This is a genomic window from Labrys sp. LIt4, assembly GCF_017813775.1.
GTDB classification, from domain to species: Bacteria; Pseudomonadota; Alphaproteobacteria; order Rhizobiales; family Labraceae; genus Labrys; species Labrys okinawensis_A.
Genome location: NZ_JAGIPY010000001.1, coordinates 340,207 through 453,081 on the forward strand (window position 1 = coordinate 340,207; position 112,875 = coordinate 453,081).

A 112,875-nucleotide genomic window follows, 5' to 3' on the forward strand; every position below is an offset into this window, starting at 1 on the left:
AGGGTGATGTAGAAGAATTGCTGCCATGCCCGCGCGCCGTCGACCTCGGCGGCCTCATAGGGATCACGCGGCAGGGCGGCGAGACCGGCGGCCAGGATCAGCACCACGAAGGACATCTGCTGCCAGATGTCGATGGCCGCCATGGTCCACAACGCCATGCCCGGCGTGCCCAGCCAGTCGAGCCGGGGCAGGCCGAAGCTCTCCATCAGATGGTTGGCGATACCGAGATTGGGCTGCAGCAGCATGCGCCAGATCAGGGCGACCGAGATCGGCGACATCGCCATCGGAATGGTGAGGATGGCGAAATAGACCGGCTTCATGTGCACGGTACGGTTGAGCATCAGGGCGATGCCGAGGCCGATCACAAACTCGCCGATCACGGTGATGGCCGAATAGCGCACGGTAAGCCACAGGGCATTCCAGAACAGCGGGTCGGCGAGCATCGACGCGAAGTTCTTGAAGCCCACCAGCGGCATCAGGCTGGGCTTGATCAGCGTCATCGACGAGATCGACAGGATGCAGGCATAGACCAGCGGAAAACCCATCACGATGGCGAGCAGCAGGAGGCCGGGCAGGGCGAAAGCCCATCCGATCCGCCATTCCCGGCTGCGTCCGGCCAATCCCATCACGCTCATCTGTCGCACCACTGGAGCGTTTTCATGAAAAGTTGGCAGACTTTTCGCCTGAGAAAACGCGTCAAAACAAGGGGTAGAGAAAAGATGCGATTTTGTAGAAATCGCGCTTTGCTCTGGTTTCTATAGCGTTTTGCGATTGGACGGAGTCACCTAGAATCGCAAAGACGCGTCAGAACAATGAGTTAGAGCAAATTAGCGTTCACGCTTGAACGCGCTTTGCTCTAGGGCAGAACCGGCCCGGCCCGAAGACCGCGCCGGGGCAAGGTCACTTGTCGAGCAGTTGCTGCAAACCGTCGGAGGCCGCCTTCAGCGCCGCCTCGGACGTCGCCTGGCCGCCGGCCGCGAGTGAGAGCTGCGTGCCGAGCACGTCCTCGTACTGGGCCGAATAGGTGAAGATCGGGAAGGACTTGCCGCTCGCCACCACGGATTCGGCCGTCGCGTAGAAGGGGTACTTCTTCAGCACCTCGGCATCCTTGTAGACGTCGGAGCGCACGGGTGCGTGGCCCTGCAGGGCGCGCTTGACCGAGATCTCCTTGCTCTGCACCCATTGGATGAAGGTCCAGGCCGCTTCCTGCTCTTCCGGCGTGGTGTTCTTGGGAATGCCCCAGCCCCAGCCGCCGCTCTCGCCATGGCCGCCGGGCATCACTGATAGCCCGACCTTGCCGGCCACCGTCGGGCATTTGGCGGCATCGTCCATCTGCGGCAGCATCCACCAATAGGTCACCATGGAGAAGGCCGCGCCCGAGCACATCAGCCGCATGGTGTCGTCGAGCGTGGCCGAGGTCGCGCCCTGCTGGGCGCCGTTCTGGATGTTGTCGACATAGAGGTCCAGGGCCTTCTTGGCCTCCGGCGTGTTCAGACTGGCCCTGCCGGCGGCGTCGCGATAGGCCCCGCCCGCCGAGAACAGGTAGTTGGAGAATTCCATGCTGTTCGGATCGCCGCGCTGGCCTTGCATCGCCGCGCCCGCGACCTTGGCGTTGGCCTTCATGAATTTGGAAATCGCCACATAGTCTTCCAGCGAGGTGGGCAGGGCGAGCTCCTTGCCGGTGGCGCTCTTATAGGCCGCCTTCAGCTTTTCGTCGGCGAGAAGGTCCTTCCGATAGAGCAGGCCCATCGAGTAATTGTACATCGGCACCAGGTTGAGCTTGTCCTGGCTGCCGCCGAGCAGCTCGACGGTGGAGGGTATGAAGGCCCCGAGATCGTATTTGCTCTTCTCGACCAGGGGCTTGAGATCGACGAGCCAGTTCGCCGCCGGGAATTCGCCGGCCCAGAGGAAATCGACCTCGAGCAGATTGTAGTAGCTCTGCGGCCCCGTGAGCTGGGCCACCAGCTTGTCGTGCATGTCGGGATAGCCGATCTTCTCGAATTCGACCTTGATGCCGGTCTTCTGCTCGAATTCCGGCAGCAGCGCCTCGATGATCTTGGTTTCCGGCACGTCCTCCATCAGTGCGCGCAGGGTGACCGTCTCCGCGGCCGCCGGCGACAGCGAAGTGCCCAGCAGCATCGCCGTGCCGGCTGCCGCCAGCAGCGTCCTTTTCAGGCGATTCTCGTTCCAGATCATGGCTCTATCCCTCTCTCCGTGATGTGCGGCTTTGTTGCCGCTCTGTGTTGCCGGCCTATTTGACGCTGCCGAAAGTCAGTCCCTGGACGATGAAGCGCTGGATGAAGCGCGAGGCGATGACCAGAGGCAGGATGGCGAGGATGACCCCGGCCGAGACCTTGGCGATCTGCACGCCGTTGGAGGTCTGCAGCGCGGCGAGCGCCACCGGTATGGTCGCGGTGGCCGGTCCGCTCAGCACCAGCGCGAACAGGAACTCGTTCCAGGCCAGGATGAAACCGAGCACGCCGGCGGCGGCGATGCCGGGCAGCGATACTGGCAGCACGATGCGCCAGAACGCTCCCCAGGCGGTGGCGCCGTCGGTCATGGCGGCCCATTCGAGATCGATCGGCAGGCCCTCGAAGAAGCCCATCAGGATCCAGGTCAGGAAGGGCAGGTTGAGGGCGGCATAGACGATGATCAGCCCGGTCAGCGAGTTGGAGAGTTCCAGGCTGCGGAACAGCGTGAAGGTCGGCAGCACCAGCGCCACCGGTGGCAGCATCTGGGTGGCCAGCACGATGAACCGTGCCCAGCGCCCGCCGGTGCGGAAGCGGGCGAAGGCATAGCCGGTGGTCGCCGCGAAGGGCAGGGCGACCAACACCGAGCCGAGGGCCACGACCAGGCTGTTGAGATAGGAGCCGCCGAAGCGGCTGGAGATCAGCGCGGCGTAGTTCTCGGTGGTGAAGGCCGGCATCAACTCGCTGCTGTAGGAGAGCTGCTCGGGCAGGAAGCTGGTCCTGAGCACCCAGAGCGGTGGCAGCAGGATGAGGGCGCAGGCGAGGCAGAGGCCGAAATGCAGGCCGAAGCGCCGGCGGAAGGGAATGGTCTCACTGTCGCTGCCCATCGTCGTCAGGCTCCTCCCGTCAGCGCCGGCCTGGCGATCACCTGCTCGGTTTCAGGGTCGAACAGGTGCATGGGCAGGGTATCGACATAGAGCTCCACCGTCGCTCCGATCGGGGCGGTGAAATTGCGCCCGAGGCGCGCCGCGATCTCCAGTGGCTTGTCGCCGGCCCCGCTTTCGCCGGCGATCTGGCCGATCAGGATGTTCTCGGCGCCGAGGGCTTCGATGGCGACGACGCGGATCGCGATTTTCTGCCAGTCGGGATGCTGCTGGGTCTCGTAGAAGTCCTCAGCCCGGACGCCGAGGATGACGCGGCGGCCGGCGCGCCCGCCATAGGAGGCATGGTGGCGGGCCGGCACGGCCAGCCTGGCGCCGGCATCCGTCACCACCGCAAGGCCTTCGGCCGGCGTCCCTTCCAGCCTGGCCGGGATCAGGTTCATCGGCGGTGTCGCGAGGAAGCGGGCCACGAAGGTGTTGGCCGGATTGGCATAGACCTCGAGCGGCCGCCCGGACTGGACCAGCCGGCCCTCCCGCATGATGCAGATGCGATCGCCCATCGTCATCGCCTCGACCTGGTCATGGGTGACATGCACGATGGTGCGGCCGAGGCGGCGATGGAGCTTGATGAGTTCGAGGCGCATTTCGGCCCGAAGCTGGGCGTCGAGATTGGAGAGAGGCTCGTCGAGCAGGAAAGCGGCGGGCTCGCGCACGATGGCCCGCCCCAGGGCGACGCGCTGGCGCTGGCCGCCCGAAAGCGCGGCCGGCTTGCGGCCGAGCAGGTTCTGCAGGCCGAGCAACTGGGCGGCATCGGCGATCTTGGCATCGATGGTGGCGGCGTCGGCGCCGCGCATCTTCAGGCCGAACGCCATGTTCTGGCGCACGCTCATATGCGGATAGAGGGCATAGCTTTGGAACACCACGGCGATGTTGCGGTCGCGCGGGGCAACCCGGGTCATGCTCTTGCCGCCGATGCGCAGATCGCCGGAAGAAATGCCTTCCAGCCCGGCGATCATGCGCAAGGTGGTCGACTTGCCGCAGCCGGACGGGCCAAGAAAGATGACGAACTCGCCGTCCGGGATGGTCAGGTCGACGTCGCGTACGCCATAGGCGCCATTGGCGTAGAGCTTGGAGACATGGTCGAGTTCGATAGATGCCATGATACTTCCTAGCGCGCTGCGAGAGAGGCGAGCGTCGAGACCCGAAAAAGAACAGAATCAAACATGATTGCCAGCCGCTTCCATCGCCGATGTGCAGTTCCCTATGGCGCTTCGGCTTCCCATCTCTCGGCAAGACTGCGTCAATTCTGATAAAAATGACGAGAATCACTGAGAAAATGATGAGTATGGCCGATTTTTTCTAAGCCGAACTCGGATGCGCCTACGGCAGCGCCTGCCGATTCCGTCGATTGAACGGCATGCTATTCAACAAAATATAACATCGCAAGAGCGATTATGTTAGAAAATGTTTGATTTAGGTCTATTGAGGTCTGTCATGAGGAGTGGCGGGCAGGGGGCGCGTCAGGCGCGGACCACAGGCCCAGGGTGGCTAAACGAAAAGGCCCCCGCCCCATGGGGGCGAGGGCCTGAAACTCTCCTGGGGTCGTGATTGGCCGGATCAGCCGGCCGCAGCCAGCCTCTCCGCGCGCTCGCGCTCTCTCTCGGCCCGGCTGGTATAGATGGCGGCGATCACCACGCCGAGGGCGACCACGGCCAGCATCAGCGTGCAGGCCGCGTTGATTTCCGGCGTCACGCCAAGGCGCACAGAGGAATAGATGCGCATCGGCAGCGTGTTCCAGCCCGGTCCGGAGGTGAAGCTCGCCAGCACGAGATCGTCGAGCGACAGGGTGAAGGCCAGCATCCAGCCCGAGATCACCGCCGGCGCGATGATCGGCAGAGTGATCAGGAAGAAGGCCTTGAAGGGATGGCAGCCCAGATCCAGGGCCGCTTCCTCGATGGAACGGTCGAAGCTGAGCAGGCGCGACTGCACCACCACGGTGACGAAGCACATGGTGAGCGTGACATGGGCCAGGGTGATGGTCCAGAAGCCGCGGTCGACGCCGAGCGAGATGAAGAACAGCAGGAGCGACAGGCCGATGATGATTTCGGGCATCACTAGCGGCGCGTAGACCATGGCCGAGAAGGTCATGCGGCCGCGAAAACGGCCCATGCGCACCAGGACCACGGCGGCGAGCGTGCCGAGTATGGTGGCGATGGTGGCGGAAACGGTCGCCACGATCAGGGTGATCCTGGCGGCATTCATGAAGGCTTCGTCGTGGAAGAGCTCGGCATACCAACGCGTCGACCAGCCGCCCCAGACCGTCACCAGCTTGGAATCGTTGAAGGAATAGATCACCAGGATCACGATCGGCAGATAGAGGAAGGCGAGGCCGAGGGCGACCGAGGTCATGTTGAACCAGGAAGAACCCTTGCTCATCGGTCGGTCTCCAGCGCCTTGGCCTGGCTGTGCTGATAATAGGTGATCGGCACGACCAGGATGATCAGGAGGATCACGGCGACGGCGGAAGCCGCCGGCCAGTCTCGGTTCGAGAAGAACAGGTCCCACATCTGCTTGCCGATCATCAGCGTGGAAGAGCCGCCGAGCAAATCCGGGATGACGAACTCGCCCACGGCCGGGATGAAGCAGAGCATGCAGCCGGCGATCACGCCGGGCAGGGAGAGCGGGAAGGTCACCAGCCAGAAGGCCTTGATCGGCTTGCAGCCCAGATCCGCCGCCGCCTCCAGCAAGGTATGATCCATCTTCTCCAGGGTGGAATAGAGCGGCAGGATCATGAAGGGCAGGTAGGAATAGACGATGCCGATGAAGATCGCCCAATTGGTGTTGAGGATCTGCAGGGGTTCGGAAATGATGCCGAGCTTGATCAGCACCAGGTTGAGCAGGCCTTCCGGCTTGAGAATGCCGATCCAGGCATAGACCCGGATCAGGAACGAGGTCCAGAACGGCAGGATGACCAGCATCAGCAGGGTCGGGCGCATGCTCTTGGGTGCGCGCGCCATGCCGTAGGCGATGGGATAGCCGATGATCAGCAGGAGAATCGTCGAGACGAAGGCGATCACCACGCTGGACAGATAGGCTTTGAGATAGAGCGTGTCGCCATCCTCGCCCCAGATGTTGAACATCGTCCAATAATTGTCGAAGCTCAGCCCTGAGACAAAGTCCACAATGCTTTGCCAGGTGCCGTCGAAGTTGAAGACCGGCGTGTAGGGCGGCTGTCCCAGCTCGATTTGGCTCAGCGAGATCTTCAGCACCATCAGGAAGGGCAGGGCGAAGAAGATGGCCAGCCACAGATAGGGAATGGCGATCACTCCGGTGCGGCCGGAGAAGAAGCCCTTTCGGGTCTTGTCTGCCATGTCGCCCTCCTATTTGGTCAGGACGACGCCGGCATCCGGCGCAAAGCTGACATGGACCTTGTCTTCCCAGGTGATCGGGCGTTCGACGAAGCGGCTCATATTGGCCTGCGACACCCGGATGCGCTGCCCGGTGCCGGCGACGTCGACGAGGTAATTGGTCCAGTCGCCGAGATAGCCGATGTCGAACACCTCGCCCGCCAGCGAATTGCCCGGCGTGGCCGGCGCATCGAGTGAGATGCGCATCTTTTCGGGGCGGATGGCCAGGAAGACGTTCTGGCCGACGGAGCAGCGTTCGGCACTGTCCACGCTGAAAGCCTGATTGCTCGGCGAGGTGATGGTGAGGGAGCTGCCGTTCTGGGCGGAGACCTTGCCCTCGAGGATGTTGATGTTGCCGATGAAGTCGGCGACATAGCGGGAATTGGGCTGCTCGTAGATCTCGCCGGGCGGAGCCACCTGCACCAGTTTGCCATGGTCCATCACGGCGATGCGGTCGGACATCGTCATCGCCTCTTCCTGGTCATGCGTGACGATGACGAAGGTGATGCCGAGCTCGACCTGGATGTCCATCAACTCGAACTGGGTTTCCTCGCGCAGCTTCTTGTCGAGGGCGCCGAGCGGCTCGTCGAGCAGCAGCACCTTGGGCTGCTTGGCCACGGCACGGGCGAGGGCCACGCGCTGGCGCTGGCCGCCCGAGAGCTGGTGCGGCTTGCGGGTGGCGAATTTCTCCAGCTTGACCAGCTTCAGCATCTGCCCGACGCGGGTCTCGATCTCCGCCTTGGGCATCTTGTCCATCTTCAGGCCAAAGGCGATGTTGTCGGCCACGCTCATATGCGGGAACAGCGCATAGGACTGGAACATCATGTTGACCGGGCGTTCATAGGGCGGCACGCCGGCCAGATCCTTGCCCGCCAGGGTGATGCGCCCCGATGTCGGCTGCTCGAAGCCGGCGAGCATGCGCATCAAGGTGGTCTTGCCGCAGCCGGAAGGGCCGAGCAGGGAGAAGAATTCGCGGGGGTAGATGTCGAGCGAAACCTCGTTCACCGCCACGAAATCGCCAAAGCGCTTGGTGACGTTCTCGAAGCGGATGAGGGGAACTTCTTTTGGATCGGCCCAGGGCTGGAATTTGCGGCGAACGCCGCCGATCGCCTTCTGCGACTTCACGGGCGCCGTGGCGCCGCCCCCGCCTGTATCAGACATGGTATCCCATCTGTTTGTGGTGATTGATTCCAGCCTAAACCGGGAAGTCGGCGGCGGTCTACAGGGGAAATGCGAATCCACGCAAAAATGTGATCACATTTTTTGTGATCACATTTTTTGGCCATTCCGATTGACTTTTGCCTGTCGCTGAAGGCAGTGTGGCGCCAGCGTCGGTCCACCGATGCCTCTTTTGCGCGTCTTCCCCGATGCGCGGCGCGTGCGCCTCCGCCCTCCTAAACCAAGGGCCCGAACCGGAGGTTAGTCGCGTGATGGCCCCCTTCTGGGCCGTCAAACAGGTCGCCGGCGCATGTTTCGGGTCGCCGCTCCGCACTTCCTGCGGGGTGGAAGCCGCATGTGTGCGACGATGAGCAAAAAGAAGAAGTCAGACAAGCCCGAGCATTCTGGCGTGCCGGATATCGAATCCGCGCGCGGCATCTCCGGTGTCGAGAGCGCGCGGGACTGGTTCCGCGCGCGGGACATCGAAGAGATCGAGTGCCTGGTTCCGGACCAGGGCGGGGTCGCCCGCGGCAAGATCATGCCGGTGTCGAAGTTCCTGGCCTCGCCGGTGATGAACCTGCCGCTTTCGATCTTCTATCAGTGCATCACCGGTGAGTATCCCGCCTATGACGGGCTGGTGGACGCGGTGGAAGCCGATACCGACATGTTCATGCAGCCGGATTGGTCGACCCTGACCTCCGTGCCCTGGGCGATGGATCCGACCGCGCAGGTCATCCATGACGCGATGACGCGCGACGGCCGTCCCGTCGAGCAGGCGCCGCGCCAGGTGCTGCGCCGCATTCGTGAACTCTACCGCAAGAAGGGCTGGCAGCCGGTGGTGGCGCCGGAGATCGAGTTCTATCTGGTCGAACCCAACACCGATCCCGACTATCCGCTGAAGCCGCCGATCGGCCGTTCGGGCCGCCCGGAACTCGGCCGGCAGGGTTATTCGATCTCGGCCGTCAATGAGTTCGACGCTCTCTTCGAGGACATCTACAAATATTCCGAACATCAGGGCCTGGAGATCGATACGCTGATCCATGAGGATGGCGTGGCGCAGATGGAGATCAATCTGCGCCATGGCGATCCGCTGGAATTGGCCGACCAGGTCTTCCTGTTCAAGCGCACCATCCGCGAGGCTTCGCTGCAGCACAAGATCTATGCCACCTTCATGGCCAAGCCGATGTCGGGCGAGCCGGGCTCGGCGCTGCACATCCACCAGTCGATCGTCGATGCGGAGAGCGGCCAGAACATCTTTTCCGATCCGGAGACGGGCGGGCCGACCCCGCTGTTCTTCTCCTTCCTGGCCGGCCAGCAGAAATATCTGCCGGCGATCATGTGCATGCTGGCGCCCTATGTGAACTCCTATCGCCGGCTGACGCGTGATTCCATGGCGCCGATCAACGTGCAGTGGGGCTATGACAACCGCACGGCGGGCCTGCGCGTGCCGCCCTCGGGCCCCGACGCAAGGCGTGTCGAGAACCGGGTTCCCTCCTCCGACGCCAATCCCTATCTCGCCATCGCCGCGAGCCTGGCGGCCGGCTATCTCGGCATGACGGAGGAACTCGAGGCGACGGCGCCGATCGAGTCGGATGCCAAGAACCGCGATTTCGAATTGCCGCAGAGCCTGCTCGAGGCCGTGACGGAAATGGATGAGAGCGAGGCGATCCGCCAGGTGATGGGTTCGTCCTTCGTCACCGCCTATGCCGCGATCAAGCGCCAGGAATACGAGACCTTCATGAAGGTGATCAGCCCCTGGGAACGCGAGCATCTATTGCTCAATGTGTAACATTTCTGGGAGCGCGGACATCACAGCGACATGCCTTATGTCGCGATGTCCGCTCTTTCTCCTCCAAGCACAATATTTTCAAGAGCGGACAGGATCCGCGCTCCTGACATCATGACCGACAACACCGGCCATCCGGCCAACTCCTATTATACGGCGACGGCCCGCAAGCTTCCTGCCCAGCCTCGGCTCCTGGGTGCGGAACGCGCCGATGTCTGCATCGTCGGTGCCGGCTATACCGGGCTCGGTGCCGCGCTCGCCTTTGCCGAAAAAGGGCTTTCGGTGATCCTGCTCGAGGCGGCCGAGATCGGCTCTGGGGCCTCGGGGCGCAATGGCGGCCAGGTTCATTCGGGCCAGCGCCGCGACCAGGATTATCTGGAGAAACTGGTCGGCCTGGACGGCGCCAAGGCGTTGTGGCGCATGGCCGAGGACGCCAAGGCCCATCTCAAGGGCCTGATCGCCAGGCACCAAATCGCCTGCGACTACAAGTCGGGCATCCTGATCGCCGACCACAAGCCGCATTATGTGGCGATGTCGCACGCCTATGCCGAAAAGCTCAGGACGGTCTACGGCTATGACAAGGTCGAGGCGATCGGCAAGGCCGAGCTCGACGCCGTGCTCGGCGCGAGCGGCTATTATGGCGGCTTCGTCGACCATGATGGCGGCCATCTCCACCCCCTCAACCTGGCCTTGGGACTGGGGGCGGCGGCGCTCGATGCCGGGGTGCGGGTCTTCGAGCGCTCGCGTGCCGACAGCTACCGGGCCGAGGGCGGCAAGGCGGTCGTCCGCACGGCGCAAGGCAGCGTTTCCGCCGACTGGCTGATCCTCGCCGGCGATGGCTATCTCTCCGGGCTCGACGCCTATACCGAGGCACGGGTGATGCCGATCAACAATTTCATCCTGGCGACCGAGCCTTTCTCGGACAATGAAGCCAGGGCGCTGATCGCCAACGACTATGCCGTCGCCGACAGCCGCTTCGTGGTGAACTATTATCGCCTGTCGGCGGACCGACGCCTGCTCTTCGGTGGTGGCGAGAACTATCGTTCGGGCTTTCCGTCGGACATGAAGGCCTTCGTGCGCAAGCGCATGCTCAAGGTCTTCCCGCAGCTCGAAAACAAGCGCATCGACTATGCCTGGGGCGGCACGCTCGGCATCACCACCACGCGCCTGCCCTTCGTACGGCGGCTGGCGCCCAACGTGCTGACAGCCTCGGGCTATTCGGGGCAGGGCGTGGTGCTCGCGCCCTATTTCGGCAAGATCCTGGCGGATGTCACCGCCGCCAGCCTCGGCGAGTTCGACCGTCTCGCCGCCCTTCCGACGCCGCCCTTCCCGGGCGGACGCCTGCTGCGCTGGCCGACCCTGGTGGCCGGCATGAGCTATTATGCGCTGAGGGACCGGTTATGAGAGAAGGCGGCAGAACCCGTTCCTCTCAAGATAAGCCGCTCTCGATCCAGCGTGTAATCAACTTTGCCGCTGAACGCTTCTTGCCGCAGAATATGCGGCCCTTGGCGAGATCGAAGCGGAGGCCGTGGCTCTTCTCGATTCCGTGCAGCCAAGCCGGGAAATCGGCGAGCCGGCCGAGGCTAGGCAAGCCGCCGACGTTATCGGACAGGTAACCGTCGCGCTCCGAGAGGCGGAATTGGCCTGCGTTGAGCTGTAGGGACCAGTCATAATCCGCGTCGGCTCGGAATTCGAGCTTGAGATTTGGCGGTTTGTACCAAGCCGTGTGTCCGGTGGCAGGAGCTGCAATCGAGACGATCCAATCTTCGCCCTCTTCGAAGGGCAGGTCGAGGCTTTGGGCCAAAGCAACCGATTCCGTTAGATTCACGCGAGCCCGCTGCTTGGCAGCGAGCTGTGTGGCGAGCGCATGAAACGCCTTCTCGTCTGTATCGCACGCCGGCAACACGGCCTGGACGAACTCATGCAGGATCGACTCGATCTGTTCGCGCTTGGGTAGATCGAGCTGCTCGTCCAACATTTCAGTCAGCAGCGCCGTTCGATGGGACTTCGACCACAGCACAACAAAGACGAGACCCCAATATGTGAGATTAACGACGTCATAGCTGTCGTTTTCGCCCTGGCCATAATCCGATCGATAACCAAGAAGCCGCAGCACGTCGAGGATATGCGGCGCATGCATGCCGGCTGCCTTGAAGCCGTCCGGCTTGCCTCTCATGCCCGGCAAATGTGAGAATTTCTGCAGGTGATTGATAAGTTTGAGCCGCTCCGTCAGGGTTTTTGCATCGCGTAGTTCACCCGGCGTGGTTTTCTGCTCCACGAACCCGAACAGGAAGGTGAACACATGCCAGTGATGCCGGTAACCGCCCTTTTCGCGTTCAGGTAGCAAGTTGCGATAGGCCGCAAGCAAAGACGGTAAGGCCGATGGCGGAACGGCGGGTGCCTTGCCTTCGCACCGAAGAAAACACAAATAGAAACGCTCGGCCTCTTCAGACGGCAGCAAGTCTGTTGCCTTGCCCGCCAAGGGTGTTATGCGATTCCAGTTCATGGCCCAGAAGGTACGGGCGCCACTCTCCTCATCGGCGATGAAAACACGCAAGATTTCCGAGGCTTGGTTCGTCTCCGGCATCGCTACTCCTGTTCCATCGCTGGCGCATTCCATCGTGAACCATGCCTATAGCATCGGACCAGTGTTCGAAAGGTGGGTGGGGAACCTTCCGCTCGACGGGAAAGCAGGCAGTTTGAAGCAGCGCTTGGGAGCAGGGTAGTGATGCCTTGCAAGTTTCAGGAAAGCGGCACAATCTCTCGACGTTTCGGGAGTTTTCCGCGCTGCGATGTCGGATGCTTCTCCTCTATACGCAAACAAGACAACGTCATTTTACAATATTGTCAAAGCGGGATGGAAAGCGCCATGATTTCCTATTTGGACTATTATAAGCCTGGACCGAGGCTGCGCCGGAGCGTGCCTGCGCGATTGATCGGATGGGCCGTCGGAACTTCATTTATCGTGGGAACACTGATCTTGGCCGCGCTCCCGGCAAGTGCGGGAGGTTCGGAGCCCTGGATCACCACATGGGCCGCCACACCCGCCCCCCGCTGGGCCGAGGAATTGCCGGCCCCCTTCGACGTTCCCGAAGTCCTGGGCGATCAGACGGTTCGCCAGATCGCGCGCATCAGCGTCGGAGGCGAGCAAGTGCGCGTGGTCATCTCCAACGAGTTCGGCACGCGCCCGGTAACCATCGGATCGGCCAGCGTGGCCCTGTCCAAGGGCGGCAGCGCCATCGATGAGGCTTCCCTCAAGGCCTTGACCTTCGGCGGCAAACCTTCGGCCGTGATCCCGCCCGGCGCTCCCCTGGTCAGCGATCCCGTGGACCTGCCGGTCAAGGCCCTGTCGGATCTCGCGGTCAGCTTCTATTTGCCCAAGCGCGCCGGCATCACCTCGGTGCATTGGGACGGTGTTCAGACCGGCTATATCTCCGGGCCTGGCGACAAGACCAAGGATGCCGATTTCGCGCCCGTCAGCACCAACAAATCGCGCCTGCTGCTCAGCCGTATCCTGACCACGGCCAGGCCGGAGTCGAAGGCGATCGTGTTCTTCGGCGATTCCATTACCGACGGAAACTGCTCCACGCCGGACAAGAACAATCGCTGGCCCGATCATATCGCGGAGCGGTTGCAGGCAGAGGGTCATGCCGATGTCGCCGTGGTCAACGAAGCCTATTCGGGCAATCGCGTGCTGTCGAACGGCATGGGAACCAACGCCCTCAGCCGCTTCGACATGTCCGTGCTCAGCCATCCCAGGGTTTCGACCGTGGTGATGATGATGGGGATCAACGATATCGGCTGGCCGGGCAAGGACGCCATCACCCCGGCCGATCCCGAGCCGACCGCCGAGGACGTGATCGCCGGCTACAAGCAGATCATCGATCGGGCCCATGCCCATGGCATCCGTTTCGTCGGCGTGACCCTCACGCCCTTCGTCGACACCTTCAAGGGGCTGCCGACCTCCGGCTACTACACGCCCGAGAAGGAAAAGATCCGCCAGGAGGTCAATGCCTGGATCCGGACCAACAAGATGGCGGATGGGTTGATCGATTTCGACAAGGTGCTCGAGGACCCGGCCAAGCCCAACAGCATCAATCCCGCCTATGATTGCGGCGACCACCTGCATCCCAACGATGCCGGCTATCAGGCCATGGCGAAGGCGGTTGATCTCGGCGTGCTCGTGCCCAAGCAATAAGGCGGCGTTTCAACCCCGCCAGGCAGGGCGGAAAGGATGGCGGCTGGTCAGGTCCGGTCGCCATCCTCGTCGAACCTGTAACGGAAGGTGCAATGGCTGGCACCGTCCATGATGGTCTGTTTGCGCTCCAGCGTGATGCGGGGATCATAGCCGGTGCAGAACACGCCGTCGCGGTTGCAGGAGAGAAGGTGGCCGATGGCGCCGAGCCTCATCTGCCGATAGCTCTCCGCATAGCGGCAGCGGTGGACATCGAAGTCGAATTCGGTATCGGTCGCCTTGAGCACCTCGATCTCGAGGGCGTCGTCCTGGGTCCACAGTGCCTGCAGATCCTGGAAGCTGCGCAGATCCGTGCCGCCCGGCGTCTTGGCGGCGAAATTACGTCCCGCTGCGATCGCCGCCTTGCGGATGGCGGCATCGAGGATGGCTTGTGCCTGCTCCTCTCCCAGGCGCTCGCGCATCTCCTCATAGAGGGGAGCGATGATGCCCGCCTCGATCCGCCGGCGGGCCAGAATGCCGATTTCGCCTGCCATGGCCGCCTTGGAACGTTCTTCCCGGTCCGGGTCTGCAGCTTGGCTCATGGCGCGACTCCACTGGCTGATCGATCACGCCGCCAGTGGAGCCCCCTTGGAACCGCATGCAAGCGAAAAATCGACGGCGGCGGCCGCATGGATCGCCGTGGAGTCGAAGCCGGGCAGGGTCAGGCCATCTGGAGAGAGGATCAGGCAGATCTCGGTGCAGCCGAGAATGACGCTGTCGGCACCGTCGGCCTTGGCCTCATCGATCAGGGCCTCCAGCTTGCGGCGCGAGCTTTCCTCCACCCGTCCGGCGCAGAGTTCGGAGAAGATGATGTCGTGCACGGCGGCCCGCCCTGCCGCATCGGGAACCATCACGTCGATGCCGTGCTCGCGCATGCGTTCGGCATAGAAGCCGTGCTCCATGGTGTAGCGGGTGGCGAGCAGGAGAGGCCGGCTGTGGCCGGCGGCTGTCAGCGTCTTGGCGGTTTCGTCGATGATGTCGATCAGCGGGCAGGCAATCGCCGCCTGCACCGGGCGGGCGACCAGATGCATGGTGTTGGTGCAGATCAGCACGCAGCCGGCGCCGGCATTCTGGAGATCGCGCGCCACGCTTGCCAGCCGTTCGGCAGCCGCATCCCAGCGGCCGGCCTTCTGCATGTCGACGATGTCCTGGAAATTGACCGAATGCAGCATGACTTCGGCCGAATGCAGTTCGCCGCGCCGGGCGCGCACGGCTTCGTTGATCAGCTTGTAATAGATTGCCGAGCTCTCGAAGCTCATGCCGCCGATCAGGCCGATTTTCCGCATATCCGTCTCCCCTTCCAGGGCTTGGTTGTCACGTCGAGATAATGCCTCGAAGCCGGCGAAAATGGGTTGCATTCTCTAGGCGTTTGTACTTCGATTTCGGCAAACATATTGCGAAATTCGTGTACTTACGCAAAAATTTTGCATATTTGATTTCTCATGCACAATCTGGACGCGCGAAGGAATCATGAAGCTCGATCAGCGGGACAAGCAGATCCTGGCGATGCTCCAGCTTCAGGCCGACCATCCGCTCGCCGATCTCGCCGAAAAGACGCATTTGTCGCCTTCGGCCTGCTGGCGGCGTATCAAGCGGCTGGAGGAGGAGGGCTACATCCTCCGGCGCGCTGCCCTGCTCGACCGCAAGAAAGTGGGTGTGCCGACCACTGTCTATGTCATGGTCCGTACTGCGAACCATTCGCTGGACTGGCTGGAACGCTTTCGGGCTCTCGTCGCCGACACGCCGGAAATCATCGAGATGCACCGCCTCACCGGGGATATCGATTACCTGCTCAAGATCGTGCTGCCCGACGTCGAAAGCCTCGATCTGGTCTACAAGAAGCTGGTCGCCAAGCTGCAGTTCAACGACATCTCCTCCTACATTTCGATGGAGATGTTCAAGGACACCACGGTACTGCCGCTCACCAATGCCTGACGGGCGAGCTCAGGCGACGGGGATGAGCGCCTTCAGTCGCGCCAGGCGCCGGCCGAACAGGGCGGGATCGCCGAGCGCGCGTGCCGTGACCAGGGCGCCCTGGATGCCGGCGACGATGTCTTCGGCGAGCTCGGCCGCCGCACCGGGTTCCTTGCCCAGCCGCTGCAGGGCTTGCGCCAGGGCATCGCGCCATTCTGCGAAATAGGCGTTGATGCGTTCGGCGAAACGATCGCGCACGTCGGAGAGAGCGAAGACGCCCACGATGCAGACCCGACCGCCCGAATGGAAATAGCGATCCGTTGCCTCGAACATGGCCGAGATCGCCCTTGCCGGGTCCGAAGTGGCGCGCAGCGGCTCGAAGACATGGGTGCGGAACCAGCCATCGATATGGTCGAGCACCGCAGCCGCCATCTCCTCCTTGCCGCCGGGAAAGAAATTGTAGAGGCTGCCCTTGCCCAGGCCCGTGTGCTGGCCGATGAGGGCGAGGCTGGCGCCCTCATAGCCATGGCTGCGAAAGACCTCGGTGAGGGCCGGGATAATGTCGGCGCGCTCGCGGATGGTCTTCATCTAGAGGCCGAGATCGCTGAGGCCCGGGTGGCCGGCGGGGCGGGGAGCGCTGCGGTCCCAGTGGAACTTGCGCTCGCTCTCGGCGATCGGCAGGTCGTTGATGGAGGCATGGCGCACTGCCATCAGGCCGTTCTCGTCGAATTCCCAGTTCTCGTTGCCGTAGGAGCGAAACCAGTTGCCGGCATCGTCATGCCATTCATAGGCGAAGCGCACGCCGATGCGGTTGTCGCCATAGGCCCATAATTCCTTGATCAGGCGATAGTCCTGCTCGCGCTGCCATTTGCGCGTGAGGAAAGCGACGATCTCCGCACGCCCGTTCAGGAACTCCGACCGGTTGCGCCAACGGCTGTCGGGTGTGTAGGCGAGCGAGACGCGCTCGGGGTTGCAGCTGTTCCAGCCATCCTCGGCGGCACGGATCTTCTGGATCGCGGTGTCCCGGGTGAAGGGAGGCAGCGGCGGGCGTTGTTCGGGCATGAGAATATCCTTTCTTGTACCGATTGGTCCATAGTGGACCAATCGGTACAAGAGTCAAGTCCTTCTTTGAAGAGCGGATAGGATGTCCGCGCTCCGCCTCATGCCTTTTGCGGCAGGGTCAGTCCATATTGGCCGGCGAGTTCTGCGAAGGCCTCTTCGCTGACCGGATCGACCGGCACGCCGTTGCGCGCCCGTTCCTCTTCGACAGCCCATTCGCGATCGCCCGGGGCCATCGGCTTGCCGGTCGCGCCCTCCGCCGGCACGGCGGCACGGATATTGGCGAGGTAGCGGGTCATGATCGCGCCATAGACCTCGGGGGCGATGAAGGCCGAAGGATTGATGGCGAGGGCGAAGCCGCCCATGTCGCGCGGGGCACCGGTCGAGGGCTGGCCATACATCGGCACCAGTTCGGTGGAGAGGGCCATGCCGGTGAGGGGCGCCGACAGGATCTCCACCAGGCCGGCCAGCGCCGCGCCCTTGAAGCCCTGCTCGCCGCCAACCGGGGAGAGCACGCGGGCGGCCTCGGGATCGGTGGTGTTGACGCCCTTCTCGTCGACCGCCACGCCCTGCGGCAAGCGCAGGCCGAGCGAACGGTAGAGCAGCACGCGGTTCTGCGGGATTGCGCTGGTCGCCATGTCCATCAGCCAGGGGCGCTGGCCGGGCACCGGTGCGCCGATGGCGATCGGGCTGGTGCCGTGGAAGGCGTCGCGCCCGTCGAACAGCCTGACGGCCGCGTCGGAATTGGCGGTGAGGAGGCCGATGAAGCCCTGCTCGGCCGCCCACATCGGATAGGCGCCGGCCGCGCCCATATGGGAGGAGCGCCGGATGGTGACCGCGCCGATGCCTTGGGTCCTGGCGATGTCCACGGCGACTTCCATGGCCCGGTAGCAGGCCAGATGCCCGATGGCGCCATCGGCGTCGAGAACGGCGGTGGCGCCTTCGCCGCGCAGCACCTCGATCTGGGGATGGCCGTTGATCTCGCCGCTGGCCAGCACCGACAGATAATAGGGCAGCAGCCGGACGCCATGGCTGTCCACGCCGAGGCGCGAGGCATGCATCATGGCGCGGGTGGCGGCCCGTGCCGAGGGGACATCGGCCCCGCCGGCCAGGAGGGCGGATTCGAGAAAGGCTTCGAGGCTGCTGCTCGTATAACGCTGCGGTTCGCTCATCGGTCACGCTCTGTCTTCGGATAATCGTCCCGGTTGTCAGGATCGGCCTGGTCGGCCTCCTCGCCGGGAATGGCGTAGACGCCCTTCAGCCAGCGCGACAGATCGATGTCGGCGCAGCGCTTGGAGCAGAAGGGTTTGCTGGCCTCGACGCTGGGCTTGCCGCAGATCGGGCACTTGCGCTTGACGAGAGGGGTCGGGGTCGGTTCGCTCACAATTCGTCCCTCCAGGTGCCGCGGACCGGGAAGCCCGCACCTTCGAGAAGGCTCACCGTCTCATAGAGCGGCAGGCCGACGACATTGGTATAGGACCCGACGAGCCGCAGCACGAACACGCCGGCCAGGCCCTGAATGGCATATCCGCCCGCCTTGCCGTGCCATTCGTTGGAGTCGAGATAGGCATTGAGTTCGTCGAGCGACAGATGCTTGAAGCGCACCCGCGTCTCCACCAGCCGGGTCCTGATGGTCCCATGCGGATCGGCCACGGCGACGCCCGTCATCACGATATGGCTGCGACCCGACAGCAGGCGCAGGCACGCTTCTGCTTCCTCGCGCGTTTCGGCCTTGGGCAGGATGCGCCCGGTGCAGGCCACCACCGTATCGGCCGACACCGTATAGGCTCCGGTGAGATCGGGCCGGCTCCCGAGGGTCGTCAGAGCGGCCTCGAGCTTGCCCCTGGCAAGGCGCTGCACCAGCATGCGCGCCGCTTCGCCGCGCCTGGGCGTTTCGTCGATATCGGTGGGCAGCAGCGCATCCGGCTCGCAGCCTGCCTGCTCGAGCAAGGCATGACGGCGCGGGCTGGCAGACGCGAGCACGAGCTTGGGACGTTCAGTCATGACAGGCGCAATAGCAGGATTCGTCACGTTTGGACCAGAGACGGCTGAGAAATAGCGACGGCGCCTTTGGATCGCGACCTGTCTTCCCGGAGCGAGCGGCCTTCGAGAAGCATCGGCGGCCAGCAAAAAGTTCCGTAGGGAACACAAGGTTGCGTCGCATCTATATTAGATCGCCCGAGATCTATAAGTGCCGTGCTATGTATTTCATCGCGAGGGGCAGAGGATAATTTGCGCGGCGTGCAACATGCCCGAATGACCTCTGATGATTTCGATTGAATCGGCAATGGGGAAGGGGCTGGCATGCAGCATAAAGGTTATATCGCTTTGGCGGCGGCAGGTATTGCTTTGCTTGGGATCGGGAGCGCCAGAAGCGAGGTCATCGGCCGTTACGACCTGGGACAATGGGTGATCGAAGCCAATGCGAACAACGGCCGTTTCGAATATTGCGCCTCTACCGGCCGATATTCCCGGGGCGCGGCGGTGTACTTCCTGCTGACGCGTGAGGCGGCCTGGGGCATGGTCATCGAGAATCCCAACTGGAATTGGGTCAGGGATTCGCGGGGCGATGTGACCTATTGGGTCGACAATTACCGCTCGCGTGCCGGCGGCGCCAAAGCAACGGCGCCGACCCGGCTCCTGATTCCGCTGGCCGATTCCACGCAGCTCTTCCAGGAGATCCGGGCCGGCCGGGTTCTCTATTTCCAGCCGCGCGGCAACAAGCCCTTCTCGGTCACCTTGAACGGTACGTCGTCGGCCTTGAGCGCGCTGATGCAGTGCGTGGCGCGCTACCGCTAGGGCAAAGTGCGTTTGCACGGAAACGCCATTTCGCTCCAACTCTTTGGACGCAGCACCTTGGTGTCGGCGCGCCTTCGCAAGGCAAGGCCGGCGGCGAGGATTGTCGCCGCCGCTTCGCCTATTCCCCCTCGGGATAATCGGCGCCCTTGGTCACCTCTTCCCAGGCATCGAAATTCTGGGTGAGCTGGGCGATCTTGGTGCGCGCACCTTCGAGCGCGATCTTGCCGAGCAGCAGGCGCAGCGGCGGGTTGTCGGCTTCGACGGCCTTGACGATCGCCTGGGCGGCGCGCACGGGATCGCCGGGCTGCTGGCCGCTATAGCCGCGGATCTGGCTTTGGCGCGCACCGGACGTCTCGCGATAGGCGTCGATGGTCTGCGGCGCCTCGTTGGCCGAGCGTCCGGCCCAGTCGGTCCTGAACGGGCCCGGCTCCACGATCAGCACATTGAGGCCCAGCGGTGCGACCTCCTGGGAAAGCGCTTCCGACAGGGCCTCCACCGCGAATTTGGTGGCGGTGTAGAAGCTGACGGAGGGCGCCGCCCGAAGCCCGCCGAGCGAGGAGATGTTGACGATGGTGCCCGAGCGCTGCTGGCGCATCAGCGGCAGCGCCGCACGCGTCATGGCCGTCAGGCCCCAGACATTGATGTCGAACATCTTGTGGACTTCGGCCATGTCGCTTTCCTCGAACGAGCCGAAATAGCCGATGCCGGCATTGTTCACGAGGACGTCGATGCGTCCGAACCGCTCCTGCGCGACAGCGATGGCGGCATCGATGTCCGCCTGCTTCGTCACGTCGAGCTTGAGCACCAGTGCCGTATCGCCGAACTCCATGACGAAGTCCTCGAGTTGCGCCGGATTCCTCGCCGTGACCACGGTGGGATAGCCCAGCGAAAGCGTATGGCGCGCTAGTTCCCGGCCGAAGCCGGTGGAGCAGCCGGTGATGAACCAGACGGGCTTTGCAATTTCTGACATGACAATCTCTATAGGAGAGCAAAGGTGAGGCATCTTACATAAAAGCTGGGCCTCGTCTCAATAACCCGGGTAAAATCGAATAGGCCGTATAGCTCAGCTGATGAATAGCCGGCTCTTCATTGTATTTTCAGCCCGCTAACCTGATCTCCCGCTTTTCGGCATGGGCGCGGCTGGCCGCTTCGAGGCAGGCGATCAGGTGGCGCGCATAGGCTCCATCGACGGGAACCGGCGCGTTTGCCTCGATGGCGGCTGCCATGGCCCGCCATTCGGCCTCGACGGCCCGCTGCATCCAATCCGGATCGGCGGAATGGGCGATCGGGCTCCAGCTGCCGCCGCGCCCGATCGCGACGCCGTTGTCGAAATCGATCCGCAGCGTGCCGCCTTCGCAGACGAGGTCCATGGCGAAGCTCACGGCGCCGTCGCGATAGCCGATGCTGGCGACCTGGCCGATGCGCCCGTCCGTGAAGCGCAGCAGCATCAAGGCGCTGTCATCGGCTTCCTGCCGGTGGAACCAGGTGCCGGAGAGGGCGCTCACCCCGGCGACCTCGCCGTCCATCAGCCAGACCAGGCGGTCGAGAGCGTGGATGCCGGCCGTCATCAGCATGCCGCCGCCGGTCGCATGGGAGAGGTGCCAGGGGCGGCGATTGGCTTCCATCCACAATTTGATCATCCAGCTCGAGCCGAGCACCGGCCGGCCGAGCGTGCCGCTGTCGAGGATTTCCTTGGCGACGAGGCAGGGGCGGGCGAAATGCATGACATGGCCGACCATCAGCCGGATATCGGCCTCGGCTGAGGCGGCATTGATGGCGTCACATTCGGCCGGCGTCGGTGCCATCGGCTTTTCCAGCAGGATATGCTTGCCGGCCCGCGCCGCCGCCACGGCCATTTCGGCGTGGAGGTGATGGGGCGTGGCGATCACGACCGCATCCACGGCGGGATCGTCGAGCACGGCGCGCCAATCGGTATGGGCGTTGCCGCCATGCTCGCGCGCGAAAGCCCGGGCCGCTGCGGCATCCTCCCGGCAGATGGCTGCGACACGCAGGCCCCCGGTTGCGGCAATCGCCCTGGCGTGCACCGCGCCGAAATGGCCGGCCCCGATGATGCCGATGCCGATCATGCCGCCGTCCTCCGATAGGCCTCGTCGATCAGCGTCATGGCCCGCCAATAGTCCTCGATGCCGACGAGCGGGGGTTGGCCACGGGCCAGCCGGGCCAGCGTGTTCGCCATGAAGGCCTTGTAGCGCTCGCCGGGCGGCAAGGGCGGCTCCTCCTGCGTGGCCGCGTCGTCGAGCGTCGTGATGCGGCAATGGTTTCCGCGGTCGACGAGATAGGCGTTCGCGCTGGAGATGCGCCATTCGAAGTCGCCGCCCGGCGCCATCGAGGCGTAGGTATAGCCGGCCTCCACGGTGACGATCAGCCCCCGTTTATTGCGCAGGACTAGGACGGCGTAGTCCTCGACGGCCTCGCCATGAAGACGGCCGAGGGAGGCGGAAACCAGTTCCAGCCCGTCGTCGCCTGCCAGGGCCAGCGCGGCATCGACGCCATGGATGCCGAGATTGCGCAGGGCGCCGCCGCCGCTGGTCTGCGGTGCCAGCAGCCAGGGCACGCTGTCGATCCGGTAGCGCTCCGGCGGGCCGTTCACGATGCGGAACTGGGCGTGGGAAAGCCCGCCGAGCCGGCCGGCGGCGGCGAGTTCGGCAATACGCGGCCAGATCGGGCTGCAGCGATTGGGAAGCGGCACGGCGATGAAGGCACCCCGCCGGCCGCGTTCCCTGAGCGGTTCGAGTTCGCCTGCCGTTAGTGCCGCGGGCTTTTCCAGCATCACGGCAAGCCCCGCATCGACGAACGCGATGGCGCGCTCGACCAGACCCGTTGGCCTGCCCATCAGCACCACCAGGTCCGGCCGGGCCCCGGCCAAGGCCTCGGGAGAGGCGTGGGTCTCGAGGCCGTTTTCCCGGGCAAAGCGCGCCGCGACGTCGGCATCCTCGTCCCACACCCCGGTGATGGTTGCCCCGGCCTGGCGGGCGGCCTCCCGGTGCAGGGCCGCATGCCAATGTCCGACGCCGGCCAGGGCGATGCGCATGGCCCTTTCCTCCGCGGTTCAAAGATTGACTTGACAGATATCCTACAAGTCAATCACTATCAAGCCACGGACAATGAGGGCTGGTGGCTGTGGACGCTGTGGGAGCAGGCAAGGTGAAGTCGATCAAGCCGCTCGACCGGCCGCCGCTCCTGCATGTCTCCGTGCAGGAGAGCCTGAAAAGCTATATCGCCGACAACCAGCTCGGGCCCGGCTCGGCGCTGCCGCCGGAGGGGTTCCTCGCCCAGCAATTGGGCGTCAGCCGCAATTCGGTGCGCGAGGCGATCAAGGCGCTGGAGTCGGTCGGTATCCTGGAGACGCGCCGCGGCATCGGCGTCTTCGTCAAGGCCTTCTCCTTCGCGCCGCTGCTCGACAATCTCGCTTATGGCCTGGGCGGGGCCCTGCGCGAGGTCGAGGAGGTGCTCGAGATCCGCCGCGTGCTCGAGGTCGGCCTGATTGCCAAGACGGTCGCGCTGATCGGCGAGGACGACATCGAGGAATTGCGCCAGACCGTCGAGCAGATGCGGCAGGCCGCCGAGCGAAACCAGAATTTTGCCGCCGAGGATCAGCGTTTCCACAACCTGCTGTTCCGCTGCCAGGACAATCGCATGCTGACCAGCCTGATCGATGTGTTCTGGCTCGCCTTCTACAAGGCATCGGATTTCGTCAACCTGGCCAATATCGATCCGATGGCCACCTGGCAGGACCATTACGACATCTATGCCGCCGTGGCGGCGCGGGACGTCGAGGCTGCTCGCAGCCGGCTCGACCAGCATTATGACGGCATCGCCCGCCTGCTTGCGACCAGGAAGACAGCGCCGACGCCCGACTGAGAGGCCTGCGGCACGACCAGACAAGAAGAGACGAGGGGAGAAATCATGGCACTGAGGAAGATCGCGCTCTCGCTTTTGGCCGCGACGATCATGGCACTACCCACCACCAAGCCCGCCCGGGCTGCGGATGGCACGGCGATAACCGGGGCCTTCGATGTCGGTCCGGGCGGATTCCAGGGCAATTTCAACCCGCTGGCCGCCACCGGCGGCTTCACCTGGCTCAATCTCTATTTCGAGCCTCTGGTGATCTATGACGGCAAGCTGGAGAAGATCGAAGGAGCGCTCGCCACCAAGTTCGAGGTCAGCGCCGACCGGCTCTCCTACAGCTTCACCCTGGCCGACACCAAATGGCATGACGGCCAGCCTTTCACCTCGGCTGATGTGAAATTCACCATCGAGACCGCCAAGAACGGCGCCACCGGTTCGGTTTTCGCCGCCCGCCTCAGCGCGATCAAGGCGGTCGAGACTCCCGACGCCCATGCGGTGGTCCTGAGGCTGTCGGCCCCGAATGCCGGCCTCCTCGACACGCTGACCCAGCTGATGATGCTGCCTCAGCACGCGCTGAAGGACATTGCGGCGGAGACGCTTGCCAAGAACCCCTGGTGGTCGAAGACGCCAATCGGCACCGGCCCCTACAAGTTCTCGCGCTATGTCACCGACCAATATGTCGAGCTCGCCGCCAATGACGAGTATCGCGGCGGCAAGCCGGTGACGGGGCGCATCATCAATCGCTACTTCGCCAACACGGCCGCGGCCGTGGCAGCCCTGCGCGCCGGGGAGATCAGCTTCAGCTATGTGGAGGCCGATGACGCCGCCTCCTTCAAGGGCAACGATGCCTATCGCGTCATCGACGGCAATTCCTTCGTGGTCAATTATCTCGGCTTCAACCAGGAAGCGCCCCTGTGGAAGGACCTCAAGGTGCGCCAGGCTGTGATGCACGCCATCAATCGCGACGCGATCGTCCAGAGTCTCTATGGCGGGGCTGCCAAAACAGCCAATTGCGGCTATGTCGCCGACCGGCTGCAGCCCGCCGGCCTCGATCCCTATGCCTATGATCCCGAAAAGGCCAAGCAATTGTTGGCCGAGGCGGGCTGGGACAAGATCAATGGCGACAAGCCGATCACCCTGCTGACCTATTATAACACGCCGCAGGCCACCAATGTGCTCGCCGCCGTGCAGGCCATGCTGTCCCAGGTCGGCATCAACGTGGTGCCGCGCGCCGTCGATACGCCGACCTATAACGGCACCATCTATGCCCAGAAGCCGGACTGGAATCAGTTCCCGCTCGTCTATGCCGGCCTGCGCAACGGCCCGGATCCCGGCGGCCTCAACATGGGCCTCAACGAGAAGCAGATTCCGCCGCAGGGCGCCAATTTCCTGCGCATCAGGATGCCTTCGGTGACGCAGGCCTTCGACGCGGCGCTGAACGAATCCGACGACGCCAAGCAGGCCGAGCGCTACCAGGCCGTCTGCAAGGCGATGAATGCCGACCTGCCCTGGGCGACGCTCTGGGTCGCCAATCGCTATGGCGTTGCGTCGAGCAAGCTGAAGAACTTCGTGTGGCTGCCGGCTCCGGGCGGCGGCCCCTATGCGGCTCATCCGGAAAAATGGGCGGTGGAATAGGGAGGCGCGACAAACCTTCTCCCCTTGCGGGAGAAGGTGCCCCGAAGGGGCGGATGAGGGGAGAAACGCGACTTAGCAAGGCATCTGCTTGCCCCCTCATCCGTCATTGCTTCGCAATGCCACCTTCTCCCGCAAGGGGAGAAGGTTAGCCGCGCCTGTCTGATCGCGCCCCCCACGAGGAACGCCATGCTGCGCTACTACCTCAACCGCCTGCTGGTCGGGGCCGCCATGCTCGTCGCCCTGAGTCTGCTGGTCTTCGTGCTGCTGCGCCTGGCGCCGGGCGACCCGATCGACGCCTATATCAATCCGAATGTCGCGATGTCGCAGGAGGACATGGCGGCGGTGCGCAGCCGGCTCGGCCTCGACCAGCCCCTGCCGGTGCAATATGCCGCCTGGCTCGCCAGCGCCGCCAGGGGTGACCTCGGCTTCTCGCTGCAGCGCAACGGTGACACCGTGCTCGGCCTCATCGGCGAGCGTATCGGGCCGACCCTGCTGCTGATGGGGGCCGGGCTGGCGATCGCCATCGTCATCGGCATCGCAACGGGCATTCTCGGCGCGGTCAGGCGCAACTCGCCGACGGATGTGGGCTTGTCGATCGCCGCCTTCTTCGGCATCTCCAGTCCCGCCTTCCTGACGGCCCTGGTCGGTCTCTACGTCTTCTCGGTACTGCTGCGCTGGGCGCCGTCGGGCGGCATGCTCACCCCGGGCGCTCCCTTCTCGGTGACGGACCTGCTGCGTCACCTCATCCTTCCGGCTCTCCTGCTCTCGATCGGACATGCCGCCTTGATCATGCGCTATATGCGGGCCTCGCTGCTGGAGGTGCTCAACCAGGACTATGTGCGCACGGCCCGGGCCAAGGGCGTCAAGGAGTTCTGGGTCATCGTCAAGCATGCGCTGCGCAACGCCCTGCTGCCGGTGGTCACGCTGATCGGTTCCACTATCGGCATCGCCGTGGGTGGCGCCATCTTCCTGGAGAGCGTGTTCAACTGGCCGGGCATGGGGCTGTTGCTCGTCAACGCGGTGTCGACGCGCGACTATCCGGTGATCATGGGGGCGACCCTGGTGGTGGGGGCCTGCGTCATCGTCGTCAACATCCTCACCGATGTCGCTTATGCGGCCGTCGATCCGCGCATCAAGGTTGGCTGAGATGGCGGTTTCGACACAGCTCCGGTCTCGTGGCAATGGCCCGCTCGCTCGGGCTATGAGACGCTTTGCCGCCAATAACGTCACATTGGCGGGCCTCGCCATCCTGCTGGTCATGCTGGCCCTGGTGGTCTTCCACCCCTGGCTGCTGCGCTACAAGCCCAACGACATCGACCTCCTGGCCATCAACAAGGGGCCCAGCGCCGCCCATTGGTTCGGCACGGATGGTGTCGGACGTGACATACTGGCGCGCGTCCTGCGCGGCGGCCGCATCTCCCTGCTGGTGGCAGGCAGTTCCGTGGTGATCTCGCTGGTCATCGGCTATGTCGTCGGTGCGCTCGCCGCCCTGGCGGGGCGGATCGCCGATGCGGTGATCATGCGCCTGGTCGATCTCGCCATGACGCTGCCGCCGGTGATCCTGCTCCTGGTGATCGCCTCGATTACCGGCGCGGGCGTCCTCTCCACCATCGCGGTGATCTCGCTGCTGTCCTGGCCGGTGCTGGCGCGCATGGTGCGGGCGCGGCTGATGGAACTGCGCGAGCGCGATTTCGTCATCGCCGCGCGCGGTATGGGCGCCTCGCTCGGCCACCTGCTCTGGCGCCATGGCCTGCCCAATACCATCGACATTCTCGTGGTCTATGCCGCCCTGCAATTCGCGGCCGCCATCCTGCTCGAAGCGGGCCTGTCCTTCCTCGGGCTCGGTATCCCGGCGCCGGAAGCGAGCTGGGGCAACATGCTGAACGCGGCCCGCAGCACCGTCGTGCTGGAGCAATATCCCTGGCAATGGCTGTTTGCCGGCGGCGCTCTCGTCCTCACGGTGCTCGCCATCAATTTCGTCGGCGACGGCCTGCGCGATGCCTTCGATCCCCGTTCCGAACTCAACTGATTTCAACAAAAGGTCTGCCATGTCCTCCGCATCTCCCCTGTTCCATGGCGTCGTGCCGCCGGTCGTCACGCCTCTGACCGCAAGCCTCGAAGTGGACTATCCCTCCTTCGCGCGGGTGATCGAGCATCTGATCGCGGGCGGCGTGCATGCGCTTTTCGTGCTGGGCTCGACCAGCGAGGTCGTCTTCCACGACGAGGCCACGCGTCGGAAGGTGCTGGAATTCGCGATCGACAGGGTCAATGGCCGGGTGCCGGTTCTGGCCGGCGTCGTCGATCCCACCACCGATCGCGTCATCGCCCACGCCAGGACGGCGCAGTCGGTCGGGGCGAGCGCCGTGGTCGCCACCGCGCCCTTTTATGCCCGCACCAGCGCCCCCGAGGTGATCGATCACTTCCGCACCTTGCGCGAGGCCATCGACGTGCCCGTGGTCGCCTATGACATCCCGGTCTGCGTGCATTTCAAGCTCGACCGCCACACCGTGGTGACGCTGGCCCGCGAGGGCAGCATCGTCGGCCTGAAGGATTCCAGCGGCGACGACGGCAATTTCCGCTATGCCCTGATGGATCTCGCCGACCGCCCCGAGATCATGATGATGACCGGCTCGGAAATCGTCTGCGACAATGCCCTGCTGATGGGTGCCCACGGCATCGTGCCCGGCCTCGCCAATGTCGATCCCGCCGGCTATGTCCGGCTCTACGACCTCTGCCGCAAGGGCGACTGGACTGGCGCACGCCGGGAACAAGAGCGCCTGTGCCGCCTGTTCGAGATGGTCTGGGTCGCCGCGCCGCGCGTCAGCGCCGGTTCGGCCGGCGTCGGCGCCTTCAAGACGGCGATGCGCCGGCTCGGGATCATCGAGACCAATGAGATGGCGCGTCCCCAGCGGGCGCTGAACGACGCCGAAGCGGCCGCGATCGAGACGATCCTGCGCCAGACCGGTCTGTTGGCCTGAGCATGGCCATGGCCGCGCAGCCGATCCTCGCCATCGAAGGGCTGAACACGGTGTTCCGCGTCAGCGGGCGCGAAGTGCCGGCGGTGTCGGAACTCGATCTCGCCATCGGCGTCGGCGAAACACTGGCGCTGGTGGGCGAGTCCGGCTCCGGCAAGTCGGTGACTGGCCAGTCCATCATGGGATTGCTGCCGGGCAGGATCGCGCGGGTGGCAGGCGGAAGCATAAGGTTCCGGGGCAGGAGCGGCGCCCTGCGCGATCTCACGACGCTCGATGCCGAGGAGCGCCGGCGCATCCGCGGCAACGAGATCAGCATGATCTTCCAGGAGCCGATGACCAGCCTCAACCCGGTCTATACCATCGGGGACCAGATCGCCGAGCCCCTCCGCGTGCACAAGGGCCAGCCCCGCAAGGCGTCCATGGCCGCGGCCGTGGCGCTGCTCGACAAGGTGGGCATCCCCGATCCCGCCCGCAGGGCCGGGCAATATCCACACGAACTCTCCGGCGGCATGCGCCAGCGCGCCACCATCGCGATGGCGCTCGCCTGCGATCCGGTGCTGCTGTTCGCCGACGAGCCGACCACGGCGCTCGACGTCACCATCCAGGCCCAGATCCTCGACCTCCTGCGGCGCCTGCAGGCGGAGAACGGCATGGGCGTGCTGTTCGTCACCCACAATCTCGGCGTGGTCGCCGAGATCGCCCACCGCGTTGCCGTGATGTATGCCGGCCGCATTGTCGAGCAGGGCCCTGTCCGCGAGGTCTTCCGGCGCCCCCGGCACCCCTACACCAAGGGCCTGCTGGCCTCGGTGCCCAGGCTGGGCGAGGCGACCCGGTTGAGGCAGGCCGGCGGCCGGCTCGCCGCCATTCCCGGTGCCGTTCCCAGCCTTTCTGCCATGCCACAAGGGTGCGCCTTCGCCGCCCGCTGCTCCCTGGCACTGCCGGCTTGCCGGGAAGCCATGCCCGCTCTGGCGGAAGTCGGGCCTGATCATGCCAGCCGCTGTATCCGTTCGCAGGAGTTGTGAGATGGAGAGGTCCCCTTCCGGCTCACCGCTGCTTCAGGTACGTGGCCTCGCCAAGCAGTATGGCGGCGGTTTCGGCCGCGCCGCGCCCATCCGGGTGCTCGACGACATTTCCTTCGAGGTGAAGCGCGGCGAGGTCGTCGGGCTTGTCGGCGAGTCCGGCTCGGGCAAGACCACGATCGGGCGCTCGATCCTGCGGCTGATCGAGCCGAGCGCCGGCGAGATTATGTTCGACGGCAGCGATATTGCGCGCCTGTCGCCCGGGGATCTGCGCCGCCAGCGCCGGCGCATGCAATATATCTTCCAGGACCCCTTCGCCAGCCTGTCGCCGCGCATGACCATCGGCGAGATCCTCACGGAAGGGCTGCACATCCAGGCGATCGGCACGCGCCGCGAACGTCTCGACAAGGCCCGTGCTGCCCTCGAAGCCGTCGAGCTGCCGCCCGATGCCCTCGACCGCTATGCCCACGAATTCTCCGGCGGCCAGCGCCAGCGCATCGGCATTGCCCGGGCGCTGATCCTGCAGCCGGACCTGATCGTCGCTGACGAGCCGGTTTCGGCCCTCGACGTTTCGATCCAGGCCCAGATCGTCAATCTCCTGCGCGACCTCCAGGCCCGCCTCGGCCTGACCATGCTGTTCATCTCGCATGACCTGGCGGTGGTGGAGTTCATCGCCGACCGCGTCATCGTGCTCTATCTCGGCCGCATCATGGAGATCGCCCCCTGCGACCGCCTCTACGAGGCGCCCAGGCACCCCTATACACGGGCGCTGCTCTCGGCGATCCCCGAACCGGACCCGGAACGGCCGCGCGAGCGCCAGATCCTGAAGGGCGACATTCCCTCGGTCGCCAATCCGCCCTCGGGCTGCGTCTTCCGCACCCGCTGCCCGCATGCCATCGAGGCCTGCGCCCGCGAAATTCCCAGGCTCGAGGAAGTCGAGCCCGGCCATTTCAAGGCCTGCATCCGACAGGACATCAGCGCATGACCCTTCGCGGCAACTGGGCAACGCTGCTGCTGCCGATCGCAGCCGACGATGCCATCGATTTCGGTCGCCTCGGCGAGGAGATCGACATCCTGATCGCTGCTGGCGTCGACGGCATCTACTCCAACGGCACGGCCGGCGAATTCCACAACCAGACCGAAACCGAATATGAGGCGATCCAGGCTCTGCTGGCCGAAAAATGCCGGGCGGCCGGCATGCCCTTCGTGATCGGCGCCTGCCAGGGAGATCCCCGCCAGTCGCTTGAGCGGGTGCGGCGGGCGGCCGGACTGCAGCCCGCGGCCATCCAGGTCATCCTGCCGGACTGGTGGCCGGTGACCGACGAGGAGGCGATCGATTTCCTGGCGATGATGGCGGAAGCGGCACGCGAGTTGCCGCTGGTGCTCTACAATCCGCCGCATGCCAAGAGGGTGTTGCCGCCGGAGGTGCTCGGCCGGCTCACGCAGGCGGTCCCGTCTGTCAAGGCCATCAAGCTCGCCGATGGCGACGAGGCCTGGTACGCGGCCGCGCGCCGGTATCTTGCAGGCATCGCGCTTTTCGTTCCCGGCCATCACCTCGCCACCGGCCTCAAGGCGGGCGTGGCGGCCGGCGCCTTTTCCAATGTCGCCTGCCTCAGCCCCCGCGGCGCCCAGGCCTGGGCGGATAGCATGGCCGATGCCATCGAGACCGCGCTCGATCTGGAGCACCGCATCTGCCGCTTCATGGACGAGCATATCGTGCCGTTCCGGCGCGATCACGACTATTCCAACGCCGCACTGGACAAGCTCCTGGCCGCGATCGGGGCCTGGGGCCCCGTCGGTCCACGCTTGAGGCGCCCCTATCGCTGGATCCCGCAGAGCGAGGCGGAGAAGCTGAAGCCGGTCGCCAGAGCCCTTATGCCGGAACTGTTCGAAGCGTAACTTCCTGGGGGAGGGCCGGATGTCTCGGTCAGCCGCCAACATTTGCTGGGACTAGCGCGGGATTGGAGGGTCGATCTCCAGATCGACCATCTTGGAAACGTAGCGTTTGCGAGGAAGAAAGATGCCGATCTGGAGATCGGCACCCCTATCTAGCTCAGCTTCTTCTCCAGCTCCGCATAAAGCGCGCTCTGCGGCTCGAAGACGAAATCGAGGCTGGTCACCGCGATCGAAGCGGCGCCCTGCGCCGTCAGCCAGGCGGCGAAGTCGAACACCTGTCCGGCCGGGACCAGGAAGGTGAGGGGCTGGCCCTGCGCCGGCAGGCCGAAGGGGGCGCTGGCGCCGAACAGGCCGGCGGCATCCTGCAGATGCTGCTGGTTGACGCCGCGCAGGATGCAGCGGATTTCGCGCTGGGCACTGCCCTTTGCCTTGGCGGCAAGGCGGCCGAGCATGGCTGCCGCGCCGGCGCGGGCACGTTCGTTCCAGTCGGCACCGAGCGAGGCGACGAGATTGGCCTGGCTCTTCAGCATGATGCCGTCCTCGACCACCTTCAGTGCGTTGGCGGTGAGGGTCGAGCCCGTGGTGGTGATGTCGACGATGAGATCGGCCGCCCCGGAGGCCGGTGCGCCTTCGGTGGCGCCCAGGCTCTCGACGATCAGATAGTCGGCGACCCCATGGGCCGAGAAGAAGGCGCGGGTCAAATTGATGTATTTGGTCGCGACCTTGAGGCGGCGGCCATGGCGCTGGCGAAAGCTTGCAGCGACATCTTCGATGTCGGCCATGGAGCGCACGTCGATCCAGGCCTGCGGCACCGCGACCACGACATTGGCCTGGCCGAAGCCGAGCGGCTGCAGCAGGGTGACGCGTTCATCGGCGCGCGCAATGTTCTCGCGCACCAGATCCTCGCCGGTGACGCCGAAATGGATGGCGCCCGAGGCGAGCTGGCCGGCGATCTCGGAAGCCGAGAGGAACAGCACCTCCACATCGTCCATGCCGGGCACGGAGCCGCGATAGTCGCGCGCGCCGCGTTCCTGCACGAAGCGGATGCCGGCACGCTCGAAGAAGGCCGTGCAGTTTTCCTGCAGCCGGCCCTTGGACGGGATGCCCAGAAGCAGCGGGGAGGGAGAGGGATTGGTCATCATGCGTCTCCGCCGAACCGGTCGAGCCAGATCGAGCAACCCACGGCCGGCACGGCCTCGGCGGCGCCGAGCTGGGCCATCAGCTGGTCGTAGCGTCCGCCGCCGACGCGGGCGGCAGCTTCCGGCTCGGCCGGATCGGTCAGCTCGAAGACGAAGCCGGTATAGTAATCGAGGCGCCGGCCGAAGCCGGTGGCGAACTTGATCGCGCCGACATCGATGTCACGGGCGGCGAAGAAGCCGGTGCGTTCGTCGAAGGCATCGAGCGCCGCGTTGAGATCGAGCCTGGCTTCGCCGGCAATGGCGCGCAATTCGGCGCTGGCACCGTCGGGATCGCCGCTGACGGCAAAGATCCGCCGGGTGATCGCCACCTTGTCGGCATCGACGCCGAGACCGGAGGACAGCGCCGCCTGTTCCAGGAACCGGTCGGCGATCTCATCGACGCTGCGTCCGCCGATCGGCTGGATGCCGGCGATCGACAGGAGATCGGCGACCGCGGCGCGGGCCGATCCCGGGTCCGAGCCTTCGAGGGCCGCAAGGAAGCCCGCATAGGCGGCGGCGCCGTTCTTGGGGGCGGCGCTGCCGAGGCGGGCAAGATCCTCGTCGAGATCCTTGGAGCGCCTGAGGTCGCTGGTCAGGCGGCGGCGCCAGACCGGCGGCAAATCGAGCGCATCGAGCATGGCGGTGACGATGCCGGCATCGCCCATGCGGATGTCCGGCCGGGCAAGGCCGAGATCCCCGGCCGCCTCCAGGGCGATGGCCAGCATCTCGGCATCGGCGGCCGGCTTGTCGCCGCGGCCGAAATTCTCGAAGCCGGCCTGCAGGAACTCGCTCGGGCCGTCGGTGCGGAAGCGGAAGACCGGTCCGCGATAGGCATAGGCGCCGACCCCGCCGGCCTTCACGGCCTCGAGATGATGCAGCGACACCGGAATGGTGAAGTCCGGCCTGAGGCAGAATTCCCGTCCCTCGGCATCCGCGGTCAGGAAGGCGCGGCGGCGCATGTCCTCGCCGAGGAGATCGAGGAACAGGCCCGCCGGCTGCAGGATCGGCGGGTCGACCAGCTGATAGCCCGAGCGCGAGGCAAGCGCGTCGAAGGCTTCATAGGCGGGATGGGGCATGCCGGCGGTCCATGGTGAGTGTCGGGGTCTTCTAGCAGGGCAGGGCCCGGGGTGCGACTGGAAAGGGCAAACGAGGTTTATGCTCGCCGGGGATGACAGCGTCATTCTGCTCCCAGCATCTCCTTCACCACCTTCACCAGCTCGGCCCTCGGCACCTGGCGCTGGGCGACGCGGGCTTCGCGCCATTCGGTGTTGCCTTCGATGGCCTTGGCCATTTCGGCGCCGAGCGCCAGGTCCTTGAGCTGGACCTCGCCCTTCTCGGCCTCGTCCGAGCCCTGGATCACCGCGATCGGCGCCTTGCGGCGGTCGGCATATTTGAGCTGGGCCTTCATGCCGGAACCGCCGAGATAGACCTCGGCGCGGATGCCGGCCTGGCGCAATTCGCTGGCCATCGCCTGATAGTCGGCGAGGCGCGCCTGATCCATCACGCAGACCACGACGGGCCCGGCGACACCGGCGGTGTCGACGCGGCCGAGGGCGGTCAGGGCGGAGAGCAGGCGCGAGACGCCGATGGAAAAGCCTGTCGCCGGTACGGGCTCGCCGCGGAAGCGGGCGACGAGACCGTCATAGCGCCCGCCGCCGGCGACCGAGCCGAAGCGCACCGGCCGGCCCTGCTCGTCCTTCACCTCAAAGGTCAGCTCCACCTCGTAGACGGGGCCGGTGTAATATTCGAGTCCGCGCACGATCGAGGTATCGATCAGGATGCGGTCGGTGCCGTAGCCGGATTTTTCGACCAGTTCGGCGATGCGCGCGAGCTCCTCGACGCCCTCGCTGCCGGCGGGCGAGCCCGACACCAATGGGCGGATGCGCGCAAGCGTGTCGGCATTGGAGCCGCTCTGCCCCGCCACATAATCGAGAATGGTCTGCGCCTGGCTGTCGTCGAGGCCGGCACCTTTGGTGAAATCGCCGGACTCGTCCTTGCGGCCCGCTCCGAGCAGGGCCCTGACGCCCTCCAGGCCCAGCCGGTCGAACTTGTCTATGGCGCGCAGCACCGTGAGGCGGCGGCCGGCGTTCTCGTCACCCGCCAGGCCGATCGCCTCCATGATGCCGTCGAGCACCTTGCGGTTGTTAACGCGCACCACATAGGAGCCGCGGGGAATGCCGAGCTTTTCCATGGTGTCGGCAGCCATCATGCAGATCTCGGCATCGGCGGCGACGGAGGCTGAACCCACGGTATCGGCGTCGAACTGCATGAACTGGCGGAAGCGGCCGGGGCCGGGCTTCTCGTTGCGGAAGACGTAGCCGGCCCGGTAGCTGCGATAGGGCTTGGGCAGGGCGTCGAAATTCTCGGCGACGTAGCGGGCAAGCGGCGCCGTCAAATCATAGCGCAGCGACAGCCACTGCTCGTCATCGTCCTGGAAGGAGAACACGCCCTCATTGGGGCGGTCCTGGTCGGGCAGGAACTTGCCGAGCGCGTCGGTATATTCGACGAAGGGCGTCTCGACCGGGTCGAAGCCGTAGCGCTCATAGACTTCCTGGATCACGGAAACCATCGCGCGGGTTGCCGCGATCTCTCCGGCATTGCGGTCGACGAAACCGCGTGCCTGCCTTGCCTTCAATTTCTGCTTCTTCTCGCCCGACATCGTTGCAAACCTTCAAAATTCTTGCCGCTGTTTAGGCAGCAAAACCGGCCGGGGCAAGTTTTGGCACAAGAATAATCGCTGCGATCTCGAATCCGCGAGCCGAGCTCTCCGATTGCAGCCGCGCCCCCAGGCATGTCGCCCGAAAGGCTTTGATCGAATGGCTCAGCGGCGCCGCGTGACGATACGCACGACATAGATGAACACGACAAGAAACGCGATCAGGATGAGCCAATGTGTGATTGCAAACCCGCCCACGATGTCCAGGTTCTGAAAGCCTGAAAGGTAACAGGCACGGCGCCGAAACGACAGCCCGTTGCCACCATCCTGGCCATAGTGCGAGACAGCTCCTATTTTTGTCATTATTGTTCTGTTTTTAAGCAATTTGGATTAAATCTTCGGCCGGATCGATACAGATGCTCTCGGCCGACCTCCCGGAACTAAGAACATAATTGCCATTTATGTGGTTTACATGACTTCATTTTCGCGAATTTTTGCTAAGAAGATACTAGAGATTGCCCTTGTAGCAGCGATCCTGAGTATTCCAGATGTAATATTTTCTTGTCTTGGATGGGATATTTCGCCGTTCAGAACGAAGGAATATTTTGTAACATTATTGTCATTTTCAGTGCTCTTCGCCTTGTCGGCGGGGACCTGGTTCAGAATACTCATCGTCGTCCTGGTGTTCTTGAATCAGGCCATCTGGCTGAGCTCGCTCGTATATTTCGGAGCGCCCCTCACGCCCGAGCAGGTCAGGCTGTTTTTCAGTGATACGGCCGATTCCGTTTCGACCGGCTTGCAGGTCCAGAGCGAGTTCCTGCTGCCGATGCTCCTGGCGCTGGCGACGGCTGTCCTGCTCGTGGCACTCTCGCTGATCCGCCCCCTGCGGAGCGGGAGATCCTGGGCATTCTCCCTCCTGCTCGTGGTGGCGCTCGGTGGCGTCGCCGCCCGTTGGGAATTGCACAAATTGCCGAGCGTGGTGCAGGCCAATGCCTATTCGGCTTCCTTCATCTCCAGCGCCAATGCCGGCGTGCTGGCCTATCGCGCCAGCTGGGCACCCGCGCCGCCTGCTTCCCTCAATGGGCTGGCCGATCATGTCTTCGACAAGGCCGATATACCGGAGGGCCGGGCGACCGTCGTGTTCGTGATGGGCGAATCCATCAATCCGGTGCGGATGTCGCTGTTTGGCGCGGCACGGCAGACCACGCCGCGGCTCGATCACCTGTTCAGGGAACCGCCGGCGGGATGGCGGATGTTCGCCAAGATCGGCTTTTCCGGCGGCGTGGCCACGCTTGCCAGCGTTCCCTCCGCGCTCAGGCTCGTCTATTTTCCCAATTTGGCCGAGCGGCAGCCGGTGAATATTTTCGACATCGCCAAGGATGGTGATTTCGCCAGCTACTACTATTCGGCCCAGGCCATCCACACCATGCAGATCGCCGGCGGAGCCCGGCATGCCCTGCAGTCCAAGACGGTGGAGACCTATGACGAGACGGCCGAAAAATCGGCCGAGGAGTCGCTTGCCGACGACGTCAAGGACGTGCCTGCGGCGGAGCGGCGCTTCATTTATGTCCATCAGCGCGCCGATCACGAGCCTTATCTCGACAATTGCAAGAAATATGCGGGCGAGTTCCAGGTGTTCACGTCACCTGACGGCAGCGCCGACGAAGCCCGGCGCGCACGCTACGACACCGGCCTGCAGTGCTGGGATCGCAGCACCAGCGACATCATCGCCACCATGCTGGCCGAGAAGGATCCGGTCTATATCTTCGTCACCTCCGACCACAATGAGCTGATGGGCGAGGACGGGTTGTGGGGACACCTGATCCGCCACCTGCGCACGGCGGTGGTGCCGGTGATGCTGATGACCAACAGGCCGGATTCGGCGATCGCCACTGCGTTCCGCCAGCTCGACCGTCCCACCCAGTTCCAGCTCATGCAATTGACGGCCCAGGCGATGGGCAAGACGGTCGCGATCAAGCAATATGATCCGTCGGTCTTCTATGTGAACGGCACCATGCCGTTCGGCCAGGCTAAATATATGAAGGTCGATCGCCAGCCGGACGATCAGTATCAGATCTCCCATTTTGCCAGCGACGGCTCGCCGGCCGAACCGCCGGAACATCTGTCCTTGAAGGGGGTGCCCAAGGAGCCCGGACATCTGGGCTCCTGAAGGATGTTCCGGAGCGTGGACCGGAAAGTGGATGCCGGCTAACGCCGCAAGCGGAAGAAATCCTGCAGCAAGGTCCGGGCCGCGGTGGCGTGGATGCCGGAATAGACGTCCGGGCGATGGTGGCAGGTGGGGGAAGCGTAGAACTGCACGCCATTCTCCACCGCGCCGCCCTTGGGATCGTCGCAGCCGAAATAGAGGCGCCGGATGCGGGCGAAGGAGATCGCGGCGGCACACATCGGGCAGGGTTCGAGGGTGACATAAAGGTCCGCGCCGACGAGGCGCTCGCTGCCCAGTACCTGGGCGGCGGCGCGGATGGCGAGCATTTCCGCATGGGCAGTGGGGTCTTTCAGCGCCAGGGTGCGGTTTCCTTCGCGCGAAAGCACCACTCCGTCCTTGACGACAACCGCGCCGACAGGTACCTCCCCGCGACCTGCGGCAGCATGGGCTTCCTCCAGCGCCAGTTCCATGATCGAGCGCTTCATCTCGTGACATGCCGCCTTTTCTGCTAAAGCGTTTCCCGGTCCCGGTGGGATCGGAAAGACGCCCCTCTTTTCAAGGAGTTTTGGAATACCCGCCGTTACGATGGTAGCTGTGGGCTATTCCAGCAACAATCGATGTCCGACGATAAACGATCTGGCGGCGGCGGCCGCAAGCCCCCAAGCGGGGGCAAGAAGCCATTTGGCCCCAAGAAGACTTCCGCGGGTGCTGGACCTCGTCGGCGTGGCGTGGATGGCGATGCGCCGCCCCGCCGTTCCTTCCGGGACCGTGACGAGGGCGGCGAGACCCGCCGGGAGCGTCCGGCCCGTTCCTTCGCCGAGCGTCAGGACGGCGAGCGTCGCCCGGCGCGTTTCAAGCCGCGCGAGGAGGGGGATTCCGAGGCCCGTCCCGCCCGCCGTCCGTTCCGCGAGCGTGACGGCGGCGAGGAACGCGCCTTCAAGCATCGTCGCTTCGAGGAGCGCGGCGAGCGCGGGGAAGCACGCCGTCCGTTCCGGTCGCGCGACGAGGGGGCCGAAGGCGGCTTCCGGCCGCGCCGCGATGCCGAGCGCGGGGAGGGCGGTGAGCGCTCCTTCAACCGCAAGCCTCGCCGGGAGGGCGAGGAAGGCGGGCGCTCCTTTGCGCCGCGTCGTTTCGACACGTCCTTCGAGCCCCGCGAGGGAGGCCGCAAAGCCTTCGAACCGCGTTTCGACGATCGCCAGGAGGAGCGGGGGCCGAAGCGCGCCCCGCGTCGCGCCGAGGCCAAGACCAAGGCGGAAGTGGTGGCCAAGCCGGATGCTGAGGCCAAGACCGGGGCCTTTGCCGGGGAGCGTGTGGCCAAGGTGATCGCGCGGGCCGGGCTGGGATCGCGCCGCGATGCCGAGACCTGGATCGAGGAAGGCCGGGTCGCCGTCAATGGCGAGGTGCTGACCAGCGCGGCGCTCAATGTCCAGGTGGACGACAAGATCACCGTCGACGGCAAGCTCCTGCCCCGGCGCGAGCGCACGCGGCTGTGGCTCTACCACAAGCCCCGCGGCCTGGTGACCACGGAAAAGGATCCGGAAGGGCGCCCGACCGTGTTCGAGAACCTCGATCCGTCGCTGCCGCGCGTGATGTCGGTGGGCCGGCTCGACATCAACACCGAAGGCCTGCTGCTGCTCACCAATGACGGCGGCCTAGCGCGCCAGCTCGAACTGCCCAAGACCGGCTGGCTCAGGCGCTATCGCGTGCGGGCCTTCGGTGAGACCGACCAGGTTCAGCTCGACAAATTGTTCGAGGGGCTGACGGTCGATGGCGTCGACTATGGCCGCATCGAAGCGCGTCTCGACAAGGAGCAGGGATCCAACTCCTGGCTGACCCTCGGCTTGCGTGAAGGCAAGAACCGCGAAGTCAAGAACGTGCTGGGTTCCATCGGCCTGGAGGTCAACCGTCTGATCCGCGTGTCCTACGGGCCGTTCCAGCTCGGCGATCTGGCCGAGGGCGCCGTCGAGGAAGTGAAGACCCGTGTTCTGATGGATCAGCTCGGTCCCGAGCTGATTGCCGAGGCTGGCTGCGAGTTCGAAGCGCCGATCCACGAGGCTGCCGGCGATAAGCCGGCCAAGGCTGTGGCCAAGCCCGCAAAGGGCGGTCCGGCGCGCGGGCTTCGTGTCAAGTCGGAGGAAGACGGCAAGGAACGCGTGATGCGCGGCAGCCTGGTCGAGGATCGCCACGGCCGGCGCGTGCTTGTGCAGCGGGTCGCCGATGTGCCCGAGGAAAAGCCGGCCCGGCGTAAGCCGTTCCGTTCCGGCGACCAGGAGGGCGGTGATCGCCCCTTCAAGCCTCGTGCGCCCTTCAGGGATCGTGACGAAGGGGGCGAGCGCCCGCGCAAGCCCTTCCGTGCGCGCGCCGAAGAGGGCGGCGACCGTCCCTTCAAGCCTCGTGCGCCCTTCAGGGATCGTGACGAAGGCGGTGATCGTCCGCGCAAGCCCTTCCGGCCGCGTGCCGAGGAGGGCGGCGACCGTCCCTTCAAGCCGCGTCCCTCCTTCCGCGATCGCGACGAAGGCGGCGAGCGCCCGCGCAAGCCCTTCCGTGCGCGCGCCGAAGAGGGCGGTGACCGTCCCTTCAAGCCGCGTTCCACCGCCCGCGATCGCGACGGAGGCAACGAGCGTCCGTCACGGCCGCGCCCCGGCGGCAAGCCGGGTGGTGCGCCGCGCCGGGGCCGTTGACGGCTGATCGATGCGCATCATCGGCGGGCAATTTCGCGGCAAGCAACTGGCCACACCGAAGTCGGATACGATCCGGCCGACTTCGGACCGCCTGCGCGAGACCTTGTTCAACATCCTCGCCCATGGCTATGACGATCCCGTGCGCGATGCGCGGGTGATCGATCTGTTCGCGGGCACGGGCGCGCTTGGTTTCGAGGCCCTGTCGCGCGGAGCGCGCTTTGCCACCTTCGTCGACGAGGGCGCCGAGGCGCGTGGGCTGATCCGCTCCAATATCGAGGCGATGTCCCTGGGCGGACGCACCCGCTTGTTCCGCCGGGATGCCACCAGACTGGGCGTGATCGGGCCGAGCGAGCCCTTCTCGCTGGCGTTCCTCGACCCTCCCTACGGCAGGGGACTGGCATCGCAGGCCCTCGTCAGCCTTGCCGGTGGCGGCTGGCTGACCAAGGGAGCGCTCTGCGTGGTCGAGGAGGCGACGGACGCGCCCCTCGAAGCGCCGTCTGCCTTCGCTCTGGCCGATCAGCGCGATTATGCCGGTACCCGGCTGAGCTTCTTCCGCTACGAACCCTGACGTCTTCCGGCATTTTACGCAAAAGCAGGCAGACGTTTCGGCTTGTTGCTGTCATAGTCCGGCCTTTCCGAAAGGGGGGCGGCCATGGCGACGGTAACGGTCGAACTGCGCAATGTCGGCGAGACGCAGGCTGCCCTCGGATGGGCCGGCGGACACACCATCGTGGTGGATCGTCCCGAGGGCAAGGCCGGCGGCATGGGACTCGGCTTCAACGGAGCCCAACTGCTCGCCCTGTCGCTTGGCGGCTGCTTCTGCAACGATCTGTGCTATGCCGCCGAAGAAATGGGCGTGGCCATCGATACCATCGCGGTCAGCGTCGCGCTATAGCGTTTTGCGATTAGACGGAGTCACCTAGAATCGCAAAGACGCGTCATAACAATGAGTTAGAGCAAATAAGCGTTCACGCTTGAACGCGCTTTGCTCTGGAGCTCGAGGGCAAGCCGCTGCTGGCCACCGCTGCAAAGCTCGAAGTGCGCTGCCGCATGTCGGACGGATCCTATCCGGGGCCGGTGGTCGAGCGAGCCAGGACGATCTGCATGGTCGCCAATTCTCTGCGCAGCGGCGTACCGGTCGGCATCGAGATGGTCGTATGAGCGGGCGCATCCGCGATATGCGCAACCTCGGTCCTGCTACCGAGCGCATGCTGGCCGAAGTCGACATCTTCAGCCAGGAGGATCTCCGGCGGCTGGGAGCCGTCGCTGCCTATCGGCGCCTCAAATTCCGGTTCGAGCGCGGCGTCAGCCTGAACGCCCTCTACGCCATGGAAGGAGCCTTGACCGATCGTGACTGGCGCGAGGTCGATCGAGGCTTGCAGGAATTGGTCCACCGGAAGGAAGAACCCTTAGGGATTGTTTTCTTCCGACCTATGCCTTGCTAGGCTCATGCGCAAAGAGGTAAGTGATACTTCACTTCGCCCGTTTTCTACCCATATTGGGTAGATCTTTCGCTTTCCCTCCCGATCGGACCTTCTATGACGCTTGCGCTTATCCCCGGTCTCGGCGGTGCTTCCCATGCCCAGGGCCCGGCGATCACGGATTTCACGCTTCCCAACGGCTTGCATGTGGTGGTCATTCCCGACCGCCGTGCGCCGGTGGTCACCCACATGGTCTGGTACAAGGTGGGCGGAGCGGACGAGCCGAAGGGCAAGTCGGGCATCGCGCACTTCCTCGAACATCTGATGTTCAAGGGCACGGAGAAGAATCCGGGCGGCTTTTCCAAGCAGGTTGCCGAGCTCGGCGGCCAGGAGAACGCCTTCACCTCCTATGACTACACCGCTTATTTCCAGCGGGTGGCCAAGGAGCATCTCGGTGCCATGATGGCCTTCGAGGCCGATCGCATGACCGGACTGGCGCTTACCGACGAAGTCGTCAACCCCGAGCGCAACGTCGTTCTTGAGGAGCGCAAGATGCGGGTCGACAACGATCCCAATTCGCAGCTCGCCGAAGAGATCGCTTCGACCCTGTTCACCCATCATCCCTATGGCACGCCGATCATCGGCTGGGAGGACGAGATCGAAGGCCTGAGCCGGCAGGACGCCATCGATTTCCACAGCCGTTTCTATACGCCGAACAATGCCACCCTGATCGTGGCCGGCGACGTCACGGCCGACGAGGTGCGCGTGCTGGCCGAAACCCATTACGGCCCGGTGGCCCGGCGTGCCGATCCGCCGCCACGTCTGCGCCCGCAGGAGCCCAGGCAGCGCGCCGACCGCCGCGTCCGGCTGGCCGACAAGCGGGTTGAGCAGCCGATCTATCAGCGCCATTGGCGTGCGCCGTCCTATATCCAGGCCCGCAATGGCGAAGGCGAGGCGCTTGACCTTCTCTCGCAGGTCCTCGGCGGCGGACAGACGTCCCGGCTCTACCGTGCCTTGGTGGTCGACAAGAAGGTGGCTTCGGCGGCCGGCGCCTTCTATGGCGGCTCCGCCGTGGACGAGACGCGCTTCGGCGTGTGGGCAATCCCGATGCCCGGCGTCAGCTTCGACGCGGTAGAGACGGCGGTCGACGAGGAAATCGGCCGTATCGTCGCAGAGGGCGTGAGCGAGGCGGAACTGGAGCGTGCCAAGACCCGCCTTGTCGCCGATGCGATCTATGCCCAGGACAACCAGTCGACCCTGGCACGTTATTACGGCGCCACCCTGTCCGTCGGCGGCAAGGTGGAGGATCTGCAGCTCTGGCCGCAGCGTATCGCCGCGGTGCCATCCGCGAGACTGCCGGAAATGGGCCGTGCCGTCCTGCTGGAGGGCAAATCGGTGGTCGGCCTGCTCGAAGGGCAGGCTTGACGCGTTTCGAACCGTCGTGGCGGGCACGGCCGCGCAATCCGGCCGCGCCCTGCTTGATTGCCTGGATTGCTCCGCCGCGCCCGCAAGGTCGGGACGTGTTCTTGCAGCGGCGAGCCAGTCCCAGAGCTTTTTGTGAACGAGTGTTTTCATGATCCAGAAGATCGTCTCGCCTCTTGGCATCGAAGCCTGGCTGGTCGAGGACTATGCCGTGCCCGTCATCGCCGTCGATTTCGCCTTCAAGGGCGGAGCGGCGCAGGACCCGGCCGACCGGCCGGGCTTGGCCCACATCATGTCGGCGCTGTTCGACGAAGGCGCCGGTCCGCATGATGACGAGGCCTTCCAGCGCCTGATGGAGGAGAATGCGGTCGAGCTCTCCTTCCATGCCGCACGCGACCAGATCAACGGCTCCCTGCGCACGCTGGCCGACCGCAAGGCCTTCGCCTTCGAGCTTCTGCACTATGCCGTCACCGAGCCACGTTTCGAGGAAGCCGCGGTCGAACGCGTGCGCCAGAGCCTGCTGGCCAGCTTGCGCCGCGAGGCAAGCGACCCCAATGCCATGGCGTCCCTGGCTTTTTTCGCCGGGCTGTTCCCCGACCATCCCTATGGCCGCCCGACCCGCGGCACGCTGGAGAGCATTGGCGCCGTCAGCCGTGACGAGATCGCGGCCCAGCATCGCCGCCTGCTCGCCAAGGACGGCCTGACCGTCTCTATCGTCGGCGCCATCGATGCCCATGATGCCGAGGAGATGCTGGACAAGGTGTTCGGCTCGCTGCCAACCACCGCCTTGCTGCAGCCTGTGCCGGAGATCCAGCTGGCAGGCCTGGGGACTCGCAAGGTGATCGACCTCGACGTGCCGCAGACCGTATTGCAATTCGCCACGCCTGGCGTGAAGCGCGACGATCCCGACTTCATGGCTGCCTTCCTGCTCAACCACATCTATGGCGGCGGCAGCTTCTCCTCGCGCCTGTTCCAGAAGGTGCGTGAGGAAAAGGGATTGGCCTATTCGGTCTCCACCCAGCTCGGCGCGCTCTCCCGAGCCGCTTTCGTCGGCGGCGGCGTTGCCACCCGAAACGACAGGGCTGCTGAAAGCCTCGCCATCATCGAGGCCGAGATGGCCGAGCTCGCCCGCAACGGACCCGGCGCTGCCGAGTTGGAAAGCGCCAAGAAATACCTCACCGGCTCCTATGCGCTGCGCTTCGATTCATCGACCAAGATCGCCAACCAGTTGACCATGATCCAGATCGAGCGGCTGGGCATCGATTTCATCGACCGCCGCAACGGCCTGGTCGAGGCGGTGACGCTGGAGGACATCAAGCGCGTGGCCCAGCGGATGTTCGGGGGCGGCAAGCCTTTCGTCGTCGCCGTCGGGCGTCCGGAGGGACTGTCCTAAACTTCGGGATCGCCTCCGATGCCGACCGACGTTTCCGATGTTGAGCGGGTAAAGGCTCCGCATCACAAAGAACACGGCGACAATCGGCAAGAAGTAGCGAGCCTGCTCGAGCGTTTTCTTCTCGATGTGCAAGGTTAAATCGTTTTGCTTACGTCACACTGATTATTGCACGAAGGGGCCGACTGCATCACCCTGTCGCTCGTCGAGAAGCGGCGGGGGTCGCTCAAGCGGGAGGATGTCATGAAGCTTTGGAGTGTTTCGGCTGTCGTCCTTGTTGGTGTCATGGCGGCGGGCTGCGTGAGCAGCGGTCTTGGGACCTCGCGCGGGCCGGGCGCCAGCGGTGCCGCCGTCGCGGTGCAGTCCGGGCGTACCAGCAAGATCGACCAGTTTTCCTACATCACGGCGACCTGCCGGGAAGTGCCCGGCGTTGCGGCTCGCGTCACAAGGCAGGCGGGCTATGGCCGGGTGAACATCCGCAGGACCCGCGACTTTTCTCCCTATGAGGCCGGCAATTCCAGCGCCGGCTGCAATTCACGGCGCGTGCCGGTCTGGCAGGTGCTCTATACCTCCGCACCCGACTATCGCGGTCCCGATCAATTTGCCTATCGCAAGGCTTTTCCCAACGGCAAGGTGCTCGACGTCGTCGTCAATGTCGATGTGCAATAAGGCAAGCAAGCGTTCAGTGACGAACGCCTGTTTGCTTTCGCTTTTTTGCTGACGCGTCCTTGTGATTTGAGAGGATTTTCGTCAGATCGCGAGCTGTCTTCGCGCGAGGCTCGTCTGCCGGCCGTTCCGATGGCCGGCCCCATGGTGTATTGTCCCCGGCACGCGATGCATTCGTTCCCCATGCGGGCGGGCAAATGCATCAAGTCTTTGATTCTACGCCTGAATTTCTCTCCTGCGGAGAGCTGGCGCCGTTGGACGATTCGCCCATGGCCATCCGTGCCCTTCCCCAGATCCTGGTCGACCGCATCGCTGCCGGCGAGGTGGTGGAGCGGCCGGCGAGTGCCGTGAAGGAACTGGTGGAGAACGCCATCGACGCGGGTGCCCGCCGCATCGAGATCGTCACCGAGGGGGGCGGACAGCGCCTGATCCGCATCGTCGACGATGGTTCGGGCATGTCGCCAGAAGACCTGGCCTTGGCGGTGCAGCGCCACGCGACTTCCAAACTGCCGACCGAAGATCTGCTCGCCATCAACACGCTGGGCTTTCGCGGCGAAGCCTTGCCTTCCATTGCGTCGGTGTCGCGCCTGAGCATCACCACGCGGGAGCGGGGCGCGGCGACGGGGGCCGTGATCACCATCGAGGCCGGCGAACACCAGGCGATCCGCCCGGCGGCGATCGGGGAGGGTACCCGCATCGAGGTACGCGACCTGTTCTATGCCACCCCGGCCCGCCTGAAATTTCTCAAGACGCAGCGGACCGAGGCGGCGGCGATCGGCGATGTCGTCAAACGCCTCGCAATGGCCAATCCCGCCATTGCCTTCACTTTGGCCGGCGAAGACCATTCTCCCTCGACCTGGCCGGCCGGCGACGAGGAGACGCGCCTCGGCACCTTGCTGGGGGCCGACTTCATCGACAACGCGATAGCCATCGACGTGACGCGCGGCGATGTCCGGCTGCATGGCCATATCGGCCTGCCGACCTTCAATCGCGGCACCGGGCAGCATCAATATCTGTTCGTCAACGGGCGGCCGGTGCGCGACAAGCTGTTGCTGGGCGCCGTGCGCGGTGCCTATGCCGATCATCTGCCCAAGGACCGTTTTCCGGTTCTGGCCCTCTTCCTCGACATCACCCCGCAGAATGTCGATGTGAACGTGCACCCGGCCAAGGCCGAGGTCCGCTTCCGCGACGGCGGCCTGGTCCGGGGGCTGATCGTCTCGGCCATCCGTTCCGCGCTGGAACGCGAATCCGGCCGCAGTTCCAGCGGCAATGCCGATGTCGCCCTCGGCCTGCTCGCCCGCAGCCTCAACCGCCCGGCCGACCTCGACTGGGACTGGCGGGCCTCACCCGCTGCGCCTCGTCCGTCCGCGATGGGCGGCGCCGACATAGGGGATGCCGGAAGTGGTTTCGCAGCGCCGGCGCAAGCCGGCTTCGACGAACTGGTGATGCCGTCCGCCGATGTGCGGGCCACGGCAGTGCCTCCCGCTCCCGACAGCCTCGACCGGCCGCTCGGTGCGGCCCGCGCGCAACTGCACGAGACCTATATCGTGGCGCAGACGCGGGAGGGCGTCGTCATCGTCGACCAGCATGCCGCCCATGAGCGCCTGGTCTATGAACGGCTGAAGCGCGAACGCGCCGCCGCTGGCGCCAAGTCGCAATTGCTGCTGATCCCGGAAGTCGTCGATCTCGATCCGGCGGATGTCGAACGCCTGACCGCGGCGAGTGAGGACCTGGCCGCCCTCGGGCTTGTCGTGGAGCCGTTCGGGCCGGGTGCCCTGCTGGTGCGCGCCACCCCCGCGGCGCTCGGCAGCACCAACCCGGCCGCGCTGATCCGAGACCTCGCCGACGGCTTTGCCGAATGGGGTTCGGAGATCGTGCTGGAGCGGCGGCTCGACCATGTCGCCGCGACTATGGCGTGTCACGGCTCCGTCCGGGCCGGGCGGCGCCTGTTACCGGCAGAGATGGATGCGCTTCTGCGCGAGATGGAAGTCACACCCAATTCGGGCCAATGCAATCACGGCCGGCCGACCTATGTGACGCTGAAGCTCAGCGATATCGAGGCCCTGTTCGGGCGGCGGTAGGCTTCGGAGGAGAGGCACAAACGAAAGAGCCGGTCTTCAGAGCCACTCCTTTCAAGGTCTTTCGAACGAACCGGAAAAAGGCTGAGATAGTGCGGTGTAACCCCTCATCCGCCCCTTCGGGGCACCTTCTCCCACAAGGGGAGAAGGCGATTGGAAAGCGTCGTGCCTTCAAAAATAATCCCTTCTCCCCTTGCGGGAGAAGGTCCCGGCAGGGGGATGAGGGGGCGCACCGCCTATCCGGACTTCAGGCCTCAACACCTTGAAAGGGACTGGTCTGAAGACCACCCCTTGGCTTTGTGTTTTCCTGAGCTTCTTACTTGACCCGCGGGGTCTTGAAGACGCGATCGAACCAGGATTCGCTCTTGTTGCCTTCGGAAGGCAGGGGCTCGTTGCCGGCGAGCGGCGCCGAGGCGAGCGGCTTGCGGTAGCCGGGCGGCGGCTCGGTCAGCGAGCGGCGCGGCGGTTCGACACCGGCGGCGAGCGGCGTGTTGTCCTCACCGAGGTTGAGGCGCTTCTGCAATTCGCTCGGCTTCAAAGCCCGGGAACTGGCCTTGGCGGCATCGAAGGGCTCGGGTTCGGTGGGAACACCGGCGCCCGGTACGCGGCCTGCCGCCATCTCTTCGGGGGAGAGCCGGCCATCGCCATGCTCGGCCTTGCTGCGCGGTATGACGCCGGCGGCCTTGCGCTTCTTGTAGTCGGGATCAACCGGCCAGTTCGGATCATTGTCCGACGTCGCAGCCGTGCCGGGTGGCGGCAGGTCGAGCTTGCCTGGCTTGGCCAGCGGTGCACGGTCGGAGTAGTTGATCGCCGGGGCGTCGTCACCGGTGCCCAGCATCTTCTGGAAGAAGTTCTGACCGAGGGACTGCGCATTCGCCGCACCCGCCGGCGCCAGGGCAACCAGTGCCGTCGCCGCAGCCAGGCCAAGCCAAATCTTTGTCCGCATCCTGTATCCCAATCACTGCTAGATTTCGGTGCAAATTCCGGGAGAGATCCTCGCTCTACTGCCCGAAAAATGCGTCAAAACCAAGAAACCACCGCTCCTTCGGGCAACCAGTACCTGAAAAGTCAGGAAGACCCGTGCGTCTGTGGCTCTTTGTTCACCACCATGTCATACAACAGCAGGGCCACGCCCGCAACGATGGCGACATCGGCCAGATTGAAGACATACCAGGAAAAATCGCCGGCATGGAGCAGGAAGAAGTCAGCGACGCCTTCGCGCTGCAGCCAATCGGGGGCCAGCGGCCCTTCTATCGCCAGCAATCCATCGGCAGCATTGCCGATGGCGCCGCCAATGATCAGCCCGATGCCGACCGCCGATGATCTGGTGTGGATACGGGCCAGCCAGGCGAGCAGCAGGACGGTTGCGATGAGGCGAAAGGCAACCAGCAAGATCAGGCCGATCTGACTCTCCTGCTGGAACAGCCCGAACGATACCCCTCGGTTCCAGACCAGGGTGAATTTCAGGAACGGCGTCCAGTCGACGGCCTCCTGGTACATCACCCGCTCGCCGATCTGGAATATGTGGAGCGCCCAATACTTGAAGCCCTGGTCGATGATGATGGCGAGAACCGCCACCATCACCCCGATGAAGGTGTAACGCCCGGAAAACACCGACTTCATCGCTCAGGCCCCCGTCGCCTGCCATTCGCGCATCGCCGCCGCATCGCGCGGGGTGATGTCCGGGAAGGCGGGGTCGGCGGTTTCGGGGTCGAAATAGCGCCAGGAGCGCGCGCATTTGACGCCGCTGGCCCGGCCAGGAACCACCGCGACGCCAGAGACGCCATCGAGGCGATAGGCCTCGGCCGGGCCTTCGCCGGCCACGAGCGTCAGCCCCGAGACGATGCAGACATCCTCGAAATCGACGCTGCGCAGGACCGCCAGCCTCGCTTCGTCGGCGACATGGACGGTCGGTGCGGCTTCCAGCGAGGAGCCGATGCGCTTGGCGGCGCGCTCATGCTCCAGCGCGCCGGTGACGACGCGCCGCGCCTCGCGCACGAGCTCCCATTTCTCGGCGAGCGTGGGGTCGAGCCAGGCCGGATCGGCGGCCGCGAAGGGCTGCAGATGCACCGAGTTCTCCTCGCCGAAGCGTGAGGTCCAGGCTTCTTCCATGGTGAAACACAGCACCGGCGCCAGCCAGGTGGTGACGCAGGTGAAGAGCTTGTCGACCACGCTCAACGCAGCCCGGCGGCGCAGCGACGATTTCGGGTCGCAATAGAGCGCGTCCTTGCGCACGTCGAAATAGAAGGCCGAAAGGTCTGCCGTCATGAAGGTCGCCAGCAGGGCGACCACGCGCTTGTAGTCGTAGCTCTCATAGGCGGCGCGCACCTCGCCGTCGAGCTCGGCCAGCCGATGCAGCATCAGCCGTTCGAGTTCCGGCATCTGCCCGGCAGCAACGTCGTCGCCGGCCTCGAAATGGGCGAGCGTGCCCAGCATCCAGCGGATGGTGTTGCGCAGCTTGCGGTAGGTGTCCTCCACCGTCTTCAGGATCTCGGGCCCGATGCGCTGGTCGTCGGCGTAGTCGGTGGTGGCGACCCACAGGCGCAGGATGTCGGCGCCCGAACGCTTGATCACGTCCTGCGGGGCGACGGTGTTGCCGATGGACTTCGACATCTTGCGGCCCTGCTCGTCGAGCGTGAAGCCGTGGGTGACCACGATGTCGTAGGGCGCCCGGCCGCGCGTGCCGCAGCTTTCCAGGAGCGAGGAATGGAACCAGCCGCGATGCTGGTCGGACCCTTCCAGATACATCACTGTGTCGTCGCCGCCATCGACCTTGCGCTTGATGCCGGCAAGGCCGGGGAAATGCCGCGGATCCTCCAGCGTGAAGGCGTGGGTGGAGCCGGAATCGAACCAGACATCCAGGATGTCGTCGACCTTGACCCATCCTTCACCGGCGCGCGCGCCGAGAAAACGCTCGGCGGCGCCTTCCTGATACCAGGCATCGGCGCCCTCGGTTTCGAAGGCGGTGGCGATGGCCTGGTTGATGGCCTCGTCCTTGAGGATCTCGACGCCGCCACCCGGCTTGTCGCGCATGAACACGGCGATCGGCACGCCCCAGGCGCGCTGGCGCGACACCACCCAGTCCGGGCGATTGGCGATCATGCCGGTGATGCGGTTCTCGCCGGCAGCCGGCACCCATTGTGTCTGCCGGATGGCGGCGAGGGCGAGCTCGCGCAGCGACGAGCCGTCGCCGAGCGCCGGCCCGACATCGTTGCGCAGGGCGCCGCTTTCCGTGCGGGTCGGCGTGGCTGCCGGCACGGTACCGGGAAGAACCTTGTCGATGGGCTTGTCCATCGCGATGAACCATTGCGGCGTGTTGCGGAAGATCACCGGCTTCTTCGAGCGCCAGGAATGGGGATATTGGTGCTTGATGCGCCCGCGCGCCACCAGATTGCCCTGGGCTACCAGCGCCTTGATCACGGCGTCATTGGCATCGCCCTTGTCGCCCTTCTCGGTGATCACGCGCTTGCCAGCAAAGCCCGGTGCGTCCGCCGTGTAGAAGCTGTCGCCATCCACGGGGTAGGGGATATGCGTGTTGATGCCGCGGGCGTTGAGCTCGCGCTGATGCGCCGTCCAGACGTCGAAGTCCTCGCGGCCATGGCTGGGCGCGGTGTGCACGAAGCCGGTGCCGGCCTCGTCGGTGACATGCTCGCCCTCGAGCAGGGGCACGTCGAAGCCATAGAAGGGGTCGAAGCCCGCCAGCGGATGAGTGGCGGTAAGGCGCGCGAGCTCGCCGGCCTCGACGCCGCCGAGGCGCTCATAGGCTTCCACCTTGGCGGTCTTGAACACCTCCTCGGCGAGCTTGTCGGCGAGGATGAAGCTGTCGCCCACCTTGGCCCAGTTGTTCTCGGGTGCCGATGTGACGCGATAGAGCCCATAGGCGACGCGGCTCGAAAAGGCGACGGCGCGGTTGCCGGGGATGGTCCAGGGCGTGGTGGTCCAGATCACGAAGGCGGCCCTGGCCAGCTCGTCACGCGTGGCGCCCGAGCGCACCGGAAACTTCGCCCAGATCATGTCGGAGGTATGGTCCTCATACTCGATCTCGGCCTCGGCGAGCGAGGTCTTTTCCACCACCGACCACATCACGGGCTTGGAGCCGCGATAGAGCTGGTCGCTCATGGCGAACTTCATGATCTCGCGGGCGATCTGCGCCTCGGCGGCGTAGGCCATGGTGAGATAGGGATGTTCCCAGTCGCCCTCGACGCCCAGGCGCTTGAACTCCTCGCGCTGCACGCCGACCCAATGCTCGGCAAAAGCCCGGCATTCGCGGCGGAACTCGACCAGCGGCACCTCGTCCTTGTTCTTGCCCTTGGCGCGATACTGCTCCTCGATCTTCCACTCGATCGGCAGGCCATGGCAGTCCCAGCCCGGCACATAATTGGAATCGAAGCCGAGCATCTGCTGCGAGCGCGTCACCAGGTCCTTCAGGATCTTGTTGAGCGCATGGCCGATATGGATGTTGCCATTGGCATAGGGCGGGCCGTCATGCAGCACGAATTTCGGCCGGCCGGCAGAGGTGTCGCGCAGGCGCTGGCGCAGATTCCGGGCCTGCCAGCGCCCCAGGATCTCGGGCTCCTTCTGCGGCAGGCCGCCGCGCATGGGGAAGGCCGTCTGCGGCAGAAACAGGGTCTTGGAATAATCGAAACTCTCGGAGCTTGCCTTCAAGCCCTCGGCGGCTTCGCTGGAGGGGGACGCAACATCGGTCATGGACAGGGATCCGTCGATACGGAGGAAAGGGAAAAGCGGCGCAAACCCGGACCTTCCGCGGAGCTCAGCCGAGCCCGCACGCGGAAGCCGGGACGATAATTCGGGCTATGCGCAGCATATATGTCATGCGGGCGTGAATAGCAGGCTCTGCGCGCGGGATAAAGCGGGGAGGGAAGGAGAGGCCGGGATTTTCTCGGACAGAGCCGCCCACCTTCCCCTAGCATGAGCTTCGGCCTCTCCCTATCTGCGATGGGGGCAGCCCCTGCACTCGCTGGCCCCTTCACCGATAGGCTCTGACCTGGAGTTCGAGAATGACCGGTTCATCCGACTACACGCCCCCGAAGATCTGGACCTGGAACAAGGCCAATGGCGGCGCGTTCGCCAATATCAACCGGCCGATCGCGGGGCCCACCCATGACAAGGAACTGCCGGTCGGCCGTCATCCCCTCCAGCTCTATTCGCTGGGCACGCCGAACGGCGTCAAGGTCACCATCATGCTGGAGGAATTGCTGGCTCTCGGCCACAAGGGCGCCGAATATGATGCCTGGCTGATCGAGATCGGCAAGGGCGACCAGTTCGGCTCCGGCTTCGTCGCCGTCAATCCGAACTCCAAGATCCCGGCCCTGCTCGATCGCAGCGGGTCCCAGCCCATCCGCGTGTTCGAGTCCGGCTCGATCCTGTTCTATCTCGCCGAAAAGTTCGGGGAGTTCCTGCCCAAGGATGCCGCCACCCGTGCCGAATGCATGTCCTGGCTGTTCTGGCAGATGGGCAGCGCTCCCTATCTCGGCGGTGGCTTCGGGCATTTCTATGCCTATGCGCCGACCAAGATCGAATATGCGATCGACCGTTTCGCCATGGAGGTGAAGCGTCAGCTCGACGTGCTCGACCGGCGCCTGGGCGAGGTCGAATATCTGGCCGGCAGCGACTATACCATCGCCGACATGGCGGTATGGCCCTGGTATGGCGGTTTGGCCCGGGGGTGGCAGTATGGCGCGGCCGAGTTCCTCCAGGTCGAGGACTACAAGAACGTGCAGCGCTGGGCCGAGACGATCTTCCAGCGCCCGGCCGTGCAGCGCGGGCGCATGGTCAACCGCACCTCGGGCGAGCCGTCGAGCCAGCTGCGCGAGCGCCACGATGCCAGCGATTTCGAGACCAGGACCCAGGACAAGCTGGAGGCCGCGAGCTGATGGTCATCCCGGACGCGCTGCAGCACGTAGTGATGCGGCGCAGATCCGGGGCCGCGAGCAGGATGAAGCATAATTCCAACGGCGGCGATGTTTGACCCGTGCGTCATTGCGAGCGCAGCGAAGCAATCCAGGAGCCACGGCCGCCACATTTTCCAGCACTGGGTTGCTTCGCTTCGCTCGCAATGACGATGCAGATCCAGGACGACCTTTTGTCTCGTCACTGCAAAGGCGGCTTGCGCAGAAAGGCGTTGCGGTCGGCCGATTTGACGCGCAGCCAGCTCTCGCGGCCGTCGCGCAGGACCCGCATCGGCACTTCCACGCCGGCCGGGCCGCCGCTCCACACCTTGCGATAGAAATCGGCGAGGCCCCGGACCTCCTCGTTGCGGATGTCGGAGATGATGTCGCCGGCCTTGAGGCCGGCCTTGGCGGCGGGCGATCCCTTGGCGACGCTGGCGACCACGACCTTGCCATTGCTTTCCGCCGAGAAGGCGCCGAGCCAGGGGCGCGGCGGCTGGTCGACCTGGCCCCGCGTCAGGAGATCGTCGAGAATGGGTGGCAGGAGGTCGATCGGCACCACCATGTTGATGTCGAAATCCTCGCCGCCGCGTTCCATCTGCAGGAGCAGGGACCCGATGCCGAGAAGCCTGCCGTCTGCGCCGACCAGGGCCGCCCCACCCCAGCCGGGGTGGGCGGGCGCGGTGAAGATCGCCTCATCGAGCAGATATTCCCAATAACCTGCGAATTCCTGCTTGGCGACGATGCGGGCGTCGACATGGCGCCCCGCGCCATCGACGAACACGGCCTCGTCGCCGACCGCCGCCTTGCCGGAACTGCCGAGCCCCAGGGCCGGCAGGTCGAGACGACCGAGCGCCTGTACGAGGCCGAAGCCCGTCGCCTGATCGTAGGCCTGGACATGGGCAGGGACCACACGCCCATCCTGGGTGGTCAGCCAGATCTCGTCGGCTTCGGTGACGAGATAGCCGATAGTGAGCACCAGCCCGTCGTCACGGATGACCACACCGCTGCCCTCCCGCTCGGTTCCGAGCGCGGCTGCGGTGAAGGCGTCCTGTGGAATCTTGGCACGCACGGCCACGACCGAGCGCATGATGGAACGAAGTGTCATGGCTTTCATCTTGATGGAGCGCGCCCGCAGCAAGGCAGGATGCGCAATACCTGCAAGCCGGGCAAGGATGTTTTCTAGAGGTATGCAGCCAGGCGCCACGCTGCAAGGTCATAGGGGCAGGGACAATGAGAGGGCGCGGGCAGGTTTTGAGTGTCGGACCGTTCGCCCTCAGCCGCGTTTTGCGAACCAGATCACATGCCGCGCGCCGCTTCGCCCCTTATTGGCACGCACGCGGACTTCGTCCACCGCAAAGCCTGCCTGGCGCAGGCGCCGGGCAAAGGCCGCGGAAGGACCCTGCGACCACACTGCCAGCAGGCCGCCTAGCGTCAGCGCTCCCCGTGCCGCCGCGAGGCCTTCCAGGCTGTAGAGGCGATCATTGGCGGCATGGGTCAGCCCTTCCGGACCGTTGTCGACGTCGAGCAGGATCGCATCGAAGCGGAGCCCGGCGCTGATGACGCCACCGACGTCGCCGAGTTCGATGCTGACGCGCCGATCCTCGAGGCTGCCCGCGAAGATCTCGGCCATCGGTCCCCGAGCCCAGGCGACGACGGCGGGCACCAGTTCGGCGACCACGATCTCGGCGTCCCCGGGAAAGCTCGCCAGCGCGGCGCGCAAGGTGAACCCCATGCCGAGCCCGCCGATCAGCACGCGGGGGTGCCTGCGCTCCGCCAGGCGTTCGGCGGCCATCGTCGCCAGCGCTTCCTCCGAGCCGCTCAGCCGGCTGTTCATCAATTCGTTGCTGCCGAGCATGATCGAGAATTCACTGCCGCGCTGCTTGAGGCGCAGCTCGCCGCCGCTATTGGGGATCGTCGCGGTGTCGAGATGCTTCCAGGGGATCACGGCCGGCTCATTGGTGGGGGTGATGGCAAGCGTCTAGCAGAACGCCACAACAATTCCAGTTTCCATCGGCAGGTCCGTCAGAAACTGGCGCAACAAGCCTTCTCCCCTTGCGGGAGAAGGCTCGTCGCGCTCACTCTTGCGGGTACGGCGTTCGTCGCTCCTATTCAATGCGCGCCATGACCATGCCGGCCGTCACGGTGACGCCGGCTTCGATCTCCTGCGCCAGCCGGCCCGGGCGGTGGGCCTTGACCTGCATTTCCATCTTCATCGCTTCCATCACGGCGACGACATCGCCCTCCGCGACCTCGGCGCCGTCCTCCACCTGCCAGGAGCGCAGCGTGCCGGCCATCGGTGCCACCACCGCATCGGGCGATGTCTCGGCGGGTGCCGCCGCAGCCGGCACCGTGGATGGCGCGGCCTGAAGACCGCCCAGCAAGGCGGGGGGCAGGCCGAGAGTGACGCGCCGGCCGTCGATCTCCACGGCGGTGCGGAGGAGCGTGGCCGTCGGCAGCGGTTCCGGCCGCGTGGCGGCGGCGAGGGTGGCGGCAAAGTCGGTCTCGATCCAGCGGGTGTGGACCTTGAAATCACCTTCGCCCGTAAAGTCGGTATGGCCGATCACCGTGCGATGGAAGGGCAGGACCGAGGCGACCCCCTCGATGCGGAATTCGGCGAGGGCACGCCGGGCGCGCGCAATGGCCTCACTCCGCGTCGCGCCGGTGACGATGAGCTTGGCCATCAGGGAATCGAAGCTGCCGGGAACGGTCGAGCCTGCTGCGACGCCGGTGTCCAGGCGGATGCCGGGACCGGAGGGCGGCTCGAAGGCGGTGACGAGGCCGGGTGTCGGCAGGAAGCCGCGCCCGACATCCTCGGCATTGATGCGGAATTCCAGGGCGTGGCCCCGCGGCGCCGGTGTCTCGGTGAAGCGGAGGCGATGGCCATCGGCGACGCGCAGCTGCTCGACCACCAGGTCGATGCCTGCCGTCTCCTCCGTCACCGGATGCTCCACCTGCAGGCGGGTATTGACTTCCAGGAAGGAGATCGCGCCCGAGGCGCTCAAGAGGAACTCCACCGTGCCGGCGCTCACATAGCCGGCCCTGGCGCAGATATCGCGCGCCGCCTGGTGAATGCGGGCACGCTGTTCGTCGCTCAGGAAGGGGGCCGGCGCTTCTTCCACCAGCTTCTGGTTGCGGCGCTGCAGCGAGCAGTCGCGGGTGCCGAGCACCACGACGGTGCCATGGCTGTCGGCGATCACCTGCGCCTCGATATGGCGGGGGCGGTCGAGATATTGCTCGACGAAACACTCGCCGCGCCCGAAGGCGGTGACGGCCTCGCGCACGGCGGAGTCATAGAGTTCGGCGACCTCGTCCATGCGCCAGGCGACCTTCAGCCCGCGCCCGCCGCCGCCGAAGGCGGCCTTGATGGCGATCGGCAGACCATGCTGTTCGGCAAAGGCGAGGACTTCGCCGGCACCGCTCACGGGATCGGCGGTGCCGGCGACCAGGGGCGCGCCCACCGCCAGGGCGAGCTTGCGGGCCTGCACCTTGTCGCCCAATTGCTCGATGGCCGATGGGGGCGGGCCGATCCAGGTCAGGCCGGCATCGATGACGGCCTGCGCAAAGGCGGCGCGTTCGGAGAGGAAGCCATAGCCCGGATGCACGGCATCGGCGCCGCTGCGGCGGGCCACGGCGATGAGCTTGTCGATATCGAGATAGGTTTCGGCCGGCTTGTCGCCGCCCAGGCCATAGGCCTCGTCCGCCATACGGGCATGCAGGGCGTCGATATCGGCATCGGCGTAGACGGCGACGGAGGCGACGCCGTAATCGGCGCAGGCCCGGATCACGCGCACGGCAATCTCGCCTCGGTTGGCGATCAGGACCTTCTTGATGGGCATCACTGTTCCCCTGAGCAAAGCGCGTTGAAGCGGAAAGGCTGGTCTATTCTGGTTCTTTGGTTCGAGGCGCCTTTGCGGCTTCCGGCGATTCCGCCAAGTCGCAAGACGCTTCGGAAAATGGGGTGATCGGCCGGAAACGGATCTGCGTGCCGATCGGAATCTGGCCGGCGCGGTCGAGATGGTAGGGAGCGACCGCGGCGATGACGGGATAGCCGCCGGTCAGCGGATGATCGGCGAGGAAGAGCACCGGCTGGCCCGATGGCGGCACCTGGATGGAGCCCTGGATCGTGCCTTCGCTCGGCAGTTCCTTGCCTTCTTTGGCGGGCGAGCGCTTCAGCGCCCGTTCGCCGGCGAGGCGGATGCCGATGCGGTTGGACTGAGGCGTCACCGACCAGGACTGGTTCGCGAAGTCCTCGAGCGCCTGTTTGGAGAGCCAGTCGCTGCGCGGACCCATGACGACGTCGAGAATGACGGGTTCATCGAGCCTGGGCAGCGCGGGCGGCATGTCCGGCAGCGCCGTCACGGCGCCGGGCGGCGGCGCGAGCGCGGACAGGCGATCGCCGACCGCAAGGGCCGGCGGTCCAATCTGAGCCAGCGTATCGGTGGCCGCGCTGCCCAGCACAGGGGCGACGGCAAACCCACCGCGCACGGCAAGGTAAGAGCGCATGCCGGCCACCGGCTCCCCGAAATGCAACCTGTCGCCGGCAGCGAGTGGGATGGCGGCGTGACGGGGCACGGGATAGCCGGAACCTTCGGCGGTCTTCAGGGCGAGCGGACCGTCGGCACCGGTGACGGCGACCACCGTCTCGCCGAGGCAGAGGAGTTCGCAGCCGCCATAGGCGATCTCGATACAGGGCGAGGGGACGGGATTGCCGACCAGCCGGTTGGCGCTGCGCAAAGCGGTACGGTCCATCGCGCCGGAAACGCTGACCCCCTGCCGCGCCTGGCCGGGACGACCGAGATCCTGGAACAGCATCTGAGGACTTGGCTTGACGATCTCGAAGAGGGGGGCGGCGGGATTGCTTCCCTCACCGCCGGGTCCTCTCCCCACCGAGGGGAGGGGGCGGGGGTGTGGGCTCTTGCCTTTGCCGACCTCGACGAAACGCACGCGGTCGCCGGGTTGCAGCAAGGCAGGGCGTTCGCGCGCAAGGTCCCACATCGGCAGGTCCGTCACGCCGATGATCTGCCAGCCGCCGGGGCTCGCCTGCGGGTAGACGGCGCTGAAACGTCCGGCAAGGCCCACGGAGCCGGCCGGCAAGCGCGGGCGCGGCGTGGCGCGCCGGGGCAGATCGAAGCTCGGATGGCCACCGCTGAGATAGGCAAAGCCGGGTGCGAAACCGGTAAAGGCCACGGTATAGTCGCCGCCCGTATGGCGCCGGATCACCTCCTCGACCGGAATATCGAGGAGATCGGCGACTTCGGCGAGGTCCTCCCCGTCATAGCGGACCGGGATCTCGATCAGCGTGCCGCTTTGCTCGATCTTGGCATCGAGGCGGCGCCGGCCGATGGCGGCGATCAGGTCCCGCTGTGCGATGGCTGCCGGACGAAAGCGCACCAGCAGGGTTCGGGCTGCCGGCACGATGTCCTCGATGCCGGCGATGGGCTCGGCGCGCAGCGAGGCCTGCAGGGCCAGGGTCTGCGGCAGGTCTGGCAACTCCACCATGATGGCATCGAGATTAACCGGCAGGAAGCGCATCAACGCTTCTCCCCAGCCGAGGCCATGAAGGAGCGGATGGCGACCCCCGATCGTTCCAGCAAGACGCGGATCTCGCGGGCCATGGCGACGGCGCCGGGGCTGTCGCCATGGACGCAGATCGAATCCGCTTCGACGCGGACCGCGCTGCCGTCGATGGCGGGAACCGTGCCTTCGGTGACGAGGCGCAGCATGCGGGCCGCCACCTCTTGCGGGTCGTGGAGCACGGCGCCGGGCTCGCGGCGCGACACCAGCGAGCCATCGGGCATATAGCCTCTGTCCGCGAAGGCCTCGGCGACCGCGGTGAGGCCGGCGGCACGGGCCCAGCCGAGCAGGGGCGACCCGGCAAGGGCCACCAGCGTGAGCCCGGCATCGATCTGCCGGATCCCCTCGATGATGGCCTCGGCCTGCCGCCGGTCCTTGGCGATGGTGTTGTAGAGGGCGCCATGCGGCTTGACGTAGGATACGCGGGTGCCGGCGGCGGTGGCCAGGCCCTTGAGCGCGCCGATCTGGTAGATGGTATCGGCGATGAGATCCTCGCTGGCGACGTCCATATTGCGCCGTCCGAAACCGCCGAGATCGGGATAGGCGATATGCGCGCCGACGGTGACGCCCTTGGCCGTGGCGGCCCGCAGCGTGGCGAGGATGCCGGTGGGATCGCCCGCGTGAAAGCCGCAGGCCACATTGGCGCTGGAGACGATGGCGAGCATCGCCTCGTCGTCACCCATGCGCCAGGCGCCGAGGCTCTCGCCGAGATCGCTGTTGAGATCGATGTTCATGGCTCGACGCTCCCGATAATTTCACGCCGCTCCGCTGCCCGGCGGCTCAATGGATCTGCCCGCCACTCTCACGCGCGTCCTCCTGAACGCTAAGTGCGGTGCGCGTGAGGTGGCGGATCGCCTCGACCTGTGTCTGCAGCGCCAGGCTCGGCAGTCCGGGCCGGCGCGCGGCGTGTTCGGGCAGGCAGGGCACATGCACGAACCCGCCCCTGGTGCCGGCAAGCGGGCGTAGCGTCGCCAGCCGGTGCATCAGGGCGAAGAAGACATGGTTGCACACGAAGGTGCCGGCAGTGTTGGAGAGCGAGGCGGGCAGTCCCGCCGCCCTGAGGTCGCGCACGATCGCCTTGACCGGCAGGGAGGAAAAATAGGCCGCCGGAGCACCCGGTATCACGGGGATATCGATCGGCTGCTGGCCGGCATTGTCGGCAATGCGCGCATCGTCGAGATTGATCGCCACGCGCTCGGGCGTGATCTCGGCACGCCCGCTCGCCTGTCCCAGGCTGACGACGAGGCGGGGCCGCCATTGCCTCAGGGCCTCGTCCAACCGCTCGATGGCGTCCCCGAACACGCACGGCAATTGCACCGCGCGGACGAGAGCCGCCTCGCATATCGACCCGTCCAGCGCCCGGGCGACCTCCCAGGAGGCGTTGGTCTCATCGTTTTCGAACGCCTCGAAGCCGGTGATCAACACATTTGGCGACGTTTTGGGACTCATGGCTGCTTTCCGCGAATGATGGCCTAGAGCGGCATCAGGACATAGAGCAGTACGACATTGGCGGCGAGCAGCGCCAGCGCCGTCGGAATCTGGGCGCGGATCACCGCATTCTTGTCGATCTCCAGCAGGGCGGCCGGCACGATGTTGAAATTGGCGGCCATGGGGGTCATCAGCGTACCGCAATAACCCGACAGCATGCCAACGGCGGCGATCACCGCGGGATTGCCGTGATAGACGCCGATCAGGACCGGCACGGCGACACCGCCCGTCATCACCGGAAAGGCGGCAAAGCCATTGCCCATGATCACGGTGAACAGCGCCATGCCGACGACATAGAGGGCGACCGCCACCAGGCGAAGGTCCATGTTGACATAGCTGGTGGTGAGGTGGGCGACTGCCTTGCCGACACCGGCATCGGAAAAGACCAGGCCGAGCATGCCCAGCATCTGCGGCAGCACCAGGGCCCAGCCGAGCGCATCGGTGAGACGGCGGGATTCGCGCATGCCCTGCACCGGCGTTTCGCGGGTCAGCCAGCAGGCGAGGCCCAGCGCGACGATGCAGGCGATGCCGAGGGCGAGCAGGGTGGTATTCTTGGGATCGAATAGCGGCCTGCCGCCGATGATGACATAGTGGCCCGAAAGTGTGATCACCATGGTCAGCAGCGGAATGGCGAGCGCCGGCACGAAGAGCTTGTTGCCGAGGCGCTTTGCACTGGCCACCGCTTCGGCGACGCTGGGAATGTCATGGCGGCCAGCGCCGACCCCGCCGAAGCCGGCGATCAGCGCCAGCGCGACGACACCCGCGCCGACCACGGCCGGCGGCAGGAAATCGCCGACCAGGAAGGCCAGGGCGTAGAGGGCCCAGAACAGGGCGCTGCTGAAGCGTTTGGGATGGTCGCGGTCGGCCAGGGTCATCGCCGCCGTGATGGCCAGGATCGCGCCGACCAGGTAAAAAAGGTGGGAGAGCGTGAGGATCATGTCAGCTCTCCGGCGTTGTCTGAGGCCGCAGACCGGTCTCGGGCGGCGCTTCGGCAAGCTCGCGGGCAATGGCCGCATCCAGGCGCGATAGCCGGAAGGCATGGATGACGAAGGCCGCCGTGGCGGTGGGGATGCCCCACAAGGCGACATGGAGCGGCTCGACCTCGATGCCGGCCTCCCGCAGGAAGGTCGTCATCAGCACGATGGCGCCGAAGGCGACGAAGATGTCCTCGCCGAAGAACAGGCCGACATTGTCGGTAGCGGCCGCAAAGGCCCTGAGCTTGTGGCGGACCCGCTCGGTGAGCGCGCCATGGCGGACCTCGGCCGCCCCTTCCGCCATGGGCGCGATCAGCGGGCGCACCATCTGGGGATGCCCCCCGAGGCTGGTCAGGCCCACCGCTGCGGTCAATTGCCGGGCGGCCAGATAGACGATGAGCAGGCGGCCCGAAGTCGCCGAGCGTATCCTGCTGATCCAGGCCTGCGCATGCTGGCGCAGGCCATGGCGCTCGAGCAGGCCGACCACGGCGAGCGGCAGCAGCAGGATCGCCGCAAGATTGCGTGTTTTCAGGAAGCCGGTGCCGACGGCGGTGAGAACCTGCTGCGGTGGGAAGCTCGCGGCGAGAGCCGTGCCGATGGCGGCGACGATCACGACGAGCATGGGATTGAAGCGCAGGACGAAGCCCGCGACGATGATGGCCACGCCGATCAGGGGCCATAGGCTGATGTCACTAGGCACGATGGTCGCTCCCCGGGGACATTGGACGGTCTGGAAATCGATCGGCTTTTGTAGGGTGATATTTTCCGATCTGCCGGCAATATCATCCAAATTGATGCCTCGATCAAGGATTTTGATTGAACTGAAATAAAATATTGTTCAACAATAAATTGATACCTCCCGGACAATCGGGAAAAGAGACCCGAGAGAACCGGCCCTGGCCCGGGCTTCAGCCTGCATATCGGGCGGACCGTTGGGTTTCCAACCTGCTTCGGCGACGGGTCTTCGTGTGCCGGGCTGCACGCCGTGGCTCCATCGAGGCGGCTCGCCATTTCTCCCTGCCGAGATCGCAGGGGGCGTCGTTGTGAATCCCGAGGATTGCCCTACAATCCGGTGTGCTGTCGTGGACAGACGGAAGGGCAGCGTTGAGTGAAGATCGCACAATGGCACGAGGCACCGCCCCATGACGCAACCGGGTGATCCCCCTCCCGCCGCATCTGCCCTGACGCTCGGCGAACGTGTCGCCGAGCAATTGCGGCGCAAGATCACGCAAGGCGAATTCGCCCCGGGGCAGCGCCTGTCGGAGCAGGCGCTCAGCGATGATCTCGCCATTTCCCGCAACACGCTGCGCGAAGTCTTCCGGGTGCTCACCAAAGACGGCCTGCTCAGGCATGTTCCCAATCGCGGCGTGTTCGTGGCGGTGCCGAGCATCGCCTCGATCATCGATATTTACCGGGTCCGGCGCCTGATCGAATGCCAGGCCCTCGCCCAGGCCTATCCGCGCCATCCTGCCAAGAAACGCATGCGTGAGGCGTTCGAGGAAGCTCTGCGCTGCCGGGCGGCGGAGGATTGGCCCGGGGTGGGCACCGCCAACATGGCCTTTCATATGGCCGTGGTGGAACTTGCCGACAGCGAGAGGCTGAACCTGCTGTTCGCCCAGGTCCTGGCGGAGCTGCGGCTCGCCTTCGGCATGCTGCAGGATGCCGAATTCCTGCATGCACCCTTCGTCGACAGGAACCTTGCCATTCTCGAACTGGCCGAAGCCGGCCAGTTCGACAGAGCGGCGGCCATGCTCGGCGACTATCTCATCCATTCCGAACGCCTGGTCCTCGCCGTCTATGCGCGGCGCATGGCGGATGGCAGCATCGGAGACCTGTGAGGCGCCCGGTTTCGGACGGACCGTATCAGCGCCTGACGCCGAGTCTTACCAGGACCTCGGGTGGAATCTTGAGCTCGCGGATGACACCGCCATGGGAAGCCATGCCCATCAGTTCGCGCTGGATGAAATAGCCGTAGATGGCGTCGACGGCGTCGGCGAGCAGGCGGGGGCGGTCGGGATTCTCGGGCGCGGCCGCATGCAGGGCGGCCATGGCCTGACCGGCGGCTTCGCCCGCCCGTTCCAGCGAAGCGGCCTTTTCCACGCGGATCTCGGCGCCGAGGACATCAAGGGCCGTACGGGCGCTGGCAGGGGAGAAATTCTGGGGCAGGCGGACGCTCATGTCCTTATTCTGCCGCTGCCCGTAACGCTTGTCGATATCGTCGCCGTGCAAAGCCACGGCCGACGGCACCCGAGTCCGGATCCGAGGCTACAGCGCTGCCGCTGCCGCACGGCCGGCCTGCCGCCCGCTGAACAGGCAGCCGCCGAGAAAGGAACCCTCCAGCGCCCGATAGCCATGCATGCCGCCGCCGCCGAAACCGGCGGCCTCGCCCGCGGCATAGAGGCCGGGCAGGGGAGCAAGGTCCGGCCCGAAGACCCGGCCGTCGAGATCGGTCTCCAGGCCGCCCAGCGTCTTGCGCGTGAGAATGTTGAGCTTGACCGCGATCAGCGGGCCGTGGGCCCTATCCAGCAGGGCGTGCGGCCGCGCCGTGCGGACCAGCCGGTCGCCGAGATAGCGCCGGGCATTGCGGATGGCCATGATCTGGCCGTCCTTGCCGAAGCCGTTGGCGAGGTCGCGGTCGCGCGCCTCGATCAGCTGCCGTATCGCGGCGGCGTCGAGCAGGGGCTCCTGCGTCAGGGCGTTCATGCCGGCGACGAGACGTTCCAGGTCCTCCTCCACCACGAAATCGGCGCCGTGCTGCTTGAAGGCTTCCACCGGCCCGGTCGCCCGCCGGCCGATGGCGCGGCGCAGCGTCAATTTCCAGTCGCGGCCGGTCAGGTCGGGATTCTGCTCCGATCCCGAGAGCGCGAATTCCTTGCGGATGATGCTCTGGGTCAGGATGAACCAGCTGTGATCGAAGCCGGTGGCACGCAGATGGGCCAGCGTCCCCAGCGTATCGAAGCCCGGATAGAGCGGGCCAGGCAGGCGGTTGCCGCGCGCGTCGAGCCAGAGCGAAGAGGGACCGGGCAGGATGCGGATGCCGTGGCCGGGCCAGATCGGATCCCAGTTTCTGAGGCCCTCGACATAGTGCCACATGCGGTCACGATTGATCAGCCGTGCGCCGGCCTCTGCGGCAATGCCGAGCATGCGCCCGTCGACATAGGCCGGCACACCGGTGACCATCGCCTTCGGCGGCCGGCCGAGCCGCTGCGGCCAATGGCGGCGCACCAGGTCGAGGTCGCCGCCGATGCCGCCGCTGGCGATGATCGTCACCGGCGCCGTCAGGGCGAAGCGGCCCACCGCCTCGCGCGAGGTGGCGGCCCCGCGCGGCGCATCGCTGGGCGCGAGCAGGCTGCCTTCCACGCCGGCTACCGCCCCGCCTGCCCGGATCAGGCCGTCGACGCGGTGGCGAAACCGCAATACGAGCCTGCCTTCGGCCTCGGCCGCCAAGGCGCGCCGTTCGAACGGCTCGACCACGCCCGGACCCGTGCCCCAGGTGAGGTGGAAGCGCGGTACCGAATTGCCCGGGCCGCCGGCGCTGCCGCCACCCCGCTCGGCCCAGCCGACGACGGGGAAGATCCGATGTCCCATGGCGCGCAGCCAGGCGCGTTTCTCGCCGGCGGCGAAAGCGAGATAAGCCTCCGCCCAGCGCCGGGGCCAGTAATCCTCCTCGCGGTCGAAGCCCGCCGTGCCGATCCAATCCTGCAGGGCGAGGGCGAAACTGTCCTTGATGCCGAGGCGGCGCTGCTCGGGGGTGTCGACCAGGAAGAGCCCCCCGAGTGACCAGAAGGCCTGGCCGCCGAGATTCTGGCGCGGCTCCTGGTCGAGCAGGATGACCCGTTTTCCCGCGGCTGTGAGTTCGGTGGCCGCGACCAGCCCGGCCAGGCCCGCTCCGACGACAATGGCATCCGCATCGGCCATGGCCCCTCCCGCGACTCGCGACATCGGGCATCATGCAACGAATGCCGCAACGGCAGAACCCGGTGAATGTGACGATCATGGCATGTGCATCAGGCAGAGTGTATGTGGGGCCATGCTCCTTTCCGCGGCATCTTGCCCGGGCCGCCTTCAGGGGGTAAGTCAGGGCATGGCCGATGCAAACCGGACATTGTCGAAGCTGCGCGCAGGATTTTCCCGCCAGAGCCTCAAGGCCAAGCTGCTGACCGGCATCGGTGGCTTCGCAGCTGCCGCGATTTCGCTGGGCGTCTCGCTCTATCAGCTGCGCAATCCCGCGCCGGTTCCGAATATCACGGCCGGGCAGACGATCGAGGCGGGGCGCTGGCTCGTCACGCCGAACTCGGCCGCCCTGGCCACGGCACTGCCGGACGGCCGCCCGGTCAAGGCCGGCCGCCGCGCCGTGGTGCTCGAGCTCCTGCTTGCCAACCGGACCGAACGCACCTCCAATGCCGTCACCGGCATCCTGAAGCTCACCAATATCGCCGGCGCCGAAGGCCCCGATTTCTACCTCGTCCGGGACAAGGAGCGGCTGATGGCGCTGCAGCCCCGCCTGCCGGAGCGCCTGCAGGCCGTGTGGACCCTGCCTGCCGAAGCCGCCTTGCCCAAGGCGTTGGAGCTCACCGTGGCCGGTGCGACCTTCAAGCCGAAAGACAGTCTCTATGCCGCTCCGGGCTGGTTCAATCCGCACGATGTCGCCCGCGTGAGCGTGCCTCTCGATGCCGCCGGGAGCCCGGGATGAAACAGGCTGCCGCCACCGTAGCGATCGTGTTGGCCGGCGTCGCCATATTGGCGTTGCTGCACTGGACGACGCCCGGCTATGCGGTCCTCACCGGGCCGATCGAGATCGCGGGCAGGCAGGAGGCACCTGCCGAAACCGCCGAGTTCAGCCTCAAGGTCGACAAGCTCATCCTCTCGGAACTGCTGGTCTTCCAGCGCTACGGCAAGAAGGTCGAACGCGGCACCGGCGGCATCTGGGCCGTGATCACGGCCGATGCGTCCGCCACCCATCGCACGCTTTTGCTCGCTGGCGTCGCCCTGCGTGCCGCCAGCGGCCGCATCTATATGCAGAGCCCTCGCGTGGACGGCATGTCTCAACTGCTGTCCGGCAAGGAATTGCAGCCGGGCCTGCAGCAGCGCGGCCTCTTCGTCTTCGAACTGCCGGCGGACGAACTCCCAGGCGCGGAATTGGTGATTTCCCGCGAGGCCTTCCCGCGACTCACATCCCAGCTCGCCATGTCCCTGAACGAGGGTTCCGCCATTCGCCGCACCGTCCTGGAGATCGGCCGTGACCCCCTCTGAGCCGGCCTTCCCGGAAAGCCAGCCCGCCTCGCGCTGGTATTGGCGCAGCCTGATCGCGATACCCGTGCTGTTGCTCGCCGTCTTCGCGTTCGGCGCGCGTGTCGACATCATGGACTATGTCGCCTCGCACGAACTGCGCATCACCGCCGTCGAGCCCGGCGGAGCCGCTCCCTATGCGCGCGCCGACTGGTCGCTCGTTTCGGCCCGGTTCATCGATGGCGGCGAGGGCGCGCGCCTGCCCTTGTCGAAGGATCGGAAGCTCCTCATCGTCCGCCTCAAGGCGGTGCCGGAGGGCAAGGTAGCCGATGAGGCGCAGCGGCAGACCATCTGGATGGGCTGCAGCCTGACCTTGCTGGATGGCCATGGGCAGCGCTGGAGCCCGTTGTCCTTCGTGTTGTCCCGCGACATCAGCCGCGCGCTGGAGCCGACGGCAAGGCCTGTGCCGGGGTGCTTCGAGGCGGCCCGGTCCCTCGGCCTCGACGGTCAGCCGACGCTGGTCGAGGAGAAGTTCCTGCTTCCGACCGAGGCCAGCTCGGACCTTTCCGTGCGGCTCTCCTTCCGGTCGGCTCTGCCGGACGCCCTCAGCTTCCCGCTGGAACCGCGCTGAGCGGCTGGCGCGCACTGCGCCACTGCCGGCCCTGGGCAAAGCCCGTTTCCAGTCCCGCGGCAAGGAGGGTGATCTTCAAGGGCATGATCAGCGCGCCATTGCCGGGTGCGCTCGGGCTGCCCAGCAGGATGGAGAGGGCGTGGGCGATGATCTGCCACAAGCCTATCTCATGAGGTCCGATCAGGCGCGCGGCGCCATACCATGCCCAGGCCGAGCCCCAGTCCAGGAGACGAAAGGCAACGATGACGGCAATGACGATGGCAAGACCCGTGCCGAAGGTCAGCCCGACGCCCTCTGCCAGCGCGCGGTAGCGCTTGGCCGTACCGGCTATGAAATGGGTGAGAAAATCGCGCAGGAACCTGGGCAGCCTGTCCCAGTGTGCGATCGCCCGGCTCCAGCGGCCCTGGGCGGGCGTGCCCGTCCGCCCGATGTCATAACCATAGACGAGTGCCGCCAGGGTCAGCCAGACGGCGGGGTAGAGGGCATAGAGGAAGAGGGCCGACAGCATGTCCCACCAGGACGCGGGCGCAGCCTCGACAGGCGGGGCAATGCCTGCCGCGCGCGCCGCCGGCAACAGCGCAGAGTTCAGGGCCTCCGGCAGGCGGGCAATCCACGCCATGATCTCGCTATGCCAGCTCTGCAGCACATAGAGCGCGATGAAGGCCCAGTTGGCTTCGCACACCACGATCAGGAAGGGCCAGAATACATGCCTGGAACGCTTGTGCATGGATTTGGCGCCGAGCCGCACCAGCCAGGCAATGGCCACCAGCAATAGCAGCAACGCACCGCCGCTGACGTCGAGAATGCGGGCATTCTCGCCAAAGGGCGTCAGATCGAGCGCAAGCTTGGAATATTCACGCAATGTATCGCTGAGAAATCCCCAGGCTGCATAGAAGGCGAAGAACGGTACCAGGGCCAGGGACAGGGCCATGGTGAAGCCGGCAGGCCCGCCCTGCCGCGACGAGTCCTCCGGCGATTCGGCAGCGTTTACCGCCGCCTGCAGGAAAGGCAGTCCCGGCCGGACCATCTCGAACAGGGCGACGATCACCACCAGCTTGACCAGGACCACCAATGTGAGCGTCGAAAGACCGGCCAATCGGTTGAGAAAGCCGATACGCACGGCGATTTCGGTCAGTACGTCCTCGGCCAGCATGCCGATCAGCCAAAGTGCCATCAGATGCGGCCAGTAACGCCGCAGCAGCACCATCCAAGCGGGAAAAAGACCGGCGAGCGCCGACAATGTGCAACCTCCGATGCCGACACGCCGCGGTGCCCAACTCCGGCGCTGACCATAGCAATCGAAGATCTGGCTCGCCAGGGTCTGCGTGTCTGCATGAACGTCCTATAGCGTTTTGCGATTAGACGGAGGCACCTAGAATCGCAAAGACGCGTCAGAACAATGAGTTAGACCAAATTAGCGTTCACGCTTGAACGCGCTTTGCTCTAGTCCTCGTCGGTGGAGAAAATATCCTTCGATCGGTGTGCGATGGCCGTTCGGTTGATGACCTGCATCTGCTTCATGATTCTGCGGACATGCACCTTGACGGTGCTTTCGCTGATGCCGAGCTCCTTTCCTATTTGCGCATTGGTCTTGCCCTGCCGGATGCCGGTGACGACGGACAATTGCCGTGGCGTCAGCGGCTTCCATGCCTGTGTGCCGAACACCGTTTCGGGCGGGACGAAAGTTCCTCCTGCCATGACGCGGTGCACCGCGAGGATCAGATCGCCGACGGGCAGAGTGCTGGGCACATAGCCTCTGGCCCCCAGATCGATAGCCTGCACGATACTCGCCGCGTCGGTGGCATTTGCCAGGATGAGAACGGGGACGCGAGGTTTGTGAGCGCGGGCGGTCGCCAATGTTTTTGTGGCATCTATATACCCGCGATCATGTAGGATCACCAATCGGACCCGCACGGGTTGAGAAGAAAGACCCCATTCATCCGCGGCGGAAAATAACTGTATTCTATAATCAGGAAAATTAAGAGAAAGGATAAAATTAAGACAATCCCTTATCAATACATTGCCGCTGATCAAAGCTATATTTCCAACGTATCGTGGATCGTCCATATGTATCCCTTCGAGCAGCATATGTCCTTTTTACTTCAGAAGTGACGATTTTTAATTTTAAATTTTCTGATAGAAATATAAATTTGAATACATAATTTATTTATATATTGTAACTTCGGTGGCTTCAATACACATTGTTTAAGTCTTTAGGATTAGAATATATTTAAGTATTAGTATTATTTTACCTCAACCAATAAGTGTGTCCTGCTGCCCTGTCTTCAGGCTATGTTTTATTGCCTTTTCCTTCCGGGGTTCCCGTGCTCGCTGCCCGGAACTCTGCCGAGTCCCTCACGCCGGCAGGCCTTGCGGTGATAGACCGGAACGGTGATGGTTGAGAGCCTCACGGACCGTCCAGCCGCGGCGCCCGGAACGACTTTCGTCGTGCCGAGGTTATGGCCAAGCTGGGGCGCTGCGGATGGGGTGCGGAACCCGAATGGAGTAAATCGGGGGGAATGTGAGCTTTCGGCGCTAAATCGCCGCATTCAGGCCAAGAGATTTGGCCAAGAGATCTGGCCAAGAGAATAGCCAGGCCCATCCTGGTTGTCGAAAGGAGTGATGCCCTTGACGTCTCGGATCGAAGACTATGCCCTGATCGGCGATTGCGAAACGGCAGCCCTCGTTTCCCGCGACGGCTCCATCGATTGGCTCTGCTTTCCTCGTTTCGATTCGCCCGCCAGTTTTGCAGCCCTGCTCGGCACGCCGGAGAACGGGCGCTGGCGCATTGCCGCCACCGACAGGAAGGCCCGCGTCAGCCGCCGCTATCGGCCCGATACACTCGTCCTGGAAACGACGTTCGAAACGAACGAAGGCGTCGCCACGGTGATCGACTTCATGCCGCTGCGCGATGGCACCAACGATCTCATCCGGCTGGTGGTGGGGCAGGAGGGCAGTGTCGATTTCAGCACCGATTTCGTCGTGCGTTTCGACTATGGACGCACCGTGCCCTGGGTCACCCGCGCCGATGACGGCACCATCACGGCCGTGGCCGGACCCGATCGACTGATTCTCTCGACCCCCGTGCCGCTGGAGGGGGAAGACCTGCACACCGCCGGTTCCTTCCGGGTCAGCGCCGGCGAGCAGGTGCCGTTCGTGCTGACCTACAGCCCCTCCACGACGCCCCGGCCGACCCAGCCCGATGTCCAGGCCGCGCTGGCGAATACGGAAAGCTTTTGGCGCGATTTCGCCGCGCGCTGCCCATCGGTCGGAGCCTGGACCGATGTCGTCAAACGCTCCCTGATCACCCTGAAGGCGCTCACCTATATGCCGACGGGCGGCATCGTGGCGGCTGCCACGACCTCGCTGCCCGAACAGATCGGTGGTCCGCGCAACTGGGATTACCGCTATTGCTGGCTGCGCGACGCCACCATGACGCTGCAGGCCTTCATGAAGCTCGGCTATTACGAGGAAGCCTCCGCCTGGCGCGAATGGCTGATGCGGGCCATCGCCGGGGCCCCGGAGCAGATGCAGATCATGTATGGCCTGTCGGGCGAACGGAACCTGCTGGAATGGGAGCCTCATTGGCTCGGCGGCTATGAGGGGTCGCGGCCGGTGCGGATCGGCAATGCCGCCGCCGAGCAGTTCCAGCTCGACGTCTATGGCGAGGTTGCCGATGCCATGATGCAGGCCGCCGCCGGCGGCCTGCAGCGCCACCCCCGCACGCGGGCGCTCAGCGAAGTCATCATGAACTTCCTCGAAAGCGCCTGGCGTCGCCCCGATGAGGGGATCTGGGAGGTCCGCGGCGGAGCGCAGCATTTCACCCATTCCAAGGTGATGGCCTGGGTCGCCTTCCACCGTGCCGCCAACATGGCCATCAAGTCCGGCGACAGGCCCGCTTTTGCCGAGCGCTGCCAGCGTGTGGCCGACGAGATTCACGAAGATGTCTGCCGGAAAGCCTTCGACACCGATCTCGGCAGCTTCGTGCAGGCCTATGGCTCGAAGACGATCGACGCAAGCCTGCTGCAGATTCCGCTGGTGGGCTTCCTGCCGGCGGACGATCCGCGGGTGATCGGCACGGTCAAGGCCATCGAGACCATGCTGATGCGCGACGGCTTTCTGCTGCGCTACAACACCGACCATGTCGATGACGGCCTGCCGCCGGGGGAGGGGGCCTTCCTGGTCTGCACTTTCTGGCTGGCGGATGTCTATGTGCTGCAGGGCCGCGAGGACGATGCGCGGCGTCTCTATGAGCGGTTGGTGGGGCTTTGCAACGATGTGGGGCTGCTGTCGGAGGAATATGATCCGATCGCGGAGCGCATGCTCGGCAATTTCCCGCAGGCCTTCAGTCATATCGGGCTGATCAACACCGCGCTCAATCTGGCGCGGCGGACCGGGCCCGCCGAGGAGAGGGTCGAGGCGAGCGGCCAGCCGGTAGCGCAGGCGGACGCCGTCTGAAGGACGCCGCCGTCTTTCTTTACCCTCCCCTCGATGGGGAGGGTCGGCCCGCAGGGCCGGGGTGGGGTGATCATATGCAGGTGCCACAACACAGGCGGCTCAATGCTTGCCAAGAAGTAGCCCTACCCCGACGCTTAGCGTCGATCCAGGACTATTCAAGTGGAAATGGTCGCTCAATCGAGGAGGGCAAGGCGTGCTTCGCGGCATAGTAGACTTGACACACGATTAAATTAGGTAGATCGGTCTACCTAATCAAGGGGCCAGGAACATGACCGACCGCATGCCAGCCAGGGAACGCCTGCTGAAGGCCGCAGCCGAGCTGTTCTACAGCGAGGGGGTCGGCGCCACCGGGATCGATGCCATCACGGCACGGGCCGGGGTCGCCAAGATGAGCCTCTACAATAATTTCTCGTCCAAGGCCGATCTGGTGAATGCCTATATCCAGGAGAGGCGCACCGAATGGCAGGAGATCTATCGGGAACGGCTCAAGAGTGCAGCTACGCCGCAGGAACGGGTGCTGGCGATCTTCGATTCCTATCTGGACTATGCGGGCGCGGCTTATGAATGGGGCTTTCGAGGCTGCGGCTTGCTCAACGCCGCCGCGGAACTGCCGGTCGGCGATCCGGGCCGCGCCTCGGTCGCCTCGCAGAAGGAGGAGGTCGAGCGCCTGTTCAGGGCCTATCTCGGCGAGATGCGGCCGGACGCGGGCACAGCGATCGACGAAACCGCCGAACATCTTTCCTTCCTGCTCGAAGGCGCCATGTCGCGCGCCGGGCTGGACGGGCATGACGGGCGCCTGAAGACCGCACGCAGGATTGCCGCCTCGGTTATCGAACGGTTCTGAACCCGGATGCCCATGAGCGAGGCTATCAGCCCATCTCCTCCTCGGGAGAACAGAAGCACGGCGATTGCCGTGCTGCTCGTGCTCGAAGCGGCGTTGGTGATCTCTTGGAGCGCCGGCTTCGTCGGCATCCGGTTTGCGATCGATCATGCCCCGATCTTCCTGATCCTGCTGTGGCGCAGCTTGGTCTCCGGCCTGGTCCTGCTCCCCTTCGCACTGACCATGGGGCCTCCGCTGCGCTGGAAGGACATCCTGCCGCAGATTTGGTTCGGCGCGCTGGCCATGTCCGGCTATCTCGCCGGTTTCGCCCTGGCGATTGTCTTCGGCGTGCCGACCGGCCTCGTTGCCCTGATTGCCGACATGCTGCCCCTTGCGGTGGCCATCCTGTCCTGGCCGGTGCTGGGGCAGGCCTTGAGCGCGCGCCAATGGCTGGGCTCGTTCCTTGGCCTGGCCGGTGTCCTGATCGCCTCGGGCTGGTCCATCGACATGGGCCATGTCCCGCTCTGGGCCTATGGTCTGCCCGTGCTCGGCACACTGTCGCTGGCCCTGGCGACCTTGCTGCAGAAGCGCAGCCCGGCCGGCGCCATGCCCGTGCATCGGAGCCTGTGCGTCCAGTGCCTGTCCGCTTCGGCGATCTTCGCCATGTTCGCCTGGCATGAGGGCAGCGTCCTGCCCGTCCTGGACCGGGGCTTCATCGGCGGCGTCCTCTGGCTGGTCTTCGTGGCCACCTTCGGCGCCTGGAGCCTCTATTACATCGCCTTGCGCAAATCCTCGCCCACCCGCGTCACCTCGGTGCTGTATCTCAGTCCCCCGGTGACGATGATCTGGGCCTGGTTGATGTTCGGCGAGCCGCTGTCATGGGCCATGGCGGCGGGGCTGGTAGTTTCCCTGGCCGGGATCGTCATCGTCGCGCGGTCGCCGGCAACCGCAGCGCGCCGGATCCGTGATCCCTGAGCGGTGGATCATGGCATCAGCCACGAAGGCCCTGGCGTCCGTCCTGGCCGAAAGGTTCAGATTCCACTGATGCGTCGGTGCACGCCGTCGAGGCTCTCGGCGAAAGCCTCGAAGAGCTTGCGATCGGTCAGCTCGCGCAGGACCTGTTCGTTGATGCCGCCACGTGTCGCATATTCCTGTGCCAGATGCATGAAATCGGCGTCGGGCGCCGCCTCCGGCGCCTGGGCCAGGGCCTTGAACAGGGCAATGACATAGCCACGCGCTGTCGGGTCAGAAACGCCATGGCCCTGCAGCCAGCCGTGAAGGGTGTCGAGATATTTGAAATAGGTGGCGAATGTCGCGGTGGCGACGCTCAGCGCATCGAACTCGGCAACATCCTTCACCGCGAAGGCCTTGCCGAACCGGGCGAAGAAGGCCACGACGTCGGGATCGGGCGGATAGATGATCGTCGGCCCCTGCCTTTGGGCGACCATCGGCATCGGCAGCGCCTTGGTGACGCGCTCGGCCGGGGAGACCAGGGCGGCGATCTCCTCGAGAGACAGAGTGGCGATCAGACTGATGATGCGATGGGCGGGGCGAAACTGCAGGCCTGCCAGCACGTCATGGGCGATCTGCGGCCGGACGGCGAGCATGATCGTGTCGCAGGCGTCGAGAACGGCCTGATTGTCGGCCCCGACCCGCACATCGGCAAAGCGCGAGGCCAGGTCGGCGGCGACAGCCTCGTTGCGCGGCGACAGCACGACCGGCACGTCGTTGTCGGCAACGGATTTGAGGCCGGTCACGATAGCCGACGTCAGCGCTCCCGTCCCGATGAAGCCGAGCTTCACGGTACGTCCCGTGCTGTCATCTGCCGGGCAATGCGGCTGTCCTCGTTCATGCGCTCGATCAGCGCCTCGATCGAGTCGAACTTCAACTCGCCGCGGATATAGCCGACGAAAGCGATCTCGATCTCCTTACCGTAGAGATCGCCGGAATAATCGAACACGAAGGTCTCCAGCAGGGGCGGGCCGTTGTCGAAGGTCGGGCGGCGGCCGAAACTGGCGACGCCGGCATGCACGACGCCGTCGATCTCGGCACGCACGGCGTAAATGCCCAAGGCCAGGCCACATTGCGGATCGAGTGCCATGTTCGCGGTGGGAAAGCCGAGTTCGCGGCCGCGCTTCTCGCCGTGAACGACGGTGCCCAGCACGGACCATTCATGGCCAAGCAGGCGATTGGCGCGCGTGATGTCGCCCGCCGCCAGGGCGCGGCGAATGGCCGAGGAGGACACGGCCTCGCCGCTCTCGCGCGTCGGCGCCACGATGGCGATGTCGAGGCCGAGGGCACGCCCGTGCTGCACCAGGAATTCGGGGGTGCCGCGGCGGTCCTTGCCGAAATGAAAGTCATAGCCGACGGCGACGGCATGGGCGCCGAGCCGCCGCACCACCAGCTCCTCCAGGAATTCCTCGGCCGTCATGCCGGCAAGCGCCCGGTCGAAGGTGAGGGTGATCAGCGCGTCGAGGCCGGCCTTCTCCAGGAGGCGGGCCTTCAAGGCGGGCGGCGTCAGCCGGAACAGGGGCTCGTCCGGCCGGAACAGGCTGCGCGGATGCGGCTCGAAGCTGAGGGCGACGGCCGGGCGCGAGCGATGATGCGGTCCCGGCTGCGAGCCCCTGGCAAGCGCCTCGGCCGCATCGATCACGGCCAGGTGGCCGCGATGCACACCGTCGAAATTGCCGATCGCGATGGCGGCGCCGGCAAGATGGGCGGGCAGGGTGACGGGATCGAGAAACTGCTCGAAGGCCATGATGTCTACCAGATCAGCCGCGGCATGACCGCGTCGGGAATGACGCCCTTGTCGGCAAGGAAGGCAGAGAGCGCCTCGGGGTCGACGCCATCGCCTTCATGGCCGGCCTCGAGCGCATGGATGCCGCCGGAGATGAACAGCGCCCCGCAGCCGATGGCGGTGGCGCCCGCGAGATCGGTCCGCACCGAATCGCCGATCGCCAGGGTTTGCGCGGAGGAGGTCGGCTTGCCGCGGAGCGAGGCGGCAGTCTCGAAGGCGGCGTCGTAGATCGGCTTGTAGGGCTTGCCGCAGATGGCCACGTCGCCGCCGATGGCGCGATAGGCTTCTGCCAGTGCTCCGGCGCAATAGATGATGGTGCCGCCACGATCGACGATGAGGTCGGGATTGGCGCAGATCATCGGCACGTCGCGCGCCTTGAAGCCGGCCAGCATGCCCCTGTAGGTCTCCGGCGTCTCCGTGGTGTCGTCGAACAGGCCGGTGCAAACGACCACCTCGGCCTCCTCGGGCGTGTCGGCGAAGCGGATGCCGAGGCCGTCATAAAGCGGCCGGTCGCGATCGGGGCCGAGATGGAAGACCTTTTTTGCCGCCACGGCGGCGATCTGCGCCCGCGTCACGTCGCCCGAGGTGACGATGGCGTCCCAGCATTCGCGCGGCAGGCCGAGCCGGTCGAGCTGCGGCATCACCGACTGGGCGGGCCGCGGTGCGTTGGAGACCAGCACCACCGTGCCGCCCTGCCGGCGATAGGCGATGAGGGCGTCGGCAACCCCGTCGAACACCCGGTGGCCATTATGGATGACGCCCCAGATGTCGCAGAAAATCAGGTCATAGGCGCTGGCAATCTCGCGAAAGCCATGGATGAGACGGGGCGAGGAAACCAAGGCGGGGCCTTTCTGGTCGAAGGAACGATGCGTGGCGGGACGCAGCCCCTCACATAAGCCCTGAAAGACGGGCTGGGAAGAGACAAGGGGGTGGCAGCGTCGAAAGGGGCAGGAAAGAGCGCCACCGCCTTCTCCCTTTGCGGGAGAAGGTGTCCCGAAGGGACGGATGAGGGGAGATACGCAACCTGATTGGGAAATCGCTGCACCCCTCATCCCCCTGCCGGGACCTCTAGCCAACTCCTTCGGAGTTGGCGACACCCGCAAGGGGAGAAGGAATCTGGCTTATCCCCGCTCCAGCAAATCGCCGAGCCGCCGTTTCAATTCCTCCTTCGCCGGCCTCGCCAGGCGGAAGACCACGCTGGAGCGGGCGAAATCGAGAGCGCGGATGCTGCCGACATTGGGGCGGATCAGGATGTCGGGACGACAATGCGCCGCCTTGGCGTCGACGATGGCGGCCTGCATGATCTGCAGCGCGCCGAACATCGCCTCGAAGGTGCCGGGCATGTCGGTCTCCGTGGCAAGCGTGGCAGCACCGGAGACATCGACCCCGACCAGGATATCGGCCTTGCCGGCGAGATGGTCGAGCGGCAGGGGATTGACGGTGGCGCCATCGATCAGCACCTGGCCGTCGATGCGTACCGGCTGGATCGCACCGGGTATCGCCATGGAGGCGGCGACGGCCTGGCGCAGCGGGCCGGAGGTGAAGGCCCGTTCGCGGCGGCCGTAATAGTCGGTGGCCACGACGGTGAGCGGAATGGCGAGTTCGGAGAAAGTCTTGGGCACGGCCTCTGGCAGGAAGGCTTCGCAGAAGGCTTCGGCATCGATCATCACCGGATTGCCGAGGCCGGCGAACAGGTCGGCCAGCCGCCCGGTGCGGGCCGCCATCAGCTTGCTGCGTGTGCCGCGGCGATCGGCGAGGGTGGCAAGCGTGTAGGCATGGAGCTCGGCGGCCGACAGGCCGGCGGCATAGGCGGCGGCATAGATCGCCCCCATCGAGGTGCCGGCCATGGCGACCGGGCGGACGCCGAGCTCGTCGAAGACTTCCAGCATCGGGATATGGGCGAGGCCCCGTGCGCCGCCGCCGCCGAGTGCCAATGCCACGGTCTTGACGGGGCTCTTGACCCTGGGCGTCATGTCAGGCCTTGCCGATGGCACGCCAGCCGATGTCGCGGCGGCTGAAGCCTTCGGGCCAGTCGATGAGGTCGACGGCTTCATAGGCCCGCTTCTGTGCCTCCGCCACGCTCTTGCCGCTGGCGGTGATGCCGAGCACGCGCCCGCCATTGGCCAGGATGTGATCGCCCGAGCGCTTGGTGCCGGCATGGAAGACCAGCACGTCGTCGAGCGAGGCGGCCTTGGCGAGATCCCGGATTTCCGAACCGCGGGGGAAACTGCCGGGATAGCCCTTGGTGGCCATCACCACGCAGAGCGCCGCATCGCTCTTCCAGCGCAGCGAGATGGTGGAGAGCACGCCGTCCGCCGAGGCGATCAGGGCCGGCAGGAGGTCCGAGCGCAACCGCGGCATCAGGACCTGCGTTTCCGGATCGCCGAAGCGGACATTGTATTCGATCAGCTGAGGGCCGTCCCTGGTGATCATCAGGCCGGCGAAAAGCACGCCCTTGAAGGGGGTGCCGCGGGCGGCCATGGCCCGCACGGTGGGGCGGATGATGGTCTCCATCACGCGCTCTTCCATCTCGGGTGTCATGATCGGGGCGGGCGAATAGGCGCCCATGCCGCCGGTATTCGGACCCTTGTCACCGTCGAAGGCGCGCTTGTGGTCCTGCGCGGAAATCAGCGGAATGGCGGTAGTGCCGTCGCACAGGGCGAAGAAGCTCGCCTCCTCGCCTTCCAGGAACTGCTCGACCACCACCTCGTGGCCGGCCTCGCCGACGCTGCCGGCGAAGATGGCGTCGACGGCGGCAAGGGCATCCTCCAGCGTCATCGCCACCACCACGCCCTTGCCGGCGGCCAGGCCGTCGGCCTTGATCACGATCGGCGCACCCTGTTCGCGGACATAGGCGCGCGCGGCGGCAGCGTCGGTGAAGCGCCGATAGGCTGCGGTCGGGATGGAGAATTCCTGGCAGAGGTCCTTGGTGTAGCCCTTTGAGCCCTCGAGCTGGGCGGCGGCCCTGGAAGGACCGAAGGCCTTGATCCCGGCGGCGGCGAGATCGTCGACCAGGCCGGCGACCAGCGGTGCCTCGGGACCCACCACCACGAAGTCGATCTCGTTCTCGCGGCAGAAGGCGATTACCGCCGGATGATCTGTCGCGTCCACGGCGGCGCAGATGGCGCATTCTTCCATGCCGGGATTGCCGGGCGCGGCATAAAGCCTCTCGCAGAGCGGGCTCGCCGATATCGCCCAGGCCAGGGCATGTTCGCGCCCGCCCGATCCGATCAGAAGAATGTTCATCGTCACCGCCTGCAGAAATTCCGTTGGCCGGACCTTTGCCCCATCGGGGAGCAGGATGCAATGTCGAAGCGTATTCCCCCGGAGCGCAGGCGTTTCTTGCTCAGCCGATGACGGTGTCCACCACCCACCAGCCCGGCCGATGCTCCGCGATCGCCAGCCTTGCCTCGACCGCGGCCTCGACCGTCTCGAACAGACCGAACACGGTGGCGCCCGAGCCCGACATGCGGGCGAGGCGGCAGGCGGGCTGGTCGCGCAAGGCGCCGAGCGCTTCGGCGATCGCCGGGCGCAGGGCAAGGGCGGGCGGCTCGAGATCGTTGCCGCCGCGACGAAGATTGTCGATCAGCGTGACCGGGCTCTGCTCGCCTTCGATGGCCGCCGCCAGGGAAAGCTCGGAAGAAGCGACCGGCCCGACGGGAAGGGCGAGAGCCCGGAAGACGTCCGCCGTCGGCGTGGCAACGCCTGGATTGACGAGGATGGCGGGCAGGGGCGGCAGAGAGACCGGAGCCGACAGGCTCTCTCCCGCACCGCGCATCCAGCGGCTCACGCCTTCCAGGCAGACCGGAACGTCCGAGCCCGTGGCGCGGGCGGCAACCAGGATGCGCTCATCGGTCAGCGGCAGGCCGTTGGCGCGGGCGAGCAGGCGCAGGGCAGCCGCGGCATCCGAGGAGCCGCCCCCGATGCCGGCTGCCGCCGGCAAGCGCTTGTCGAGCCGGAAATGGCCGAGAACGAGACCTGGATGCCGCTCGCCAAGAGCCTTGGCCGCCTTGAGCACGAGATTGTCGGCAAGAGCGCCGGTCTCATCCGCCCGGGGACCGGAGACCTCCAGGGAAAGATCGGCCCCCGGTTCGAGACTGAGTTCGTCGGCGATGCCGGCAAAGGCGACCAGGCTGTCGAGCACATGAAGGCCGTCCGCACGCCGGCCCAGCACGGCCAGGGTCAGATTGACCTTGGCACGGGCTTTCTCGTTCAGCCGGCCCGGCGAAACTCCCGTTTCGCCGGCCGCCGGTAGGTCAGCCGCCATTGTTGTTGGACGGAGCTGCAGGCTTTATGGGCTCGGCCGGCTTCGGTGTATCGGCCGGCTTGGGCGCATCCATTGGCTTGGGAGCGTCAGCTGGCTTTGTCTCGTCTGCGGGCTTGGGAGCCTCAGCAGGTTTCGTCTCATCCGCCGGCTTGGGCGCATCCGCAGGCTTTTCGGGCTGCGAGGGCTGGACGGCATCCGGTGTCTTCGGCGCGTCGGCCGGCTTTGCCGCGTCCGCCGGCTTGGGAGCATCGGCGGGCTTGGGCGCATCCGGAGACTTGGTGGCGTCGCCGGCCTTGCCGGCATCGGCCGAGGCCGTGTCCCGCATGCCGTCCTTCAGCTTCTGCTCGATCTTGGCTTTTTCGTCCGGCTCGGGCTTGGCGTCGAGGGCATGGCGCCACTGGAAGGTTGCTTCCAGCTTGCGCCCGATCTTCCAATAAGCATCGCCCAGATGGTCGTTGATGGTGGGGTCGCTCGGTTTGAGGGAGACCGCGCGCTCGAGCTGTTCGACGGCCTCGTCATATTGGCCGAGCTTGTAGTTGGCCCAGCCGAGACTGTCGACGATGTAGCCGTCATCGGGGCGCTGATCGACGGCCTTCTTGATCATCTCCATGCCTTCCTGGAGATGGAGGCCCTGATCGATCCAGGAGTAGCCGAGATAGTTCAGCACCGAAGGCTGGTCGGGGAAGAGCTCGAGCGCCTTCTTGAAGTCGGCCTCGGCCTTGGGCCACTGCTTGGTGCGCTCATAGGCGATGCCGCGATAATAGAAGGTGGGCCAGTCATTGCGGGTGGGTTTGCCGATCACGTCGACGGCCTGGGAGAAGGCCACCGCCGCTTCGTCCCAGCGTTTGCGCTGATTGAAGATGCCGCCGAGCGAGATGATGGCGTCGAGATCCTGCGGATTGGCCGCGATGATCTTCTTCAGATGCGCCACGCCCTCATCCGTCTTGTCGAGTTCGTCCAGCGTGGTGGCGAGCTCGATTTCGGCATTGCGCTTGAGCGGCGAGGAAGCGGGCACGCTCTTGAACAGGGTCTCCGCGGTCTGGGGCTGCTTGAGATCGCTGTAGAGCTCGGCGAGGCCGATCAGCGCGGTGGCGTTGTTGGGCTCCAGATAAAGCGCCAGACGATAGAACACCACGGCATAGTCGGCGCCACCCTGCTTGGCGATACCGGCGGCGACCGACACCAGGATGTCGGCTGCACCCTGCTGGGCTGATGTCACGGCCGGCCCGATGCGCTTGCCGGCCTTGATGTCGGCGATCAGCGCCGTGACGATCGGCTGGCGGGGCACCTTGGCCGAATAGGCATCCAGCACCTTCAGCGCCTCGTCCTTCTTGCCGGCGCGCACCAGCGCGCGCGCATAGGCATCGACGATGGAGACGGCATTGGCGTCGCGCTCATGGGCATCCTTGAGCCGGGCGATCGCCTCATCGCGCATGCCGGCCATGTCGAGCATCATGCCGGTGGAGAAATTCTTGAAGGTGGAAAAGCCGTCATTGGACGAAATGTCGTCGCTGGCCACCACGCCCTTCTTGGTCTGGCCGGCTCCCGCATAGGTCCAGGTGGAGATCAGCGGCGTCGCCAGCTGCAGGATCGGCTTGTCGAGGGTGAAGGCGAGTTCGTCGCGGGCCTTGGTGTAGTCCCGTCCCTTCAGCGCCCGGATGCCGAGCACGAGATGGGCGATGGGGTTCTTCTTGTCGATCGCCACCACGCGCCGGGCGAAAGTGACGGCCTTGTCCATCTCGCCCGAGGTCAGCAATGCGATGAAGGTGCGGTTGGTCAGCTCCTGGCGGGCCTGTTCGTCCTTGAACAGGCCGCTGCTCAGCGCCTTGGCATAGAAGGAGGCCGCGTTGTCGTCGTCGCGCACATTGGCGGCCAGCCGTCCCGCCAACAGGCTGCCGGAGGCGGAGGTCGGCCGGAACGGACGCTCGACCGTCTTGGCCGCCAGTGCCGGCGCCATCAGGGTCGTCGAGAAGGCGATCGCCAGCAAAGCGGCGGAAAAGGACATGCGGGAAGACAGGGGCACTGGAAAGAAAACTCCGAATCAGCCGGCCGCCTCGACACAGGCGACGCAGTCGCGAATTATTCGCCGCTACCATGGCTGCTTTGAGGCGAGGGAACAACCCACTCGCCTCGCTAATCCGCCGATTTCGCCGGCCGATGCGCGCATCTCCAGCCGAGGTCGCCGGCTGTAACTCCAGACGGCGCCACTGCTGGCGGGTATCGGCCGTTCCCCCGGAATGGCCCGGGGATCCGTGCTTGACAAGCTGCCCCTGCGGTACGACCCCTTGGTCATGTCCGCTCCCGCCGCCTGTGCGCCGCCCGTGCCTCATGTCGCACGCGGTTCGGCCGCCTACCGCAAGATCAGCCTCGCTCTCTTCCTCGCCGGGTTCGGCACTTTTTCGCTCATCTACTGCGTTCAGCCCTTGCTGCCGCTGCTGGCCGAGGAATTCCATGTCGGCGCGGCCCAGAGTTCGCTGGCGCTCTCGCTGACCACCGGTGCCCTGGCCTTCGCGATCTTCGCCGCCGCCGCGGTTTCGGAGCGATTCGGGCGGCGCGCCTTGATGTTCGCGTCCATCGGCCTTGCCAGCCTGCTCAATCTTGCCGTCGCGGTCACGCCGGGCTGGCACGCCATTCTCGCCCTGCGCGCGGCGGAAGGCGTGGCGATCGGCGGCGTGCCGGCCATTGCCATCGCCTATCTGGCCGAAGAGATCGAGCCTGCCGGCCTCGGCTTTGCGATGGGGCTTTACATTGCCGGCACCGCGCTCGGCGGCATGTCGGGCCGTGTGCTGACCGGCATTCTGGCCGAGTTCCTGACTTGGCGCTTCGCAGTGGGGATCGTCGGTCTCGCCGGCCTCGTCCTGGCGCTCGGTTTCGTCCTGCTGCTGCCGCCGTCGCAGCATTTCACCCCGCGAAAGGGGTTCGACCTGCGCTATCATCTCCGGGCCTGGCTTTCTCATTTCGGCCGCGAAAAGCCTGGAGGCGTGCCGGCGAAGCCCCTGCTGTTCGCCATCGCCTTTTGCGGCTTCGGCAGCTTCGTGACCGTCTATAATTACGCCGGGTTCCGGCTGATGGCGCCGCCCTTCGACCTCGGCCCGACGCAGACGAGCCTGATCTTCACCGTCTATCTGTTCGGCACTCTCTCTTCCTCGCTCGGCGGCATGGCGGCCGACCGGGTGGGGCGGGCACCGGTGCTGATCGCAGGTCTCCTGACCATGGCGGCCGGCATCGGGCTGACATTCCTGCCCAGCCTTGTCGGCATCATCGCCGGCATTGCGGTGCTGACATCCGGTCAGTTCGCCTGCCACGCCGTGGCGAGCGGCTGGGTCGGACGGCTGGGCGGCACCAGCAAGGGCCATGCAGCTTCGCTATACATGCTGGCCTATTACCTCGGTGCCAGCATCGTCGGTTCGACCGGCGGCTGGTTCTGGAGTGCCGGGGGATGGCCCGCCGTCGTCGGCTTCACCCTGGTGCTGATCGTGCTTGCGATCGGAGGGGCGGCGGGGCTGATGCGCCATGAGCGGGGAGAGCGACTGGCGCGATGAGGCGGTGCTGAATGTCTCTCATGGCGGTGCGGGAACCCGCCAGCCCACCGTAGAGGAAAAAGCGTTCGGGCCAAGGCAAACCGGGACTCGCCTCAGTTGCAGGCGTGAGCAGCGGCGGCAGGCAGAGCCTCGCCGCCGATGAAGACACGTTCCACCTCGAGCTCCCTGTCGAGAACCACGATGTCGGCCCGCTTGCCCGGCGCCAGGCTGCCGGCTTCGCCGGCAATGCCGGTGAGCTCGGCCGGCGTGAGCGAGGCCATGCGGATGACGGCGGGCAAGTCCCCGCCGATGGCGCGCGCCATCGTCCTTACCATCCGGTCCATGCCATGCATCGAGCTCGCCAGGCTGCCGTCCTCGCCCCGAACGGAATGGCCGTCGCTCCAGACCCAGCTGCCGTCCTCGCGGGAACCGAAGCGATATTGGCCCGGCGGCATGTCCATGGCGCGGTTGGCATCGGTGACGAGGCAGCAGCGCCGGGGTCCGATCAGGCGGAAGGCGAAGCGCAGCAGGTCGTCGGAGAGGTGGATGCCGTCGGCGATCACCTCGGTGCTCATCGAGGTGTTGGCGAGGACATATTGCTCCATGCCGGCCTGCATGGGCGTGCCGAAGCGCCTGCGCAGGGAGGCGACCGAACTCATGGCACACCAGAAATGGTCGACATGGCGCATGCCGTGCGCGAAGGCCGCCTCCAGCTCGCTCCAGCAGGCATTGGAATGGCCGCAGGTGATGAAGCAGCCCTGTTGGCGGGCATGGTCGAAGAAAGCGAGGGCGCCGGGCAGTTCGGAGGCGCAGGTCGCGATCCTGATGATCTTCCGGCCGAGGAAATATTCGTATTCCTCCCGCACCGGGTCGCGCCGGCCTTCCGGCGCGTGGATGCCGACCTTGTCCTCCGCGAAATAGGGACCGTAGAAATGAAGGCCGGCGATGCGGGCGCCGTCCGCGGGCGTCCAGGAAGCCTGCACGTTTTCGCACGCTTTCACCATCGCGTCGAGCTGGGCGAAGGACCCTGTCGTGGTGGTCGGAAAGATCGAGGTCGTGCCGTGCCTGGCATGGGCGACATTGGTCCGCCGCACGGCATCGACGGTGCCGTCCATATAGTCGGCGCCGGCGCCGCCATGCACGTGAATGTCGACGAAGCCCGGCGACAAATAGCGGCCGCTGAAATCGAGTAGGTCTTCGCCTTCATGCGCGGAAGCATAGGGTTCGATCGCGGCGATCCGGCCGTCGACGCAGCGGATCACGGCGTCTTCGCGAATGGCGTCTTCGAGAATGACATTCCCCTTCAGGAGGAGCTCTTTCATGCTGGATCCGTCGACAGAGGTTGTGATAGGAATGCATGTTTCTAGCGATATCGTCATAAACGTGCAATCGAGGACTCGCCTTGTCGATTGAATCCACGCCCGATGAGCGGCGCGCCTTCATCCTGTCGACGCTGAAGGCCAGGGGCAGGCTGTCGACCCAGGAGGTCTCGGCCCATTTCGAGGTTTCCGAGGACACCATCCGGCGCGATTTCCGGGACATGGCGGCCGAGGGCCTGATCAAGCGAGTCCATGGCGCCGCCCTGCCGGTCTCGCCGGGAGAATTGCCTTTCCAGGGGCGCTTCAAGATCGCAGCCGGCTTGAAGACGCGCCTCGCCCGGGTCGCGGCCCGGCTCGTGCTGCCGGATCAGGTGGTCGTCATCGACGGGGGCACCACCAATCTCGAAGTGGCCAGGCAGCTGCCGCGTGATCTCAGGGCAACCATCGTCACCAACAGTCCGCTGGTGGCGACGGCCACGACCGAGCATCCGCATCTGGAGGTCATCCTGCTCGGCGGCGTCTTCGACAAGCGCAGCCAGATGGTGCTGGGCGCGCGCGTGCTCGACCAGCTTCAGGCCGTCAATGCCGATCTGTGCTTCATCGGGGTGCACGGCATCCACGAGGAGTTCGGGTTGACCACCGCCGGCTATGACGAGGCTGCGATCAAGGCTGCGATGATCCGGGCGGCCGCCGAGGTCGTCGCGGTGGCGACCCCGGATAAATTCGGCACCGCGGCGGCGCACCATTTCGCTGCGCTGTCGTCGATCGATACGCTGGTCACCGAAGATACCACCCGCACGCGCGACTTGCTGGGGAAGGGAGGCATGAAGGCGATCTATGCCTGAGGCAGTGTTCGGCGGGCGGATCTTGAGACTCGCTCCCGCTTGGTGCCTATACGGCCCGCTTTTTCGACTGCCGGAAGGCGGCGGCAGCCGCACCTAGGGCACCGATGCCGGCGCCGATCAGGGCGCAATTGAGCAGGATGCCGACGAGACCGGTGCGATTGGCGGCCGCAATCGACTGCGCCGCCTGCTCGGCGCCGGCGCCGCTGGTCCTGGCATCCATCATGGCGACCATGCCCGGCTCGCCGCATTTGGGCAGGAGCGTTGATTTGGTTTCGTCGCTGCCGCCATAGACCTTCTCGACAGCCTGCTCGCAACGCGACCGGTCGGCCAAGGAAACCCCGGCCATGCCGAACTGCAGATAGAGGCCGATGCCCAGGAGAACGGCCCCGAGGCCGGCGTAAAGGAACGCTTTCATCCGGCGAGGCGCGCTTACATGTTCGGATAGTTCGGGCCGCCGCCGCCCTCCGGCGTCACCCAGTTGATGTTCTGGGCCGGATCCTTGATGTCGCAGGTCTTGCAGTGCACGCAGTTCTGCGCGTTGATCACGAAGCGCGGATCCTTCTTGGCCGCCTCGTCGCCATAGACCACCTCATAGACGCCCGCCGGGCAATAGAGCCGGGCCGGCTCGCCATAAAGGGGCAGGTTCTTTTCGATCGGGACCTTGGGATCCTTCAATGTGAGATGGATCGGTTGGTCTTCCTCGTGGTTGGTCGAAGAGAGGAAAACGGAGGATAGCTTGTCGAAGGACAGCTTGCCGTCCGGCTTGGGATAGTCGATCGGCTTGCTCTCGGCGATCGGCTTCAGCGTGGCGTAATCGGGCTTGCCATGCTTGAGCGTGCCGAACAGGGAGAAGCCGAGCTTCTCGTTGAGATGCATGTCGATGCCGCCGAGCACCACGCCGGCGATGGTGCCGAGTTTGGACCATAGCGGCTTGACGTTGCGCACCTTGTAGAGGTCGCGGCCGATCTCGCTGGAGCGCCAGGCCGCCTCGTAGGAGGCGGGCTCGTCATGCGAACGCCCCTCGGCCAGGGCCTTGGAGAGGTGTTCGGCCGCCAGCATGCCCGACAGCACGGCGTTGTGGCTGCCCTTGATACGCGGCACGTTGACGAAGCCGGCGGCACAGCCGATCAGGGCGCCGCCCGGGAAGGAGAGCTTGGGTACCGACTGGTAGCCGCCCTCGGTGATGGCGCGCGCGCCATAGGCGATTCGCTTGCCGCCCTCGAAGGTCGGTGCGATCAGCGGATGGTGCTTGAAGCGTTGGAACTCGTCGAAGGGCGAGAGATAGGGATTGGTATAGTTGAGGTGGATGACGAAGCCCACCACCACCTGGTTGTTTTCGAGGTGATAGAGGAAGGAGCCGCCCCCCGTCTTCGAATCCAGCGGCCAGCCGAAGGAATGCTGCACCCGGCCGGGCACATGCCGGGCCGGATCGATCTGCCAGAGTTCCTTGATGCCGATGCCGTATTTCTGGGGCTCGCGGCCGTCGGCGAGATTGTATTTGGCGATCAGCGTCTTGGTCAGGCTGCCGCGGGCGCCCTCGGCGAACAGGGTGTATTTGCCGTGCAGTTCCATACCGCGGGTGAAGCCGGATTTGGGCTGGCCGTCGCGGCCGATGCCCATGTCGCCGGTGGCGATGCCCATCACCGCGCCCTTATCATCATAGAGCACTTCGGCGGCGGCAAAGCCGGGATAGATCTCGACGCCGAGCGCTTCGGCCTGGACCGCCAGCCAGCGGCAGACATTGCCGAGCGAGCCGACGAAATTGCCGTGGTTCGACATCAGCTTGGGCATGCCGAAATTGGGCAGGCGCAAGGCGCCGGACGGGCCGAGATAGAAGAACTGGTCCTCGGTGACCTCCGTCACCAGCGGGCGGTCATCGGCCTCGCGCCATTCGGGCAGCAGCTTGTCGAGGCCCACCGGATCGATCACCGCTCCCGAGAGGATATGGGCGCCGACCTCCGAGCCCTTCTCCACCACCACCACGCTGGTTTCGGGATTGAGCTGCTTGAGATGGATCGCTGCCGCCAGACCGGCAGGTCCGGCGCCGACCACGACGACATCATATTCCATCGCCTCGCGGGGGCCGAGATCGGCACTGTCGGTCATCGAGAAGTCTCCACGTTGAGTAATCGTGCTTTTTTCACGTTTTTGGAATGGGTGCAAACAATGCTGCGACGGCTTGCCGAATTAAGTAACCAATTGGTGCGTTAATGTAACGCTCGGCGGAGCCGAACGTTCCATTCCGATGCAGCGAGGTTCAGGATCACGGTCTCACCTCCTGTCGCCGGCCGGCTGGGGGACACGAAAAGACGATATCGATTCCGGCGATGCCCTTGATCCGTCACGGATTGTCATATTCTCCCACAAAAAAGACAGGAGGCCTGCGGCATCCGTCTGCGGGGAGCTGGTCCTGTGCATTTCTATAGTGATACGGACCATGACTGTCCCTTGGGTTACTCTTTCTCATTGCCACCGATGCTAGGTAGAGTAGGCTATCTATGGCTTGCGGATCCGTCGGTGTGGAGCATACGGGCATGGGCATTCTGGACTTCATCTCCAAGCAATTTATCGATGTCATCCAGTGGACGGCCGAGGAGCCGGGCCTTTTGGCCTACCGTTTCCCGATGTCGGGCATGGAAATCCAGAACGGCGCCCAACTCGTGGTGCGGGAGACGCAGAAGGCGGCCTTCTTCAACGAGGGCAAGATTGCCGACATTTTCGGCCCCGGAACCTATACGCTCACCACCCAGACCCTGCCGGTGCTGACCTATCTGAAGAACTGGGACAAGTTCTTCGAATCGCCCTTCAAGTCGGACGTCTATTTCTTCGACACCAAGGACCAGATCGACCGCAAATGGGGCACAACCCAGCCCCTCACCATCCGCGACAAGGAATATGGCCCGATCCGCATTCGCGCCTTCGGCAATTATTCCTATGCCGTCGGCGATGTCGGCGCGTTCTGGTCGCGCCTGGTCGGCACGGCGGAGCGGTGCACCACCGAGATGATCGAGGGGCAGTTGCGCGGTGCCGTGCTCACCGCCATCGCCTCGACCCTCGGCCAGAGCAATGTCGCCTTCATCGACATGGCCGCCAACCAGGAAGCTTTTTCGCAGAAGCTGGCGGAAGCCATTCGTCCCGCGCTCCGGGACTATGGCATCGACGTCAAGAGCTTCTACGTCCAGAGCCTGTCGCTGCCCGAGGAACTCCAGCGCATTCTCGACAAGGCCAGTTCCATGAACATGTTGGGCGATCTCAATCGCTACGCCCAGTTCCAGACGGCCGAATCCATTCCTCTTGCCGCCGAGAACCCGGGCGGCCTGGCCGGGGCGGGGGCAGGGCTCGGCGCCGGCATGGCGATCGGCCAGGCCATGGCGCAGGGCTTTGCCAATGCGGCGCCGACCCAAGCCCCCTCGGCACCGGCCGCGCCCGCGCAGCCGGCGGAGGATCCGATCCAGCTCCTCGAAAAGCTCGGCGGGCTGTTGGCCAAGGGCATCCTGACACAGCAGGAATTCGACGCCAAGAAGGCCGAATTGCTGTCACGGATCAAATAGACCCGACTTCAAAGCAGTCGTCCTCCCCGGCCGAGTTTCTCGCGAGCGTAGCGAGAGACGGCGAGGGAAGGGATCCAGGGCCCATGGATGTGTTTCATAGCCACTGGATCGCTTTCCTCGGCCCCCGGCCCCGCCTGGGACGACAGAACCCTTGTCTCGGAGCCGTGCCTCGACGCAGGAGGCCGGCCAATCCCGTGATCCATACGAGGCCCAATGCGTAAATTCGCCTGCCCTTCCTGCGGAGCGGATGTCGTGTTCCGGTCGGCGCAGTCGGTCTATGCCGTCTGTGCCTATTGCCAGTCCATGGTGGTGCGCACCGATGTCGACGTGGCGTCGCTCGGCGTGATGGCGGCTCTGCCCGACGACATGAGCCCTCTTCAGCTCGGCACCGGCGGTATGTTCGACGGCCAGTCCTTCACCATTATCGGTCGCCTGAAGATCGGCTGGAGCGACGGGCTGTGGAACGAATGGCGCATGCTGATGGATGATGGCCGCGAAGGCTGGATCGGCGAGGCGCAGGGGTTCTTCTCGGTGAGCTTCAAGGCGGAGGAGAAGTCCTGGAACAATGTGCGCGAAGCACTGGATCGCTGCCGGCCGCTGCTGAAGGAGAGCGAGGACGGTGCCACCGACGTAAGGCCGGGCTTCTCGGTGACGGTGAAGGGCGTTCAGCTCAAGGCCGTCGATATCAAGCTGGCGACCTGCCTGGGGTCGGAAGGTGAATTGCCCTTCGCGGCCCCCAAAGGCCGGCGCACCGTGTCGATCGATTGTATCGGTACCGATGGCGAATTCGCCACGCTCGAACATGATGGTGTGGAGGCCAATGTCTATTTCGGCCGTTATCTGGAATGGGACGCCTTGCGCTTCTCCAATCTCAGGCCACTGGAGGGCTGGTGATGGATGAGCCCCTTGCGCCGCCGCCATCCCCGTCACCGGCCGCACCTGCGCCACGGCCGCCCGGACGGCCGCGAACCTTTGCCTGTCCCAATTGCGGCGGGTCGGTGACGCTGCGCGCCGTCGGCCAGTCGATCAGCGCCACCTGCAGCCAATGCTCCTCGCTGATCGACGTCGCCGACGAGAATTTGCGCATCATCCAGAAGGCGCAGGCTGCGTTGGAGCCCTCGGAAATTCCGATCGGCGCCCGCGGGCGGCTGCAGGACGTCGAATGGGAGGTCGTCGGCTATATGCGCCGGAGCGACCGGACAGGATATTACGAGTGGATCGAATATCTCCTCTTCAATCCCTATCGGGGCTATCGCTTCCTGGTCCGGGAAGCCGGCCATTGGACCTTGGTGAAGATGCTCACCCGCGACGTCCCGGCGGCCGGCAGCGCCGTCGACATCACGGTCGAGGGGCGGCGCTATGCCTTCTTCAGCAAGGGACAGGCGCTTACCAAATATGTCGCGGGCGAATTCTATTGGCGCGCTTCCACGGCGGACGTCACCGAGACGACGGACTATATCGCCTCGCCCCATCGGCTGATGGTCGAGAGCAACGATGAGGAAATCATCGTCTCCGAAGGCATCTATCTCGAACCCAGCCAGGTGGCCGAAGCCTTCAAGCTGCCGCTGGCGGACGAGCGCTATGGGCCCGGCGTCAACCAGCCCAATCCGCACAAGCGCTGGCTTAGGGTGCCGCTCGCCGCCCTTGGCGTGGCGACGCTGCTGCAGTTTGGCTCGCTCGCCCTCTCGCCCGGACGCCAGGTCGTCTCGCAGACCTTCACCCTGACATCCGCCGACAAGGGCAAGACCTTCGCTTCCGAACCGTTCCGCCTGGAGGGCCGCGGCAATATCGAGTTCGAGACCAGCGCCGAGCTCAAGGATGATTGGCTGGAGCTCGACGTCGCCCTGGTCAATGTCGAGACCAACCGCAGCTATCACGCCTCCCAGGGGCTGGAGAATTACAGCAGCGGGCGGGTCACCGAGCGCACCAGCGAATTGCTGTCACCGGTGCCGGCCGGCACCTACAAATTGCTGATCGACACCAATGCCGGCCTGTTCACCAAGGTGCCGGAGACCGTGCCGATGGTGGCGCGGGAGGATTATCTGCAGACCTGGCTGCGCAACAATGGCCAGGCCGGGAGTGCACCCGCCTCGCAACCCGCCGTTGCTCCCGCGCCCGCCAATCCCCTGCCTTCGGAAACGTTCACGGTCACGGTACGGCACGATGTGCCGATCTGGTCGAACTATCTCGGCGCCGTCGGCCTGCTGGCCCTCGGCGCCGGCTTCGGCTTCTTTCGCGACCGGCGCTTCGAGCGGTCGCGCTGGGAGCAGGGCGGCATCGATGAGGAAGCACCATCGCTGTCCGGCAACCTGGCGGCGGGCGGTTTCGTCGCCGCCGCCGCCGGCACCAGCAACTCCGATTCCGGGACCGATGATTGGTGGTCGTCGAGCGATGACGACGACAGCGACAGTTCCTGGTCGAGCGACGACTTCAGCAGTTTCGGCAGCGAGGACACGTGAGCAGGATTCAGATGATCTTCGCCGGGGCCGTCGTGTTCGGCATGGCGCTCGGCAATTTCGGCGGCTATTCGCTGGCCAATATGTGGCACGGCAAGCAGACCACCAGCCGCGGCCTCAGAAGTAGCGACGGCGGCTCCTCCGGCTGGTTCGGCGGCGGGGGCAGAAGCTCTGGCGGCGGCTATTCATATCATAAATAGGGGTCATTCATGGACGTCTCCGGCCTGATCGAACTGAAATTCGTCGTTGCGTCGCTGGTCTATTCGGGCATCGGCATCCTGGTCTTCGTCGTTGCTTTCGTGCTTCTCGACCTGCTTACCCCGAAGGTGCAGGTGTGGAAGGAACTGTGCGAAAAGCGAAACATGGCCCTGGCTGTCTTCCTGGGCTCGGTGGCTCTCGGCATCGCCATCATCATCGCCTCGGCGATCCATGGCTGACGGCATGTCAGGCGGGACTGTCATGCTTGGCCTTTCAGTCATTGCGAGCGTAGCGAAGCAATCCAGCCGGTCCCATTCCAGGGCCTTGAATTGCTTCGCTGCGCTCGCAATGACGTGAGGTTTGGGTGGTAATCCCGCCACAACAGTAATCCGAAGGCGCGTTCGTGGAAATCCTGCTGCTCTTCTCGGCCTTCGTGATCGCAACCTGCGGGCTGATCTACGAACTGATCGCCGGTACGCTGGCGAGCTATCTGCTTGGCGATTCCGTCACGCAGTTCTCCACCATCATCGGCACCTATCTCTTCGCCATGGGCGTGGGCTCATGGCTTTCGCGCTATCTCGAGCGTGATCTCCTCGGCCATTTCGTCCGCATCGAGCTGCTGGTCGGAGCGGTCGGCGGCAGTTCGGCGGCGGCCCTCTTCGTCCTGTTCGACCACGTCGCCTCCTTCCGGCTCTGGCTTTACTCGCTGGTGGGGGTGATCGGCATTCTGGTCGGCATCGAGATTCCGCTGCTGCTGCGCATCCTGGAAGGGCGGCTCGCCTTCAAGGATCTGGTCTCCAAGGTCTTCACCTTCGACTATATCGGCGCGCTCTTCGCCTCCCTGCTGTTTCCGCTGGTGCTGGTGCCCTATCTCGGCCTGATCCGTTCGGCCTTCCTGTTCGGTATCCTCAATACGCTGGTGGCAATCTGGGTACTCTATGCCATCGAGGCGCCCATCCTCCGGCGCGGCGCGCACAAGGCCGCGGCCTTCGCGGTCCTGGCCCTGCTCGGCGCTGGTTTCATCTGGTCCGAGCGCATCCAGTCGATGGCGGAGGCGAGCGCCTATCCGGGCACGGTAATTTACGCAGAGTCGACGCCCTATCAGCGCATCGTGGTCACGCGCCAGCAGCGCGATGTCCGCCTCTTCCTCAATTCGAACCTGCAATTCTCCTCGCTCGACGAATATCGCTACCACGAGGCGCTGGTGCATCCCGTGATGAGCGCCCTGAAAGCGCCGCGCAGGGTGCTGATCATCGGCGGCGGCGACGGGCTGGCGCTGCGGGAGGTGCTGAAATATCCGGCGGTCGAGGCGGTCACCATGGTCGACCTCGATCCCGCCGTGACGCGCCTGTTCTCGCACAACGAGATGATGACCGGTCTCAATGGCGGCTCGCTGGCTTCGCCCAAGCTGACGCTGATCAATGCCGACGCCTTCCTCTGGCTGCGGGAGCAGAAGCCGGCCGACGCACGTTTCGATGCGGTGATCATCGACCTGCCCGACCCCTCCAATTTCTCGATCGGCAAGCTCTATTCGCTCACCTTCTACCGCCTCCTGAAATCGGCGGTGAACCAGGACGGGCTGGTGGTGATCCAGAGCACCTCGCCTTTGGTCGCGCGCAAGTCCTTCTGGTGCGTCAACAACACGCTGGCGGCGGCGGGCTTTCAGACCGCGGCCTACCACCTCTTCGTGCCGTCCTTCGGGGAGTGGGGCTTCATCATCGGCTCCTTCTCGCCCTATCGCCCGCCGGACCGCCTGCCCGGGGGGCTGCGTTTCCTCGATGTGACCACCATGAAGGCGATGTTCCAATTCCCGCCCGACATGGCCCATGTCGCCACTGCCATCCAGCGCCTCGACGATCAGCCGTTGGTGCGCTATTTCGACGAGGAGTGGGGCAATTACCTCATTTATTAGACATTCGGCTTCGATTTTGCCGGCCGTCATTGCGAGCGTAGCGAAGCAATCCAGCTTTGACCCGCCCGAGGGATTGGATTGCTTCGCTGCACTCGCAATGACGTTTTCAGGGCGACCTTCGCCATGACCCGGATCAGCCGCAAGCAGTTCCTTGCCCTGGGGGCCGCCTCGCTCGGCCTGGCCGGCGCCGGGCTGGTCGGCGGAGAATTGCTGGCGGGCAAGGCGCTGCCCGGCGGCGGCGGAGGCGGTTCCCTGCCGGGGGACCTGGTGGGCGCGTCGTCCCGTATCGGCCACAGGCTGCGGAACGGGTCCTTCCCGGTTGCCGGCGAGATCCGCAAGACCGGCGTCGTCATCGTGGGCGGAGGGATTGCCGGCCTCGGCGCCGGCTACCGCCTCGCCAAGGCCGGCTACGACGATTTCCTGCTGCTCGATCTCGAGGCCTCTCCCGGCGGCAATGCCGCCAGCGGCCGCAACGAGGTCTGCGCCTTCCCGTGGGGCGCTCATTACGTGCCGCTGCTCACCGAGGAGGCCAGGGCGGTCAGGGCGCTGTTCCAGGATTTCGGCATCATCACCGGTTACGACGCCAAGGGCACGGCCATCTATGATGACTATGCTGTCTGTGCGGATCCCTCGGAGCGGCTCTATCGCTATGGACGCTGGCAGGAGGGCCTGATGCCCGCCATCGGCCTCGATGCGGACGAGGAGGCCGATGGCAGGCGTTTCTTTGCGGCGATGAAGACGTTTCGTCAGCGTATCGGCCGTGACGGCCGGCGCGCCTTCGCCATTCCGCTCGACCTGAGCTCGCAGGACGCCGATTTGATGGCGCTCGACGGCATCACCATGACGGCCTGGATGGAGAAGGAGGGCTATCGCTCGCCGTCCCTGGCCTGGTATGTCGACTATTGCTGCCGCGACGATTATGGCGCGCGCGCCCAGGATGTTTCGGCGTGGGCCGGCATCCATTATTTCGCTGCCCGCAACGGCCGGGGCGCCGACGCGGACGATCAGGGCTTGGTCACCTGGCCGGAGGGCAATGGCTATCTGGCGCGCCGTCTTGCCGAAGCGCTCGGCTCGCGCATCCGCACGCAATCGCTTGCTTATGCCGTCGAAGAGAAGGGCAATGGCGTGGCCGGTAACGCTGGCGTTACCGTCGACGTCTGGGATGCGGCCGCCGACAAGGCTTTCCGCATCGAGGCCAGAGCCGCCATCCTGGCGACGCCGCATTTCGTCTCGGCGCGGCTCATGCGCGATCCCGGCCGCGCTGCCGGTTTCTCCTATGCGCCATGGGCCGTTGCCAATATCACGCTCGGCCGCCTGCCCGGTGGTGTGGGCGCCAGTCTCGCCTGGGACAATGTCGTCTTCGACAGCCCCTTGCTCGGTTATGTCGTGGCAACGCACCAGATCCCCCAGATGCGCCCGACCAGGACCGTGCTGACCTACTACTGGCCGCTCAGCCATCTGCCGCCGGCGGAAGCACGCCGCGAGGCATTGGCCCGCCCCCTGAACGAGTGGCAGGCGATCTTCCTCAAGGAACTTCTCGCCGTGCATCCCGAACTCGAGGGCCATGTCGAGAGGGCCGACGTCTGGATCTGGGGCCATGCCATGGTCAGACCGGTGCCCGGCTTCATCTGGGGCCCGCAGCGGCGTGCCGGGCTGAACCAGAAGCCGCCGCTCTTTACCGCTCATTCCGATATGAGCGGCATCTCCATCTTCGAGGAGGCCTATACGCATGGGGTGCGTGCGGCTGAGAACGCCATGGCCTATACTGGCCATCGTTACGTGACGGTGCTGTGATGGCGCAAACCCTCCTGAAAGTGCAGCCCTGGATCTTTTCGGCCCGTTTCGACCTCAGCTTCATCCTGGCGCCCGCGGTGCTGGTGACGCTGGCTGCCCTGGCCTGGCCCTTGTTCGGCAATGCTGCCATCGGCGAGACCTCGCCCTGGCTCTGGCTGGTGCTGGTGGTGGGCGTCGATGTCGCCCATGTCTATTCCACCCTGTTCCGTACCTATCTCGACCGGGCCGAGCTGACGGCACGGCCCTTGCTCTACGGACTGACGCCGGTGTTGGCCTGGCTTGGGGGCTGCCTGCTCTACTGGTGCGGCAGCCTGGTGTTCTGGCGCGTGCTCGCCTATGCGGCCGTGTTTCATTTCGTGCGGCAGCAATATGGGTTCATGATGATCTATGCGCGCCGTGAACGGGGCTTGCCGGTCCTGTTTCGCCGCATCGACAAGGCGGCAATCTATGGCGCCACCCTCTATCCGCTGGTCTACTGGCATTGCCACAGGCGGCAATTCTCGTGGTTCGTGGACGGCGATTTCATCCGCCTCGACCTGCCGTTGCTCGCAACCGTCGCCGGCATCGTCTATGGCGCCATTCTCGTTGCTTATGCCGCCAAGGAAATGATCTTGATCAGGCGCGGCGCCGGCTTCAACCTGCCACGCAATCTCCTGCTCGTCGGGACGGCAACGTCCTGGTTCATCGGCATCGTGCTGTTCGACAACGATCTCGTCTTCACCGGGACCAATATCATCGCCCACGGCATTCCCTACATCGCCTTGATCTGGGGCTATGGCCGCAACCAGGCGCGGTTGCAGGGCGCACGCAGTTCCTTCCTGGCGCCGTGGATCGCCCGCCTCTTCACCTGGCGGGCGGTGCCCGTTTATATGGCCATCCTCGTCGGCCTCGCCTTCCTGGAGGAGGGGCTATGGGACGGCTTCGTCTGGCGCGAACATGGCGGCCTGTTCGGCCTCTTCGAGGCGCTGCCGTCGCTGGAGGGGTCCGATACCCTGATCTGGCTGGCGCCATTGCTCGCCATGCCCCAGGCTACCCATTACATCCTCGATGCCTTCATCTGGCGCATGCAGACCAAGGACACCAATTGGAAGCAGGTGCTGTTCGCGCAGGAGCGCGCCGTGCAGCAGCACGCCGCACAACAGCCGGGGCGGCCGTGATGGACGACGCCAAGCGCGATCCGGGCCCAACCACCCCCACCGTCGCAGTCCCGGCTTTCGCGCCCGGCCTGCATCTTCTAGTGGATTTCTGGGATTGCCGCGGCTTGCGCGATGCCGAGGGAATCGAACGCGCCTTGCGCGAGGCGGCGGACGCCTGCGGCGCCACGGTGCTTGCCGTCACGCTGCATGGCTTCGGCGATACCGGCGGCATCACCGGCGTCGCCCTGCTCGCCGAATCCCATATCAGCATCCACACCTGGCCCGAGACCGGCTATGCCGCCCTCGACATCTTCATGTGCGGGCGCTGCGACCCCCGCCGGGCGCTGCCTGTGCTGGAAACCCATTTCGCGCCGGGGCGGGTGACGGTGAGCGAGCATCGGAGGGGATGAGGCAATCGCCCTGCAAGCCTCACTCCTCCACGCCCATATCGGCATCAGTAAGGTAGACCGTCTCGATAATCCCCGATGGATCCACGCAATACCAGCTATAGGGGTTCAGTTCCTCGTCGGTGATGATCGAGCGGCAGTTGGCTGCCTTCGAAAAATAGATCGCGAAGCGCCGCTCCTCTTCGAGCGAGTCCGGGCCGGGCTGCCAGACGTCGAGCAGGAGAGGATAGGTCTTGCTCAAGGGCGCGATGACGACATGGACATCGAGCGGCCTGTCGCCACCGGCGCCCCAGCTTTCATACATCTCCTCCTTGGAGACGAAATAGGCGATCGCCCGCTCCGACCCGAAATAATGCCGGATGGCACTTTTGATCGTCTCGATGTCGAGATGGCGGTCGATGAAGAGCTGGAAGAAGCCCATGCCTGGCCCGGTGCTGTGAAAATCCCGCAGGGCCCGCGCCGGCGGGAATGATCGTTTCCTATTCCGCCGCGTCCTTGATCGGCTCCGGCTGCGTCCAGCGCAGCACAGGTTGGCGGGCGGCACGGGTCTCGTCCAGGCGCCGGCGCGGGGCATGGTAGGGCGCGCCGGAGAAGCGCTCGGTCTCGCCGCGCCTGGCGGCCAAGGCGAGGTCGCGCAGCGTGGCGATGAAGAGGTCGAGCGAGGCCTTGGATTCGCTCTCCGTCGGTTCGATCAGCATGGCGCCGTGCACCACGAGGGGGAAATACACCGTCATCGGATGATAGCCCTCGTCGATCATCGCCTTGGCGAAATCGAGCGTGGTCACGCCGGTATCCCTAAGCCAGGTGTCGTCGAACAGGGCCTCGTGCATGCAGGGCTGGTCGCCGAAGGGGGCCGACATCAGGTCAGCGAGGCTGGCGCGGATATAGTTGGCGGAGAGCACCGCGTCTTCGGAGGCCTGCCGCATGCCGTCGGCGCCATGCGAGAGCATGTAGGTCAGCGCCCGCGTGAACATGCCCATCTGGCCCTGGAAGGCGGTGAGGCGGCCGAAAGGCGTCTCGCCGTTCATCACCTCTTCGGCCCGTTCGACCAGCACGCGGGCATTGACGACATAGGGGAAGGGCGCGAAGGGGGCGAGCTTGTCGGAGAGCACCACCGGCCCCGCGCCCGGCCCGCCGCCGCCATGGGGCGTCGAGAAGGTCTTGTGCAGGTTGATGTGCATGGCATCGATGCCGAGATCGCCGGGGCGCACCTTGCCGACGATGGCGTTGAAATTGGCGCCGTCGCAGTAGAAATAGGCGCCCGCCTCGTGCACCACATCGGCGATCGCGCTGACGTCACGCTCGAACAGGCCGCAGGTGTTGGGGTTGGTCAGCATGATCGCGGCGACATGCGGACCCAGGGCCTTCTTGATCTCGGCGGGATCGACGGTGCCATCCTCGCGCACGGGGATCGATTCGACCGTGAAGCCGATCAGGGCGGCGGTGGCCGGATTGGTGCCATGGGCCGAGTCCGGCACCAGCACGACCTTGCGTGTCTCGCCTTCACCCCGGGCCGCGATGGCGGCCTTGATCGCCATCATGCCACAGAGCTCGCCATGTGCGCCGGCTTTCGGGCTCATCGCCACCGCCGGCATGCCGGTGAGGGTCTTGAGGTAATGGGCAAGATGATCGATCACCGCCAGCGCGCCGGGCACGGTGGAGATCGGCTGCAAAGGATGGATGTCGGCGAAACCCGGCAGCCGCGCCACCTTCTCGTTGAGCCGCGGATTGTGCTTCATGGTGCAGGAGCCGAGCGGAAAGAGCCCGGTGTCGATGCCGAAATTCTTCTGGCTCAGGCGTACGAAATGGCGCATCGCCTCCGGCTCGGAAAAGCCGGGTAGGCCGATCGGATCCTTGCGCTCGAAGGCGCCGAGCCGCGGCTCGAACTCCTCCACCTCCTCGACGTCGACGCCGGTCACATCCGTGCGGCCGATCTCGAACAGCAAGGCTTCCTCGATGACGAGGGCGCGATTGCCCGTGAAAGTGGGGTGGACAGCCTCGGCGCCTTCGCCGGAAGAAGAGGGGCGTCCCTGGCGGTTCAACATCAGACCAGCTCCTTCAGGGCGCTGACGAGGGCGGTGCGGTCCTCGTCGGTGTTCACTTCGGTGGAGGCGATGATCAGGAGATCCTTCAGCTCGGCGTTGGGCGACAGGCGCGAATAGGGCACGCCCCCCAGAATGCCTCGGGCTGCCAGCTTCTCCAGCAGCGAGGCGGCACTACCAGGTACCCGGATGGTGAATTCGTTGAAGAAGTTCTTCTGGATGAGCTCGATGCCCTTCACCTTGGCCAGCATGTCGGCCAGCTTCACCGCATTGGCGTGGTTGACGAGGGCGAGCTTGCGCAGGCCCTTCTCGCCCAGCAGCGCCATGTGGATGGTGAAGGCGAGCACGCACAGGCCGGAATTGGTGCAGATGTTCGAGGTCGCCTTGTCGCGGCGGATATGCTGCTCGCGGGTGGAGAGCGTCAGCACGAAACCGCGCCGGCCCTCGGCATCCACGGTCTGCCCGCAGAGGCGCCCGGGCATCTGGCGCACATATTTCTGCCGCGTGGCGAACAGGCCGACATAGGGCCCGCCATAGTTGAGGGCATTGCCGATGGACTGGCCCTCGCCGACCACGATATCGGCGCCCATTTCGCCCGGCGATTTGATCAGGCCGAGCGAAACAGCCTCGGTGAACACGGAGATCAGCAGGGCACCAGCCTTGTGGCAGGCCTGCGCGATCGGAGTGAGATCGCGCAGATTGCCGAAGACATCAGGGTTCTGCACCACCACGCAGGAGGTCTCGCCGTCGATCTTAGCAATCAGGTCCTCGCTGCCGTCCACATCGGCGGGCATGGCCACCTCGGTATGGCCGGCCATCTTCGAGATGGTGTGCACCACGTCGGTATAATGCGGATGCAGGCCGCCGGAGAGGATCGCCTTGGAGCGGCGGGTGACTCGATGGGCCATCAGCACGGCTTCGGCCGTGCCGGTCGAGCCGTCATACATCGAGGCATTGGCGACTTCCATGCCGGTCAGCAGCGCGACCTGGGTCTGGAACTCGTAGAGATATTGCAGCGTGCCCTGCGCGATCTCGGGCTGGTATGGCGTGTAGGAGGTGAGGAATTCCGAACGCTGGATCAGATGGTCGACGGTCGCCGGCACATGATGCTTGTAGGCGCCGGCGCCGACGAAGAAGGGTACCGAGGATGCCGTGACATTGCGCGAGGCGAAGGCGGTCATGATCTTCTCGACCGCCATTTCGCTCTTGGCGTTTGGCAGCACTGGCGGCGCCTTCAGGAGCTTGTCGGCGGGGACGCTGGCGAAGAGATCGTCGATGCCGTTGACGCCGATCTTCGCCAGCATGGCGCTGCGATCCTCGGCGGTCAGGGGTAGATAGCGCATGGATCAGGCTCCGATATGGGCCTTGTAGGCCGCATCGTCCATGAGGGCATCGAGTTCGTCCGGGTTGGAGAGCTTGATCTTGATGAACCAGCCCTTGCCGAGCGGATCCTCGTTCACGGTGGAGGGCGCGTCGGGCAGGGCTTCGTTCACTTCCAGCACCTCCCCGGAGACCGGCGCATAGACTTCGCTCGCGGCCTTTACCGATTCCACCACTGCGGCTTCGTCGCCCTGCTTGAGCACCTTGCCGGCAGCCGGGAGTTCGACGAACACCACGTCGCCGAGCTGCGACTGGGCGTAGTCGGTGATGCCGATCGTGGCGACATCGCCCTCGACGGATACATATTCATGGTCGCTGGTGAATTTGATCGTGGCCATGGTTTTCCTCTGGTGGTTTACACACCCTCCCCTGCAGGGGGAGGGTCGACGCGCCAGCGTCGGGGTGGGGTGATGAACTATCGATCGGTGAAAACGGGGTGAGGAATTGTGCGGAAGGCAAGTACCGTCACCCCACCCCGGACTTCGTCCGACCCTCCCCCTCCAGGGGAGGGTGAAATTTCGCTCTCCTCTACGACCTATGGAAGCGGTGTGGCGCGAATGGCAGTGGCGCGACCTGTATCGGCACGTCCTTGCCGCGCAATTCGACGGTGAGGCCGGTGCCTTCAGCCGACAGGGCAGGGGGCACATAGCCAATGGCGATGGGACCGCCCACGCTGGGGCCGAAGCCGCCGGAGGTGACGATGCCGACGGTTTGGCCAGCTGCATTCTTCAGTGCCGCGCCCTCGCGCACGGGCGCGCGACCCTCCGGTTTGAGGCCGACGCGAACCCGCGCGGGCCCCGAAGCGATTTCGCGCTGAATGCGGGACGCACCGGGAAAGCCGCCCTGTTCGCGGCGGCGCTTCTGGATCGACCACAGCAGGCCGGCCTCGACCGGTGAGATGGTCGGGTCGAGCTCATGGCCATAGAGACACAAACCGGCTTCCAGGCGCAGCGAATCGCGGGCGCCGAGGCCGATCGGCTTGACCCGCTCGTCGGCCAGCAGCGTGCGCCAGAGGGTGACGGCCTTGTCGTTGTGAACCGAGATCTCATAGCCGTCCTCTCCGGTATAGCCCGAGCGGGAGAGGCCGACCGCGATGCCGTCGAAGGTCGAGCGGCGGGAGGCCATGAAGGGCATGGCGGCTGCGTCGGGGCTATGATCGGCCAGCACGGCAGCCGCGAGCGGACCCTGCAATGCGAGCAGGGCGTAGTCGGCAGCAATGACCAACTGGGCGCTGTCGCCGATCTTGTCGCGCAACAGGGCAAAGTCGGCCTCCTTGCAGCCGGCATTGACCACCAGGCCGAGCTTGCCGTCTTCGGCGGGGTCGGTCGAGCGCGTCACCATCAAGTCGTCGAGCGTGCCGCCTTCATCGTTCAGGAACTGGGTGTAGCGCTGGCGACCCGGGGCGAGATTGAGAATATCGGCCGGCACCAGGGTTTCCAGGGCCGCGGCAACGGCTTCATGGCTGTCGGCGATGAGATAGGCCTGCCCCATGTGCGACACGTCGAACAGGCCGGCCGCATTGCGCGTATGATTGTGCTCGGCGATGATCCCGGTGGGATACTGGACCGGCATGTCATAGCCGGCAAACGGTACCATGCGCGCGCCGAGGGCGACATGCTCGGCATGAAGGGGGGTCTTCAGGAGCGTTTGCTGATCTGGGCTCGCGGCTGGCTCGGCCATGGGCACTCCGGCAAAAGGTTGCACGCCGGACGGATGTCCGGTTGTGCCCCCTCTGTCGCGGTTACCTGAGAGATTTCGCGACCCCCGCACCCAAATTTCAGGTGATAAGAACTGGGGGTAGCTTGCGCCCTTCGGTGAGCCCGAATGCTCGCGCATTCGTGCCGCTTTCCAGAGTTTCGTTCCCCCGCGGTCCGGTTGCCTGAGAGTTTCCGGGGCGGTTGCTCCTTCGGCGCCGGTCCGTGATTCCTCAAGGGAATCAGACCGAACTCTTCCGCGGGGATCGGCCGAATGCCGGGAAGCTATCCCTCGCCTCACCTGTCGTCAACCCAACAGAATGGGGCGCGAACAGAAAAGGTCAGAGGAATTTAAGACCCGCTCAGCCCCGGCGCTTTTTCTTGGTGACAGTGCCGCCCTTGCCATCGAAACCGACCACGATGTCATAGGAACTGAGCGGCTGTTCGAGGCCGATGGTGATCGGTGCCGAGGTATCGACCACCCGGAAACTGCCGGGGCCGCCGCCGGGCGTCGCCGACGCGGTGGCGCGGATCACCTTGGTATAGACGGGCTTCTCGTCGCGGTCGCGGATGGTGATGCGCACCGGCGCCGAATAGCCGCCGCCACCGCCGCCCGCCACGGACACATGTCCCTCGACGCCGATCTTGATGGTGACGGTGTTACCGCTGGCAAGATCGCATTCGCGGGCAAAATTGGTGATCGAGAACTGCGCGCTGGGAGGGCCATAGGCTGCGGCGCCGGTGGGAATGTTGATCTGCGGGCACTCGGTATCGGGATCGAAATCCACCCGCAGCGGCCCTTGGGAAGCGGTCTGCGTCTGTTGCGGCGCGGCCGTTTCCGTTGGGGTGCCATAGACGCCGGTGATGACGCTGCTGGAGCAGCCGCCCAGGAGGAGCGCCGGGGTGACCACACCTGCCAACAGGGCGCTACGAGCCGCCCAGACGCCATACTGACTGCCAACCATCGTCACGCTCCGCTGAATGTACGGCGTCCTTATAGCATGCCGTTCGGCTTCGGCCAGTCCGTCGGGGACCCGCTATGCACAGGCTCCCCTCACCAGTCGGTGCGCTGCAGGAAGCGTCGCAGGATGTGGTGGGAGTAGAAACTGGCGACCGTGGCGAGGAAGGCCGGGAAATCGACATGGGCATTGTCGTCCGCGCTGTCGGAGATGGTGCGCAGTACGCCGCAGGGAATGCCGTAGTCGTGGCAGATCTGGGCCACCGCTCCGCTTTCCATCTCGATCGCAAGGGCGTCCGGGATGTCGTCGCGCAGGGCTGCGACCGCCGCGTGACCGTTGACGAACTGGTCGCCGCTGATGATCAGCCCACGATGGAGGCGGGGAGCGGCGAGGGCGAACCGTTCGCGAATCTCGGCGGAAAGCTGCGGCAGATCCTCGGCCAGGAAGGCTTCGATCGCCTGCGACAGGCTGTTGCCGATGGCCGCATCGGCGGCAAAGCGGGACATGCCCGTGAGGGGCACCTCATAGCGCGGGAAGATCGGGCGCGCGTCGAGATCGTGCTGGAGCATCGCATCGGCCACCACGATATCGCCGACCTTTACCGTTGCCGCCGCACCGCCTGCCACGCCGACATTGAGGATGGCGCCGACCTTGTAGGCATGGATGAGGCCGGCGGCGGCGGTGGCGGCGGCGACCTTGCCGACCCGAGACAGCGTCAGCACGCAGGGGCGCCCGAAGAGGTGGCCGCTATGATAGTCCCGGCCGCCGATGCGCTGCGTGTGCGTGGCACCGTCCTGCTTCATCAGGGCGAAAAGCGCTTCGGCCTCCTGGGCGAGCGGGACGAGAATGCCAAGGGGAGAGGTAGAGGAGACTGTCATGCAAGCTTCCGGGGCAGGCGGGTTCAGCGAAGGCGGGAATGGATACCATAGCCATTCGTTCATCGCCTTGATGTCAAGCCATTCCCATGTGGCGGCGCGCCCCGCCAAAAGAAAGGCCGGGACTGAGCCCGGCCATCTCGTCGCGTTCTTGGGGGAGGTGCGGCCTCAGACCGCGATACGCTCTTCAATCTCGTTGGGCTCGCGCAGCACATAGCCGCGGCCCCAGACCGTCTCGATGTAATTGGTGCCGTTGGTGGCGTTGGCGAGCTTCTTGCGCAGCTTGCAGATGAAAACGTCGATGATCTTCAGTTCCGGCTCGTCCATGCCGCCATAGAGATGGTTGAGGAACATTTCCTTGGTGAGCGTGGTGCCCTTGCGCAGCGAGAGCAGCTCGAGCATCTGATATTCCTTGCCGGTCAGATGCACGCGCGAGCCATGGACCTCGACTGTCTTGGTGTCGAGATTGACCACGAGGTCGCCGGTGGCGATCACCGATTGGGCGTGGCCTTTTGAACGGCGGACAATGGCGTGGATGCGCGCGACCAATTCGTCCTTGTGGAAAGGCTTGGTCAGGTAGTCGTCGGCGCCGAAGCCGAGCCCCTTCACCTTGTCCTCGATGCCGGCGAGGCCGGACAGGATCAGGATCGGCGTCTTGACCTTGGCTACCCTGAGGGAGCGCAGGACTTCATACCCCGACATGTCGGGGAGGTTCAGGTCGAGCAGGATGATGTCGTAATCATACAGCTTGCCGAGATCGACACCTTCCTCGCCCAGATCCGTCGTATAGACGTTGAAACTCTCTGACTTGAGCATCAGCTCAATGCTTTGCGCCGTGGCGCTATCGTCTTCGACAAGAAGTACGCGCATCTCAATCCCCCACTGCGGCCTCGGAGGGTCGACCGCCGTCGCGAATGCGCAGACGGCACGGTGAAGTCACCTCGTCGATGATCAACCGCGACGCTACGCAGGCATGGTTAACAAATTGTGATTCTCTCATGCAAGCGAAACTTGAAAACAAGGTCCAAAACTCCCTGTAACACATTGCCTGAAAGACAGATTCGGTGAGCGGCAAGCGTCAACATTCACATGAAGAAACTTGCCTAAGCGATTCAACCGACTCACCCATTCGCCGCAGAATTTGGACAAACGTGGCGGTGAGTTCGTTGACCGTTGTTAGGGATCATTAACGAGGCAGGTAAATTAATGGTTACCGTCGGGGGAGCTTCTTAGTGATTTAGGGCGAATCAACAGCTTCCTCGAGCGGCCATGCTCGATGGTGGACGTGAGGGCTTGCCTCGCCGGTGTCGAAAGAGGCAGGCCGGTTCACAGCGATGCTGCCTCGTCGAATCCGCTTGCTTCTTCAAGCTGTTAGAAACATGTGAACGCAGTATTAAGCCCGCTCTTTCCATCCGGCGTGAAGCATAGCTTCAGCTGGAGTCGGTACTCTTACTGCAGCCTGGTGCTCCCGGGAGAAATCTTAAGAAAAGCGGCGGGAGCATGCAGAAATGATGCGCCGACTTGATAAATCTTGGCAGGTGCTTTTCTTGATCGTCGACTGTCCCGCCTTGGTTCGCGGCTTTTTTGCGGCGAGTAAGGAAGAATTCACGTCCATGCCGGATGGTGTGGGTCTTCGCCGGGCCGATGGCCTGGCGATCCGATTGTGCGGCCTGTCCTCCACGGTAGGGGCGGCGGGCCGATGCGGCTGATGGAGTAGTGAGTAATGAAGTCGCGCGACACCCTTATTCGTCTCAAGCGCTTCCAGGCAGACGAGAGACGCCGCCAGGTCATCCAGATCGAAACAATGGTGGCAGAGTTCGAGCGCATGGCAGGCGAGCTCGATCGTGAAATCAAGGCCGAGGAAGCCAAGGCCGGCATCACCGATCCGAGCCATTTTGCCTATCCGACCTACGCGCGTGCGGCCACGGCGCGCCGTGACAATCTGCGTGGCTCGGCCGACGATCTGAAGGGCAAGCTGGAAGACGCCAGGAGCGCGCTCGCCGATGCCCTGGACGATCTGAAGATGGTCGAGACGCTCGACGATCGCGAAAAGGCAAGCGAGCGCAGCATCGCTGCCCAGTGAGACTGATTCCGGGCAGGCAAATCCTGATCCACTCTGACTTGGGCAGCCGATACGGTAAGGGGCCGCCGCTCATTGCTTGGGCGTCGGCGGCTTGGTGCTGGTGCAGCGCAGATCCTTGCGCAGGCAGGCGATGCCCGGGGTCGAACACATCGGCTTGCCGTTCACTACGGCGCAGATGATGCATTCGTCGGTGATTTCTGTGCAATCGGGATTGCCGGCGGTGAAGGAAAGCACGCGCTGGTCGGGGGCAATCGGCTTTGAAGGGGCCGGAGGTTCCGACGGCCTGGCCTGATTATCCTGCGCCCGCACCGGCCGCCCTTCCAGGCCGACAGTCAGCAGGGCAGCAGCCAGACACAGGCAGAACAGCACGCTGCGCATTCAGGCTCCCTCCCTGCGATCGGCCTTGAACAAAGACTTAAAGCAAAATCCCTCAGCCGCGAAACGCCGTGACCTCGATCTCGACCTTCATTTCGGGCTTGATGAGATCGCAGATCAGCATGGTGGCCGCGGGCCTGATAGCGCCGAAGACCCGGCCGGTGACCGCCATCACGGTCTCCACATGGTCGGTGCTGGTCACATAATAGGTCGCACGCACGACCTGGTTCATGGCAAAACCGCCCTCGGCCAAGGCCTTTTCGATGGTCGCCAGCGTGTTCTCGGTCTGGGCGCCGACATCCTCCGGCAGCGTCATGCTGGCATAGTCATAGCCGGTTGTGCCCGAGACGAAGCACCAGTCACCCTACACGACGGCGCGGGAATAGCCGGCGCTGCGTTCGAGCGGGGAGCCGGTCGAGATCAGTTTGCGGGGCATGGAGACGTGCTCACACTGGCGCGGCGGCGATGCGCACGCCGCCATCGATCGTCTCGACCGTCACGGACATGCCGGCAGCTCGGGCAATCAGCCCGGTGTAGTAGGGCTGGATCAGGTGGCTATCGAGCGTGCCGTTTTCGGGTTCGCCCGCCAGCAGGCTGATCAGGCCGGGCGGAATGCGCGAATTGCCGCCCAGCGAGATGACCTCGAAGGTGGGCATCTCCGGATCTCCGGTCACCTTGGCATTGATCGAACCGCCGCGCGGAATAGTGGTGGTGGCGACCACGAGCAGGTTCAGCAGCAGCTTGACCTTGTTCTTGGGCATGAATTGGCGCGGCGCAGACCAGCTGAGCGTCACCTTCTCGTCCTGGATGAAGCCGCGCGCCACGTTCTCGGCATCGCCGAGATCGATCGAGGCCCCGGCCGAGCCGGCCGCCCCGAAGGCAATCCGCGCAAATTGCAGGCGGGCCGAGGCATTCCGGGAGCTCTTCTTGATCAGGTCGAGGGCGAAAGCCTTCATCGAGGCATCGTCCTCGTCCTCGAGGACTTCGAGCCCGTTGACGATGGCGCCGACCGGATTGATCACGTCATGGCAGACGCGAGAGCAGAGCAGGGCGGCCAGATCAAGCGCATCGAGTTGAAAACCAGCGGTCATCGCAGCACCCAGAATAAATCAGGAGAGAAAGGCAAATCAGGAGAGAATCAGATCTCAAAACCTGTTTTTCAGATAGACTCTGTGGCGCGGGATGTGAAGGCGCGAGGGGCCGGCATGTCCTGTTACGCCCTCTTTGCAACCCTGGGCCGCGATTGCGAAGGGGATGCGCACAGCGCCCCAAGACCCAATATTCTTGCGGTAGGATGCCAATCAGGACTAAACAGGCCGCTGCTATCGGAGGCCCTTTTGACCCAGACCGCTCAGACTTCGCCCTCGCCCCTTTCCAGCCCGGACGCCATTGCGCAGGCCTTTGCCGAGATCGCCCGCGAGGCGGGTGCCGCGATCATGCAAGTCTACGCCAAGGGATGCGACGCCCGCATCAAGGACGACCGCTCGCCGGTGACGGAAGCGGACGAAGTGGCGGAGGCGATCATTCTGCGGCGGCTGGCGCATGTGATGCCGGATGTGCCTGTGGTGGCCGAAGAGTGCGCCGCCAAGGGGGTGATTCCGGATGTCGGCAGGCGTTTCATCCTGGTCGACCCGCTGGACGGCACCAAGGAATTTCTCAACCGCAACGGCGAGTTCACCGTCAACATCGCGCTGATCGAGGACGGCAAGCCGGTGGCGGGGTGCGTCTTTGCGCCGGCCGTGAATGCGCTCTATGCCGGCGGTGACACGGCCTGGCGCGTGCGGGACGGCATCGAAGAGAGGATTTCCACGCGAGCCTATCCCGCCGAGGGCCTGACGGCGCTGTGCAGCCGTTCACATCCCGACGCCAAGAGCGAGGCATTTCTGGCCGAATATGCCATTGCGGATCGGCGCGAGGCGGGGTCCTCCCTGAAATTCTGCCGGGTGGCGGAAGGTGTCGCCGATGTCTATCCGCGCTTCGGACCGACCATGGAGTGGGACGTCGCAGCCGGCCATGCCGTGCTCTCCGCCGCGGGAGGTCAGGTGCTGATGCCCGATGGCGAAGATTTTCGCTATGGCAAGGCCGATGCCGGCTTCCGCAATGTCGCTTTCGTGGCCTGGGGCCAGGACGCTCCTCAAAAATAGCTATTGCCGAGTGGTCGGGCCCGCTGCCGGGCCGCCGCCTCGCTGCGCCCGCTCCCTTGCCTCAATCCTGCATGAATGCGGCCATGCTTCCGGGCGTTTTGCTTGCTGCTATCGCCACCTCGCATCGCGTCGGCGTCTTGTGATTCACGGTGGTTCCACCGGGACGCCCAGACCCGCCGAAGTGAGCAGGGGGAGGCGCGGCAACGACATCGTTCGAACGCGTTTGCTCTTGGAAGCAATTTCTTAACGCTGTTGGGCCACAAAATAGGGCTCACAGAGGCCTGGGCCTGTCGTCAGGCCCTCAGCCAACGAGGCTCGCGATGAACGACATTCTTCCCCGCCGCAAGGCTCTTACCATGATGGCCGGCATGGCTCTGTCCGCAACCGGCTTCGTTTCTCCCTCCCTGGCGCTGGCGCAGTCGGAGCGGCCGGAGCGCATCTCCTCCAACGAACTCGTCAATTCCGGCCACCGTTTCTTCGGCACCGTGTCGAGGGATCTGGCGCTCACCATTCAGAAGGCCGTGGCGCGCTGGGGTGAACCCAACGGCTACATCCTGGGCCAGGAAGGGTCGGGCGCCTTCATCGGTGGGCTTCGCTATGGCGAGGGCACGATGTTCACGCGCAATGTCGGCGACCGCAAGGTCTATTGGCAGGGCCCCTCCGTGGGCTGGGATTTCGGCGGCGACGGCGCCCGCACCATGATGCTGGTCTATAATATGGATCGGGTCGACGAGATCTACAGCCGTTTCCCGGGGATCGCCGGTTCGGCCTATATCATCGGCGGTTTCGGCATGACGGCGCTCGGCGACGGCAATATGATGGTCGTGCCCATCAAATCCGGCGTCGGCGCCCGTCTCGGCATCAATCTGGGTTATCTCAAATTCACGCCGTCGGCTACGTGGAATCCCTTCTGATCGCACGCAACTGTGCGGCAGCACGGGGCAGTTGCTGGCTCTCATCTCGCCAAGAAAATGCAGTTACCAGCACTGCTGCCAGATCATCTGGATAAACCGTACGCAAGGGATTCCGGCGGGACATCAAAGTGCGATTTTAAGCACGCTGTGCGTTTTCATCCTGCATTGTCGTCGAATTGACGTATAGTACGGCGAAGATATCGCCGTACTGAGACCCTGCCGTGCTCGATTATGCGATTGCCTTTTTCCTCGGAGCAGCGCTCGCTGCCCTGGCCGCACTGGCCATGGTGCCTGCGATCTGGGGACGTGCGCGTCGCCTGATCCGCCGTGAAATGGAAACGGCGCTGCCCCTGTCGATGGCACAGGTGCGGGCTGCCCAGGATCATGTCCGGGCGGAAGCGGCCCTGCGGCACCGCCGCCTCGAACAGAAAGCCGAGCATGAGCGGGCCCGCCGACATCAGTTGATGGCCGATTTTGGCCGGCAGAGCGAGAAGCTGCGCCGGCTCGAAGCCCTGCTTGGGGTCGATGCTGCCAGGCTCGGCCGGATGGAAGACGGTGCAGCCAACGCCCAGCGCGACGTGCTGGCCGCCCAGCAGGAGGTTGCGGCGCTCAAGGCGGAACTGGCGGCGGCGCGGGTGACCATTGCGCTGCGCGACGACGAAGCCATCGATCGCGACCGTGAGCTTGCCAGCGCGCGGGAAAGCAATGACGGCCTGCGCCTCGAACTGGTTGCCCTTCGCACCAAGCTCGGTGCGGCGGAGGATGGCGCGGTGCTGCACCAGCACGAATTGCAGGAAGCGCTGGAACTGGCCTCCGGCAAGGATGATCGGCTGGCCACCCAGTCGATCGAGCTGATGCGGCGCGACACCGCGATCGCCGCGCTCGAGGCGCGCACGGCCTCGCTGCAGCGCGAATTGCAGGCGATGACCGACAAGAGGCAGCTGGCCGAATTGGAGAAATTGGACAATCAGGACAGGCTTTCTGCTTGGGAGGCGGATCTGCGCCGCAAGGATGCCCTGCTGGCCGAGCGCGATGCCCGGTTGGCACTGGCCGCCGGACGGGAGGCCGAACTGATCGCCGAACTCAACCGCCTGCGGCGCAGCGCGGAGCCGAGCGCTGCCGAGGAAGAAATCGGCGCTTTGAAGATCGAGCGGGCCCGCCTGCAAGCCGAGCTTGCCGCTCTTCGCGAGGAAGCCCACGAATCCTGGCTTCGCATCGAGGCCGACAATAGCCTGTTGAGGCGTGAAATGGCGCAGGTTGCTGCCGAGATCGCCCGCGAGGCGGCGACCCGCAGGGCCGTCGGCGTTGTGCCCGGACCGGAGCGCCAGGCAGCGAACGATCCGGCAATGAAGGACCCGCCGGCGCAAGGAAGCCAGGAAGCCCGGCCACGCTGACCACGCTCCCCATGTGTTCGACGGCTTGGCCGTCTAGAGCAAAGTGCGATTTCTCCGAATCGGGCTTTGCTCTCTAATTCCTTGTTTTGACGCGTTTTCTTAATCGAAAAGTCTATCGACTTTTCTGGAAAACGCTCTAGCGAGGGAGAGGAGTGTCTACGGGGAGCAAGCCATGACCAAGCTGAACGGCATCGTGCCGTGCCTGACCATCGATGGGGCCAAGGCGGCCATCGACTTCTACAGGAATGCCTTCGGTGCCGAGGAGGTCAGCCGCGCCGACCATGAGGACGGCAAGCGGCTGATGCATGCCCATATCCGCATCAATGGCTGTGACGTGATGATGTGGGACCTGTTTCCGGAATTCGGCATGGCCGCCACGCCGCCCCATGGCGTGACCATCCATATCGAGGTCGATGATGCCGACCGATGGTGGCAGCGCGCGCTCGATCATGGCGCCACCGTCGCCATGCCGATCCAGGACATGTTCTGGGGCAGCCGCTACGGGCAGCTCAAGGATCCCTTCGGTCACACCTGGTCGATCGGCGCGCCGCTGAAGGCGTAGAATGACGGGAGCATTCGGCGCTCCCGCCAATGACCGCGCCGATATTACAGCGCGGCGGCGATCTTCGCCGCCAGGCGTGCATTGTTCTCCACCAGAGCGATATTGGCGATCAGGCTGCGCCCCTGGGTAAGGTCGAGCATGCGCGAGAGCAGGAATGGTGTCAGCGCCTTGCCGGAAATGCCCATGGCATCGGCTTCGTCGACCGCCGCTTCGATGGCGGGATTGATCTCGTTGGCGGCGATCTCATCGGCCAGCGGGATCGGATTGCCGACCAGCACGCCGCCGTCGAGCCGCAATTCGGCGCGGGCACGGATCAGGGCGGCGATGTCGGCGGGGTCGTCGAGGCGCATCGGCGCCGCCAGGCCGCTCCTGCGGCTCCAGAAGGCCGGGAACTCGTCGGAGCCGTAGCCGACCACCGGCACGCCGAGCGTCTCCAGCGTCTCCAGCGTCTTGGGCAGGTCGAGAATGGCCTTGGCGCCGGCGCAGACGACGCAGACCGGCGTGCGCGCCAGTTCCTGCAGGTCGGCCGAGATGTCGTAGGTCTTCTCCACGCCGCGATGCACGCCGCCGATGCCGCCGGTGGCGAAGACACGGATACCTGCCCGATCAGCGGCGATCATGGTGGCGGCCACCGTGGTGGAGCCGTTCTTGCGGGTGGCGACGGCATAACCGAGATCGGCACGGCTGAGCTTCAGGAACCCTGTGGCCTTGCCCATGGCCTCGAGCTGGCTGTCCTCCAGCCCGGCATGGATGACGCCGTCGAGCACGGCGATGGTCGCCGGCTCGGCGCCGCCCGCCCTGACGGCCGCTTCGACCTTGCGGGCGGTCTCGACATTCTGGGGCCAGGGCATGCCATGGGTAATGATGGTGGATTCCAGGGCGACGACTGGCTTGCCGTCCCTTAGGGCGGCTGAGACGGCGGCGGAATGGGCAATGGACGTCATGATGCTATCGTTTCGGTTGGATGGGAAAGGGCATAGCGGGCCAGCACGGCCTGCATGGTGAGGTCGGAACGCACGGTCTGGGGCGATTCGACCGTGAGGGCGGCCGCTGCCATGGCGCGGCGGGCCGCCATGAGGAATTCGTCGCCGGCGGCAAGGCGTGCCAGCGTGGCGCCGGCCAGCGCGTCGCCGGCCCCATTGACATTGGTCGGGCGGGAGGTCAGCGCGGCGATGGGGGTGACCTTCCCCTTCTGCCAGGCGAGCGCGCCCCGCGGGCCGAGCGTAAGCAGCCCACGCGGCACCGGGCCCGTTGCGAGCCTTGCCGCCAGATTCTCTGCTTCATCCTCGCAGCCGAGCAGCGCGCGCGCCTCGTAGAGATTGAGGAAGAGGATATCGATCGCAGCCAGGATGGGCACGAGCCTGGCCAGTTTCTGCACCGAGACGGGCACGCAGGCGAGGGCGCGGGGTCCTTTCGCTTCGGCCACGGCCTGCAATGCTGCCGGCGGCAGGTTGGCGTCGGCGAACAGGTAGCCTTCCGAAGGGAAGGCCGCCATGCGGGCGGCAATGGTTTCGGGGGCGATCCGGTCGAAGATCGCCATGTCGGCGAGGCCGATCACCAGTTCGCCCTCGCCGCTGAAGATGGCGGTGTAGGAGGCGGTGGTGGCCCCGGCAGCCGGCGTGACGGCGCTCATGTCGATACCGGCCCGGCGGCTTTCTTCGACAATGCGGCGGCCTTCCAGGTCATCGCCGACCAGCGAGACGAGACCGACATCGACCCCCAGACGCGCCAGATTCTCCGCCACGTTGCGGGCGACGCCGCCGAGGCTGGTACGCATCGTGCCGATGTTCGAGGTGTAGAGGCGCTCCTTCGCATCGGCGGTTTCGCCGACACGGTCGATCACGCAGCCGCCTGCACACAGAACGGGACGATAGGCCATGCTTCCTCGCGACGGGACCATAAGCCCGAAAGCGCATCCCGTGCCACAGATTCGCAGCCGCAACAATGCAACGCTCCCTCGGTTGCCGCTTTCCTCTTGCGTCACGCCGTGATTGCAGTCATGAGAAACCCGCCTTCCAAGCGCATCTCGGGCAGGCCTTGCTCTTTCCCGGCAACCGCCACATTTTGCGCATTCTTGTTTGGCTTTTGTGGCTCTTCTTCCCTCCGAGATGGTTTCATGCGCACTGCCCCCTTGCTTGCTGCCTTGTTGCTGATGGCCTCGCCGGCCCTGGCCCAGACGGAGCCGCAACCTTCGCCGCCTCAGGCCCAGCCGCAATCCCAGGGCCAACCCGACCCCCAAGCCCAGCCGCAGCCCCAAGCCCAGCCGCAGCCCCAAGCCCAGCCGCAATCGGGAGCCCAGCCTGCCGCACAGCCCCAGCCGCAAGGTCAGGCCCAGCCCCAGACCCAGGCCCAGGCCTGCACCACGCCGACCGATCCCGCCGGCTTTCCGGCCTGGCTGGAGAATTTCAAGAAGGACGCCGCGGCCCGGGGCATCGGCGCCGAGGGGCTGGCGGCCCTGGAAGGCGTCTCCTACGATCCGAAGGTGATCGGGCTCGACCGCGCCCAGCGGAAGACCTTCTCGCAGACCTTCGAGGAATTCTCCGGCCGCATGGTCAATGCCTATCGCATCAAGCGTGGCAAGCAGGTGATCAAGAAATATCAGGCCGTGTTCGACAAGGCCGAGGCCGAATATGGCGTGCAGGCCCCGATCATCGCTTCCCTTTGGGCGCTCGAGACCGATTTC

106 protein-coding genes, 1 pseudogene and 1 riboswitch (2 of these 108 cut by a window edge) are annotated in these 112,875 nt (G+C 65.1%); of the genes and pseudogenes, 47 read left to right on the top strand and 60 right to left on the bottom strand.

The window, feature by feature from the left end; translation table 11 throughout:
• The 7 genes from J8I29_RS01575 to J8I29_RS01605 all read right to left on the bottom strand — a co-directional run.
• Positions 1-635 carry the 5' portion of a sugar ABC transporter permease gene (locus tag J8I29_RS01575; protein ID WP_245196540.1) on the bottom strand. The gene continues 271 nt to the left of window position 1, outside the view, so 635 of the gene's 906 nt are visible here — the first part of the coding sequence; the start codon lies at positions 633-635; its stop codon lies off the left edge, out of view.
• A gap of 265 nt (positions 636-900) precedes the next feature.
• Positions 901-2,196 carry an extracellular solute-binding protein gene (locus tag J8I29_RS01580; protein ID WP_209430380.1) on the bottom strand — a complete coding sequence of 432 codons (1,296 nt, stop codon included), beginning with the start codon at positions 2,194-2,196 and terminating at the stop codon, positions 901-903.
• Positions 2,197-2,251: 55 nt separating this feature from the next.
• Complete coding sequence (locus J8I29_RS01585; protein WP_209430381.1) at positions 2,252-3,076, bottom strand: carbohydrate ABC transporter permease; 825 nt, start codon at positions 3,074-3,076, stop codon at positions 2,252-2,254.
• A gap of 5 nt (positions 3,077-3,081) precedes the next feature.
• Positions 3,082-4,230 (bottom strand): sn-glycerol-3-phosphate ABC transporter ATP-binding protein UgpC, encoded by a 1,149-nt coding sequence (gene ugpC, locus J8I29_RS01590; protein WP_209430382.1) that lies wholly within the window; start codon positions 4,228-4,230, stop codon positions 3,082-3,084.
• A 457-nt stretch (positions 4,231-4,687) separates the two neighbouring features.
• Positions 4,688-5,506: an ABC transporter permease subunit gene (locus tag J8I29_RS01595; protein WP_105861435.1), complete on the bottom strand. Its 819-nt coding sequence runs from the start codon at positions 5,504-5,506 to the stop codon at positions 4,688-4,690.
• A complete protein-coding gene (locus J8I29_RS01600) occupies positions 5,503-6,441 on the bottom strand; it encodes an ABC transporter permease subunit (RefSeq protein ID WP_209430383.1) in 939 nt (312 codons plus the stop codon). The genes J8I29_RS01595 and J8I29_RS01600 overlap by 4 nt, the downstream gene beginning before the upstream one ends.
• A 9-nt stretch (positions 6,442-6,450) precedes the next feature.
• Positions 6,451-7,638 (bottom strand): ABC transporter ATP-binding protein, encoded by a 1,188-nt coding sequence (locus J8I29_RS01605; RefSeq protein ID WP_209430384.1) that lies wholly within the window; start codon positions 7,636-7,638, stop codon positions 6,451-6,453.
• A gap of 352 nt (positions 7,639-7,990) precedes the next feature.
• Here J8I29_RS01605 and J8I29_RS01610 point away from each other — a divergent pair, with 352 nt between their 5' ends.
• Together J8I29_RS01610 and J8I29_RS01615 are read left to right on the top strand one after the other, a co-directional pair.
• Positions 7,991-9,424 carry a glutamine synthetase family protein gene (locus J8I29_RS01610; RefSeq protein WP_209430385.1) on the top strand — a complete coding sequence of 478 codons (1,434 nt, stop codon included), beginning with the start codon at positions 7,991-7,993 and terminating at the stop codon, positions 9,422-9,424.
• A gap of 111 nt (positions 9,425-9,535) precedes the next feature.
• Positions 9,536-10,825 (top strand): FAD-binding oxidoreductase, encoded by a 1,290-nt coding sequence (locus J8I29_RS01615; protein ID WP_209430386.1) that lies wholly within the window; start codon positions 9,536-9,538, stop codon positions 10,823-10,825.
• 25 nt (positions 10,826-10,850) lie between these two features.
• Here the strand turns inward: J8I29_RS01615 and J8I29_RS01620 are convergent, their stop codons facing one another.
• Positions 10,851-12,008, bottom strand: a complete 1,158-nt coding sequence (locus J8I29_RS01620) for a hypothetical protein (RefSeq protein ID WP_209430387.1) — start codon at positions 12,006-12,008, stop codon at positions 10,851-10,853.
• A 393-nt stretch (positions 12,009-12,401) separates the two neighbouring features.
• Here J8I29_RS01620 and J8I29_RS01625 point away from each other — a divergent pair, with 393 nt between their 5' ends.
• On the top strand, positions 12,402-13,619 hold the full coding sequence (locus J8I29_RS01625) for an SGNH/GDSL hydrolase family protein (protein WP_245196541.1): 1,218 nt from the start codon (positions 12,402-12,404) through the stop codon (positions 13,617-13,619).
• Positions 13,620-13,666: 47 nt separating this feature from the next.
• Here the strand turns inward: J8I29_RS01625 and J8I29_RS01630 are convergent, their stop codons facing one another.
• Positions 13,667-14,197 carry an L-2-amino-thiazoline-4-carboxylic acid hydrolase gene (locus J8I29_RS01630; protein ID WP_209430389.1) on the bottom strand — a complete coding sequence of 177 codons (531 nt, stop codon included), beginning with the start codon at positions 14,195-14,197 and terminating at the stop codon, positions 13,667-13,669.
• A 24-nt stretch (positions 14,198-14,221) separates the two neighbouring features.
• Positions 14,222-14,941 (bottom strand): aspartate/glutamate racemase family protein, encoded by a 720-nt coding sequence (locus tag J8I29_RS01635; protein ID WP_209430390.1) that lies wholly within the window; start codon positions 14,939-14,941, stop codon positions 14,222-14,224.
• A 184-nt stretch (positions 14,942-15,125) separates the two neighbouring features.
• On the opposite strand from J8I29_RS01635, the gene J8I29_RS01640 reads away from it, so the two are divergent.
• Entirely contained in the window at positions 15,126-15,590 is a 465-nt protein-coding gene (locus tag J8I29_RS01640; protein ID WP_105861441.1) for an Lrp/AsnC family transcriptional regulator, read from the top strand.
• 9 nt (positions 15,591-15,599) lie between these two features.
• On the opposite strand, the gene J8I29_RS01645 is transcribed toward J8I29_RS01640, so the two are convergent.
• The 5 genes from J8I29_RS01645 to J8I29_RS01665 form a co-directional block, all read right to left on the bottom strand.
• Positions 15,600-16,157, bottom strand: a complete 558-nt coding sequence (locus J8I29_RS01645) for a TetR/AcrR family transcriptional regulator (RefSeq protein ID WP_105861442.1) — start codon at positions 16,155-16,157, stop codon at positions 15,600-15,602.
• A complete protein-coding gene (locus J8I29_RS01650) occupies positions 16,158-16,631 on the bottom strand; it encodes a nuclear transport factor 2 family protein (RefSeq protein WP_105861443.1) in 474 nt (157 codons plus the stop codon).
• Between the two features lie 98 nt (positions 16,632-16,729).
• Complete coding sequence (locus J8I29_RS01655; RefSeq protein ID WP_209430391.1) at positions 16,730-17,800, bottom strand: Ldh family oxidoreductase; 1,071 nt, start codon at positions 17,798-17,800, stop codon at positions 16,730-16,732.
• Positions 17,797-18,012 carry a DNA gyrase inhibitor YacG gene (gene yacG / locus J8I29_RS01660; protein ID WP_105861445.1) on the bottom strand — a complete coding sequence of 72 codons (216 nt, stop codon included), beginning with the start codon at positions 18,010-18,012 and terminating at the stop codon, positions 17,797-17,799. Before yacG ends, J8I29_RS01655 begins: the two co-directional genes overlap by 4 nt.
• Positions 18,009-18,632 (bottom strand): Maf family nucleotide pyrophosphatase, encoded by a 624-nt coding sequence (locus tag J8I29_RS01665; RefSeq protein WP_209430392.1) that lies wholly within the window; start codon positions 18,630-18,632, stop codon positions 18,009-18,011. Before J8I29_RS01665 ends, yacG begins: the two co-directional genes overlap by 4 nt.
• A gap of 300 nt (positions 18,633-18,932) precedes the next feature.
• On the opposite strand from J8I29_RS01665, the gene J8I29_RS01670 reads away from it, so the two are divergent.
• On the top strand, positions 18,933-19,427 hold the full coding sequence (locus J8I29_RS01670; RefSeq protein ID WP_105861447.1) for a hypothetical protein: 495 nt from the start codon (positions 18,933-18,935) through the stop codon (positions 19,425-19,427).
• Positions 19,428-19,545: 118 nt separating this feature from the next.
• Here the strand turns inward: J8I29_RS01670 and J8I29_RS01675 are convergent, their stop codons facing one another.
• From J8I29_RS01675 to J8I29_RS01685, 3 genes are all read right to left on the bottom strand, one after another.
• Positions 19,546-20,397, bottom strand: a complete 852-nt coding sequence (locus J8I29_RS01675) for an oxidoreductase (protein WP_209430393.1) — start codon at positions 20,395-20,397, stop codon at positions 19,546-19,548.
• A gap of 127 nt (positions 20,398-20,524) precedes the next feature.
• Positions 20,525-21,514, bottom strand: a complete 990-nt coding sequence (locus J8I29_RS01680; RefSeq protein ID WP_105861449.1) for a Gfo/Idh/MocA family oxidoreductase — start codon at positions 21,512-21,514, stop codon at positions 20,525-20,527.
• Positions 21,511-22,479, bottom strand: a complete 969-nt coding sequence (locus J8I29_RS01685) for a Gfo/Idh/MocA family oxidoreductase (RefSeq protein WP_209430394.1) — start codon at positions 22,477-22,479, stop codon at positions 21,511-21,513. Before J8I29_RS01685 ends, J8I29_RS01680 begins: the two co-directional genes overlap by 4 nt.
• An 89-nt stretch (positions 22,480-22,568) precedes the next feature.
• Here J8I29_RS01685 and J8I29_RS01690 point away from each other — a divergent pair, with 89 nt between their 5' ends.
• The 8 genes from J8I29_RS01690 to J8I29_RS01725 all read left to right on the top strand — a co-directional run bounded on the left by J8I29_RS01690 (position 22,569) and on the right by J8I29_RS01725 (position 30,825).
• On the top strand, positions 22,569-23,309 hold the full coding sequence (locus J8I29_RS01690; protein ID WP_348535973.1) for a FadR/GntR family transcriptional regulator: 741 nt from the start codon (positions 22,569-22,571) through the stop codon (positions 23,307-23,309).
• Between the two features lie 45 nt (positions 23,310-23,354).
• Positions 23,355-24,932, top strand: a complete 1,578-nt coding sequence (locus J8I29_RS01695) for an ABC transporter substrate-binding protein (RefSeq protein WP_209430395.1) — start codon at positions 23,355-23,357, stop codon at positions 24,930-24,932.
• Positions 24,933-25,118: 186 nt separating this feature from the next.
• The gene (locus J8I29_RS01700) at positions 25,119-26,078 is read left to right on the top strand and encodes an ABC transporter permease (protein WP_105861452.1); all 960 of its coding nucleotides are present in this window, start codon (positions 25,119-25,121) and stop codon (positions 26,076-26,078) included.
• A 1-nt stretch (position 26,079) separates the two neighbouring features.
• The gene (locus J8I29_RS01705) at positions 26,080-26,961 is read left to right on the top strand and encodes an ABC transporter permease (protein ID WP_245196542.1); all 882 of its coding nucleotides are present in this window, start codon (positions 26,080-26,082) and stop codon (positions 26,959-26,961) included.
• 19 nt (positions 26,962-26,980) lie between these two features.
• Positions 26,981-27,910 carry a dihydrodipicolinate synthase family protein gene (locus J8I29_RS01710; RefSeq protein ID WP_245196543.1) on the top strand — a complete coding sequence of 310 codons (930 nt, stop codon included), beginning with the start codon at positions 26,981-26,983 and terminating at the stop codon, positions 27,908-27,910.
• Between the two features lie 2 nt (positions 27,911-27,912).
• Positions 27,913-28,929, top strand: a complete 1,017-nt coding sequence (locus J8I29_RS01715; protein WP_209430396.1) for an ABC transporter ATP-binding protein — start codon at positions 27,913-27,915, stop codon at positions 28,927-28,929.
• Position 28,930: 1 nt separating this feature from the next.
• The gene (locus J8I29_RS01720) at positions 28,931-29,911 is read left to right on the top strand and encodes an ABC transporter ATP-binding protein (RefSeq protein WP_209430397.1); all 981 of its coding nucleotides are present in this window, start codon (positions 28,931-28,933) and stop codon (positions 29,909-29,911) included.
• The gene (locus J8I29_RS01725; RefSeq protein ID WP_209430398.1) at positions 29,908-30,825 is read left to right on the top strand and encodes a dihydrodipicolinate synthase family protein; all 918 of its coding nucleotides are present in this window, start codon (positions 29,908-29,910) and stop codon (positions 30,823-30,825) included. Before J8I29_RS01720 ends, J8I29_RS01725 begins: the two co-directional genes overlap by 4 nt.
• A 149-nt stretch (positions 30,826-30,974) precedes the next feature.
• On the opposite strand, the gene hisG is transcribed toward J8I29_RS01725, so the two are convergent.
• The 3 genes from hisG to hisS form a co-directional block, all read right to left on the bottom strand.
• Positions 30,975-31,961, bottom strand: a complete 987-nt coding sequence (gene hisG / locus J8I29_RS01730; RefSeq protein ID WP_209430399.1) for an ATP phosphoribosyltransferase — start codon at positions 31,959-31,961, stop codon at positions 30,975-30,977.
• Positions 31,961-33,076, bottom strand: coding sequence for an ATP phosphoribosyltransferase regulatory subunit (locus tag J8I29_RS01735; RefSeq protein ID WP_209430400.1), 1,116 nt, complete (start codon positions 33,074-33,076; stop codon positions 31,961-31,963). Before J8I29_RS01735 ends, hisG begins: the two co-directional genes overlap by 1 nt.
• A 101-nt stretch (positions 33,077-33,177) precedes the next feature.
• Entirely contained in the window at positions 33,178-34,659 is a 1,482-nt protein-coding gene (hisS, locus tag J8I29_RS01740) for a histidine--tRNA ligase (RefSeq protein ID WP_209430401.1), read from the bottom strand.
• A gap of 613 nt (positions 34,660-35,272) precedes the next feature.
• On the opposite strand from hisS, the gene J8I29_RS01745 reads away from it, so the two are divergent.
• Positions 35,273-36,826 (top strand): sulfatase-like hydrolase/transferase, encoded by a 1,554-nt coding sequence (locus J8I29_RS01745; RefSeq protein ID WP_209430402.1) that lies wholly within the window; start codon positions 35,273-35,275, stop codon positions 36,824-36,826.
• A gap of 38 nt (positions 36,827-36,864) precedes the next feature.
• Here the strand turns inward: J8I29_RS01745 and J8I29_RS01750 are convergent, their stop codons facing one another.
• Positions 36,865-37,308, bottom strand: coding sequence for a nucleoside deaminase (locus J8I29_RS01750; protein ID WP_209430403.1), 444 nt, complete (start codon positions 37,306-37,308; stop codon positions 36,865-36,867).
• A gap of 132 nt (positions 37,309-37,440) precedes the next feature.
• On the opposite strand from J8I29_RS01750, the gene J8I29_RS01755 reads away from it, so the two are divergent.
• The 8 genes from J8I29_RS01755 to mutL all read left to right on the top strand — a co-directional run bounded on the left by J8I29_RS01755 (position 37,441) and on the right by mutL (position 46,484).
• The gene (locus J8I29_RS01755; RefSeq protein ID WP_209430404.1) at positions 37,441-39,504 is read left to right on the top strand and encodes a pseudouridine synthase; all 2,064 of its coding nucleotides are present in this window, start codon (positions 37,441-37,443) and stop codon (positions 39,502-39,504) included.
• Between the two features lie 10 nt (positions 39,505-39,514).
• The gene (rsmD, locus tag J8I29_RS01760) at positions 39,515-40,072 is read left to right on the top strand and encodes a 16S rRNA (guanine(966)-N(2))-methyltransferase RsmD (protein ID WP_105861463.1); all 558 of its coding nucleotides are present in this window, start codon (positions 39,515-39,517) and stop codon (positions 40,070-40,072) included.
• 84 nt (positions 40,073-40,156) lie between these two features.
• Positions 40,157-40,399, top strand: a complete 243-nt coding sequence (locus J8I29_RS30370) for a hypothetical protein (protein ID WP_348535969.1) — start codon at positions 40,157-40,159, stop codon at positions 40,397-40,399.
• Positions 40,400-40,661: 262 nt separating this feature from the next.
• Positions 40,662-40,949: a TfoX/Sxy family protein gene (locus J8I29_RS01770; RefSeq protein WP_105861464.1), complete on the top strand. Its 288-nt coding sequence runs from the start codon at positions 40,662-40,664 to the stop codon at positions 40,947-40,949.
• A gap of 93 nt (positions 40,950-41,042) precedes the next feature.
• Positions 41,043-42,350, top strand: coding sequence for a pitrilysin family protein (locus J8I29_RS01775; RefSeq protein WP_209430405.1), 1,308 nt, complete (start codon positions 41,043-41,045; stop codon positions 42,348-42,350).
• A gap of 148 nt (positions 42,351-42,498) precedes the next feature.
• The gene (locus J8I29_RS01780) at positions 42,499-43,740 is read left to right on the top strand and encodes a pitrilysin family protein (RefSeq protein WP_105861466.1); all 1,242 of its coding nucleotides are present in this window, start codon (positions 42,499-42,501) and stop codon (positions 43,738-43,740) included.
• A gap of 240 nt (positions 43,741-43,980) precedes the next feature.
• Positions 43,981-44,406, top strand: coding sequence for a hypothetical protein (locus tag J8I29_RS01785; RefSeq protein ID WP_209430406.1), 426 nt, complete (start codon positions 43,981-43,983; stop codon positions 44,404-44,406).
• 266 nt (positions 44,407-44,672) lie between these two features.
• A complete protein-coding gene (gene mutL, locus J8I29_RS01790) occupies positions 44,673-46,484 on the top strand; it encodes a DNA mismatch repair endonuclease MutL (protein WP_209430407.1) in 1,812 nt (603 codons plus the stop codon).
• 313 nt (positions 46,485-46,797) lie between these two features.
• Here mutL and J8I29_RS01795 read toward each other — a convergent pair whose 3' ends face one another.
• The 3 genes from J8I29_RS01795 to ileS form a co-directional block, all read right to left on the bottom strand.
• Positions 46,798-47,427, bottom strand: a complete 630-nt coding sequence (locus J8I29_RS01795) for a hypothetical protein (protein WP_105861468.1) — start codon at positions 47,425-47,427, stop codon at positions 46,798-46,800.
• Between the two features lie 122 nt (positions 47,428-47,549).
• Positions 47,550-48,104 (bottom strand): signal peptidase II, encoded by a 555-nt coding sequence (gene lspA / locus J8I29_RS01800; protein WP_105861469.1) that lies wholly within the window; start codon positions 48,102-48,104, stop codon positions 47,550-47,552.
• A 3-nt stretch (positions 48,105-48,107) separates the two neighbouring features.
• A complete protein-coding gene (gene ileS / locus J8I29_RS01805) occupies positions 48,108-51,188 on the bottom strand; it encodes an isoleucine--tRNA ligase (protein WP_209430408.1) in 3,081 nt (1,026 codons plus the stop codon).
• A gap of 311 nt (positions 51,189-51,499) precedes the next feature.
• On the opposite strand from ileS, the gene yghU reads away from it, so the two are divergent.
• Positions 51,500-52,375, top strand: a complete 876-nt coding sequence (gene yghU / locus J8I29_RS01810; RefSeq protein ID WP_209430409.1) for a glutathione-dependent disulfide-bond oxidoreductase — start codon at positions 51,500-51,502, stop codon at positions 52,373-52,375.
• Between the two features lie 217 nt (positions 52,376-52,592).
• On the opposite strand, the gene J8I29_RS01815 is transcribed toward yghU, so the two are convergent.
• The 8 genes from J8I29_RS01815 to J8I29_RS01850 form a co-directional block, all read right to left on the bottom strand.
• Positions 52,593-53,498 (bottom strand): S1C family serine protease, encoded by a 906-nt coding sequence (locus tag J8I29_RS01815; protein ID WP_105861949.1) that lies wholly within the window; start codon positions 53,496-53,498, stop codon positions 52,593-52,595.
• Positions 53,499-53,666: 168 nt separating this feature from the next.
• Entirely contained in the window at positions 53,667-54,338 is a 672-nt protein-coding gene (locus J8I29_RS01820) for a hypothetical protein (protein ID WP_209430410.1), read from the bottom strand.
• A 160-nt stretch (positions 54,339-54,498) separates the two neighbouring features.
• A complete protein-coding gene (locus J8I29_RS01825) occupies positions 54,499-56,223 on the bottom strand; it encodes a biotin carboxylase N-terminal domain-containing protein (RefSeq protein WP_209430580.1) in 1,725 nt (574 codons plus the stop codon).
• A 49-nt stretch (positions 56,224-56,272) separates the two neighbouring features.
• Positions 56,273-57,925 carry an urea amidolyase family protein gene (locus J8I29_RS01830; RefSeq protein WP_209430411.1) on the bottom strand — a complete coding sequence of 551 codons (1,653 nt, stop codon included), beginning with the start codon at positions 57,923-57,925 and terminating at the stop codon, positions 56,273-56,275.
• A complete protein-coding gene (locus tag J8I29_RS01835) occupies positions 57,925-58,701 on the bottom strand; it encodes a 5-oxoprolinase subunit PxpA (RefSeq protein WP_209430412.1) in 777 nt (258 codons plus the stop codon). The genes J8I29_RS01830 and J8I29_RS01835 overlap by 1 nt, the downstream gene beginning before the upstream one ends.
• A gap of 46 nt (positions 58,702-58,747) precedes the next feature.
• Positions 58,748-59,416: a pyroglutamyl-peptidase I gene (gene pcp, locus J8I29_RS01840; RefSeq protein ID WP_209430413.1), complete on the bottom strand. Its 669-nt coding sequence runs from the start codon at positions 59,414-59,416 to the stop codon at positions 58,748-58,750.
• A 23-nt stretch (positions 59,417-59,439) separates the two neighbouring features.
• Positions 59,440-60,393 (bottom strand): DUF979 domain-containing protein, encoded by a 954-nt coding sequence (locus J8I29_RS01845; protein WP_209430414.1) that lies wholly within the window; start codon positions 60,391-60,393, stop codon positions 59,440-59,442.
• Position 60,394: 1 nt separating this feature from the next.
• The gene (locus tag J8I29_RS01850; RefSeq protein ID WP_209430415.1) at positions 60,395-61,129 is read right to left on the bottom strand and encodes a DUF969 domain-containing protein; all 735 of its coding nucleotides are present in this window, start codon (positions 61,127-61,129) and stop codon (positions 60,395-60,397) included.
• Between the two features lie 442 nt (positions 61,130-61,571).
• Between J8I29_RS01850 and J8I29_RS01855 the strand changes: the two genes are divergently transcribed.
• On the top strand, positions 61,572-62,267 hold the full coding sequence (locus J8I29_RS01855; protein ID WP_209430416.1) for a GntR family transcriptional regulator: 696 nt from the start codon (positions 61,572-61,574) through the stop codon (positions 62,265-62,267).
• A 25-nt stretch (positions 62,268-62,292) separates the two neighbouring features.
• Here J8I29_RS01855 and J8I29_RS01860 read toward each other — a convergent pair whose 3' ends face one another.
• Positions 62,293-62,607 (bottom strand): DUF6665 family protein, encoded by a 315-nt coding sequence (locus tag J8I29_RS01860; protein ID WP_209430417.1) that lies wholly within the window; start codon positions 62,605-62,607, stop codon positions 62,293-62,295.
• Positions 62,608-62,694: 87 nt separating this feature from the next.
• Positions 62,695-64,347, bottom strand: a complete 1,653-nt coding sequence (locus J8I29_RS01865) for an FAD-binding dehydrogenase (RefSeq protein ID WP_209430418.1) — start codon at positions 64,345-64,347, stop codon at positions 62,695-62,697.
• 166 nt (positions 64,348-64,513) lie between these two features.
• On the opposite strand from J8I29_RS01865, the gene J8I29_RS01870 reads away from it, so the two are divergent.
• The 3 genes from J8I29_RS01870 to J8I29_RS01880 are packed head-to-tail and all read left to right on the top strand — an operon-like array spanning position 64,514 to position 66,289.
• Positions 64,514-65,122 carry a hypothetical protein gene (locus tag J8I29_RS01870; RefSeq protein ID WP_209430419.1) on the top strand — a complete coding sequence of 203 codons (609 nt, stop codon included), beginning with the start codon at positions 64,514-64,516 and terminating at the stop codon, positions 65,120-65,122.
• Positions 65,119-65,682, top strand: a complete 564-nt coding sequence (locus tag J8I29_RS01875) for a hypothetical protein (RefSeq protein WP_209430420.1) — start codon at positions 65,119-65,121, stop codon at positions 65,680-65,682. Before J8I29_RS01870 ends, J8I29_RS01875 begins: the two co-directional genes overlap by 4 nt.
• Positions 65,669-66,289, top strand: a complete 621-nt coding sequence (locus J8I29_RS01880) for a hypothetical protein (RefSeq protein ID WP_209430421.1) — start codon at positions 65,669-65,671, stop codon at positions 66,287-66,289. The genes J8I29_RS01875 and J8I29_RS01880 overlap by 14 nt, the downstream gene beginning before the upstream one ends.
• Here the strand turns inward: J8I29_RS01880 and J8I29_RS01885 are convergent.
• Together J8I29_RS01885 and J8I29_RS01890 are read right to left on the bottom strand one after the other, a co-directional pair.
• On the bottom strand, positions 66,264-67,529 hold the full coding sequence (locus tag J8I29_RS01885; protein WP_209430422.1) for a hypothetical protein: 1,266 nt from the start codon (positions 67,527-67,529) through the stop codon (positions 66,264-66,266). The two genes, J8I29_RS01880 and J8I29_RS01885, sit on opposite strands and share 26 nt — an antisense overlap.
• 203 nt (positions 67,530-67,732) lie before the next feature.
• Positions 67,733-68,323 (bottom strand): response regulator transcription factor, encoded by a 591-nt coding sequence (locus tag J8I29_RS01890; RefSeq protein ID WP_209430423.1) that lies wholly within the window; start codon positions 68,321-68,323, stop codon positions 67,733-67,735.
• Between the two features lie 594 nt (positions 68,324-68,917).
• On the opposite strand from J8I29_RS01890, the gene J8I29_RS01895 reads away from it, so the two are divergent.
• The 3 genes from J8I29_RS01895 (at position 68,918) to J8I29_RS01905 (ending at position 72,542) form a co-directional block, all read left to right on the top strand.
• Positions 68,918-70,747, top strand: a complete 1,830-nt coding sequence (locus J8I29_RS01895) for a glycoside hydrolase family 15 protein (protein WP_209430424.1) — start codon at positions 68,918-68,920, stop codon at positions 70,745-70,747.
• A gap of 268 nt (positions 70,748-71,015) precedes the next feature.
• On the top strand, positions 71,016-71,591 hold the full coding sequence (locus J8I29_RS01900; RefSeq protein WP_209430425.1) for a TetR/AcrR family transcriptional regulator: 576 nt from the start codon (positions 71,016-71,018) through the stop codon (positions 71,589-71,591).
• Positions 71,592-71,603: 12 nt separating this feature from the next.
• The gene (locus J8I29_RS01905) at positions 71,604-72,542 is read left to right on the top strand and encodes a DMT family transporter (protein ID WP_209430426.1); all 939 of its coding nucleotides are present in this window, start codon (positions 71,604-71,606) and stop codon (positions 72,540-72,542) included.
• Positions 72,543-72,598: 56 nt separating this feature from the next.
• Here the strand turns inward: J8I29_RS01905 and J8I29_RS01910 are convergent, their stop codons facing one another.
• The 7 genes from J8I29_RS01910 to J8I29_RS01940 form a co-directional block, all read right to left on the bottom strand.
• On the bottom strand, positions 72,599-73,369 hold the full coding sequence (locus J8I29_RS01910) for a pyrroline-5-carboxylate reductase (protein ID WP_209430427.1): 771 nt from the start codon (positions 73,367-73,369) through the stop codon (positions 72,599-72,601).
• Positions 73,366-74,325: a bifunctional riboflavin kinase/FAD synthetase gene (locus J8I29_RS01915; protein ID WP_209430428.1), complete on the bottom strand. Its 960-nt coding sequence runs from the start codon at positions 74,323-74,325 to the stop codon at positions 73,366-73,368. Before J8I29_RS01915 ends, J8I29_RS01910 begins: the two co-directional genes overlap by 4 nt.
• Before the next feature lie 5 nt (positions 74,326-74,330).
• Positions 74,331-75,203 carry a TIGR01459 family HAD-type hydrolase gene (locus J8I29_RS01920; RefSeq protein WP_245196545.1) on the bottom strand — a complete coding sequence of 291 codons (873 nt, stop codon included), beginning with the start codon at positions 75,201-75,203 and terminating at the stop codon, positions 74,331-74,333.
• Positions 75,204-75,485: 282 nt separating this feature from the next.
• A complete protein-coding gene (locus J8I29_RS01925) occupies positions 75,486-76,337 on the bottom strand; it encodes a patatin-like phospholipase family protein (protein ID WP_209430430.1) in 852 nt (283 codons plus the stop codon).
• 1 nt (position 76,338) lies between these two features.
• The gene (gene purD / locus J8I29_RS01930) at positions 76,339-77,610 is read right to left on the bottom strand and encodes a phosphoribosylamine--glycine ligase (protein WP_105861490.1); all 1,272 of its coding nucleotides are present in this window, start codon (positions 77,608-77,610) and stop codon (positions 76,339-76,341) included.
• Positions 77,611-77,710: 100 nt separating this feature from the next.
• Positions 77,711-78,631: a 4-(cytidine 5'-diphospho)-2-C-methyl-D-erythritol kinase gene (locus J8I29_RS01935; protein ID WP_209430431.1), complete on the bottom strand. Its 921-nt coding sequence runs from the start codon at positions 78,629-78,631 to the stop codon at positions 77,711-77,713.
• Positions 78,621-80,654: a tetratricopeptide repeat protein gene (locus J8I29_RS01940; protein ID WP_209430432.1), complete on the bottom strand. Its 2,034-nt coding sequence runs from the start codon at positions 80,652-80,654 to the stop codon at positions 78,621-78,623. Before J8I29_RS01940 ends, J8I29_RS01935 begins: the two co-directional genes overlap by 11 nt.
• A 268-nt stretch (positions 80,655-80,922) precedes the next feature.
• Here J8I29_RS01940 and J8I29_RS01945 point away from each other — a divergent pair, with 268 nt between their 5' ends.
• Entirely contained in the window at positions 80,923-82,173 is a 1,251-nt protein-coding gene (locus J8I29_RS01945; RefSeq protein WP_105861955.1) for an MFS transporter, read from the top strand.
• Positions 82,174-82,265: 92 nt separating this feature from the next.
• Here the strand turns inward: J8I29_RS01945 and J8I29_RS01950 are convergent, their stop codons facing one another.
• Complete coding sequence (locus J8I29_RS01950; RefSeq protein ID WP_209430433.1) at positions 82,266-83,474, bottom strand: amidohydrolase family protein; 1,209 nt, start codon at positions 83,472-83,474, stop codon at positions 82,266-82,268.
• A gap of 80 nt (positions 83,475-83,554) precedes the next feature.
• On the opposite strand from J8I29_RS01950, the gene J8I29_RS01955 reads away from it, so the two are divergent.
• A complete protein-coding gene (locus J8I29_RS01955) occupies positions 83,555-84,316 on the top strand; it encodes a DeoR/GlpR family DNA-binding transcription regulator (RefSeq protein ID WP_209430434.1) in 762 nt (253 codons plus the stop codon).
• 46 nt (positions 84,317-84,362) lie between these two features.
• Here J8I29_RS01955 and J8I29_RS01960 read toward each other — a convergent pair whose 3' ends face one another.
• Complete coding sequence (locus J8I29_RS01960; RefSeq protein WP_209430435.1) at positions 84,363-84,731, bottom strand: hypothetical protein; 369 nt, start codon at positions 84,729-84,731, stop codon at positions 84,363-84,365.
• A 14-nt stretch (positions 84,732-84,745) separates the two neighbouring features.
• On the bottom strand, positions 84,746-86,422 hold the full coding sequence (locus J8I29_RS01965; protein ID WP_105861496.1) for an electron transfer flavoprotein-ubiquinone oxidoreductase: 1,677 nt from the start codon (positions 86,420-86,422) through the stop codon (positions 84,746-84,748).
• A gap of 428 nt (positions 86,423-86,850) precedes the next feature.
• On the opposite strand from J8I29_RS01965, the gene J8I29_RS01970 reads away from it, so the two are divergent.
• The 9 genes from J8I29_RS01970 (at position 86,851) to speD (ending at position 95,773) form a co-directional block, all read left to right on the top strand.
• A complete protein-coding gene (locus J8I29_RS01970) occupies positions 86,851-87,867 on the top strand; it encodes an SPFH domain-containing protein (protein WP_209430436.1) in 1,017 nt (338 codons plus the stop codon).
• Between the two features lie 213 nt (positions 87,868-88,080).
• Entirely contained in the window at positions 88,081-88,761 is a 681-nt protein-coding gene (locus J8I29_RS01975) for a DUF4178 domain-containing protein (RefSeq protein ID WP_105861498.1), read from the top strand.
• Positions 88,761-90,326, top strand: coding sequence for a DUF4178 domain-containing protein (locus J8I29_RS01980; protein ID WP_181161077.1), 1,566 nt, complete (start codon positions 88,761-88,763; stop codon positions 90,324-90,326). The genes J8I29_RS01975 and J8I29_RS01980 overlap by 1 nt, the downstream gene beginning before the upstream one ends.
• Entirely contained in the window at positions 90,323-90,523 is a 201-nt protein-coding gene (locus J8I29_RS01985) for a hypothetical protein (protein ID WP_146126864.1), read from the top strand. The genes J8I29_RS01980 and J8I29_RS01985 overlap by 4 nt, the downstream gene beginning before the upstream one ends.
• A gap of 9 nt (positions 90,524-90,532) precedes the next feature.
• The gene (locus J8I29_RS01990) at positions 90,533-90,760 is read left to right on the top strand and encodes a DUF350 domain-containing protein (protein WP_105861501.1); all 228 of its coding nucleotides are present in this window, start codon (positions 90,533-90,535) and stop codon (positions 90,758-90,760) included.
• A 164-nt stretch (positions 90,761-90,924) separates the two neighbouring features.
• Positions 90,925-92,433, top strand: coding sequence for a polyamine aminopropyltransferase (locus J8I29_RS01995; RefSeq protein ID WP_209430437.1), 1,509 nt, complete (start codon positions 90,925-90,927; stop codon positions 92,431-92,433).
• A gap of 123 nt (positions 92,434-92,556) precedes the next feature.
• Positions 92,557-94,227 carry an FAD-dependent oxidoreductase gene (locus J8I29_RS02000; RefSeq protein ID WP_209430438.1) on the top strand — a complete coding sequence of 557 codons (1,671 nt, stop codon included), beginning with the start codon at positions 92,557-92,559 and terminating at the stop codon, positions 94,225-94,227.
• Positions 94,227-95,384 carry a hypothetical protein gene (locus tag J8I29_RS02005; protein ID WP_209430439.1) on the top strand — a complete coding sequence of 386 codons (1,158 nt, stop codon included), beginning with the start codon at positions 94,227-94,229 and terminating at the stop codon, positions 95,382-95,384. Before J8I29_RS02000 ends, J8I29_RS02005 begins: the two co-directional genes overlap by 1 nt.
• Positions 95,384-95,773 carry an adenosylmethionine decarboxylase gene (gene speD, locus J8I29_RS02010; RefSeq protein ID WP_209430440.1) on the top strand — a complete coding sequence of 130 codons (390 nt, stop codon included), beginning with the start codon at positions 95,384-95,386 and terminating at the stop codon, positions 95,771-95,773. The genes J8I29_RS02005 and speD overlap by 1 nt, the downstream gene beginning before the upstream one ends.
• Positions 95,774-95,792: 19 nt before the next feature.
• Here the strand turns inward: speD and J8I29_RS02015 are convergent, their stop codons facing one another.
• From J8I29_RS02015 to J8I29_RS02050, 8 genes are all read right to left on the bottom strand, one after another.
• Positions 95,793-96,191, bottom strand: coding sequence for a hypothetical protein (locus tag J8I29_RS02015; RefSeq protein WP_209430441.1), 399 nt, complete (start codon positions 96,189-96,191; stop codon positions 95,793-95,795).
• 58 nt (positions 96,192-96,249) lie between these two features.
• On the bottom strand, positions 96,250-97,815 hold the full coding sequence (gcvPB, locus tag J8I29_RS02020; RefSeq protein WP_209430442.1) for an aminomethyl-transferring glycine dehydrogenase subunit GcvPB: 1,566 nt from the start codon (positions 97,813-97,815) through the stop codon (positions 96,250-96,252).
• Positions 97,815-99,155 (bottom strand): aminomethyl-transferring glycine dehydrogenase subunit GcvPA, encoded by a 1,341-nt coding sequence (gene gcvPA / locus J8I29_RS02025; RefSeq protein WP_209430443.1) that lies wholly within the window; start codon positions 99,153-99,155, stop codon positions 97,815-97,817. Before gcvPA ends, gcvPB begins: the two co-directional genes overlap by 1 nt.
• A 3-nt stretch (positions 99,156-99,158) precedes the next feature.
• Positions 99,159-99,530, bottom strand: a complete 372-nt coding sequence (gcvH, locus tag J8I29_RS02030; RefSeq protein WP_209430444.1) for a glycine cleavage system protein GcvH — start codon at positions 99,528-99,530, stop codon at positions 99,159-99,161.
• 190 nt (positions 99,531-99,720) lie between these two features.
• Positions 99,721-100,872: a glycine cleavage system aminomethyltransferase GcvT gene (gcvT, locus tag J8I29_RS02035; RefSeq protein ID WP_209430445.1), complete on the bottom strand. Its 1,152-nt coding sequence runs from the start codon at positions 100,870-100,872 to the stop codon at positions 99,721-99,723.
• A gap of 177 nt (positions 100,873-101,049) precedes the next feature.
• Positions 101,050-101,156: riboswitch (glycine riboswitch) on the bottom strand.
• A gap of 92 nt (positions 101,157-101,248) precedes the next feature.
• The gene (locus J8I29_RS02040; RefSeq protein ID WP_209430446.1) at positions 101,249-101,851 is read right to left on the bottom strand and encodes a hypothetical protein; all 603 of its coding nucleotides are present in this window, start codon (positions 101,849-101,851) and stop codon (positions 101,249-101,251) included.
• An 89-nt stretch (positions 101,852-101,940) separates the two neighbouring features.
• Positions 101,941-102,723: a 5'-methylthioadenosine/adenosylhomocysteine nucleosidase gene (locus J8I29_RS02045; protein ID WP_209430447.1), complete on the bottom strand. Its 783-nt coding sequence runs from the start codon at positions 102,721-102,723 to the stop codon at positions 101,941-101,943.
• 165 nt (positions 102,724-102,888) lie between these two features.
• Entirely contained in the window at positions 102,889-103,590 is a 702-nt protein-coding gene (locus J8I29_RS02050) for a response regulator transcription factor CtrA (protein WP_105861513.1), read from the bottom strand.
• 853 nt (positions 103,591-104,443) lie between these two features.
• Here J8I29_RS02050 and fliJ point away from each other — a divergent pair.
• Complete coding sequence (gene fliJ / locus J8I29_RS02055) at positions 104,444-104,803, top strand: flagellar export protein FliJ (RefSeq protein WP_209430448.1); 360 nt, start codon at positions 104,444-104,446, stop codon at positions 104,801-104,803.
• Positions 104,804-104,872: 69 nt separating this feature from the next.
• Here the strand turns inward: fliJ and J8I29_RS02060 are convergent, their stop codons facing one another.
• The 3 genes and pseudogenes from J8I29_RS02060 to J8I29_RS02070 form a co-directional block, all read right to left on the bottom strand.
• The gene (locus tag J8I29_RS02060) at positions 104,873-105,181 is read right to left on the bottom strand and encodes a hypothetical protein (RefSeq protein WP_209430589.1); all 309 of its coding nucleotides are present in this window, start codon (positions 105,179-105,181) and stop codon (positions 104,873-104,875) included.
• A 52-nt stretch (positions 105,182-105,233) separates the two neighbouring features.
• Positions 105,234-105,614: pseudogene (locus tag J8I29_RS02065) on the bottom strand (RidA family protein).
• Between the two features lie 10 nt (positions 105,615-105,624).
• Entirely contained in the window at positions 105,625-106,269 is a 645-nt protein-coding gene (locus tag J8I29_RS02070) for a histidine phosphotransferase family protein (protein ID WP_105861518.1), read from the bottom strand.
• A gap of 246 nt (positions 106,270-106,515) precedes the next feature.
• Here J8I29_RS02070 and cysQ point away from each other — a divergent pair, with 246 nt between their 5' ends.
• The 4 genes from cysQ (at position 106,516) to J8I29_RS02090 (ending at position 110,192) form a co-directional block, all read left to right on the top strand.
• Entirely contained in the window at positions 106,516-107,322 is an 807-nt protein-coding gene (gene cysQ / locus J8I29_RS02075; RefSeq protein WP_245196547.1) for a 3'(2'),5'-bisphosphate nucleotidase CysQ, read from the top strand.
• Between the two features lie 368 nt (positions 107,323-107,690).
• Complete coding sequence (locus J8I29_RS02080) at positions 107,691-108,236, top strand: DUF1134 domain-containing protein (RefSeq protein ID WP_245196600.1); 546 nt, start codon at positions 107,691-107,693, stop codon at positions 108,234-108,236.
• 221 nt (positions 108,237-108,457) lie between these two features.
• Positions 108,458-109,630: a hypothetical protein gene (locus tag J8I29_RS02085; protein WP_209430450.1), complete on the top strand. Its 1,173-nt coding sequence runs from the start codon at positions 108,458-108,460 to the stop codon at positions 109,628-109,630.
• A gap of 172 nt (positions 109,631-109,802) precedes the next feature.
• Entirely contained in the window at positions 109,803-110,192 is a 390-nt protein-coding gene (locus J8I29_RS02090) for a VOC family protein (RefSeq protein WP_105861520.1), read from the top strand.
• Between the two features lie 44 nt (positions 110,193-110,236).
• Here the strand turns inward: J8I29_RS02090 and J8I29_RS02095 are convergent, their stop codons facing one another.
• Positions 110,237-111,136 (bottom strand): pseudouridine-5'-phosphate glycosidase, encoded by a 900-nt coding sequence (locus J8I29_RS02095; RefSeq protein WP_105861521.1) that lies wholly within the window; start codon positions 111,134-111,136, stop codon positions 110,237-110,239.
• The gene (locus J8I29_RS02100; RefSeq protein WP_209430451.1) at positions 111,133-112,071 is read right to left on the bottom strand and encodes a carbohydrate kinase family protein; all 939 of its coding nucleotides are present in this window, start codon (positions 112,069-112,071) and stop codon (positions 111,133-111,135) included. Before J8I29_RS02100 ends, J8I29_RS02095 begins: the two co-directional genes overlap by 4 nt.
• 237 nt (positions 112,072-112,308) lie before the next feature.
• Between J8I29_RS02100 and J8I29_RS02105 the strand changes: the two genes are divergently transcribed.
• Positions 112,309-112,875: the 5' portion of a lytic murein transglycosylase gene (locus J8I29_RS02105; protein ID WP_209430452.1), read on the top strand. It continues 414 nt past the right edge of the window; only the first 567 of its 981 coding nucleotides appear in the window; its start codon is at positions 112,309-112,311; its stop codon lies off the right edge, out of view.

Excerpts from the sequence above, each read along its gene's own strand:
- J8I29_RS01675 (WP_209430393.1), bottom strand. The coding sequence starts at position 20,397 with ATGTCAGAAATTGCAAAGCCCGTCTGGTTCATCACCGGCTGCTCCACC.
- J8I29_RS01855 (WP_209430416.1), top strand. The coding sequence starts at position 61,572 with ATGACGCAACCGGGTGATCCCCCTCCCGCCGCATCTGCCCTGACGCTC.
- J8I29_RS01630 (WP_209430389.1), bottom strand. The coding sequence starts at position 14,197 with ATGAGCCAAGCTGCAGACCCGGACCGGGAAGAACGTTCCAAGGCGGCC.
- lspA (WP_105861469.1), bottom strand. The coding sequence starts at position 48,104 with ATGAAGTCGGTGTTTTCCGGGCGTTACACCTTCATCGGGGTGATGGTG.
- J8I29_RS01845 (WP_209430414.1), bottom strand. The coding sequence starts at position 60,393 with ATGATCCTCACGCTCTCCCACCTTTTTTACCTGGTCGGCGCGATCCTG.
- J8I29_RS01990 (WP_105861501.1), top strand. The coding sequence starts at position 90,533 with ATGGACGTCTCCGGCCTGATCGAACTGAAATTCGTCGTTGCGTCGCTG.
- J8I29_RS01750 (WP_209430403.1), bottom strand. The coding sequence starts at position 37,308 with ATGAAGCGCTCGATCATGGAACTGGCGCTGGAGGAAGCCCATGCTGCC.
- J8I29_RS02090 (WP_105861520.1), top strand. The coding sequence starts at position 109,803 with ATGACCAAGCTGAACGGCATCGTGCCGTGCCTGACCATCGATGGGGCC.
- J8I29_RS01975 (WP_105861498.1), top strand. The coding sequence starts at position 88,081 with ATGCGTAAATTCGCCTGCCCTTCCTGCGGAGCGGATGTCGTGTTCCGG.
- J8I29_RS01595 (WP_105861435.1), bottom strand. The coding sequence starts at position 5,506 with ATGAGCAAGGGTTCTTCCTGGTTCAACATGACCTCGGTCGCCCTCGGC.
- J8I29_RS01635 (WP_209430390.1), bottom strand. The coding sequence starts at position 14,941 with ATGCGGAAAATCGGCCTGATCGGCGGCATGAGCTTCGAGAGCTCGGCA.
- J8I29_RS02080 (WP_245196600.1), top strand. The coding sequence starts at position 107,691 with ATGGCTCTGTCCGCAACCGGCTTCGTTTCTCCCTCCCTGGCGCTGGCG.
- J8I29_RS01830 (WP_209430411.1), bottom strand. The coding sequence starts at position 57,925 with ATGCGCTTCCTGCCGGTTAATCTCGATGCCATCATGGTGGAGTTGCCA.
- J8I29_RS01580 (WP_209430380.1), bottom strand. The coding sequence starts at position 2,196 with ATGATCTGGAACGAGAATCGCCTGAAAAGGACGCTGCTGGCGGCAGCC.
- J8I29_RS02100 (WP_209430451.1), bottom strand. The coding sequence starts at position 112,071 with ATGGCCTATCGTCCCGTTCTGTGTGCAGGCGGCTGCGTGATCGACCGT.
- J8I29_RS01710 (WP_245196543.1), top strand. The coding sequence starts at position 26,981 with ATGTCCTCCGCATCTCCCCTGTTCCATGGCGTCGTGCCGCCGGTCGTC.
- J8I29_RS02095 (WP_105861521.1), bottom strand. The coding sequence starts at position 111,136 with ATGACGTCCATTGCCCATTCCGCCGCCGTCTCAGCCGCCCTAAGGGAC.
- gcvH (WP_209430444.1), bottom strand. The coding sequence starts at position 99,530 with ATGGCCACGATCAAATTCACCAGCGACCATGAATATGTATCCGTCGAG.
- purD (WP_105861490.1), bottom strand. The coding sequence starts at position 77,610 with ATGAACATTCTTCTGATCGGATCGGGCGGGCGCGAACATGCCCTGGCC.
- J8I29_RS01720 (WP_209430397.1), top strand. The coding sequence starts at position 28,931 with ATGGAGAGGTCCCCTTCCGGCTCACCGCTGCTTCAGGTACGTGGCCTC.
- gcvPB (WP_209430442.1), bottom strand. The coding sequence starts at position 97,815 with ATGTTGAACCGCCAGGGACGCCCCTCTTCTTCCGGCGAAGGCGCCGAG.
- J8I29_RS01875 (WP_209430420.1), top strand. The coding sequence starts at position 65,119 with ATGAAACAGGCTGCCGCCACCGTAGCGATCGTGTTGGCCGGCGTCGCC.
- hisS (WP_209430401.1), bottom strand. The coding sequence starts at position 34,659 with ATGTCGGGCGAGAAGAAGCAGAAATTGAAGGCAAGGCAGGCACGCGGT.
- J8I29_RS01670 (WP_105861447.1), top strand. The coding sequence starts at position 18,933 with ATGCAGCATAAAGGTTATATCGCTTTGGCGGCGGCAGGTATTGCTTTG.
- J8I29_RS01960 (WP_209430435.1), bottom strand. The coding sequence starts at position 84,731 with ATGAAAGCGTTCCTTTACGCCGGCCTCGGGGCCGTTCTCCTGGGCATC.
- J8I29_RS01905 (WP_209430426.1), top strand. The coding sequence starts at position 71,604 with ATGAGCGAGGCTATCAGCCCATCTCCTCCTCGGGAGAACAGAAGCACG.
- J8I29_RS01795 (WP_105861468.1), bottom strand. The coding sequence starts at position 47,427 with ATGCGGACAAAGATTTGGCTTGGCCTGGCTGCGGCGACGGCACTGGTT.
- J8I29_RS01715 (WP_209430396.1), top strand. The coding sequence starts at position 27,913 with ATGGCCATGGCCGCGCAGCCGATCCTCGCCATCGAAGGGCTGAACACG.
- J8I29_RS02070 (WP_105861518.1), bottom strand. The coding sequence starts at position 106,269 with ATGACCGCTGGTTTTCAACTCGATGCGCTTGATCTGGCCGCCCTGCTC.
- J8I29_RS01695 (WP_209430395.1), top strand. The coding sequence starts at position 23,355 with ATGGCACTGAGGAAGATCGCGCTCTCGCTTTTGGCCGCGACGATCATG.
- ugpC (WP_209430382.1), bottom strand. The coding sequence starts at position 4,230 with ATGGCATCTATCGAACTCGACCATGTCTCCAAGCTCTACGCCAATGGC.
- ileS (WP_209430408.1), bottom strand. The coding sequence starts at position 51,188 with ATGACCGATGTTGCGTCCCCCTCCAGCGAAGCCGCCGAGGGCTTGAAG.
- J8I29_RS01970 (WP_209430436.1), top strand. The coding sequence starts at position 86,851 with ATGGGCATTCTGGACTTCATCTCCAAGCAATTTATCGATGTCATCCAG.
- J8I29_RS02000 (WP_209430438.1), top strand. The coding sequence starts at position 92,557 with ATGACCCGGATCAGCCGCAAGCAGTTCCTTGCCCTGGGGGCCGCCTCG.
- J8I29_RS01620 (WP_209430387.1), bottom strand. The coding sequence starts at position 12,008 with ATGCCGGAGACGAACCAAGCCTCGGAAATCTTGCGTGTTTTCATCGCC.
- J8I29_RS01600 (WP_209430383.1), bottom strand. The coding sequence starts at position 6,441 with ATGGCAGACAAGACCCGAAAGGGCTTCTTCTCCGGCCGCACCGGAGTG.
- J8I29_RS01685 (WP_209430394.1), bottom strand. The coding sequence starts at position 22,479 with ATGCGCATCGCCCTGGCCGGCGTCGGACATTGGCATGCGGCCCTGCAC.
- J8I29_RS01865 (WP_209430418.1), bottom strand. The coding sequence starts at position 64,347 with ATGGCCGATGCGGATGCCATTGTCGTCGGAGCGGGCCTGGCCGGGCTG.
- J8I29_RS01785 (WP_209430406.1), top strand. The coding sequence starts at position 43,981 with ATGAAGCTTTGGAGTGTTTCGGCTGTCGTCCTTGTTGGTGTCATGGCG.
- J8I29_RS01945 (WP_105861955.1), top strand. The coding sequence starts at position 80,923 with ATGTCCGCTCCCGCCGCCTGTGCGCCGCCCGTGCCTCATGTCGCACGC.
- J8I29_RS01665 (WP_209430392.1), bottom strand. The coding sequence starts at position 18,632 with ATGACTGAACGTCCCAAGCTCGTGCTCGCGTCTGCCAGCCCGCGCCGT.
- J8I29_RS01725 (WP_209430398.1), top strand. The coding sequence starts at position 29,908 with ATGACCCTTCGCGGCAACTGGGCAACGCTGCTGCTGCCGATCGCAGCC.
- J8I29_RS01935 (WP_209430431.1), bottom strand. The coding sequence starts at position 78,631 with ATGGCGGCTGACCTACCGGCGGCCGGCGAAACGGGAGTTTCGCCGGGC.
- J8I29_RS02050 (WP_105861513.1), bottom strand. The coding sequence starts at position 103,590 with ATGCGCGTACTTCTTGTCGAAGACGATAGCGCCACGGCGCAAAGCATT.
- rsmD (WP_105861463.1), top strand. The coding sequence starts at position 39,515 with ATGCGCATCATCGGCGGGCAATTTCGCGGCAAGCAACTGGCCACACCG.
- J8I29_RS01950 (WP_209430433.1), bottom strand. The coding sequence starts at position 83,474 with ATGAAAGAGCTCCTCCTGAAGGGGAATGTCATTCTCGAAGACGCCATT.
- J8I29_RS01605 (WP_209430384.1), bottom strand. The coding sequence starts at position 7,638 with ATGTCTGATACAGGCGGGGGCGGCGCCACGGCGCCCGTGAAGTCGCAG.
- mutL (WP_209430407.1), top strand. The coding sequence starts at position 44,673 with ATGGCCATCCGTGCCCTTCCCCAGATCCTGGTCGACCGCATCGCTGCC.
- J8I29_RS01755 (WP_209430404.1), top strand. The coding sequence starts at position 37,441 with ATGTCCGACGATAAACGATCTGGCGGCGGCGGCCGCAAGCCCCCAAGC.
- J8I29_RS01640 (WP_105861441.1), top strand. The coding sequence starts at position 15,126 with ATGAAGCTCGATCAGCGGGACAAGCAGATCCTGGCGATGCTCCAGCTT.
- J8I29_RS01900 (WP_209430425.1), top strand. The coding sequence starts at position 71,016 with ATGACCGACCGCATGCCAGCCAGGGAACGCCTGCTGAAGGCCGCAGCC.
- gcvT (WP_209430445.1), bottom strand. The coding sequence starts at position 100,872 with ATGGCCGAGCCAGCCGCGAGCCCAGATCAGCAAACGCTCCTGAAGACC.
- J8I29_RS01815 (WP_105861949.1), bottom strand. The coding sequence starts at position 53,498 with ATGACACTTCGTTCCATCATGCGCTCGGTCGTGGCCGTGCGTGCCAAG.
- J8I29_RS01915 (WP_209430428.1), bottom strand. The coding sequence starts at position 74,325 with ATGGCCTTCGAGCAGTTTCTCGATCCCGTCACCCTGCCCGCCCATCTT.
- J8I29_RS02040 (WP_209430446.1), bottom strand. The coding sequence starts at position 101,851 with ATGGTTGGCAGTCAGTATGGCGTCTGGGCGGCTCGTAGCGCCCTGTTG.
- J8I29_RS01780 (WP_105861466.1), top strand. The coding sequence starts at position 42,499 with ATGATCCAGAAGATCGTCTCGCCTCTTGGCATCGAAGCCTGGCTGGTC.
- J8I29_RS01645 (WP_105861442.1), bottom strand. The coding sequence starts at position 16,157 with ATGAAGACCATCCGCGAGCGCGCCGACATTATCCCGGCCCTCACCGAG.
- J8I29_RS01870 (WP_209430419.1), top strand. The coding sequence starts at position 64,514 with ATGGCCGATGCAAACCGGACATTGTCGAAGCTGCGCGCAGGATTTTCC.
- J8I29_RS01585 (WP_209430381.1), bottom strand. The coding sequence starts at position 3,076 with ATGGGCAGCGACAGTGAGACCATTCCCTTCCGCCGGCGCTTCGGCCTG.
- J8I29_RS30370 (WP_348535969.1), top strand. The coding sequence starts at position 40,157 with ATGGCGACGGTAACGGTCGAACTGCGCAATGTCGGCGAGACGCAGGCT.
- hisG (WP_209430399.1), bottom strand. The coding sequence starts at position 31,961 with ATGACCAATCCCTCTCCCTCCCCGCTGCTTCTGGGCATCCCGTCCAAG.
- J8I29_RS01770 (WP_105861464.1), top strand. The coding sequence starts at position 40,662 with ATGAGCGGGCGCATCCGCGATATGCGCAACCTCGGTCCTGCTACCGAG.
- J8I29_RS01610 (WP_209430385.1), top strand. The coding sequence starts at position 7,991 with ATGTGTGCGACGATGAGCAAAAAGAAGAAGTCAGACAAGCCCGAGCAT.
- J8I29_RS01615 (WP_209430386.1), top strand. The coding sequence starts at position 9,536 with ATGACCGACAACACCGGCCATCCGGCCAACTCCTATTATACGGCGACG.
- J8I29_RS02045 (WP_209430447.1), bottom strand. The coding sequence starts at position 102,723 with ATGACAGTCTCCTCTACCTCTCCCCTTGGCATTCTCGTCCCGCTCGCC.
- J8I29_RS01650 (WP_105861443.1), bottom strand. The coding sequence starts at position 16,631 with ATGCCCGAACAACGCCCGCCGCTGCCTCCCTTCACCCGGGACACCGCG.
- J8I29_RS01700 (WP_105861452.1), top strand. The coding sequence starts at position 25,119 with ATGCTGCGCTACTACCTCAACCGCCTGCTGGTCGGGGCCGCCATGCTC.
- J8I29_RS01705 (WP_245196542.1), top strand. The coding sequence starts at position 26,080 with ATGGCGGTTTCGACACAGCTCCGGTCTCGTGGCAATGGCCCGCTCGCT.
- J8I29_RS02060 (WP_209430589.1), bottom strand. The coding sequence starts at position 105,181 with ATGCGCAGCGTGCTGTTCTGCCTGTGTCTGGCTGCTGCCCTGCTGACT.
- J8I29_RS02005 (WP_209430439.1), top strand. The coding sequence starts at position 94,227 with ATGGCGCAAACCCTCCTGAAAGTGCAGCCCTGGATCTTTTCGGCCCGT.
- J8I29_RS01680 (WP_105861449.1), bottom strand. The coding sequence starts at position 21,514 with ATGATCGGCATCGGCATCATCGGGGCCGGCCATTTCGGCGCGGTGCAC.
- speD (WP_209430440.1), top strand. The coding sequence starts at position 95,384 with ATGGACGACGCCAAGCGCGATCCGGGCCCAACCACCCCCACCGTCGCA.
- J8I29_RS01835 (WP_209430412.1), bottom strand. The coding sequence starts at position 58,701 with ATGAACATCGATCTCAACAGCGATCTCGGCGAGAGCCTCGGCGCCTGG.
- yghU (WP_209430409.1), top strand. The coding sequence starts at position 51,500 with ATGACCGGTTCATCCGACTACACGCCCCCGAAGATCTGGACCTGGAAC.
- J8I29_RS01860 (WP_209430417.1), bottom strand. The coding sequence starts at position 62,607 with ATGAGCGTCCGCCTGCCCCAGAATTTCTCCCCTGCCAGCGCCCGTACG.
- gcvPA (WP_209430443.1), bottom strand. The coding sequence starts at position 99,155 with ATGCGCTATCTACCCCTGACCGCCGAGGATCGCAGCGCCATGCTGGCG.
- fliJ (WP_209430448.1), top strand. The coding sequence starts at position 104,444 with ATGAAGTCGCGCGACACCCTTATTCGTCTCAAGCGCTTCCAGGCAGAC.
- J8I29_RS01655 (WP_209430391.1), bottom strand. The coding sequence starts at position 17,800 with ATGAGCGAACCGCAGCGTTATACGAGCAGCAGCCTCGAAGCCTTTCTC.
- J8I29_RS01925 (WP_209430430.1), bottom strand. The coding sequence starts at position 76,337 with ATGACGCCCAGGGTCAAGAGCCCCGTCAAGACCGTGGCATTGGCACTC.
- pcp (WP_209430413.1), bottom strand. The coding sequence starts at position 59,416 with ATGAGTCCCAAAACGTCGCCAAATGTGTTGATCACCGGCTTCGAGGCG.
- J8I29_RS01775 (WP_209430405.1), top strand. The coding sequence starts at position 41,043 with ATGACGCTTGCGCTTATCCCCGGTCTCGGCGGTGCTTCCCATGCCCAG.
- J8I29_RS01980 (WP_181161077.1), top strand. The coding sequence starts at position 88,761 with ATGGATGAGCCCCTTGCGCCGCCGCCATCCCCGTCACCGGCCGCACCT.
- J8I29_RS01735 (WP_209430400.1), bottom strand. The coding sequence starts at position 33,076 with ATGCCCCATCCCGCCTATGAAGCCTTCGACGCGCTTGCCTCGCGCTCG.
- J8I29_RS01965 (WP_105861496.1), bottom strand. The coding sequence starts at position 86,422 with ATGACCGACAGTGCCGATCTCGGCCCCCGCGAGGCGATGGAATATGAT.
- J8I29_RS02015 (WP_209430441.1), bottom strand. The coding sequence starts at position 96,191 with ATGGGCTTCTTCCAGCTCTTCATCGACCGCCATCTCGACATCGAGACG.